This window comes from Halorubrum sp. Atlit-26R, assembly GCF_003666015.1.
Lineage (GTDB): Archaea > Halobacteriota > Halobacteria > Halobacteriales > Haloferacaceae > Halorubrum.
Genome location: NZ_QPLT01000010.1, coordinates 53,891 through 141,357, shown reverse-complemented (window position 1 = coordinate 141,357; position 87,467 = coordinate 53,891). Strand labels below are relative to the sequence as shown.

At 70.0% G+C, this 87,467-nt stretch carries 90 protein-coding genes and 3 pseudogenes (1 of these 93 cut by a window edge); 45 read left to right on the top strand and 48 right to left on the bottom strand.

Going from position 1 to position 87,467, the window contains the following annotated elements:
* Window positions 1-115, top strand: a pseudogene (locus DVK07_RS12545) (IS6 family transposase); the annotation flags it as partial.
* Window positions 116-298: 183 nt separating this feature from the next.
* Here the strand turns inward: DVK07_RS12545 and DVK07_RS12540 are convergent.
* Both DVK07_RS12540 and DVK07_RS12535 read right to left on the bottom strand, forming a co-directional pair.
* A complete protein-coding gene (locus tag DVK07_RS12540; protein ID WP_121597386.1) occupies window positions 299-508 on the bottom strand; it encodes a hypothetical protein in 210 nt (69 codons plus the stop codon).
* Entirely contained in the window at window positions 501-764 is a 264-nt protein-coding gene (locus DVK07_RS12535; protein ID WP_049908538.1) for a hypothetical protein, read from the bottom strand. The genes DVK07_RS12540 and DVK07_RS12535 overlap by 8 nt, the downstream gene beginning before the upstream one ends.
* Before the next feature lie 146 nt (window positions 765-910).
* Between DVK07_RS12535 and DVK07_RS12530 the strand changes: the two genes are divergently transcribed.
* Window positions 911-2,179, top strand: coding sequence for a trans-acting enoyl reductase family protein (locus DVK07_RS12530; RefSeq protein ID WP_121597385.1), 1,269 nt, complete (start codon window positions 911-913; stop codon window positions 2,177-2,179).
* Window positions 2,180-2,247: 68 nt separating this feature from the next.
* Here the strand turns inward: DVK07_RS12530 and DVK07_RS12525 are convergent, their stop codons facing one another.
* On the bottom strand, window positions 2,248-3,219 hold the full coding sequence (locus DVK07_RS12525) for a phosphoadenosine phosphosulfate reductase family protein (protein ID WP_121597384.1): 972 nt from the start codon (window positions 3,217-3,219) through the stop codon (window positions 2,248-2,250).
* Window positions 3,220-3,356: 137 nt separating this feature from the next.
* Here DVK07_RS12525 and DVK07_RS12520 point away from each other — a divergent pair, with 137 nt between their 5' ends.
* Window positions 3,357-4,700 (top strand): alkaline phosphatase family protein, encoded by a 1,344-nt coding sequence (locus tag DVK07_RS12520; RefSeq protein WP_121597383.1) that lies wholly within the window; start codon window positions 3,357-3,359, stop codon window positions 4,698-4,700.
* Between the two features lie 25 nt (window positions 4,701-4,725).
* Here DVK07_RS12520 and DVK07_RS12515 read toward each other — a convergent pair whose 3' ends face one another.
* Both DVK07_RS12515 and DVK07_RS12510 read right to left on the bottom strand, forming a co-directional pair.
* The gene (locus DVK07_RS12515) at window positions 4,726-5,493 is read right to left on the bottom strand and encodes a hypothetical protein (RefSeq protein ID WP_121597382.1); all 768 of its coding nucleotides are present in this window, start codon (window positions 5,491-5,493) and stop codon (window positions 4,726-4,728) included.
* Window positions 5,494-5,517: 24 nt separating this feature from the next.
* Window positions 5,518-6,375: a hypothetical protein gene (locus tag DVK07_RS12510; RefSeq protein WP_121597381.1), complete on the bottom strand. Its 858-nt coding sequence runs from the start codon at window positions 6,373-6,375 to the stop codon at window positions 5,518-5,520.
* Window positions 6,376-6,463: 88 nt separating this feature from the next.
* On the opposite strand from DVK07_RS12510, the gene DVK07_RS12505 reads away from it, so the two are divergent.
* Window positions 6,464-7,027: a TIGR04206 family protein gene (locus DVK07_RS12505; protein ID WP_121597380.1), complete on the top strand. Its 564-nt coding sequence runs from the start codon at window positions 6,464-6,466 to the stop codon at window positions 7,025-7,027.
* Window positions 7,028-7,045: 18 nt separating this feature from the next.
* Window positions 7,046-7,426 (top strand): annotated as a pseudogene (locus DVK07_RS12500) (ZIP family metal transporter); the annotation flags it as partial.
* Window positions 7,427-7,467: 41 nt separating this feature from the next.
* Here the strand turns inward: DVK07_RS12500 and DVK07_RS12495 are convergent.
* The gene (locus tag DVK07_RS12495; protein WP_121597379.1) at window positions 7,468-7,791 is read right to left on the bottom strand and encodes a helix-turn-helix domain-containing protein; all 324 of its coding nucleotides are present in this window, start codon (window positions 7,789-7,791) and stop codon (window positions 7,468-7,470) included.
* A 108-nt stretch (window positions 7,792-7,899) separates the two neighbouring features.
* Entirely contained in the window at window positions 7,900-9,087 is a 1,188-nt protein-coding gene (gene aroC, locus DVK07_RS12490) for a chorismate synthase (RefSeq protein ID WP_121597378.1), read from the bottom strand.
* A 134-nt stretch (window positions 9,088-9,221) separates the two neighbouring features.
* Here aroC and DVK07_RS12485 point away from each other — a divergent pair, with 134 nt between their 5' ends.
* The 4 genes from DVK07_RS12485 to DVK07_RS12470 all read left to right on the top strand — a co-directional run bounded on the left by DVK07_RS12485 (window position 9,222) and on the right by DVK07_RS12470 (window position 12,378).
* On the top strand, window positions 9,222-9,443 hold the full coding sequence (locus DVK07_RS12485) for a hypothetical protein (RefSeq protein WP_121597377.1): 222 nt from the start codon (window positions 9,222-9,224) through the stop codon (window positions 9,441-9,443).
* Window positions 9,444-9,545: 102 nt separating this feature from the next.
* The gene (locus DVK07_RS12480; RefSeq protein WP_121597376.1) at window positions 9,546-10,322 is read left to right on the top strand and encodes an enoyl-CoA hydratase/isomerase family protein; all 777 of its coding nucleotides are present in this window, start codon (window positions 9,546-9,548) and stop codon (window positions 10,320-10,322) included.
* 388 nt (window positions 10,323-10,710) lie between these two features.
* Window positions 10,711-11,280: a hypoxanthine/guanine phosphoribosyltransferase gene (hpt, locus tag DVK07_RS12475; RefSeq protein WP_121597375.1), complete on the top strand. Its 570-nt coding sequence runs from the start codon at window positions 10,711-10,713 to the stop codon at window positions 11,278-11,280.
* A gap of 420 nt (window positions 11,281-11,700) precedes the next feature.
* Complete coding sequence (locus DVK07_RS12470) at window positions 11,701-12,378, top strand: type 1 glutamine amidotransferase domain-containing protein (RefSeq protein WP_121597374.1); 678 nt, start codon at window positions 11,701-11,703, stop codon at window positions 12,376-12,378.
* A 33-nt stretch (window positions 12,379-12,411) separates the two neighbouring features.
* On the opposite strand, the gene DVK07_RS12465 is transcribed toward DVK07_RS12470, so the two are convergent.
* Complete coding sequence (locus tag DVK07_RS12465) at window positions 12,412-12,714, bottom strand: transcriptional regulator (protein WP_121597373.1); 303 nt, start codon at window positions 12,712-12,714, stop codon at window positions 12,412-12,414.
* An 88-nt stretch (window positions 12,715-12,802) separates the two neighbouring features.
* Here DVK07_RS12465 and DVK07_RS12460 point away from each other — a divergent pair.
* Window positions 12,803-13,108: pseudogene (locus DVK07_RS12460) on the top strand (IS6 family transposase); the annotation flags it as partial.
* A 114-nt stretch (window positions 13,109-13,222) separates the two neighbouring features.
* Here DVK07_RS12460 and DVK07_RS12455 read toward each other — a convergent pair.
* Window positions 13,223-15,214 (bottom strand): PH domain-containing protein, encoded by a 1,992-nt coding sequence (locus DVK07_RS12455; protein WP_121597372.1) that lies wholly within the window; start codon window positions 15,212-15,214, stop codon window positions 13,223-13,225.
* Complete coding sequence (locus tag DVK07_RS12450; RefSeq protein WP_121597371.1) at window positions 15,211-15,675, bottom strand: PH domain-containing protein; 465 nt, start codon at window positions 15,673-15,675, stop codon at window positions 15,211-15,213. Before DVK07_RS12450 ends, DVK07_RS12455 begins: the two co-directional genes overlap by 4 nt.
* A 171-nt stretch (window positions 15,676-15,846) precedes the next feature.
* Here DVK07_RS12450 and DVK07_RS12445 point away from each other — a divergent pair, with 171 nt between their 5' ends.
* The gene (locus DVK07_RS12445) at window positions 15,847-17,136 is read left to right on the top strand and encodes a Glu/Leu/Phe/Val dehydrogenase (RefSeq protein WP_121597370.1); all 1,290 of its coding nucleotides are present in this window, start codon (window positions 15,847-15,849) and stop codon (window positions 17,134-17,136) included.
* A 584-nt stretch (window positions 17,137-17,720) separates the two neighbouring features.
* Here the strand turns inward: DVK07_RS12445 and DVK07_RS12435 are convergent.
* Window positions 17,721-18,431 carry a YqjF family protein gene (locus tag DVK07_RS12435; protein WP_121597368.1) on the bottom strand — a complete coding sequence of 237 codons (711 nt, stop codon included), beginning with the start codon at window positions 18,429-18,431 and terminating at the stop codon, window positions 17,721-17,723.
* Between the two features lie 69 nt (window positions 18,432-18,500).
* Entirely contained in the window at window positions 18,501-19,427 is a 927-nt protein-coding gene (locus tag DVK07_RS12430) for a cation diffusion facilitator family transporter (protein WP_121597367.1), read from the bottom strand.
* 322 nt (window positions 19,428-19,749) lie between these two features.
* Between DVK07_RS12430 and DVK07_RS12425 the strand changes: the two genes are divergently transcribed.
* On the top strand, window positions 19,750-20,451 hold the full coding sequence (locus DVK07_RS12425) for an HD domain-containing protein (RefSeq protein ID WP_017342959.1): 702 nt from the start codon (window positions 19,750-19,752) through the stop codon (window positions 20,449-20,451).
* Window positions 20,452-20,485: 34 nt separating this feature from the next.
* On the opposite strand, the gene DVK07_RS12420 is transcribed toward DVK07_RS12425, so the two are convergent.
* Entirely contained in the window at window positions 20,486-21,241 is a 756-nt protein-coding gene (locus DVK07_RS12420; protein ID WP_121597366.1) for a TetR/AcrR family transcriptional regulator, read from the bottom strand.
* 220 nt (window positions 21,242-21,461) lie between these two features.
* Between DVK07_RS12420 and DVK07_RS12415 the strand changes: the two genes are divergently transcribed.
* Complete coding sequence (locus DVK07_RS12415) at window positions 21,462-23,177, top strand: COG1361 S-layer family protein (protein ID WP_121597365.1); 1,716 nt, start codon at window positions 21,462-21,464, stop codon at window positions 23,175-23,177.
* A gap of 60 nt (window positions 23,178-23,237) precedes the next feature.
* Window positions 23,238-25,736: an RND family transporter gene (locus tag DVK07_RS12410; protein ID WP_121597364.1), complete on the top strand. Its 2,499-nt coding sequence runs from the start codon at window positions 23,238-23,240 to the stop codon at window positions 25,734-25,736.
* 46 nt (window positions 25,737-25,782) lie between these two features.
* On the opposite strand, the gene DVK07_RS12405 is transcribed toward DVK07_RS12410, so the two are convergent.
* Entirely contained in the window at window positions 25,783-26,205 is a 423-nt protein-coding gene (locus DVK07_RS12405) for a hypothetical protein (RefSeq protein ID WP_121597363.1), read from the bottom strand.
* A gap of 273 nt (window positions 26,206-26,478) precedes the next feature.
* Here DVK07_RS12405 and coxB point away from each other — a divergent pair, with 273 nt between their 5' ends.
* Complete coding sequence (coxB, locus tag DVK07_RS12400) at window positions 26,479-27,267, top strand: cytochrome c oxidase subunit II (protein ID WP_121597362.1); 789 nt, start codon at window positions 26,479-26,481, stop codon at window positions 27,265-27,267.
* On the top strand, window positions 27,264-29,762 hold the full coding sequence (locus tag DVK07_RS12395; protein WP_121597361.1) for a cbb3-type cytochrome c oxidase subunit I: 2,499 nt from the start codon (window positions 27,264-27,266) through the stop codon (window positions 29,760-29,762). Before coxB ends, DVK07_RS12395 begins: the two co-directional genes overlap by 4 nt.
* A gap of 39 nt (window positions 29,763-29,801) precedes the next feature.
* Here DVK07_RS12395 and DVK07_RS12390 read toward each other — a convergent pair whose 3' ends face one another.
* Window positions 29,802-30,275 (bottom strand): zinc ribbon domain-containing protein, encoded by a 474-nt coding sequence (locus tag DVK07_RS12390; protein ID WP_121597360.1) that lies wholly within the window; start codon window positions 30,273-30,275, stop codon window positions 29,802-29,804.
* A gap of 79 nt (window positions 30,276-30,354) precedes the next feature.
* Here DVK07_RS12390 and DVK07_RS23335 point away from each other — a divergent pair, with 79 nt between their 5' ends.
* Both DVK07_RS23335 and DVK07_RS12385 read left to right on the top strand, forming a co-directional pair.
* Window positions 30,355-30,498: a hypothetical protein gene (locus DVK07_RS23335; RefSeq protein WP_017342951.1), complete on the top strand. Its 144-nt coding sequence runs from the start codon at window positions 30,355-30,357 to the stop codon at window positions 30,496-30,498.
* An 83-nt stretch (window positions 30,499-30,581) separates the two neighbouring features.
* On the top strand, window positions 30,582-31,574 hold the full coding sequence (locus tag DVK07_RS12385) for an NAD-dependent epimerase/dehydratase family protein (RefSeq protein ID WP_121597359.1): 993 nt from the start codon (window positions 30,582-30,584) through the stop codon (window positions 31,572-31,574).
* A gap of 63 nt (window positions 31,575-31,637) precedes the next feature.
* Here the strand turns inward: DVK07_RS12385 and DVK07_RS12380 are convergent, their stop codons facing one another.
* A complete protein-coding gene (locus DVK07_RS12380) occupies window positions 31,638-32,387 on the bottom strand; it encodes a GNAT family N-acetyltransferase (RefSeq protein WP_121597358.1) in 750 nt (249 codons plus the stop codon).
* Window positions 32,388-32,540: 153 nt separating this feature from the next.
* Between DVK07_RS12380 and DVK07_RS12375 the strand changes: the two genes are divergently transcribed.
* Window positions 32,541-34,028 carry an aldehyde dehydrogenase family protein gene (locus DVK07_RS12375; RefSeq protein ID WP_121597357.1) on the top strand — a complete coding sequence of 496 codons (1,488 nt, stop codon included), beginning with the start codon at window positions 32,541-32,543 and terminating at the stop codon, window positions 34,026-34,028.
* Between the two features lie 841 nt (window positions 34,029-34,869).
* On the opposite strand, the gene DVK07_RS12370 is transcribed toward DVK07_RS12375, so the two are convergent.
* Window positions 34,870-35,145 (bottom strand): cytochrome C oxidase subunit IV family protein, encoded by a 276-nt coding sequence (locus DVK07_RS12370; RefSeq protein ID WP_121597356.1) that lies wholly within the window; start codon window positions 35,143-35,145, stop codon window positions 34,870-34,872.
* 202 nt (window positions 35,146-35,347) lie between these two features.
* On the opposite strand from DVK07_RS12370, the gene DVK07_RS12365 reads away from it, so the two are divergent.
* Window positions 35,348-35,866, top strand: coding sequence for a hypothetical protein (locus DVK07_RS12365; RefSeq protein WP_121597355.1), 519 nt, complete (start codon window positions 35,348-35,350; stop codon window positions 35,864-35,866).
* A 60-nt stretch (window positions 35,867-35,926) separates the two neighbouring features.
* On the opposite strand, the gene DVK07_RS12360 is transcribed toward DVK07_RS12365, so the two are convergent.
* The gene (locus tag DVK07_RS12360; protein WP_121597354.1) at window positions 35,927-36,451 is read right to left on the bottom strand and encodes a halocyanin domain-containing protein; all 525 of its coding nucleotides are present in this window, start codon (window positions 36,449-36,451) and stop codon (window positions 35,927-35,929) included.
* 145 nt (window positions 36,452-36,596) lie between these two features.
* Here DVK07_RS12360 and DVK07_RS12355 point away from each other — a divergent pair, with 145 nt between their 5' ends.
* Window positions 36,597-37,187, top strand: coding sequence for a hypothetical protein (locus tag DVK07_RS12355; protein WP_121597353.1), 591 nt, complete (start codon window positions 36,597-36,599; stop codon window positions 37,185-37,187).
* Window positions 37,188-37,225: 38 nt separating this feature from the next.
* On the opposite strand, the gene DVK07_RS12350 is transcribed toward DVK07_RS12355, so the two are convergent.
* Window positions 37,226-38,374: an acyl-CoA dehydrogenase family protein gene (locus DVK07_RS12350; protein WP_121597352.1), complete on the bottom strand. Its 1,149-nt coding sequence runs from the start codon at window positions 38,372-38,374 to the stop codon at window positions 37,226-37,228.
* Between the two features lie 110 nt (window positions 38,375-38,484).
* Here DVK07_RS12350 and DVK07_RS12345 point away from each other — a divergent pair, with 110 nt between their 5' ends.
* The gene (locus tag DVK07_RS12345; RefSeq protein ID WP_121597351.1) at window positions 38,485-39,282 is read left to right on the top strand and encodes an RIO1 family regulatory kinase/ATPase; all 798 of its coding nucleotides are present in this window, start codon (window positions 38,485-38,487) and stop codon (window positions 39,280-39,282) included.
* Window positions 39,283-39,313: 31 nt separating this feature from the next.
* On the opposite strand, the gene DVK07_RS12340 is transcribed toward DVK07_RS12345, so the two are convergent.
* From DVK07_RS12340 to DVK07_RS12320, 5 genes are read right to left on the bottom strand one after another with little or no spacing between them, the layout of a single operon-like run.
* Window positions 39,314-40,078, bottom strand: a complete 765-nt coding sequence (locus DVK07_RS12340; protein ID WP_199719491.1) for an ABC transporter ATP-binding protein — start codon at window positions 40,076-40,078, stop codon at window positions 39,314-39,316.
* The gene (locus tag DVK07_RS12335) at window positions 40,075-40,863 is read right to left on the bottom strand and encodes an ABC transporter ATP-binding protein (protein ID WP_121597388.1); all 789 of its coding nucleotides are present in this window, start codon (window positions 40,861-40,863) and stop codon (window positions 40,075-40,077) included. The genes DVK07_RS12340 and DVK07_RS12335 overlap by 4 nt, the downstream gene beginning before the upstream one ends.
* The gene (locus DVK07_RS12330; RefSeq protein WP_121597350.1) at window positions 40,856-42,037 is read right to left on the bottom strand and encodes a branched-chain amino acid ABC transporter permease; all 1,182 of its coding nucleotides are present in this window, start codon (window positions 42,035-42,037) and stop codon (window positions 40,856-40,858) included. Before DVK07_RS12330 ends, DVK07_RS12335 begins: the two co-directional genes overlap by 8 nt.
* Window positions 42,034-42,993: a branched-chain amino acid ABC transporter permease gene (locus tag DVK07_RS12325; RefSeq protein ID WP_121597349.1), complete on the bottom strand. Its 960-nt coding sequence runs from the start codon at window positions 42,991-42,993 to the stop codon at window positions 42,034-42,036. The genes DVK07_RS12330 and DVK07_RS12325 overlap by 4 nt, the downstream gene beginning before the upstream one ends.
* 9 nt (window positions 42,994-43,002) lie before the next feature.
* Window positions 43,003-44,337, bottom strand: coding sequence for an ABC transporter substrate-binding protein (locus DVK07_RS12320; RefSeq protein WP_121597348.1), 1,335 nt, complete (start codon window positions 44,335-44,337; stop codon window positions 43,003-43,005).
* 181 nt (window positions 44,338-44,518) lie between these two features.
* Here DVK07_RS12320 and DVK07_RS12315 point away from each other — a divergent pair, with 181 nt between their 5' ends.
* Window positions 44,519-45,400, top strand: a complete 882-nt coding sequence (locus tag DVK07_RS12315) for a proline dehydrogenase family protein (protein WP_121597347.1) — start codon at window positions 44,519-44,521, stop codon at window positions 45,398-45,400.
* A gap of 501 nt (window positions 45,401-45,901) precedes the next feature.
* Here DVK07_RS12315 and DVK07_RS12310 read toward each other — a convergent pair.
* Window positions 45,902-46,639, bottom strand: coding sequence for a helix-turn-helix domain-containing protein (locus tag DVK07_RS12310; protein WP_121597346.1), 738 nt, complete (start codon window positions 46,637-46,639; stop codon window positions 45,902-45,904).
* An 89-nt stretch (window positions 46,640-46,728) separates the two neighbouring features.
* On the opposite strand from DVK07_RS12310, the gene DVK07_RS12305 reads away from it, so the two are divergent.
* Window positions 46,729-48,249, top strand: a complete 1,521-nt coding sequence (locus DVK07_RS12305) for an aldehyde dehydrogenase family protein (protein WP_121597345.1) — start codon at window positions 46,729-46,731, stop codon at window positions 48,247-48,249.
* A 42-nt stretch (window positions 48,250-48,291) separates the two neighbouring features.
* On the opposite strand, the gene DVK07_RS12300 is transcribed toward DVK07_RS12305, so the two are convergent.
* Window positions 48,292-49,203, bottom strand: a complete 912-nt coding sequence (locus tag DVK07_RS12300) for a DUF5821 family protein (RefSeq protein WP_121597344.1) — start codon at window positions 49,201-49,203, stop codon at window positions 48,292-48,294.
* Between the two features lie 118 nt (window positions 49,204-49,321).
* On the opposite strand from DVK07_RS12300, the gene DVK07_RS12295 reads away from it, so the two are divergent.
* The gene (locus tag DVK07_RS12295; RefSeq protein ID WP_121597343.1) at window positions 49,322-50,119 is read left to right on the top strand and encodes an aldo/keto reductase; all 798 of its coding nucleotides are present in this window, start codon (window positions 49,322-49,324) and stop codon (window positions 50,117-50,119) included.
* A gap of 37 nt (window positions 50,120-50,156) precedes the next feature.
* Here DVK07_RS12295 and DVK07_RS12290 read toward each other — a convergent pair whose 3' ends face one another.
* Window positions 50,157-51,179, bottom strand: a complete 1,023-nt coding sequence (locus tag DVK07_RS12290; RefSeq protein WP_121597342.1) for a phosphotransferase family protein — start codon at window positions 51,177-51,179, stop codon at window positions 50,157-50,159.
* Between the two features lie 157 nt (window positions 51,180-51,336).
* Window positions 51,337-51,564, bottom strand: a complete 228-nt coding sequence (locus tag DVK07_RS23640; protein ID WP_233565416.1) for a hypothetical protein — start codon at window positions 51,562-51,564, stop codon at window positions 51,337-51,339.
* A gap of 84 nt (window positions 51,565-51,648) precedes the next feature.
* Between DVK07_RS23640 and DVK07_RS12285 the strand changes: the two genes are divergently transcribed.
* Window positions 51,649-53,487 (top strand): hypothetical protein, encoded by a 1,839-nt coding sequence (locus DVK07_RS12285; RefSeq protein WP_233565415.1) that lies wholly within the window; start codon window positions 51,649-51,651, stop codon window positions 53,485-53,487.
* 64 nt (window positions 53,488-53,551) lie between these two features.
* Window positions 53,552-53,701 carry a hypothetical protein gene (locus tag DVK07_RS23330; protein ID WP_199719489.1) on the top strand — a complete coding sequence of 50 codons (150 nt, stop codon included), beginning with the start codon at window positions 53,552-53,554 and terminating at the stop codon, window positions 53,699-53,701.
* Window positions 53,702-53,735: 34 nt separating this feature from the next.
* Here the strand turns inward: DVK07_RS23330 and DVK07_RS12280 are convergent, their stop codons facing one another.
* Window positions 53,736-54,197, bottom strand: coding sequence for a DUF5799 family protein (locus DVK07_RS12280; RefSeq protein WP_121597341.1), 462 nt, complete (start codon window positions 54,195-54,197; stop codon window positions 53,736-53,738).
* A gap of 125 nt (window positions 54,198-54,322) precedes the next feature.
* On the opposite strand from DVK07_RS12280, the gene DVK07_RS12275 reads away from it, so the two are divergent.
* Window positions 54,323-54,748 carry a halocyanin domain-containing protein gene (locus DVK07_RS12275; RefSeq protein ID WP_121597340.1) on the top strand — a complete coding sequence of 142 codons (426 nt, stop codon included), beginning with the start codon at window positions 54,323-54,325 and terminating at the stop codon, window positions 54,746-54,748.
* A gap of 11 nt (window positions 54,749-54,759) precedes the next feature.
* Here DVK07_RS12275 and DVK07_RS12270 read toward each other — a convergent pair whose 3' ends face one another.
* Together DVK07_RS12270 and DVK07_RS12265 are read right to left on the bottom strand one after the other, a co-directional pair.
* Window positions 54,760-55,887 carry a mandelate racemase/muconate lactonizing enzyme family protein gene (locus tag DVK07_RS12270; protein ID WP_121597339.1) on the bottom strand — a complete coding sequence of 376 codons (1,128 nt, stop codon included), beginning with the start codon at window positions 55,885-55,887 and terminating at the stop codon, window positions 54,760-54,762.
* Window positions 55,884-56,813, bottom strand: coding sequence for a 1,4-dihydroxy-2-naphthoate polyprenyltransferase (locus DVK07_RS12265; RefSeq protein WP_121597338.1), 930 nt, complete (start codon window positions 56,811-56,813; stop codon window positions 55,884-55,886). Before DVK07_RS12265 ends, DVK07_RS12270 begins: the two co-directional genes overlap by 4 nt.
* A 248-nt stretch (window positions 56,814-57,061) precedes the next feature.
* Between DVK07_RS12265 and DVK07_RS12260 the strand changes: the two genes are divergently transcribed.
* The 14 genes from DVK07_RS12260 (at window position 57,062) to DVK07_RS12195 (ending at window position 70,541) form a co-directional block, all read left to right on the top strand.
* The gene (locus tag DVK07_RS12260) at window positions 57,062-57,604 is read left to right on the top strand and encodes a carboxymuconolactone decarboxylase family protein (protein ID WP_121597337.1); all 543 of its coding nucleotides are present in this window, start codon (window positions 57,062-57,064) and stop codon (window positions 57,602-57,604) included.
* A 76-nt stretch (window positions 57,605-57,680) separates the two neighbouring features.
* Window positions 57,681-57,959, top strand: a complete 279-nt coding sequence (locus tag DVK07_RS12255; RefSeq protein ID WP_121597336.1) for a hypothetical protein — start codon at window positions 57,681-57,683, stop codon at window positions 57,957-57,959.
* 253 nt (window positions 57,960-58,212) lie between these two features.
* Window positions 58,213-59,190, top strand: coding sequence for an aliphatic sulfonate ABC transporter substrate-binding protein (locus DVK07_RS12250; protein ID WP_121597335.1), 978 nt, complete (start codon window positions 58,213-58,215; stop codon window positions 59,188-59,190).
* Window position 59,191: 1 nt separating this feature from the next.
* Complete coding sequence (locus DVK07_RS12245) at window positions 59,192-59,992, top strand: ABC transporter permease (RefSeq protein WP_121597334.1); 801 nt, start codon at window positions 59,192-59,194, stop codon at window positions 59,990-59,992.
* Window positions 59,976-60,782, top strand: coding sequence for an ABC transporter ATP-binding protein (locus tag DVK07_RS12240; protein WP_121597333.1), 807 nt, complete (start codon window positions 59,976-59,978; stop codon window positions 60,780-60,782). The genes DVK07_RS12245 and DVK07_RS12240 overlap by 17 nt, the downstream gene beginning before the upstream one ends.
* 337 nt (window positions 60,783-61,119) lie before the next feature.
* A complete protein-coding gene (locus DVK07_RS12235; RefSeq protein WP_199719495.1) occupies window positions 61,120-62,280 on the top strand; it encodes a LeuA family protein in 1,161 nt (386 codons plus the stop codon).
* Window positions 62,281-62,668: 388 nt separating this feature from the next.
* Window positions 62,669-64,483, top strand: coding sequence for a biosynthetic-type acetolactate synthase large subunit (ilvB, locus tag DVK07_RS12230; protein WP_121597331.1), 1,815 nt, complete (start codon window positions 62,669-62,671; stop codon window positions 64,481-64,483).
* The gene (gene ilvN, locus DVK07_RS12225) at window positions 64,480-65,196 is read left to right on the top strand and encodes an acetolactate synthase small subunit (RefSeq protein ID WP_121597330.1); all 717 of its coding nucleotides are present in this window, start codon (window positions 64,480-64,482) and stop codon (window positions 65,194-65,196) included. The genes ilvB and ilvN overlap by 4 nt, the downstream gene beginning before the upstream one ends.
* 25 nt (window positions 65,197-65,221) lie before the next feature.
* On the top strand, window positions 65,222-66,280 hold the full coding sequence (ilvC, locus tag DVK07_RS12220; protein ID WP_121597329.1) for a ketol-acid reductoisomerase: 1,059 nt from the start codon (window positions 65,222-65,224) through the stop codon (window positions 66,278-66,280).
* Window positions 66,281-66,368: 88 nt separating this feature from the next.
* Window positions 66,369-67,790: a 3-isopropylmalate dehydratase large subunit gene (gene leuC, locus DVK07_RS12215; RefSeq protein WP_121597328.1), complete on the top strand. Its 1,422-nt coding sequence runs from the start codon at window positions 66,369-66,371 to the stop codon at window positions 67,788-67,790.
* Window positions 67,787-68,455, top strand: a complete 669-nt coding sequence (gene leuD, locus DVK07_RS12210) for a 3-isopropylmalate dehydratase small subunit (RefSeq protein WP_121597327.1) — start codon at window positions 67,787-67,789, stop codon at window positions 68,453-68,455. Before leuC ends, leuD begins: the two co-directional genes overlap by 4 nt.
* A complete protein-coding gene (locus DVK07_RS12205) occupies window positions 68,452-69,450 on the top strand; it encodes an isocitrate/isopropylmalate family dehydrogenase (protein ID WP_121597326.1) in 999 nt (332 codons plus the stop codon). Before leuD ends, DVK07_RS12205 begins: the two co-directional genes overlap by 4 nt.
* A 95-nt stretch (window positions 69,451-69,545) precedes the next feature.
* Window positions 69,546-69,926: a DUF555 domain-containing protein gene (locus tag DVK07_RS12200; protein ID WP_121597325.1), complete on the top strand. Its 381-nt coding sequence runs from the start codon at window positions 69,546-69,548 to the stop codon at window positions 69,924-69,926.
* 75 nt (window positions 69,927-70,001) lie between these two features.
* On the top strand, window positions 70,002-70,541 hold the full coding sequence (locus tag DVK07_RS12195; RefSeq protein WP_017342910.1) for a CBS domain-containing protein: 540 nt from the start codon (window positions 70,002-70,004) through the stop codon (window positions 70,539-70,541).
* Between the two features lie 34 nt (window positions 70,542-70,575).
* On the opposite strand, the gene DVK07_RS23325 is transcribed toward DVK07_RS12195, so the two are convergent.
* From DVK07_RS23325 to DVK07_RS12180, 4 genes are all read right to left on the bottom strand, one after another.
* The gene (locus tag DVK07_RS23325; protein ID WP_199719487.1) at window positions 70,576-70,716 is read right to left on the bottom strand and encodes a hypothetical protein; all 141 of its coding nucleotides are present in this window, start codon (window positions 70,714-70,716) and stop codon (window positions 70,576-70,578) included.
* A gap of 105 nt (window positions 70,717-70,821) precedes the next feature.
* Window positions 70,822-71,895, bottom strand: coding sequence for a phosphoribosylformylglycinamidine cyclo-ligase (gene purM, locus DVK07_RS12190; protein ID WP_121597324.1), 1,074 nt, complete (start codon window positions 71,893-71,895; stop codon window positions 70,822-70,824).
* A 76-nt stretch (window positions 71,896-71,971) separates the two neighbouring features.
* Window positions 71,972-72,646 carry a metalloprotease gene (locus DVK07_RS12185; RefSeq protein WP_121597323.1) on the bottom strand — a complete coding sequence of 225 codons (675 nt, stop codon included), beginning with the start codon at window positions 72,644-72,646 and terminating at the stop codon, window positions 71,972-71,974.
* Window positions 72,643-74,418 carry a TraB/GumN family protein gene (locus DVK07_RS12180; protein ID WP_121597322.1) on the bottom strand — a complete coding sequence of 592 codons (1,776 nt, stop codon included), beginning with the start codon at window positions 74,416-74,418 and terminating at the stop codon, window positions 72,643-72,645. Before DVK07_RS12180 ends, DVK07_RS12185 begins: the two co-directional genes overlap by 4 nt.
* Before the next feature lie 128 nt (window positions 74,419-74,546).
* Between DVK07_RS12180 and DVK07_RS12175 the strand changes: the two genes are divergently transcribed.
* The 3 genes from DVK07_RS12175 (at window position 74,547) to DVK07_RS12165 (ending at window position 76,351) form a co-directional block, all read left to right on the top strand.
* Window positions 74,547-75,272 carry a winged helix-turn-helix domain-containing protein gene (locus DVK07_RS12175; RefSeq protein WP_121597321.1) on the top strand — a complete coding sequence of 242 codons (726 nt, stop codon included), beginning with the start codon at window positions 74,547-74,549 and terminating at the stop codon, window positions 75,270-75,272.
* Between the two features lie 67 nt (window positions 75,273-75,339).
* Window positions 75,340-75,798 carry a bifunctional nuclease family protein gene (locus tag DVK07_RS12170; protein ID WP_121597320.1) on the top strand — a complete coding sequence of 153 codons (459 nt, stop codon included), beginning with the start codon at window positions 75,340-75,342 and terminating at the stop codon, window positions 75,796-75,798.
* Window positions 75,799-75,868: 70 nt separating this feature from the next.
* Window positions 75,869-76,351 (top strand): acyl-CoA thioesterase, encoded by a 483-nt coding sequence (locus DVK07_RS12165; protein ID WP_121597319.1) that lies wholly within the window; start codon window positions 75,869-75,871, stop codon window positions 76,349-76,351.
* Window positions 76,352-76,414: 63 nt separating this feature from the next.
* On the opposite strand, the gene DVK07_RS12160 is transcribed toward DVK07_RS12165, so the two are convergent.
* From DVK07_RS12160 to glpB, 13 genes are all read right to left on the bottom strand, one after another.
* Complete coding sequence (locus tag DVK07_RS12160; protein WP_121597318.1) at window positions 76,415-76,888, bottom strand: DUF123 domain-containing protein; 474 nt, start codon at window positions 76,886-76,888, stop codon at window positions 76,415-76,417.
* Window positions 76,889-76,936: 48 nt separating this feature from the next.
* Window positions 76,937-77,380, bottom strand: a complete 444-nt coding sequence (locus DVK07_RS12155) for a DUF393 domain-containing protein (protein ID WP_121597317.1) — start codon at window positions 77,378-77,380, stop codon at window positions 76,937-76,939.
* A 99-nt stretch (window positions 77,381-77,479) separates the two neighbouring features.
* Window positions 77,480-77,764 carry a hypothetical protein gene (locus tag DVK07_RS12150; RefSeq protein ID WP_121597316.1) on the bottom strand — a complete coding sequence of 95 codons (285 nt, stop codon included), beginning with the start codon at window positions 77,762-77,764 and terminating at the stop codon, window positions 77,480-77,482.
* Between the two features lie 87 nt (window positions 77,765-77,851).
* Window positions 77,852-78,922, bottom strand: coding sequence for a metal ABC transporter permease (locus DVK07_RS12145; RefSeq protein WP_121597315.1), 1,071 nt, complete (start codon window positions 78,920-78,922; stop codon window positions 77,852-77,854).
* The gene (locus DVK07_RS12140) at window positions 78,922-79,662 is read right to left on the bottom strand and encodes a metal ABC transporter ATP-binding protein (RefSeq protein ID WP_121597314.1); all 741 of its coding nucleotides are present in this window, start codon (window positions 79,660-79,662) and stop codon (window positions 78,922-78,924) included. The genes DVK07_RS12145 and DVK07_RS12140 overlap by 1 nt, the downstream gene beginning before the upstream one ends.
* 103 nt (window positions 79,663-79,765) lie before the next feature.
* Window positions 79,766-80,776, bottom strand: coding sequence for a metal ABC transporter solute-binding protein, Zn/Mn family (locus tag DVK07_RS12135; protein ID WP_121597313.1), 1,011 nt, complete (start codon window positions 80,774-80,776; stop codon window positions 79,766-79,768).
* A gap of 128 nt (window positions 80,777-80,904) precedes the next feature.
* Window positions 80,905-81,390, bottom strand: a complete 486-nt coding sequence (locus DVK07_RS12130) for a YbaK/EbsC family protein (RefSeq protein WP_121597312.1) — start codon at window positions 81,388-81,390, stop codon at window positions 80,905-80,907.
* Window positions 81,391-81,481: 91 nt separating this feature from the next.
* Window positions 81,482-82,207, bottom strand: coding sequence for a ribosome assembly factor SBDS (locus tag DVK07_RS12125; RefSeq protein ID WP_121597311.1), 726 nt, complete (start codon window positions 82,205-82,207; stop codon window positions 81,482-81,484).
* 98 nt (window positions 82,208-82,305) lie between these two features.
* A complete protein-coding gene (locus DVK07_RS12120; RefSeq protein ID WP_121597310.1) occupies window positions 82,306-82,506 on the bottom strand; it encodes a hypothetical protein in 201 nt (66 codons plus the stop codon).
* Window positions 82,507-82,611: 105 nt separating this feature from the next.
* Window positions 82,612-84,018: an ASPIC/UnbV domain-containing protein gene (locus DVK07_RS12115; protein ID WP_121597309.1), complete on the bottom strand. Its 1,407-nt coding sequence runs from the start codon at window positions 84,016-84,018 to the stop codon at window positions 82,612-82,614.
* 81 nt (window positions 84,019-84,099) lie between these two features.
* Entirely contained in the window at window positions 84,100-85,092 is a 993-nt protein-coding gene (locus DVK07_RS12110; protein WP_121597308.1) for a hypothetical protein, read from the bottom strand.
* Window positions 85,093-85,246: 154 nt separating this feature from the next.
* Window positions 85,247-86,836: an anaerobic glycerol-3-phosphate dehydrogenase subunit C gene (locus tag DVK07_RS12105; RefSeq protein WP_121597307.1), complete on the bottom strand. Its 1,590-nt coding sequence runs from the start codon at window positions 86,834-86,836 to the stop codon at window positions 85,247-85,249.
* A protein-coding gene (glpB, locus tag DVK07_RS12100; RefSeq protein ID WP_121597306.1) for a glycerol-3-phosphate dehydrogenase subunit GlpB crosses the window boundary here: on the bottom strand, window positions 86,833-87,467 show its end. Its footprint extends 745 nt past the window's final position; the window shows 635 of its 1,380 coding nt (coding positions 746-1,380); its start codon lies off the right edge, out of view; it ends in the stop codon at window positions 86,833-86,835. Before glpB ends, DVK07_RS12105 begins: the two co-directional genes overlap by 4 nt.

The following is an 87,467-nucleotide window of genomic DNA, read 5'->3' as shown; positions in this document are numbered from 1 at the left end:
TTTTAGAGAAGTAGAACGACGAACCTCTTCGTTTTCAAACTGTTTCAGCCACGTCGATCCACCGACCGCGGAAACGTGGTTACAAGCCCACGCCGTCTGGTGGAATCATGCTTAAGTTAACACGACGCGAAACAACGGGGATGGTCACGCTCATGGTCATATTTCTCCGTGAAGCGACATAACGCTTTGGCGAAGACCTCGCCCAGACTGAGCGCCTCTCTACGAAAACGCGTTTGGGACGACACGTCAGATTGCTCCGGAGATCCAACTGCGGGGCTCTCCCATCGACCGATCGGCGTCAGGACGCGTCGACCGCGCTGCCGGCGGCGACGAGGAAGCCGATGATAGCCGTGATCAGCCCGACCATCCCGATCGCGACGGCGCCGATCTGGAAGGCGTCGCCGGATAGCCGCTGCGCCGTGAGGAACAGGAACACGGTCGTGACGAAGCCGACGAGCGCTAAGATTCGCCCGAAGCGACCGGTGTCGATTCCGGGTTCACTAGACACGATTGAGGATCTCCTTGAGGACGCCCTGGTACTCGTCGTCGGTGGCCGCGTTCCCGAGCGAGTGGATGGACTGACAGATCCACAGCCCGGCCGTGAAGTTGATGAACGCCGCCATCGAGACGGTGCCGACCTGCCCCTCCACGAACAGTCCCGTGACGACCGCTCCCACGAACCCCACCGCCATGAGCGCGTGCGTGACGAGCGATCGGGTCCCGAAGTCCGCGAGCTGTAGTGACAACCGAGTGCCGACTGGCATACACGTCGTTGCGGCCGTGTATGTAAAGAGGTAGCGCGTGGCGCGGTCTCGGCGTCGCTCGGATCCCCGTCCGGCCGCCCTCGTTCGCGCGCTCGGCGGACCCGGACCCCACCAGTTTACCGCGGCCGCTCCGTAGTGGCGCCCGAATGACCGACGCCGATCCGACGCACGACGTCGTGGTGTGGGGTGCGACCGGGGTCGCGGGGCGGTTCACCGCCGAGTACCTGGCCGAGCGGTACGCGACCGAGGAGCTCTCCCTGGCCGTCGGCGGACGGAACCGCGGGAAGCTCGACGCGCTCGCCGACGACCTCGCCCGTCGCGGCGACGCGCGGGACGACGTGCCCGTCGTCGTGGGCGACGCGACCGACCCCGAGAGCCTGCGCGCGGTCGCCGAGGACGCTCGGGTCGTCTGTACGACGGTCGGGCCGTACACCCGACTCGGGTCGCCGCTGGTCGAGGCCTGCGTCGAGGCGGGCACGGACTACTGCGACCTCACCGGCGAGGTGAACTGGGTGCGCGAGTCGATCGATCGGTTCCACGACGCCGCGGTCGAGAACGGCGCCCGGATCGTCCACAGCTGCGGGTTCGACTCCGTCCCGACGGACCTCGGCACGCTGCTCGTCCAGTCGTTCGCGAGGAAGGGACACGACGCGCCCTGCGACACGGTCCGGATCTACCTCGACGGCGGCAGCGGGAGCGTCAGCGGCGGCACGCTGGCGAGCTTCGGCGAGCTGTTCGAGGCGGCCGCGACCGACCCCCTCGCCCGGGAGGCGCTCCGGAACCCCTACTCGCTGGCGCCGCGGGGCGAGCGGAGCGGCGTCGACGCCGGCGAACAGCGCTGGCCGCAGCGAGACGCGCTTCGAGGCGGGTGGAGCGCCCCCTCGCCGATGGCGCCGGTGAACGAGCGCGTGGTGCGCCGGAGCAACGCGCTCCTCGGCTATCCGTGGGGCCGCGAGTTCCGCTGTAGCGAGGTCGTCCCGACCGGCGACGGCCTCGCGGGCGCAGCGACCGCGGGCGCCGTCGCCGGCGGGCTCGGCCTGTTCACGGCCGCGATGTCAGTCGGACCGATCCGCTCGGCGCTCCGTCGGTACGTCTTCCCCGACCCCGGCGAGGGGCCGACGCGGGAGGAAGCGGAGGCCGGGAGCTTCCTGATCCGGCTTCTCGGGCGCGGCACGGGCGCTGACGGTCCCTTCACCGTCGAGGCCGAGTTCGGCGCCGACCGCGACCCGGGCTACGGCGCGACGGCGCGGATGCTCGGGGAGTCGGCCGTCTGCCTGGCCCGCGGCGAGGTCGATTCCCCGTTCGACGGGGGCGTGTTGACTCCGTCCTCCGGGATCGGGCTGCCGCTCGCGGACCAGCTCCGCGAAGTGGGGTTCACTATTTCGGTCGGGGAGGCGGCCGAAGGCGGGCGCTGAGCGTCGCTCGTCGGTGGTGAGCGGGTCGCGAAAAGAACGCGGCGGCGGAAGTCAGTTCCCGGCGGCGATCACATGTAGCCGAGGTCGCGCAGGCGCTCCATCAGGTCCTCCTTGTCCTGGGCGCGGCCGGCGCGCTCGGTCGTGTCCTCGAGGTTCTGAAGCCACGCGGGCTCCTCGGTCGTCTTCTCGGTCGAGACCTCGCTGCCGAGCGAGCGGAAGCCGGCGAAGTACTTCGGCGAGATCGGCACATCCTCCTGCGTGACGCCCTCGGGCAGGTCGTCGTCGCTCTGCGGGATGTACCCCTCGTCGGGGAACGCCTCGACGGTGTCGGGCACGACGAAGTTCCAGAAGGCGTCCCACACGTCGGCCTCGGCGAACTGGAGGATGGGCTGGATGCGGTCGTGTGGCGGGAACAGGTCGGGGTCGTGGCGCGGCGAGAAGAACGTCTCGTCGGCGCGGGCCTCCTGCTCGTCCCAGCGCACGCCGGAGATGACGCCGTCGATGTCGTACTCCTCGAGGGCGTCGTTGAGCGCGACCGTCTTCAGCAGGTGGTTCCCGACGTAGGTGTCGAGCAGGAACGGGAACGAGTCCTCCTCGAACTCTAAGATCTCCCGGATGTGATGCTGGTTGTGCTCCGAGAGCGCGTCGACGGGGATGTCGTCTCCCGGTTCGAGGGCGTGCTCCTCGACGTAGTCGCCGACGTCCTCGTTGCGAGCGTACACGAGATCGATATCCCACTCGTCGGCCCAGTGCTCGACGAAGTCGGTGATGTCGTCGAAGTGCTGGAAGTGGTCGATGAAGACGGCGGTCGGCTTCTCGTAGCCGTACTCCTCGGCGACCTGGTTGATGAAGTACAGCGTCAGCGTGGAGTCCTTCCCGCCCGTCCACATCACCGCGGGGTTATCGTACTGTTCGAGCCCGCGGCGGGTGACCTCGACCGCCTTCTCGATTTTGTGCTGGATCGACGGGTAGTCCTCGGGGGTCTCCCCCTCGCCGTCGGTGTAATCGACGTCGACGCTCGCCGGGAAGTCGTCGCTCATACGGCGTAGCTGTCGCCGCCGAGACGAATAGGCTTTCTGAATCGCGGGCGCTCGGGAGGGAGCGCCGATCGGGAGCGGTCGCCGCCGCCGTCCCGCGGAACACAAGGGATATGTCAACCGCCCCGGAACGGGCGGACATGGGTCTGTTCGACCGGCTCCGCGGCGACGACGCCGGGCGCGTCGTCTTCCTCGGGATCGACGGCGTACCGCTCGACCTCGTCGAGGACCACCCCGACGTCTTCGAGAACCTCACCGACATCGCCGAGACGGGATCGGGCGGCCGATTGGAGAGCATCGTCCCGCCCGAGTCGAGCGCGTGCTGGCCGAGCCTCACGACCGGCGTGAACCCCGGCGCCACGGGCGTGTACGGGTTCCAGGACCGCGAGCGCGACTCCTACGAGACGTACGTCCCGCTCGGGCGCCACGTGAAGGCGACCCGGCTGTGGGACCGGGTCACCGACGCCGGCCGCGACGCGACCGTGTTCAACGTCCCGGTCACGTTCCCGCCGTCGACGCGGGTCCAGCGGATGGTCTCCGGCTTCCTCTCGCCCGACCTGGAGTCGGCCGCGAGCGACGAGTCGGTCCGCGAGACGCTCGACGGCTTCGACTACAAGATCGACGTGAACGCCAAGCTCGGCCACGACGACGACAAGACCGAGTTCATCGAGAACGCGCACGCGACGCTCGACGCCCGGTACGAGGCGTTCGACCACTACCTCGCACAGGACGACTGGGACCTCTTCTTCGGCGTGTTCATGAGCACGGACCGCGTGAACCACTTCCTGTTCGGCGACTACGCGACCGACGGGGAGTACAAAGCGGAGTTCCTCGAGTTCTACCGCAAACTCGACGGGTACATCGGCGAGATCCGCGACTCGCTCGACGACGACACCACGCTGATCGTCGCCTCCGACCACGGGTTCACCGAGCTGGAGTGGGAGGTGAACTGTAACCAGTTCCTCGCCGACGAGGGGTGGCTCTCCTACGCTGACGACGACCACGACGCGCTCACCGACATCGACGACGAGACGCGCGCCTACTCGCTCATCCCCGGCCGGTTCTACCTCAACTTGGAGGGCCGCGAGCCCGAGGGAGTCGTTCCACAAGAGGAGTACGAGGCGACGCGCGAGGAGCTGATCGACGACCTCGAATCGCTCACCGGTCCTGACGGCCGGCAGGTGTGCAAACGGATCGTGAAGGGCGAGACCGTCTTCGACGGCGACCACGACGACATCGCCCCTGACCTCGTCGTCATCCCCGCGGACGGCTTCGACCTCAAGTCCGGGTTCAGCGGGAAGGAGGCCGTCTTCACCGAGGGCCCCCGCAACGGGATGCACAAGTTCGAGAACTCGCTTTTGTACGCGACCGACCCCGACCTCGATCTCACCGACGCGAACCTCTTCGACGTGACGCCGACCGTCCTCGACCTGATGGACGTCGAGGCCGACGACGAGTTCGACGGCGAGAGCCTGCTGGGCTGACGGCGGTCGCGACCGCCGCAACGCGTTACTTCTCCGCCGTCGGCCGCGAACACCGCAGACAGAGGATCCCGGTACCGGCCCAGTTCACGTGGTTCGACCCGCAGTGCGGGCATCGGTGGCCGTCGTTGTCGTACTCGGTCGTCCCCCGCGGCGCGGCGAGGTGGCCGCCGTCGACCGCGCGCTCGACCAGCACCGGGAACCGCTGCTCTTTGAATCGTGCCCGGTGCGCGAGGAACTCGCCCGGGCGGTCGGGGTCGCTCCCGTGGAGGTCCTCCCACGCGATCGCGATCTCGCCGTCCGCCTGGCCCCGCGCGACCTGTTTTATCGTCGCGGCCGCAGCCTCGAACAGCGGGGTCGTCGCGAGCGCCTGCGGGGAATCGATCTCGTCGCCCGCGGCCGCGTAGCGCTCCGCGGCGTCGCCGTACGCCTCGTCGGCGCCGCCGAGCCCGCCCGCAACTCGGAAGTCGGCCACGAACTCCGCGAGGCAGGCGCCTTGTCCCGGGTCGGCGAGGACGGACTCGAAGTCGCGCGCCGCGGCGATTCCCTCGGCCGCGCGTCGGCCCGCGCGCTCGTCGACGCCGGCGACCCGGTAGGCGACCGTCGCGGCGAGCAGCTGCTGAATCCCCTGTCCGATCCACCCCTTGTCGTCCGGCTCGAACGGGTCGCGGTCGGGGCGCGGGTCGGCGAGCACGCGTCGCCCGCCGCGGGTGTAGCGGTCCCCCGCGCGCTCGTACTCCCGGGCCGCCAGCGCGTCGACCGCCGCGTCGTGGTGGCCGCCGTCGTCGGTGTTCACACGGACCCTACGGGCGGCGGCGAGTTACGCCTGACGGCCCGCCGCGGGCGTCCGCTCCGAGCAGGCGCGGTAGAACGCCACCGAGTAGGTCGCCCACAGCGCGCCGAGGACGCCGGTGACCGCGATCACCCCGACGCCGATCCCGACGGCGCCGAGCGTGCCGACCTCGACGGTCGGCACCCACGCCGGGGCGGACTCCATCGCCGGCGGCGGCGCGAGCGACAGCGACGCGGCGGCGACGAGGAGGCCGAACGCCGCGCCACCGGCGGTCAGGAGGGCCGTGTAGAGGAACGCGGCCCCGAGGTTCGACCGAACGACGCGGACGCTGCGGCGGAACGAGGCGACGAGTTCGGAGTCGTCGACGACGACCGCGTGGGCGTAGAACTGGAGGAAGAAGGTGACGAGCAGGTACGCGCCGAACAGGCCGACGGCGATGATCGCCAGCACCGCGACGAGCGTGACGTCCTCGGCGGGGACGGCGACGAACCCGGCGGGCTCGCTCGCGACGCTGCCCGCGACCCCGAGGAGGGCGCCGAAGAACGCGAGGAAGCCGAACGCGAGGCTCACTCCGAGCAGCGCGAGGTACGCGACCAGCAGCGGGAGATAGTGTTCCTTACCCTCCGAGACGAGCGTCGCGAGGCGCGTCCGCCCGTCGAGCGCTTCGTCCGCCATCGCGAGCAGGCCGCCTTGGAAGAAGGGAGCGACGAGGATCAGCACGCCGAACGTCAGCGCGGACACCGCCGCGGACAGCTCCGGGTTCGCCGTCGGTCCCGCGATCAGGTCTGGGAGCTGTGCGAGCGCGAACAGCGCCGAGACGGCGACGAGGACGGGGTTTCTCGCGACGCTACCGACGGCCGGACGGATCGAGCGGAGGGCTGGCATGGCTGGTCGGTCCCTCCGAGGACAGTAAAAACCCCTCGGCGTCCGCGAGGCCCCGACCATACTTACTCCCGGGCGTCGAACCCCTCGTATGGAGGAACCGGACGGCGCGTCGCGCTCGACTTCGGAGCCGCCGTCGCGATCCGTCTCGCGGGAGAAAGCGGACTCGACGTCGACCAGCGGCCGCGTCGAGTGGCTCCTGGTCGTCGCGCTGCTCGCGGTCCCGATGGCGGTCGTTCCGGGCGGCGACGACGCCCCGACGCTGGTGAGCCTGTGGGGGTTCGTGACGCTCGGCGGCGACGGGGGCGGGGTCGGCGGCTACCCCGTGTGGGCGTACTTCCTCGACCAGCCGCGGCCGTTCGCGACGCTTCCGCCGTCGATCCGGGCGTGGCCGCTCGCGCTCGGGTTCCACCTGCTCGCGGCCGGGAGCGCCACGAGCGGCGTCGCGCTCGGCCGCGAGGACCGCCGCGTAACGGGCGGCCTCCTCGTCCTCGCGGCGGCCGCGACGCTGTGGGTCGCGGCGGGCCTCGGCGTGCGCTTCGGCGTCGGCGCGACCGCCGGCTGGTTCGCCGTCCTCCCCGCGAGCGCGGTCGCGACGCTCGCCGTCGCGGTCGCGGCGTACGGGCGAGACCTCCGGCGCGTGGCGGTTCGCTGAGCCCGGGTCCCGCGGACCGGCGTCGCGTTCGCGTCGGGGGTAGAGGAGGTCGCGCTGCTGCTCGCGGTCGTCATCGGGCTCCAGAACGTGCCCGACGGGTTCGCGTTCGCCGTGCCGATGGCGGACACCGGGATGTCGAACGCGCGCGTGTTCTGGTACACGACCCTCTCGGGAGTCGTTCCACAGGTGGTCGCGTCCCTCTTCGGATTCCTGCTCGTGACGGTCGCGGCCGGCCTGTTTCCGGTGTCGTCCGGGTTCGCCGCCGGCGCGATGCTCGCGGTCGTCTTCCGGGAGCTGATCCCCTCCTCGCATGGACACGGGCACGCCGACGCCGCGACGGGCGCCTTCCTCGTCGGCTTCGTCCTGCTCGTCGTCGTCGACGCCGTCGTCGTGGTGTGAGTCGCACGGGCGCGCCATGCCTTTTCAACGCCGCGCGTCCGTCACGTCTCGTCCTCGCCGTAGTAGTCGTCCGTCGTCGACGCCGAACTCGCCGCCCGCTGCGCGGCGAACGATGCGAGCCGCTCGTCCTCGGCGATCGCCCAGTACCGACCCCGATGGCGGACGAGTCCGCGGTCCTCGAGTCGCGATAGGACGGCACCGACGCTCCCGCGCTTGATCCCCGTTCCCTCGTGGATCTCGGTCTGGGTGAACGCCTGGTCGTCGTGCTCGGCGAGGAACGCGAGGACCCGATACGGCTGGGTCCCGGGAGCCACATCGAGTGCTGCCTCCGGCTCGTCGTCGAACGCGTCGATACCGATCGGCATGCGTCATAGTTCGTAATATTCTGTAATAAAACCGTGGGCGAGTCAACGACCTATCGACCTTCGAATTAGTTGCCACCGCGAAAAGCCGCTCCGAATCCGCCTCGTCCGCTACTCGTTCTCCGGGCTGCTCGGGTGGTAGTCGGTGTCGTACTGCCCCGGGTTGCCGTCGACGCGGTCGGGGTTGATCCGGCCGGCGAGCAGCATGAAGTCGAGGACGGTACAGTAGAGCATCGCCTCGACGACGGGGACGGCCCGCGGCGGGAGGACCGGGTCGTGGCGGCCGACGACCTGGATCTCCTTCTCCTCGCCCGTCTCCCAATCGGCGGAGCGCTGCTTCTTCGGGATCGAGGTCGGCGCGTGCCACGTCGCCTCGCCGTAGATCGGTTCGCCGGTCGTGATACCGCCCTGAAGGCCGCCGTGGTCGTTCCCCTCGGGGACCGGGTCGCCCTCGTCGCTCTCGACGTGGTCGAACGACTCGCCGTCGTCGAACGTCCAGTCCTCGTTGCGCTCGCTGCCCGTCACGTCGACGGCCTCTTTCCCCAGGCCGAACTCGACCCCCGTCGTCGCCGGGATCGAGAACATCGCCCGTCCGAGCCGGCTCGGGAACCCGTCGAACCGCGGCGCGCCGAGCCCGCGCGGGACGCCGCGGCACTCGAAGTAGATGGAGCCGCCGATGGAGTCGCCCCGCTCCTGGTACTCCTCGATCAGCTCCTGCATCTCGGCGGCCGCCTCGGGGTCGGCGCAGCGCACGTCGTTCTCCTCGCTGTTCGCGAGGAGCTGCTCGAAGCTCACCGGGTCGGCCTCGACGTCGCCGATGCGGTTGACGTGCGCTTTGATCTCCACGTCGTGATCGGAGGCGTCGAGGACCTGCTCGGCGACCGCGCCGGCCGCGACCCAGTTCACGGTCTCGCGCGCGGAGGAGCGGCCGCCGCCGCCCCAGTTTCGCGTGCCGAACTTCGCGGAGTAGGTGTAGTCGCCGTGCGAGGGGCGCGGCGCCGTGACGTACGGCTCGTACTTCCCCGAGCGCGCGTCCTTGTTCTGGATCACCATCCCGATCGGCGTCCCCGTGGTGTACCCGTCCTGAACGCCGGAGTTGACGACGACCTCGTCCGGCTCGCCCCGCGAGGTGGTGATCATCGACTGGCCCGGCTTGCGCCGGTCGAGCTGCGCCTGGATGGCCTCCTCGTCGAGCTCGACGCCCGCGGGCACGCCCGAGACGGTGACGCCCATCGCGTCGCCGTGGCTCTCGCCGTAGGTCGTCAGCTGGAAGAGTCGGCCGAACCGGTTCCCGTTCATACCCTCACGTGTGGCCGGGGGCATATATGGGTTGCAATCCGCGCAACGGGTCTCCGATCGCGGGCCGGAGGCCCGAGCCAGTGACTCGCCGCGCAACCGATGGCGGTATGTAACGGGAACGCGTTGGTGGGTGCGTGCGCGACCGCCTCACCTCGGACCTCGGCGTGTACGCCCTCTCGGGGCTGTTCTCCCTCGTCGTCTTCGCGCTCGCCCTCGGGATCCTCTCGCGGACGCTCCCAGACGGGCTCGCGAGCCGGCAGCTCGGGGGGCTGATCGTCGGCTACCTGCTGTTCGTCGGCGTGTACACGACGGCGTGGTTCATCTACACCGGGATCGACAGCCGCGAGGAGATCTGACGGGCGGGTCGCGGCCGACCGTCGCCATCCCCGCCGGCTCCGCTTCCGGACGCCCGGATCCGCCTGCCGAACCGTTTTCACGCCGCCCCGCGAGGGGCCCGTATGACACGGGACACGATCGACTTCGACGTCGACGACCGCGGGGTCGCGACGATCACCGTCGACCGACCGGAACAGCTCAACGCGCTCACCGTCGAGACGCTCGAAGCGATCGAGGGGGCGCTCGACGAGACCGCCGACCGCGACGCCCGCGTCCTCGTGATCGCCGGCGCGGGCGACGAGGCGTTCGTCGCGGGCGCGGACATCTCCTACATGGTCGACATGTCGACGCCCGAGGCGCAGGCGTACGCGGAGCTCGGCCACCGCGTCGCGGACGCGATCGAGACGTTCCCCGCGCCGACGATCGCCGCGGTCGATGGGTACGCCTTCGGCGGGGGCTGCGAACTCGCCTTGGCCTGTGACCTCCGGGTCGCCGCCGAGAGCGCGGTCCTCGGACAGACGGAGATCGACCTCGGCATCATCCCGGGCTGGGGCGGCACCCAGCGGCTCCCGGCGCTCGTCGGCGAGGAGGTCGCCCGCCGGCTGATCTTCCTCGGCGAGCGCATCGACGCGGCCGAGGCGGCCGAGGTCGGGTTCGTCGGCGAGGTCGTCGACGACGGGGAGTTCGACGACCGGATCGACGAACTGGCCGGCGAGCTGGCCGCGAAGCCCGCGACCGCGCTGCGCGCCGCGAAGGAGGCGCTCAACGCGGCCGGCGAGGGAGCGGGTGCGACCGGGCTGGCCTTGGAGCGCCGGGCGTGGGCCGGGCTGTTCGGCACGCACGACCAGCGCGAGGGGATGGAGGCGTTCTTGGAGAAGCGCGAGCCGGAGTTCGAGTAGTAGAGTTGCGAACGGACGCGGTGGCGCGCGCCTCCGAGCGCCCGATAGGGCGCGAGGAGCGCGTGCGAGGGACGCCGTGAGCGACGGGCGACCGGAGGGAGCCCGGAGCGAACGGCGAGGCTGGGGAGGCGAGAGGTGCTGTGCGGGGCGGGACTCGAAGGGGCGGCCGCGAGGCGGGCGCAGGCGACGGTAGGACCGCAGCGAGTGAGCGGAGCGAACGAGCGAGGACCGCCCCGAGCGTGCGCCCGCCTCGCGGCCGGGGCTTCGGTGGCGTTCTGATCGCTGCGAGATTCATAAGCAGACGTTCGATTCCCCCGCTCCGTGCCATCGCCTCTCATCGCGATTCCGTAACCGCCACGCTTTATTAATCCGCCCGAGTACCGGCGACATGGACCAGTTGCGGCAGTCGCTCCTCGACGCGCCGATCATCGAGAAAGGCGAGTACCAGTACTTCGTCCACCCGATCAGCGACGGCGTCCCCATGCTCGAACCGGAGCTGCTCCGGGAGATCGTCATCCGGATCATCCGGAAGGCGGAGTTGGAGAACGTCGACAAGATCGTCACCCCCGCCGCGATGGGGATCCACATCTCCACCGCGCTCTCCCTGATGACCGACATCCCCCTCGTCGTCATCCGGAAGCGCCAGTACGGCCTCAACGGCGAGGTGCCGCTGTTCCAGGAGACCGGCTACTCCGAGTCGGAGATGTACATCAACGACGTCGAGGAGGGCGACCGCGTGCTCGTGCTCGACGACGTGCTCTCGACGGGCGGCACGATGAAGGCCATCCTCGACGCGCTCACCGACGAGGTCGGCGCGGAGGTCGTCGACGTGGTCGCCGTGATCAAGAAGGCCGGCCCAAACGAGTTGGACGACACCGACTACAACGTGAAGACGCTGATCAACGTCACCGTCGAGGACGGCGAGGTCGTGATCGTCGACGCGCAGGGCGACGAGTAATCGGTTCCGAGCGGACCAGCGGGGAACTTCTCTAAAGCCCCAGTCGCTCGGCGATACGTTGTTGCCGCCGGATCGACGGCGGGCACCTCCAAAGCCCCAGCCGCGAGAGCTCGTGCGACTCGCTGCGCTCCTCGCTCGCGGCTCCGCCGCTCACTGCGGTGCTTACTTCGTCGGACTTCGCTCTCGCGGCTGCCCCTTTGAGTCCCACCCCGCACCGCACAGCACCTCACTCCTCCCCAACCTCGCGGCTCCCTCGCTTCGCTTCGGTCGCCGCGTCCCTCGCGCGTGCTGCTCGGCCGCAAGGCGGCCTCGCAGGCACGCGCCACCGCACAGCGGCTCCATTTATAAACCTCGCGCCGTCCCTCGTCGCTGCCGGGCGCGGGCGCCTTTTATGTCGAGGTCACGAACGGTGGGGTACACATGACTAGCGCACTGTTCGTCGTGAGCGAAGAGGGCTACTGGGCCGAGGAGTGTATCGAGCCGCTGACGACGCTGGAGTCGGAGGGCGTCGACGTGACGGTCGCGACGCCCTCGGGGTCGCCGCCGGTCGTCGACGAGCGCTCGCTCGACCCCGAGGCCGCCGGGGGCGAGGAGCGGGTCGCGGAGCTCCGCGAGGTCGACGAGGAGCATCCCGAGCTGAACGACCCCGAGCCGATCGCGACGGTCGACGCCGCCGACTACGACGCGGTCGTCTTCCCCGGCGGCCACGGCACCGTCTGGGACGTGAACCAGGACCGCCACGCCCGTCAGCTGCTCCTTGACGCGGTCGCGGGCGAGGAGGGCGTCGCCCTGGTCGTCTGTCACGCGGTCGGCATTCTCGCGTTCACGCGCGAGGCCGACGGGACGCCGCTCGTCGAGGGGCGCGCAGTCACCGGGTTCCCCAACGAGTGGGAAGCGGACATCGTCGACGACCACGACGTGATGCCCGACGGCCGGAAGCTCCCGTACTGGGTCGAAGACGAGGTCGTCCTCGCGGGCGCCGACTGGGACGCCGAACTCGACGCCGACACGAGCGTCACGGTCGACGGCGACCTGATCACCGCGCGCGGCCCGGGCTCCTCCTCGGCCGCGGCCGCGACGCTGCTGGACGAGCTGTAGGCATCGCTCCGCGACGGCGGCCGCACCGCCTCCTTATCGGATCACGAACGCCGGCTCCTCGATCCGCTCGCCCTTACACTCGGGACACCGCGACGGCTCGTTGACCGGGTCGTCGAAGCCGTCGAACCCACACTCCCGGCAGGTCGGCGGCGCGACGAGGAACTCGTCGTCAGCGTCGCCTTCGCTGCCGCCGTTTCCCTCTCGCACCGACCGCGAGACGTGTTCGAGGTGTTCGTACACGGTCGGCGTCGGCAGCGACAGCGTCTCGGCGAGGTCGCTCGCCGTCCGCGGCTCCTCGCGGAGCGCGTCGGCGATCCGCTGGCGTGTCGTCTCCATGTTGCGCCTTCGCGTCGCGGCGAGTAAAGCCGTCCGGCCCGAGCCGAGCGGGACCCGATAGTGCGCGGGAGAGGACGCCGCTCGGGGGACAAAGCTTGAACTGACAAGAAACAATACGTTCGCAGATCGGTTTTTCACAGAAGCTCGCAAAAAACACGACGTGGACGACGCGACCTTTCTCGTTGGTGGCGCGGTTCCACTTCACCGAGCCTGTGACAAATATAACCTCGATTTTAGATACGAACGACATGGAAATCGGAACTGCGTCGAACGTGTCTTTCGTGAGGTAAAACGCAGAACCACCAGTTTCTCAAACTGTTTTAGCAATGCCAAAGCAGAAACTGCTAACGTGTGGTTCAGATCAGTCGCGTTCGCCTGGCATCAGCTTATCTGAACGCTACCGGTTGGCACAGCCAGTAGCCGCCTTTCGAGGCGACTACAAACCGTAACCATCCCAACCAGCGGTGCCGTGCCGTGGGAATCCTCGCGCTTCGGCGCGGGGAGGATGTCAAGGGCGCCGTTCGCCGTCGTCGTCCGTCTCGCCGTCGTCGTCCGTCCCGCCGTCGTCGTCTGTTCCGTCGTCTTCCTTCGTCTTTTTCTCGTCGCCCGTCTCGTCGTCATCGGTCGGCTCGTCCTCGTCGCTCTCGGCGGCGGGCCCGTGCGCCACGTCGGCGTCCGAGGGGTTCTGGTCGACCGCGTACCCGCCCGTGTCGATCCGCTCCGCGGGCTCCGAGTAGTCGCGGCCGCTCGGCGAGAAGTCGGGGCGGACGACGCCGTCCTCGGGTATCTCGGGCTCGTCGTCGGCAGGCCCCCCGGTCGTCGCGTCGTCCGCTTCCGCGTCGACGACCGCGTCCTCGACGGGAGCGTCGCTGCCGGTCTGGTCGCCTCCGAACTCCTCGTCGCCTTCGACGCTCTCCTTCGCTCCGGTTCGTTCGTCGCCTTCGACGCCCTCGTCGGCTCCGACGCTCCCGTCGCCCTCCGCGTCGTCGTCGATCCACTCGAACGAGTCGGTCCCCTCGCTCCGGCGCTCCGCGACGGCGGTCGCGAGGCGCTCTGTGAGCGTCTCCTTCAGTTCCTCGGCCTCGTCGACCTCGAAGTCGACGGCCGCTGCGTCGCTGCCGGTCAGCGAACTGGTCCCCGCCGTGTCGGCGACGATCGTCGCGACGCCCCACCGCCGCTGGAACACGGTCCGGCTGTCGATCACGTTCTGGATCCGGTAGTACGGGACGACGGCGACGGTTCGGCTCCAGAACCCGTTCCGCGTGAGCAGGTGGTCCTCGCCGACCCAGTAGCCGCGGTGCTTCCACTTCAGGTGCGCCGCGGGCGGAACGACGACGAGGAGCGCGGCGACGCCGTACCACGGGAGCGACGGCGAGACGTACCAGTTCACGCCGTACGCGACGGCCGTGAGCACCCCGACGATCATCGCGTACCGGATGACGTACCGCCAGCGGATCCGCTTGGGCGGTCGGTTGAAATCCGGTGTCCCGAACGACTCGATCTCGTGTGCGAGCCGGTAGACGCGCTCCGTCGCGGCGATCGGCACGGCGGACTGGTTCCCGGAATTCGCGTCCTGTCCGGGGGCGTACCCCGCGGTCTCGATCGAGAGGCTCGCGTAGCCGAGCGCCCGCTTGGCGGGGTTGTCGGTGATCCGCAGCGTCTGGACCTTCTCGGTCGGGATCGACCCGCTGTACCGACGGAACAGCCCGCGCTCGTAGCGGAGCTCGTCGCCGGCCCGAGAGAGCCGGAACCCGTAGTAGTTCGAGAAGGCGACGCCCGCGCCGATGAGCCACGACGCGATGAACAGCGCCGCGACGCCGACGAACGCCGTCGCGGTGAGCGCGGCGGCCGACGTCTCCGGCAGGAAGCTCGACAGCACCGGGAACGAGCCGGAGCTGAGGAACGCCAGGAGGCCGATCAGGCGGCCGTCGAACGACAGGGCGCCGACGAGGGCCAGCTCGCTCGGCGAGATGGCGAACAGCTCCTCCTCGTCAGGGGCGAACGCGTCGTCGCGGCCGCGGTCGACCGCGTCGGCGTCCGTCGCCGCCCCGTCGCCGGCGTCCTCGGCCCGCGAGCTCGCCGACTTCCGGCGCTGGACCTCGCGCTGGAGCCGCGTCGCCTCCGCGGGCGTGACGAAGCGGATCGACCCCTCCGTGCTGGAGCCGCCGGCGGTCTCTAAGTCGACCGCGGCGACCCCGATCGCGCGCTGGAGCACGCCGCGGCTCACGTCGACGTTCTGGATCCGCCGGTACGGGATCTCCCGCTCGCGCCGGGAGATGACGCCGGAGGAGATGTCGAGCGTGTCCTCCGTGAGGACGTACTCGAACCGGCGGTAGTACGCGACCTCGTAGGCGAGCATGACGAGGAGGATCGCGGCGCCCCCGCCGACCGCCAGCGGGAGCCCGAACCCGCCGCTGTTCACGATCACGAACAGCGCGACGGCGGTCCCGGCCGCCTTCTGGAGCGCGCGGTACGGGACCGACTGCGGCGCTAACTTCACACCGCGTCCTCCCCGTCGGCGCGGATCGCCAGCCGCTTCAGCTCCTCGCGGAGGTCGCTCGCGCCGTCCGGCGTCAGCCCCGGGATGCGCACGTCCGCGCCGCGCGACCCGGCGGTGTACACCACGCAGGAGGCGAGCCCGACCGTCCGCTCGATCGGGCCGCGGCGGGAGTCGACGTGCTGGATCCGCACTAACGGCACCGTCGTCCGCACCTGCGTGATCACGCCGCGGTCGAGGTAGATCGCGTCCTCGCGGATCTCGTAGCTCCAGCGGCGGTAGCGGAGCAGCGCGTGCGCGACGGTGAGCGTCAGGGCGACGGCCCCGAGGGCGACCGGCGCCCACCGCGGGAGGTATTCGAGGTACGCGCCGCCCGCGAACGGGGCGGTGACGAGCGCCGAGAGCAGCACCGCGCGGAGGACCCACACGACTTGGACTCGGGGGTGAAGCGTCTGTGCCGTCATCGACGGTCCCCCGTCGCGTGTCCGTGTGTCATGACCGGCGATTGACGGTCCCGACGTATAAGTCCGGTCGGAAACGGCCGAGAAAAAACGGGGAACGATCGTGTGTGTTATTCTCTCTCGAAGGCGATACTTGCCGAAACCGATATGCCGGGCGACGGAGTCGTGCCGGCCATGGCCGACGATCCGTTCGAGAACATGCTCGCCCAGATGGACCGCGCCGAGGAGTACGCAGACGTGGATCACGGGGTGTTCGAGCGACTCAAACACCCGGAGCGCACGCTGAAGGTGACGCTCCCGGTCAGGTTGGAGTCCGGCGAGGTCGAGGTGTTCGAGGGGTACCGCTGTCAGTTCGACAGCGCCCGCGGCCCGTTCAAGGGCGGCGTCCGGTTCCACCCCTCGGTCACCCAGCGGGAGGTCGAGGCGCTCGCCGGGTGGATGACCTGGAAGACGGCGCTGGTCGACCTCCCGTACGGCGGCGCGAAGGGCGGCGTGATCTGCGAGCCGAAGGAGCTCACCGACCAGGACCTCGAACGGCTCACGCGGCGGTACACCGAGGGGATACGCCGGATGATCGGCCCCGAGACCGACGTGCCCGCCCCGGACATGAACACGAACCCGCAGACGATGGCGTGGATGATGGACACCTACTCGATGTACGAGGGCCACTCCATCCCGCAGGTCGTCACGGGGAAGCCGCTGGAGATCGGCGGGACGCCCGGTCGCGTGGAGGCGACGGGTCGCGGCGTCTCGCTCGTCACCGAGCGGCTCTTCGAGTACCTCGACCGCGACCTCTCCGACGCCTCCGTCGCGATCCAGGGGTTCGGGAACGTCGGCTCGAACGCGGCCCGGCTCCTCGACGAGGCGGGCGCCAGCGTGGTCGCCACCTCCGACGTGTCGGGCGCGGCGTACGACCCGGACGGCCTCGACGTGGCGGCGCTCGGCGCGCACGTCGACGCCGGCGGGCTGATCGAGGAGTACGTCGCGGGCGAGTACCGGGGGAACGCGGACGGCTCCAGCTGGGACGACCCGGACGCGATCACCAACGCGGAGCTTTTGACCCTCGACGTCGACGTGCTCATCCCTGCGGCCGTCGAGGGCGTGATCACCGCCGACAACGTCGACGACCTCCGCGCGTCGGCTATCGTCGAGGCCGCGAACGGGCCGACGACGGTCGCCGCCGACGAGGTCCTCACCGAGCGCGACGTCCAGGTCGTGCCCGACATCCTCGCGAACGCGGGCGGCGTCATCGTCTCGTACCTGGAGTGGGTCCAGAACGCCCAGGAGTTCTCGTGGCCGCTGGAGACGGTCAACGCCGAGCTGGAGCGCCGCATCGGCACCGCGTTCGACGAGACCATCGAGCAGTACGACGCGAAGGAGCTCCCCGACCTGCGGACCGCGGCGTACACGCTCGCCTTGGAGCGCACCGCGACGGCCCACGAGTACCGCGGGCTCTTCCCGTAGACCGCGAGCGATAGCGGGAAGATTGGGCGGTTATTTATAAGTAGAATTTCGGTGTCGTTGCCAGATGTTTATAAGTGACAGCTGAATCGGTGGCGAACACCTCCAAAGCCCCAGCCGCTCGGTTATAACTGACTTGCCTCAGATTGGCGGTGAACGCCTCGGAATCCGCGGCCGCTCGCTTATAAATAGCTAACAGCGGATCGGCGGTGAACTCCTCCAAAGCCCCAGTCGCGAGGACTCGCGCGGCTCGGTGCGCTCCTCGCTCGTTCGCTCCGCTCACTCGCTGCGGTGCTTCCGTCGTCACCAGAACGCCCCGCGTTCTGGTTGGCTCACGAGAGCTCCGCTCTCGTGAACGCCGTGCTTCGTCCTCGCGACTGCCCCTTTGAGTCCCACCCCGCACCGCTCCGCACCGCACCTCACACCTCCCCAGCCTCGTCGGTCGCCCTCCGCTTCGCTCCGGGCGACCGACTCCCTCGCGCGTGCTCCTCGCGGCCGCCGAGGGCGGCCGTTCGCAGGCACGCGCCACCGCACCACTATTTATGACAGATCGTCGCCGTCGCTCATACTCGTTTAAATACCGCTTTTCAGACCGACCGAATTCGGTCCGCGCCCACCTCGATCGGCTCCGCGTAGCGGACGATCGGGTCGCCGTCGGGCCGGTCGAACCCGTTCGCCTCGAACAGGGTGTTGGCCCGGAGGTCGACGGTCGCCTCCCGGAGCCGCCACGGGTCGTGAGCTATCTCCCCGCGGTACAGCCGGTTCCCGGCGGCGTAGAACCGGTAGTTCTCCGCGAGGAACTCGTCGAGCGACCCCGGCTCGGCGGCGAACGCCTCGCCCCTCGGCTCGTAGGTCGCGTCGAACCGCGCGTGAGGCACGCCGGGGTGGGTCCGGCGGCTGGTGAACCGAACGGGGGCGCTCGTGCGCTCCGAGCGATCGGCGGCTTCGGGGCGAGACACGTCCATCGCCGCGCGGTAGTACGGGAGCGCGAACAGCCGCCGCGCGGCCGCGACGCCGATCCGGTCGTCCGCGTCGAGGTTGTAGAAGTAGACGCCCGGGCCGTCGGGGCCCTCGACGTAGGTCCGGAGGTTGAGCTCCGGGAACGAGAGCCCGACGGGCGCCCCGCGCGGACGGATGTCGTCCATCACGAAGGCGACGACGCTCAGGTACGCGTCGCCTCGGTGGGTGGCGACCGAGAGCCCGTCGGGGAGCGTGGGGGAGACGACGGCGGGATCGACGGGCCAGTGACAGAACAGCGCGTCGCGCCACGTCATCTCCAGCAGGCGGCGACCGAGCATGTCGAATTGGAGGGGCCGAAGGGGCAAAACCCGCACGCTGCCGGCGGTTTCAGGTCGGTTCGCGCGGTCTCACTCCGCGACGTCCGACTCCTCCGGCGCGTCCTTCCACTCGCCCAGCCCCGAGGGGTCGAGGTGGACGTGGACGTCGCCGACGTCCTCCATCGCGCGGAGGGTCGTGACGAGCTCCGTCTCCACGTCGTGGGCCTCGCGGAGCGTCATCTCCCCGTCGACCTCGACGTGTACCTCGACCTCCAGGTCGGTCCCGTCGTAGTAGACCGTGAGGTCGTGGACCCCCTCGACGGCGGGGTACTCGCGGAGCGCGGCGACGACGCGCTCGCGGTCGCCCGGCGGCGGGGCGGCGCCCACGAGGTAGGTGACGTTCTCGCGGCCGATCTCGATCCCCTGGTAGACGACGAGGACGCTGACGAGCGCGCCGGCGACCGGGTCGAGGATCGGCACGTCGAGGAACACGCCGAACACGCCGACGAGGGCGGCGATCGTGGTGTAGATGTCGTTGAGGCAGTCGACCGCGAGGGCGGTGAGCGCCGTCGAGCCGAGGTCGGCGTTCACGCGCTCCGTGTACCAGTACAGCAGGTACATGTCCGCCATCGCGAACAGCAGCGCGGCGACGAGGAGGAGGCTCTTCCGGGGCGGAGTGTGCGTCCCGAGCAGCCCGAGGACCGACTCGCGCAACAGGAGGAGCCCGAGAACGACGATGGTCGCGCCGACGAGCAGCGCCGTCAGCGGCTCGATCCGCTGGTGGCCGTGCGGGTGCGTCTCGTCGGCGCTCTCGTACCGCGAGCCCCCCCAGACGAACACGACCGCGCTCGCGACGAGGTCGGCGACGGAGTGGGCGGCGTCGGCCACCAGCGCGACGCTGCCGAACGTGAGCCCCACCGCCCCCTCGACGGCGATCTTCACCGCGTTGCCGGCGACGTTCACCGCCGCCGCCCGCTGGAACCGAGCGCGGTCGCCGCCTCCGAATGGGCTCGACATAGGCGCCATTGCGCTCGCACCCCTGTTAAGCGTCCCGCGTCGCGTCGACGCTCGCCGCTCTCCCGAGGTCTCCCTCTCCCGCCGGCGTCCGCTGACCGTCCGCTGCCCGCACCCTCAACGCCAGCCGACCGTCCGCCGACCGTCCGCTGCCCGCACCCTCAACGCCAGCCGACCGTCCGCCGACCGTCCGCTGCCCGTACCCTCAACGCCAGCCGACCGTCTGCCGGCCGACCGCCGCCGCATCGGCGGGAGACTCCGTCGTAACGCCTAAGACCGAAACGCTCCTCGGTGACGGTAATGAATCACGATCTTTTCGTCCGAGGTGGTCCCGGTGGGCGTCGAAATTAAGGAAACGGAGGTGAGCGACGAGGATTTCGAGGAGATGAAGGGGTTCGTCCGCGACTACCTCGCGGCCAGCGTCGAGGGCGAGGACGACGGCGGACGGATGCGCTGGTACCCCTGGCACTCGGCGTCGTACCGGTTCAACCACATCCTCAACGTCGTCGACCTCGCGACGGAGATCGCCGAGGCCGAGGGCGCCGACGTCGACGTGGTCCGGGTCGCGGCCGTCTTCCACGACGTCGCGAAGCTGGAGGCCGAGCAGGACGTCCACGCGGAGGCCGGCGCGCGCGTCACTCGCGAGTACCTCCAGAGCCGCGGCAACTACCCCGAGTCGTTCATCGAGGAGGTGTGCGGCGCGGTCGTCGACCATTCGTACACGGGCGACCTCGACGACGTCCCCTTGGAGAGCCGGTGTCTGATCGAGGCCGACGTGCTCGACAAGGTCGGCGCCAACGGCGCCGTCCTCATGCTGTTGCGGATGGGGTACGAGTCGCGGACGCACATGGACTCGGCGAAGATGGTCGACCGCGTGCTCCAGCGCGCCCACGACCACACCGAGCGCGTCGTTTCGGACACCGCCGAGGGCATCGCACACCAGCGAATCAAGCGCGTGAAATGGCTCCGCGAGTGGCTCGAAGAGGAGGTCTCGCGGATGGACGCCGAGGGCGTCACCGACCGCTGAGATCGTCACCGCCCGGGGACGGCATCTCCGCCCCTTACTCGTCCGAACCGGTCGTCTCGACGAGCGGCAGCATCGCCTCCAGATAGCGGTCGATTCCTCTCCGGGAGTCCTCGACCCACGCCCCGTCGTTCGTCGTCGCCCAGCGGAACATCCCGCCGGTCGCGAACGTCTGGAGCGTCGCGGCCACCTCCGACGCGGCGACGGTCCGCTCGCCGCCCGACACTCCGTCCCCGCCGCCCGACACTTCGTCGCCGTCGCCGGCGACCTCGGCCGCCGCCTCGCGCACCAGCCGTTCGAGGTACTCGCCGAAGACGCGGTCGCTGCGGTCGAAGTGGTCGCGGTACGCCTCGTCGCTCGCGGCCTGCGAGCGGAGCTCGGTCATCACGGTGACGAACCGCTCGTCGGGCGCGTACGCGTCGTCGAGCGACGCGGGGTCGACCGCGGCCGTGAGGTAGCCGTCGAGCTGCTCCCGCGCAGAGCGGTCGAAGGCCTCCTCGGGGGCCATCTCCGGCGCGTCCTCCCCCGCGGCAGCCGCTTCCTCGCCCGGCGGCTCCGTGACGGGGCCGTCGGCGACGGACGCCTCGAACGCGTCCAGCAGGAAGCCGAGGAGGTCGATCAGCAGGTCGTCTTTCCCGTCGTAGTGGTGGTAGACGAGCGACGGGCTCTTGTCGAACTCGTCGCCGATCCGCTGGATCGTGACGTTCGCGTACCCGTGCTCGCAGAGCGCGCGGAACGCCGCGCCGAGGATCGCCTGTCGGGTGTCCGACGGCTCCGCGAACGGGTCGTTCATACGACGCATAGAGGGGTCCGGTATATATCGGCCCTGATTGAACGTTCATTCAACACGCTTATGCCGCGGGCCCCTGACAGCAACGTATGACTCGACCCGACGCGCCACGGTACGACCGGTCGCCGCGCGCGACCAGACCCTCCCACCGATCCGGCCCCTCCCACCGATCCGGCCCCTCCCACCGATCCGGCCCCTCCCACCGATCCGGCGGAGGCGACCGATGAGTCGGTCGATTCGGCTCGCGACCGCCGCGCTCGCCGTCGTCGCGGTGGGAGCGTTGCTCGTCGGCGTCTCGCTCGCGGGCGCCGCGGCCCCGAGCGCGGGGACGGCGGACGGCGGCGCCGCGGCGCTCTCCGGAATCGGCGGCCCGGTCGCCGACGGCGCCGTCGCGCAGGCAGGTACCGAATCGGACCCGACTCCGAGGCAGGTCCGCGGGTCGCCGGTGCTGGAGCTGTTCGCCTCGCAGCGGTCGGTGCCGGCGGGCGCGGAGTCCACCGTCAGGATCGACATCGTCAACACCGGCGAGATGGAGATCGGCAACCAGCTCAACTCCCGGGTGACGACCGCGCGCGGACTCACCCTGGAGATCGACGACGGTGGCGTGCCCATCGACGTCGAGGACGGCGAGATCCCGGTCGGCGACGTTTCGACCGCCGCGAGCCCGGTCCCCGTCGAGCTGGACGTGACCGTGCCCGACGACGTGCCCGACGGGCGGTACGAGGTGGAGGCGACCGCCCGCTACCGCTACACCTTCGAGATCATCCCCGAGTTCAACGACCACAAGGACCGGCGCGGCATCGACGACTTCGACCTCACGATCGTCGTCGACGACGGCGCGCGGTTCGCCGTCCTCGAGACCGACACCGACGCGCAGGTCGGCGGGAGCGGCGACGTGACCGCGACGCTCCGGAACGTCGGCGACGAGACCGCGCGCGACGCGGTCGTCTCCGGAACGACGACCAGCCCGGGGGTCCGGCTCGGGGCCGGCGAGGGCGGCGGCCAGTCGTTCGTCGGCGACTGGGCGCCCGGCGAGAACCGGACGGTGACGTTCGACTCGTCGGTCGGCGAGGCGTTCGGCGGCGGCGCGTACGCGCTCTCCTCCACGGTCGACTACCGGGACCCGAACGGGATCGACGAGACCGCGGCGCCCGCGCGCGCCGGCGTCGTCCCGCTCCGCGAGCAGTCGTTCGCGCTGGAGGACGTCTCCGGCACGCTGGAGGTCGGGTACTCGGGGACGGTCTCCGGGACGATCACGAACGAGGGGCCGCTCGACGTCGAGGACGCGGTCCTCGTCGCCGACTCCGGGAGCAACCGCGTGAGCCTCGGCGAGAGCCGGTACGCGCTCCCGACGATCCCGGCCGGCGAGTCGACGAACTTCACCTTCGACGCCGACGTGAGCGGGAGCGCCGACCCCGGCCCGCGGCAGTTCCGGTTCACGACCGAGTACGAGAGCGGCGACGCGACGCTCGCCGCCGAGGAGACCCGGCGCGTCGAGGTCGCTCCGAGGCAGCCCGAGTTCGACCTCGCGGTCGACGGCGCCACGGTCTCCGCCGGCGAGACCACCCGGATCAACGCAACGATCACGAACCGGCGGCCGGAGACCCTCTCGTCGATCAACGCCGGGCTCTACGCCGACAGCCCGCTGACGCCGGTGAACGACGAGGCGTTCGTCGAGGAGCTCGAACCGGGCGAGTCCGCGGATATCTGGTTCGAGGTGTCCGCGGCGTCGAGCGCGAGCGTCGAGGAGCACCCGATCGAGCTCGACTTCCGGTACGAGGACGAGCGCGGCAACGACCGCATCTCGGACATCACCCAGGTACCGGTGACGGTGACCGAGGCCGTCGACGACGGCGGGACGCCCGTGGGACTGATCGCCGTCGCCGCCCTGCTCGTCGTCGCCGCGGTCGGCGGCGCGGTCTGGTACCGACGGCGGTGATCGGATGAGGGGACACGTCACAGAACGCCGAGAGGGGACGCGCCGGACAGCGGGGCCTCCGTGACCGCGGCCGACCGGCTGATCGAGGAGATCGACCGCGTCGTCACGGAGCGGCCGCTGGCGGTCATCGCGGTGTTCCTCCTCGTCACGGCCGGCTTCGCCGGCGGGCTGACCGGGATCGAGACGAGCGCGGGCGCGGACCAGTTCACGCAGGACATCCCCGCCCAGCGGGCGCTCGACGAGATCGACGAGGAGTTCGAGACGTCGATCGGCGGCTCCGCGACGTCGGCGCAGGTGATCGTCTCCGACGACAACGTCCTCTCCCGCGACGCCTTGGTCCGGACGCTGGAGACCCAACACCGGCTGGAGTCTCGCTCCACCCTGCGGGTCGCGTCGACGTCGAGCCACGCGGACGCGGTCGCGCGGCAGCTGGACCCGGGCGCGGCGAGCGCGGCCGAGCGGCGCGACGCCGTGACCGAGGCGACGCCCGCGGAGCTGCGGACCGCCATCGCCGACGCCGACGCGACGGGCGCGATCGCCGCGCAGGTGTCCGTCGACTACAACCCCACCGCGCAGGCGGCCGACACCGCGATCGTGGGGATCACCTACGACCTGCCGGACGCGGCGACGACGGCGCGGGTGACGGAGCTCCAGACCCGCAGCGTCGAGGTCGTCGACTCCGTCCCGGGCAACGAGGCCGGGGAGAACGCGATCCTCTTCGGCGACGGCGTCCTCCAGTCGGAGATCACCGCGCTGCTGACCGACACCGCGATCATCGTCTTCCCGGCGGCGCTGATACTGATCGTCGGCTTCCTGATCTTCTCGTACCGCGACCCGTTCGACATGGCGATTGGGCTCGTCGCCCTGCTCCTGTCGCTGCTGTGGACGTTCGGTTTCATGGGGTACGCCGGGATCCCGTTCTCCGACTCGCTGGTGACCGTCTTCCCGCTCCTGCTCGCGGTCGGGATCGACTTCGGGATCCACATCGTCAACCGCTACCGCGAGGAGCGGGCGACCGGAACCGGGATCGAGGAGTCGATGCGGACGACGACCGACCAGCTGCTCATCGCCTTCCTGCTGGTGACGATCACCACGGTGTTCGGGCTCGTCTCCAACGTCGTGAGCCCGTTCGACCCGAACCGCGACTTCGGGATCGTCGCGGCCGCCGGGATCACGTTCACGCTGGTGATCTTCGGCGTCTTCCTCCCGGCCGCGAAGGTCCTCTCTGACCGGTGGCGCGAGCGGCTCCCGATACCCGAGTTCGGCACGAGCGCGCTCGGCGCCGGCGGGTCGCGGATCGCCCGGGTCCTCCGCGTCGGCGTCGACCTCTCGCGGATCGCGCCCGTCGCGGTCGTCGCCCTCCTCCTCGTCGGCGGCGCGGTCGGCGGCGCCTACGGCACGGGCGTGAACACGGAGTTCTCGGAGGAGGCGTTCTTCCCGGACCAGGAGCGGCTGGAGACGTACTCGAACCTGCCGGAACCGTTCGCGCCGACCGAGTACACGTTCCTCGACGTGTTGACCCTCTTCGAGGAGGAGTTCGAGCAGGACTTCGTGGGGTCGGTGACGCTGTATATCGACCAGTCGGTGAGAGACGACGACGCCTTAGAGCTGATCGATCGGACCACGCGGAACCCGCCGGACACCTTCGCGACGACCGACGAGCGCCGCGCGCAGGCGACGAGCGTCGTCACCGTGATCGAGGACCGCGCGGAGCGGGACCCCGAGTTCGCGGCGCTCGTCGAGCGCAACGACCGCCTCGGCAACGGCGTGCCCGACCGGAACGTCGACGAGGTGTACGACGCGCTGCTCGACTCCGCCGCGGAGGGCCAGGCGCGCGGCTACGTGGCCGCCGACCGCGGTAGCGCGCGGATCGACTACACGATCGAGCCGGGCGTCGACAACTCGGAGGCGGTCGCGGACGTGCGCGAGCTCGCCGAGCGCACCCCCCTCGAAGCCGTGCCGACGGGCTCCCTCGTCGTCAACGAGGCCGTGATCGACCTACTGACCGAGTCGGCGATCCGCAGCCTCTTCGCCGCCTTCGGGCTCACGGCGCTGTTCTTGGCGCTGTCGTACGCCTACCTCGAAGGGAAGGCCGTCTACGGCCTCCTCAACCTCGTCCCCGTCCTCGTGACGGTCGGGCTGCTCGTCGGGTCGATGCGGCTCTTCGACATTCCGCTGACGCCCATCAACGCGCCGATCCTCTCCGTGTCGATCGGGCTCGGGGTCGACTACACCGTCCACTTCGTCCACCGGTTCGTCGACGAGTACAAGGCCGGGCTGCCGATCGACGAGGCCCTCGACGTCACCATCGCCGGGACGGGCGGCGCGCTCACCGGCAGCATGCTCACCACCGTCTCCGGGCTCGGCGTGCTGTGGCTCGCGGTGATCCCCCTGCTCCGCGATTTCGGCGTGCTGCTCGCGCTGGGCGTGTTCTACGCGTACCTCTGTTCGATCCTGCTCGTCCCGTCCCTCGTCGTCGTGTGGGACCGGTACGGCGGGTACGTCGGCCTCGGCCTCGACGACGGGCTCCGGGGGTCCGGCGCCGAGGGCGGGCGCTGACCGGAGAGCGACTTCGCTCGGACTGCGAACGCGAAAACGAGGCGGCTCAGCCGACCACGCCGAAGATCAGCTGGACGGTGACGAGGACGAGGAACGCGGCGCCGGTCGCGAGGGATCCGGCGGCGACGCCGTGCGCGTTGCCGAGTCCGCGGCTCCGCGTCGCGAAGTAGGCGCCGAGGAAGACGAAGCCGACGAGGAGGAGCCCGACGATCAGGTACGCGACGCTCACCAGCGTCCCGGCGAGCCCCTCGGGAATCCCGAAGCTCCCGACGCCGAGGAGGATGCTCCCGCCGACGAGGACGGTGATACCGACGAACGAGACCGCCCACACGACCGGCGTCCGGGCGATGTCGCCGAGCGTCTCGACGATCGCCTCGTAGCTGCCGCCGTCCCCGTCGCGGCCGGGAGCGACTCGCTTCCCGCCGATCTCGGCGACCGCGACGAACGTGGCGACGACGAGGAGGCCCATCAGCCCCGTACTCAAGAGGGTGAGTGATGTCATGGATGTCCGTTGTTAGGGGCTCCGTTCGCGCGTACAAATACCCTTCGACGCGCGGTCTCCGCACCGATCGGTCCCCTCGATCGGGGCGTCGCTCGACCGGCCGGTGGGGCCGCGCTCGACCGGCCGGCGGGGTCGCGCTCGACGGGTGAGACCGGTGCCTTACCCCCCCGATCCCCCGTCCCGCTACACAAGAGATAAGTGTGCCATCGCTAAGGGAGGTACAAGAGCAGACAGACGAACATGATAGATCCAGTTATCCTACAACAGGGGAGCGACTGGCGCGCACAGGCGGAGATCTTCGACGAGATCTTCTTCGTCTTCCTCGCGCTCGGTACCCTCGTCGGCACCATCGTCGTGGCGTACACGCTGTGGAACGTGTACAAGTACCGCGACGACGGAAACCGGTCGGACGAGGAGTTCGACGCACCGGTCGTCGGCGAGCTCCCGACGGGACAGGGCGGTCCGAAAGCCAAGAAGCTCTTCCTCTCGTTCGGGTTGAGCGCGATCGTCGTCATCAGCCTCGTCGTGTACGCGTACGGGCTCCTCCTCTACGTCGAGCAGGGACCGGACACCGGCGACGAGGGAGACATCGAGATCATGGTCGAGGGGTACCAGTACGGCTGGGCCTTCGAGTACCCGAACGGCCACACCGAACGGGGTGAACTGATCGTGCCGGCCGACCAGCGGATCGACCTCAACATTACGTCGAGGGACGTCTGGCACAACTTCGGCTCGTCGGACTTACGGATAAAGTCCGACGCCATCCCCGGAGACTACAGCGAGACGTGGTTCGCCGTGAGCTCCGAGGACGTCGAGGCACAAGGCGGGGAGGCGACCTACCGCGTCGAGTGCTTCGAGTTGTGCGGTGCGGGTCACTCCGCCATGAAGGGCCAGATCACCGTCCTGCCGGAAGACGAGTGGGAAGAGTGGTACGCGAGTACGGGGAACAGCTCCGAGAGCGCCGGCAACAGCTCTAGCATCTCTGCGTCCGGCGTCGGAGCCGTCGCGCCCAGCGGGGTGATCGCATGAGCGGACTCCCGCCGACGACCTCTGTCAAGCGCTGGTTCGTGACGACCAACCACAAGGACATCGGGATCTTATACACGATCACCGCGCTGTTCTTCCTGCTGTTCGGCGGCGTGATGGCGCTGCTCATCCGCCTCCAGCTGTGGGACCCGACGAGCCAGATCCTCTCCGGCTTAGCGTACAACGAGGCCGTCACCGCTCACGGGCTCATCATGGTGTTCTGGTTCCTCTCGCCGTTCGCCTTCGGGTTCGCGAACTACTTCGTGCCGCTTCAGATCGGCGCGGACGACCTCGCGTTCCCGCGGCTCAACGCCCTCTCGTACTGGCTGTACCTGGGTTCGGGCCTCCTGCTCGCGGTGAGCTTCTTCCAGGGCGGCACGCTGTCGGCCGGGTGGACGATATACGCCCCGCTCAACGTGCCGATGTACACGCCGAGCATCGGGTCGACCGGCGCGGTGCTCGCGCTCGCGATGTTCGTCACCGGCACCACGGCGTCGACGGTGAACTTCCTCACCTCCATCCACCACTCCCGCGCGGAGGGGATGGGGATCATGGACATGCCGATGTTCACCTGGTCGATGCTCGCGACCGTGTGGATGATGCTGTTCGCGTTCGCCGCGCTGCTCGCGGTCGGCCTCATCCTCGCGGCGGACCGCGTCCTCGGCAGCGTCTACTTCTCGGCGACCGAAGGCGGCTCCCTCTTGTGGGGCCACCTGTTCTGGTTCTTCGGTCACCCCGAGGTGTACATCGTCTTCTTCCCGGCGCTCGGCGTCATGTTGGAGCTGTTCCAGACGTTCTCCGGCCGTCGCCTCGTCGGGCGGAAGTGGGTGATCATCTCCATCTGTCTGATCTCCGTCCAGTCGTTCCTCGTGTGGATGCACCACATGTTCCTGACGACGATCAACCTGGAGATCAAGACGCTGATGATGGCGACGACCATCGGGATATCGCTCCCGTTCGACCTCGTCGTCTTCGCGCTGATCTACACGCTGATCAAGGGGCGGATCCAGTTCACGACGCCGTTCCTGTTCGCGTTCGGCGCGCTCCTACTCTTCATCCTCGGCGGGATCACGGGCGTCTTCCTCGGCGCCATCGTGCTCGACTACGAGTTCCGCGGCACCTACTGGGTGGTCGCGCACTTCCACTACGTGATGTTCGGCGGCGCGACGGCGCTGTTCGGCGGGGCCTACTACTGGTTCCCGAAGATCACGGGGAAGATGTACGACGAGTTCCTCGGGAAGCTCCACTTCGTGATCTTCTTCATCGGGTTCAACGCCGTCTACTTCTCGATGTTCCTCGGCTGGGAGACCCCCCGCCGGGTGTTCGAGTACAACCCCGAGTTCCAGATCTACCACCAGTTCGGGACGATCGGAGCCTTCGTGCTCGGATTCTCCTTCTTCATCATGTTCTACAACTTCGCGAAGTCCTACGTCTCCGGCGAGCCCGCCGGCGACAACCCGTGGGACTACTCGCGGACCGCGGAGTGGGCGGTCTCCTCGCCCCCGCCGCTCGAGAACTGGCCCGACCGGCCCTCGTACGCCTCGGGCAAGCTGGAGTTCGTGAAAGACTACGTGCCGGACGGCGGACCCGCGATGAAGACGGACGACAACGGCGACGTCGCCACCGACGGCGGCGACAGCCACTCGGCGCACATCTCCGAGTACCCGTACTGGGACAAACACCCGAGCCACGCGAGCATCTGGCCGTTCGCGCTCTCCGTGGCGCTCGGCGTCACGCTGTTCGGCTTCTCCGGCTTCGCGGACGCGGTCACCGTCGAGCTGGGCGAGACGGCCATGCAGAGCAGCGTCAACATCTCTAACGCGTTGTACCCGACCGCGATCGTGGCCGGTATGCTCGGGCTCCTCTACACCGGCGTCAAGTGGGGCTTAGAGGACTTCTACGCGCCCCCGTCCGAGTTCGCCGAGCGCTGGCCGTTCAACGGCGTCGAGAAGGTGAAGCTGGGGATGTGGTTCTTCCTGGCCTCCGACGTGATCGTCTTCGGCGCGTTCCTCTCGGCGGCCATCTTCGTCCGCTACAACGCGGGCTGGATGACCTGGTCGCCGCTGACGGAGTCGCTGCCGGGGCTCATCAACACCTTCGTGCTGATCACGTCCTCGTTCACCGTCATCCTCGCGCTGGTCGCGGCCCGCCGCGAGAGCCGGCAGGGCCTCCTGGCGACGCTCGGCGCGACCATCCTGCTCGGGTTCACGTTCATGGCGATCAAGCTGTGGGAGTGGAACCACGAGATCTTCGACCGCGGCGTGACCATCTCCGCGAACGCCCACGGCGACCCGATCCAGGCGTCGATCTACTACGTCACGACCGGGCTCCACGGGATCCACGTGCTGCTCGGGTTAGTGATCGCCATCTTCCTGTTCGTCAGGGCGTACCAGGGCCACTACCTCGACGACGAGCGGCCGATCGAGTACTTCGGCCTCTACTGGCACTTCGTGGACATCGTCTGGGTGTTCATCTTCCCGCTGTTCTACCTCTTCTGAGGCGGTTCGCGGTTCGGTTTTCTTTTCGGCTCCGTCGCCTCACTCGCTTTCCCCGATCGGCTCCGCACACCACTGACAGAAGTCGAACGCCGGGTCCGTCTCCTTGCCGCACTCCGGACAGCGCACGGTCCCGTCGTCGTCCGTCGTCCCCGCGGACGGCGCGTTCGATTCCTCTGCCGTCCCGTGGTCGGCCGACTCCGTGCGGCCGGTCGCGCGGGCCGTCTCTCGCTCCCGCTCGTACGCCCGGTTGTTCCGGAGCGCGACGACGTACGCGTCGATCACGCTGGCGCCGACGACCGCGGCGGCGGGGGCGACCTCTCGGACCGTCGGGGGGTCTCCGGCGAACGCGCCCGAGATCGCCGACTCGGGAACGAACACGAACACCGCCGCGGTGACCGCCACGTACCAGCCGAGCGCCCGGGCCCATCGGCGGAGGTAGGCGTGACCGAGTCCGGAGACGACGAGCGCGAGCAGGGCGGCGAGCCAGGGCCGCCGGCGAGTGCGTTCAGCCATGGGCGGCCGTAGGAGTTCCCGCCCCGATAAGCTACCCATCTCTCGGAGCGTTTATGTGCCGGACGCGCCGAACTCGGGTATGTTCGGCGTTCCGCTCGGCGAGTTCCTCTACGGGGCCGCGTTCGCGGTGTTCGGCGTCGGGACCTGGGGGATCGGGCTCGGGGTCGCGTACCTCCTGTACCGGCGCTGGCGCGGCGACGGTCCGCGCGACAACGACGACTGAGCGGCGACGCCCGGGGGCGACTGAGCCGGCCCGTCGCGTTCCGGTTCGGCCACGCTTTTCACCTCGCTCGTCCGATCGCGAGTATGACAGACACGGCGCTCGTCGTGGGCGGGACGCGATTCATCGGCCGACACACCGTCGAGGAACTGCTGGCGCACGACTACGAGGTCGCGATATTCAACCGCGGGAACCACGAGAACCCCTTCGCGGACGACGACCGCGTCACCCACGTCGAGGGCGATCGGAAAGACGAGACCGCGCTGCGCGCCGCGAAGCTGTCGGTGGAGCCCGACATCGTGATCGACTGCGTCGCCTACCACCCGGCCGACGTGGAGACCGCGACCGATATCTTCGCCGACGTCGACGGCTACGTGTACATCTCGTCGGGGTCCAGCTACGCCGTCGAGGAGATCCCCAAGCGGGAGGGCGAGACGCCGCTGGAGCCGTGTACCGACGCGCAGGCGGTCGACGACGACCACGAGACGTACGGCAACCGGAAGGCCGAGGGCGACCGCGCGGTGTTCGCGGCCGCCGAGGAGGGCGTCGCCGCGATGGCCGTCCGCCCGTGTATCGTCTACGGCCCGCACGACTACACGGAGCGGCTCGACTACTGGATCGACCGCGTGCTCACGCACGACCGCGTGGTCGTCCCGGGCGACGGACAGAACCTCTGGCACCGGGCGTACGTCGAGGACGTCGCGAGCGCGCTCCGGGTCGTCGCCGAGCGCGGCGAGCCGGGCGCGGCGTACAACGTCGGCGACCGGCGCGCGCTCACGCTGCGGGAGACGCTGGAGACGATCGCCGACGTCGCGGGCGTCGACTGCGAACTCGTCACGGCGAGCGCCGACGCGCTCGCGGCCGGCGGGCTCGAACCCGACGACTTCACCCTCTACCGGGAGTACCCGCACCTGCTCGACACCTGCGCGCTCGCCGACCTCGGCTGGGAGTCGACGCCGGTCGACGAGGCGATGGAACGGACCGTCGAGGAACACCGCGAGTCGGACCGCGACGGGAGCGAGTGGGACCCCGGCCGCGAGGCCGAGGAGCGCGTCATCGGCGTGAAGGAGACCCTCTGAGAGCGGAGACCGCAGCGACGACTGCGAGGAGGAGAGCCGCGGTGACGACGGGGCCGAGCCGGGTCAGTACGCCGCGTCCCACCGCGCCGGCTTCCGGCGGTTCCCGCAGTCGCGACACTCCATCCGGTCCATCGTGTCGATCGCGACGTCCGTCCCCTCGCAGTTGCCACAGAGGTAGCCGTACCGGCGCTCGTGGTCCGGGTCGACGTACGCGACGTAGAACGGGGCCCGCGAGCCGCGGTCGCTCTCGTCGAACGCGACGTGGACCGTCTCGCCGTCCTCGGTCTGGTAGGTCGCCTCGGAGATGCCCCTCAGCCGGCCGACCTGTTTCCGGAACTCCCGCTCCGCGAACGTCTCCCCGCCGATGTCGACGTCGCGCTCGCCGGCGAGTTCGTATCCCTCTCGCTCGTAGAACGCCGTGCCAGCCTCGTTGTCGGCGAGGACGCGCGCCTCGATGCGGTCGACGTCGGCGGAGCGCAGCGCGGACTCGACCCGTTCGAGGAGCGCGGAGCCGATCCCGGACCCCCTGTGGTCCGGGTGGACGTGGAGCCAGTCGATCTCGCCGACGCGCTCGCGGCGCCCGACGACGTAGCTCTCCGCGAACCCGACGACGACCCCGTCCACGACGGCGACCGGGAACACCGCGTCGTCGTCCTCGACGTCGTCGCCGAGGTCGCCGGCGTCGTACCACTCCTCGACGGCCTCGTCCAACAGTTCCTCCTCGACCGCGTGTCCGTACGACGCCACGAGCGACTCGCGGGCGACCGACCGGACCGCGTCGACGTCGGCGGCGGTTGCTTCGCGTAGGTCCATACCTGTTGGTTTCGTCCCGAGTACAAAAAACTCGGTCGCGATTTCGCTCCTCGCGGATCGCTCGGTCGACGCCGGTGTCGACTCTGCGCCGATCCGGCGGCGGTCTCCGGTACCTCTCCCCTTTTCACCGTTTCTACCGTTTGGTAAAACGCAATGAGTGACCTATCGATCGACGCGGCGTGGGACGAGTTCTACGTCGACGGCGAGTGGCGCGCGAGCGAGAGCGGCGAGACCATCGCCGTCGAGGACCCCTCGACGCGCGAGGCGGTGACCGAGGTGGCCTCGGGGACCGAGGCCGACGTGGACGCCGCCTACGAGGCCGCGGCCGAGGCGCAGGAGTCGTGGGGCGAGCAGCCGCCCGCCCGGAGGCAGGCGGTGATCGAGGGGTTCCACGAGGCGCTCGACGCGCACGCCGACGAGATCGTCGAGCTGCTGGAGTACGAGGTCGGCGGCTCCGCCATCATGGGCGAGACGTCGATCCAGATCGCGTCCGACCACGCGAGCGAGGCCGCGACGCTCCCGCGCCGGATGAAGGGCGAACACGCCGCCTCCAACATCCCCGGCAAGGAGAACCAGCTTCAGGTCGGGCCGAAGGGCGTCGTCACGGTTATCTCGCCGTGGAACTTCCCGCTGAACCTCTCGATGCGCGCCGTCGCGCCCGCGATCGCGGCCGGGAACTCGGTGGTGCTCAAGCCCTCGACGAACTCGCCGATCACCGGCGGGCTGCTGTTCGCGAAGCTGTTCGAGGAGACCGACCTCCCCGAGGGCGTCCTGAACGTCGTCACCGGCCGCGGCTCGGAGATCGGCGACCGCGTCGCGAGCCACCCCGAGAGCGACGTCGTCGCCTTCACGGGCTCGACGGAGGTCGGCAAGCGCGTCGCGGGCCTCGCCGGCGAGAACCTGGCCGTCCCGGCGATGGAGCTGGGCGGGAACAACGCGCATGTCGTCACCGCGGACGCCGACCTCGACCGCGCGCTCGACGCCGCCGCGTTCGGCTCCTTCGTCCACCAGGGGCAGGTGTGCATCTCGATCAACCGCCACGTCGTCCACGAGGACGTGTACGACGAGTACGTCGCCGGCCTCGTCGAGCGCGCCGAGTCGCTGCCGACCGGCGGCGTCCACGACCCGGAGACCGTCGTCGGCCCGATCATCGACGAGTCCCAGCGCGACGAGATGCTCGGCTACGTCGACGAGACGGTCGACGCGGGCGCGACGCTGGAAACCGGCGGCGACACGGTCGACGTCGACGGCGTCGACGACTCCCTCGTCGTCGCGCCGACCGTCCTCTCCGGCGTCACCAACGACATGCCCGCGGCGGCGAACGAGCACTTCGGCCCGATCGCGCCCGTCATCCCGTTCTCGGACGTCGACGAGGCGGTCGAAATCGCCAACGACACGGAGTACGGGCTCTCCGGCGCGGTCCACTCCGGCGACCTCGGCACGGCGAAGGAGATCGCCGACCGCATGGAGACGGGCAACGTCCACATCAACGACCAGCCGATCAACGACGAGGCGCACGTCCCGTTCAGCGGGATCGGCGCGTCCGGCGTCGGGCATTACAACAGCGACGCCTTCCTCGACGAGATCACCGAGACGAAGTGGATCTCGATCCAGCACGAGCCGCGCGAGTACCCGTTCTAACGCGCAGTCCGAAGTCGTCGGGGTGAAGCGGTTTTAACGGCGGCGGATCGAACCCCGCCGCCGGCGAAACGCGACCGAATCGAGTGCCGACTGATCGTCGGAACGCGACAGAGTGGATCTGCTGAAATCCGCTTCTTCAGGCGGAGCCGGTCGATGGAAGTCGCTTCTTGATCTGTAGCGGGAGTGAGCATCGCAGATCGTAGCTGCGATGTAGTATTTAAATACCTGTGAGTGAGGGCGACGATCGCTTATAAAGGAGTGCGGTGGCGCGCCTGCGAGCGGCCGGAGCGAAGCGGAGGCCGCGAGCCAGCCCGCGAGGTCGCCGGCGCTACGCGCCGGCTGCCAGAGGGACCTTCGGTCCCTCGCTGGACGCGGTGAGCGCTCGGAGAGCGCGAACCGCGAGGTTGGGGAGGTGTGAGGTGCGGGTGCTGTGCGGGACGGGTGGGAATCAAAGGGGCAGCCGTCGAGGCGGGCGGAGGCGAAGTAAGCACCGCAGGAACGAGCGAAGCGAGTGACGAGGAGCGCAGCGAGCGTCCGCCCGCCTCGACGGCTGGGGCTTTGAAGGCACTCCCCGCAGTAGCTTCAGTCTCTTATAAATAGCCGACAGCAATACCGCTAGTCTACTTATAAATCCCTTCACCCACAACGTACTACACGTACTCCCGCTATCGCTCGCCGCTACCGCTCTACTGAGCGACTCGTGATCCACTCTCGCTGACCGGGACCTCGCTAGTTCGCCTCGCTGTCTTCGGATTTCGACGGGACAAATAAAAGAAATCGACGCGAAACGGAACGGAACAGAACGAAACGACGCGCCGCAAGCGCGGAACGGCGGGTTCGACTACGAGATGGAGTACGTCGCGGCCGCCATCAGGAGCATCGTGAGCGCGAGCGCGAGCCCCATCAGGTAGGTGAGCGAGCGGTTCTCCCACCGGAGGTGCTGGAAGTACGCGACGATGAGCAGCGTCTTGACCGTCGCGATCACCAGCGTCCCGACGATCGCCTGTGTGTACGTGAACTCGATGAACGACGTCTCGAAGAGCGCGAAGTTCAACGTCGCCGCGACGAGGAGGGCGACGTAGATCGCCGAGTACAGTTTCACGGAGTCGTGCGCCATCTTACACTCCTCTTCGTCCGTGCGCTTAAAGAATTAACCATCCGGGGGTGCCCGGTGTCGACGCCGATCGGACCGCACGCCGGCATCGAGCGGGCCGGGTGTCGGCGCCGTACGGAGCCGCGCCGACGTTTCGGATCCCGAAACGCCTATCCGCGCGACGGCCGGAACTGCGGCCGGTCGCAGTCCGCGATCGGTACCCCACGTGACTCCGCTCGAACCGACGGACGACCTGCTCGAATCGCTGTACGTCGTCAACAAGGTCGCGAAGCAGTTCGCCGACGAGGCCACCGCGGCCTACGAGCGCGGCGACGTCACCGAGAGCAACGTGCGCTCGGCGCGGAAGGACGCCCTCTACCGGCTCAAGACCGCGGTCCTCTCGCGGATGGTCGCGTACGACGCCGAGCGGGTCACCGGCGAGTACCACGCCATCAACGGCGACGTGTGGCTGTTCCTCACCGTCGGCGACTGGCACTTCCACCAGCCGCCGCACGCGATCGGCGGCGAGCTCACCGACGCGATCTCGATCGCGAACTCGCGGGCGAACCCGATCGACGCGCCCTACGAGCGCGACTCCGCCGTGAAACGCTCCGACCGGACGCTCGAAGCGGCCCTGTCGCACCTCGCCGAGGTCGGCGCCAACGCCAACGACCACCTCGCGAGGCCGACGGTCACCAGCGAGCGCGACCGGATCGTCGACGTCCGCTGGTCGTTCCTCTCGTGAGCTCCGTCTCGTCGCCACAAAAAGCGATTTCGCGTCCGAACGGCCCGCCGAGAACCCCCCTCAGGCTTCGACGACTTCGATCGCGCCGAGCATCCCGTTCGCCCTGTGAGGCGTACACTGGTACAGCTGGATGCCCGTGTTGTCGAACGACTGCTCGAAGGTGTACCCCTCCTCGGCGACGGTCTCTCCGTTGTCGAAATCGGACTCCGACCCCTCGACCGAGGCCACGTTGTGCCCCCCACCGGCCCCGGTCCACTCCCAGACGACGGTCGTGCTCGAGTCGATCCGGACCGCGGCGGGCGAGAAGGCGAACCCCACGTCGCCGGCGCCGACGTCGATGGTCACCTCGTCTTGACCCGTGAGATCCGCCATGGTGCCGTCGTACATGCGGGCCTCCGAGAGGTAGTCGTCGATCTCGCTCGGGACGTCTTCGATGACGTTCCCGCCGTCGCCGCCGTCCCCCCCGTCGGATCCGTCGCCGCCGTCGCCGCCGTCGCCGCCGCCGGAACAGCCGGCGAGCGTTCCGATGGTCAGCGCGGCGCCGGTTCCGGCGAGATACCGCCGTCTGGACAGGTTATCAGACATCATCTACGGTAGGGGCCGAAGACATACAAACCCCCGGATGGCTCTCGATCTCCGGGAACATTTCGGCACCGCTCGACCCGTCCGGCGTCGGCGTCTCGCGGCGCGAGGGGCGGGTTTATCGCGCTCCGGACCCTCCCGCCGACAAATGCGCGAAGACGCGCTGGCGACCCGGCTCGTCGAGCACTTCGAAGCGACGGTCGACGATCCGGCGATCCGGCTCGAAGAGCCGTACGACGCCGACGGCCGCGAGGGGGTCGTCGACCTGTTCGTCCGGACGCGGACGCCCGAGCCGGTCGACCGCGTGATCGAACTCAAGGCCGACGCCGCGGTCCGCCGGGCCACCGGCGCGAACGAGGTCCTCCGGCAGTACCGCCGGATGGAGCGGTACTTCCACGCCGACGAGCGCCACGCGCTCCGCCCCAAGCTCGGGCGGGCCGAGCCGGGCGCCCGCTACCTGCTCTGCTTCGCGCCGACGCCGACCTGCGTCCACCACGTCGCGACGAACCGCACGCTGTACGGCTCCGTCGACCCGGAGGCGCATGCGGGCGACGTCCCCGCCGTCCGCACCGTCGCGTTCCTGACCGGCTTGGAGGGCGACCCCGCCGACCTCGGGATGGTCTCGGTCAACGGCGAAGCCCGGTTCGGCTCGGACGCGTTTCGGCGCGCGGTGCCCGAGGGGTCGCGGCTCGCCGAGAGCTTACGCGGCGTCGACGACGACCTGATCGAGTTCTCCTGACGGCGGGACGAACGGATCGCTACGGGTGCTGAGACCGCCTACAGCCCCAGTTCGCGGCCGATGACGACGTGTTGAATCTCGCTGGTCCCCTCGCCGATCTCCATCAGCTTCGCGTCGCGGTAGAAGCGCTGCGGCGCGAAGTCGGTGGTGTAGCCGTAGCCGCCGAGCGTCTGGACCGCCTCCTCGGCCACCTCGCGGGCCGCCTCGCTGGCGTCGAGCTTGGCGAGCGCGGACTCCCGGGTGACCGACTCGCCGGCGTCGTACCGCGACGCGGCCCGGTGGGTGAGGAGCCGGGCGCGCTCGATCTGACGGTGCATGTGGACCACCTTGTCGCGGATCGCGTCGAACTTCGCGATCGGTTTCCCGAACTGCTCGCGCTCGCCGGAGTACTCCTTCGCCGCCTCGTAGGCGCCCTGCGCGAGGCCCACGGAGAGCGCGGCGATGGAGATCCGCCCGCCGTCGAGCGTCTTCATCGTCTGTGTCCACCCCTCGCCCTCCTCGCCGAGCAGCCGGTCCTCGGGGAGCCGCACGTCGTCGAAGGTTATCTCGCAGGTGGGCGAGCTGTTGAGCCCCATCTTCTCCCAGACGGTCGTCACCTCGAACCCGTCGTCGTTCTCCGGGTCGACGATGAACGTCGAGATGCCGTCGTAGCCGGCGTCCGGGTCCGTCACCGCCTTCACGAGGATCGAGTTCGCGACGTTGGCGTTCGTGATGAACTGCTTCGTGCCGTTCAGGACGTACTCGCCCGCGTCGGCGTCGTACTCGGCGGTCGTGTCCATGTCGGAGGCGTCCGAGCCGCTGCCCGGCTCCGTGAGCGCCCACGCGCCGATCCCCTCGCCCTCCGCGAGCGGGCGGAGCCACCGCTCCTTCTGCTCGTCGGTGCCGAACAGGTCGATCGGCTTCGCGCCCAGCGAGGTGTGCGCGGCGTACGAGAGCCCGATCCCGCCGGAGACGCGCCCGATCTCCTCCGTGACCAGGGCGTACATCAGCTGGTCGCCGCCGAGGCCGCCGTACTCCTCGCCGACCGGAATACCCATCATGTCGAGCTCAGCGAGCGAGTCGAACACCTCCTCGGGGAACCGGTGTTCGTCCTCGATCTCCTGGGCGATCGGCGCGATCTCCTCCTCGCAGAACTCCCGGACGGTGTCGCGTATCATCCGGTGTTCTGCGGGTACCTCGAAGTCCATGGGCAAGAATTGCGACCCGCGGGCATAAACGATGCGAACGACCGTGACAGACCGCGGTACGAGCCCGCCGCGAGCCGACGACTTATGAGGCGCCGCCGCGTTCCGCCGGTATGGAGTTCCGGCAGCTCGTCCGCGGGCGAGTCGACTGGCCCGACATCGAGCGGGTCGCGCGGGAGCTGGCGGACCGGTACGACCGAGACGAGATGCGCGTGCGGTTCCTCGACGCCGACAACTGGCTGTCGACGCCGATGGTCGTCGACGACGACCTCTTCGTGAAGGTGATCACCCGGCAGAACACGCTCGTCCACGCGCTGTTCACCACCGGACGGAACCTCGGCGCGGTCTCGGCCGGCACGGAGGGGTTCTTCGAGCGCCACGAGACCCCGTACGAGATGGCGCGCCACGAGCTGGAGGCGACCCGGCGGGTCCGCGAGCTCGGGGTCAACGCGCCGGAACCGATCGAGGCGTTCGAGGTCGACGGCCTCGGCGTCCTCGTGTTGGAGTACCTCCCCGAGTTCCGCACGCTCGGCGAGCTCGACGCCGAGACCGTCGCCGGGCTGGCGCCCGACCTCTTCGCGACGCTCCGGACGGTCCACGACGCCGGGCTCGCCCACGGCGACCTCCGGGCCGAGAACGTCCTCGTCGCGGACGGCGAGCTGTACGTCATCGACGCGACTCGCGTGAGCGAGGACGGCCGCGAGGCGGCCCGCGCCTACGACCTCGCGAGCGCGCTCGCGGCGCTGGAGCCGCTGATCGGCGCCGCCGACGCGATCGAGGCCGCGCTGACCGGCTACTCGACCGACGAGCTCCTCGCGGCGCGCCGGTTCCTCGACTTCGTCGCGATCCGCCCCGACCACGACTTCGACGCCGCGGAGCTGACGGGCGAACTCGAGAAGCGGACGGCGTGAGAAGTCGGGCGGGAGCGGACCGCGGGGCGGCTCAGCCCCCGAGGTACAGCTGCGAGACCTCCTCGTCGTTCAGCAGCTCCTCCGGCGTCCCCTCGAACCGGACGGTCCCCTGGTCGAGGACGTAGCCGCGGTCGGAGATGCCGAGCCCCTTCGTCACGTTCTGCTCGACCATGAGGATCGCCGTGTCCATGTCGTTGACCTCTTTGACGTCCTCGAACACGTCGTCGGCGGTGTTGGGGGCGAGCCCCGCCGACGGCTCGTCGATGAGCAGCACGTCGGGCTCCATCACTAAGGCCCGCGCGAACGCGAGCACCTGGCGCTGGCCGCCGGAGAGCGTCTTCGCCTTCGAGCCGCGCTTCTCGTCGATGATCGGGAACCGGTCGTACAGCGTCTCGATGACTTCCTCGAGGCTCCCGTCGCGGGCGACGCCGCCCATCCGGAGGTTCTCGTCGATCGTCAGCGAGCCGAACACGTTGTCGGTCTGGGGGACGTAGCCGATCCCCTCGCGGACGATCTCCTCGGGCGCCATCCCGCCGATGTCGCGGCCGTGGTACTCGACGGTCCCCGTCCACGGGGTCAACATCCCGAACGCGGTCTTGAGGACCGTCGACTTCCCGGCCCCGTTCGGGCCGACGAGACAGACGATCTCGCCCGGGTCGAGCCGGACCGAGCAGTCGTCGAGCACCTGTACCTCCCCGTACCCGCTGTCGACGCTCGACAGCGACAGCACGGGATCGGTCCCGCCGTGAGGCCCCTCTGCGGCCCCGGTCGTGTCGTCCGTCATACCGTCGCTCATGCGCCGCCCCCGAGGTACGCGTCGATGACGCGCTGGTCGTTCCGGACCCCCTCCGGCGTCCCCTCCGTCAGGACGTGTCCCTGGTCCAAGACGACGATCGGGTCCGCCAAGTCCATCACGAACTCCATGTCGTGTTCGATGAGCAGGAACGTCGTCCCCTGCTCGTTGAGCCGCCGGATCTGTTCTTTGAGCTTCTTCGCCAGCGTCGGGTTCACCCCCGCCACCGGCTCGTCGAGCAGCAGCACCTCCGGCTCGGCGAGCATCGCCCGCGCGAGCTCGACGAGCTTCATCTGGCCGCCGGAGATGTCGGTGGCGGGCTGGGTCGCGAGGTGGTCGATCTCGAAGTCCTCCAAGATCCGCTCCGCCTCGGCGAGGTTAGCCGACTCGCTCTCGGCGACGGTCCCCGGCGAGGTGAACAGCGTGAGGAACGACTCGCCGGGCTGTTTCCGCGGTCCGACCAGCATCGCCTCGCGGACCGTCATCCCCTCCAGCTTGCGCGGCGTCTGGAACGTCCGGATGAGTCCCTGCTCGGCGACCTCGTAGGGCTCCATACCCGTCACGTCGGTCCCGTTCACCTCCACGGTGCCGCCGTCAGGCTCGTAGAAGCCGGAGATGAGGTTGAACAGCGTCGACTTCCCGGCGCCGTTCGGGCCGATGAGCCCGGTGATGGTGCCGCGCTCGACCGCGAACGTCGCGTGGTCGGTCGCCGCGAGCCCGCCGAACGACTTCTGGAGGTCGTCGACGCGGAGGACCGCGTCCTCCTTGGGAAGCGCGCCCTCACTCATCGTCATCACCTCCCTTCCGCTCGCGGACGCCGCTGTCCGGCGTCTCGGGCGTTCCGCCCCCGTCGACCGCGCTCGGCCAGATCAGCTCCCGCTGCGGCGGGAGGACCCCTTGCGGCCGGTAGCGCATGACGGCGACGATGACGACGCCGATCAACAGCAGTCGCAGCGGTGCGGGGTCGATCGGCAGCGCCACGTCGTTTAAGAACCGCGTCCCCTCGCGGATCGTGACGATGACGATACCGCCGAACAGCGCCCCCCGGTTGGAGCCGCTGCCGCCTAAGATCACCGCGACCCACGCGTAGAACGTCGTGATCGGGTCGAGGTCGCCCGGTCCGACGTAGAGGTTCAGGTGCGCGTAGAACACGCCCGCAAGCGCCATTATCAGGCTGCCGAGGACGAACGACTGCATCTTGAACGAGTAGGTGTTCTTGCCCAGCGCCCGCGCGAGGTCCTCGTCCGACCGGATCGTGCGCAGCACGCGCCCCCACGGCGACCGGTGCGCGCGCCGGAGGACGAAGTACGCGGCGCCCGCGAACGCGAGCACCAACAGGACGTTCAGCGCCGCCTGCCAGAACGCCGTCTCTAAGATCACCGGCGACCCGGGGATCACCACCAGCCGGAGCCCCGGCATCGCCTCCGGGAACGTCGAGAGCACCGGCCACCCGTCGAAGAAGCCCGGGATGCCGCGCAGCCCCGCGCTGCCGTTCGTGAGCCAGCGCTCGTTCAACACGATCAGCCGCACGACCTCCGCGAGTCCGAGCGACGCGATCGCGAGGTAGTCGGCCCGGAGCCGGAGCGTCGGAATCCCGATGAGCAGCGCCAGCGCGAGCGCGACGACGAGCGCGACGGCGAGCCCGACGAGCGGGCTGAAGCCCCCGGCGATCGGCGAGCCGCTCGCGGTCATCAGCGCGGTGCCGTACGCGCCGATCCCGAAGAACGCGGCGACGCTGAAGTTGATCAGGCCCGTGAACCCCCACTGGGCGTTCAGCCCGAACGACAACAGCGCGTACATCCCGGCCAGCCCGACGAGGAACAGGAAGTACGTCGGACCGAGCGCGCCGGTGAGCATCGCGACGAGGAGGAACAGCACGAACGCGACGCTGACGCCGAGCACCCACCTCTCCGGCCGGGACAGGTCGGCGAACGCCGCTTTCGGGTCGTCGAGGAGGCTCACGTCGCGGCCTCCCCGGCGATCCCGTTGGGCCGGACCAACAGCACGACGACCATGATCACGAACGCGATCGCGTTCGCGTACTCGATGGTGATCATGTTCTCGATCACGGTCGCGAGCCAGTTCGGACGGATCGGTAGCGCCTCGACGACGTTGGAGAAGAACGGCGTGAGCTGGTTTATCATGCCGATGAGGAAGCCGCCCGCCATCGCGCCGTAGACCGAGCCGATCCCGCCGAGGATCACCGCCGCGAAGATCACCAGCAGGAGGTTAAAGCCCATCCGCGGCGCGAGCTGGTTGAACAGCCCGAGGAACACGCCGCCCGCGCCGGCGAGCCCGGCGCCGATGACCCACGTCCACAGCTTGACCCGCTTCGTCCGGATACCGCTGACCCGCGCGAGGTCGGGGTTGTCCGCCATCGCGCGCATCTTCCGACCGAGGTCGGTGTACTGGAGCAGGACGTGGAGCCCGACGACGAGCGCCACCGCCGACCCGAATATCGCGACGTCGTGGAGCGTTATCCGGACGCCGTACGGCACCAGCGCCTCGATCGGCCGCAGCGGCCGGACGTCGAACCGGGTGAAGTCGGAGCCGAACCGGATCTGGATCACCGCGCGGTAGATGAACGCGATCCCGATCGACGTGATCAGCAGGCCGATCGAGTCGACGTCGAGCGGCTCGTAAATGAGCTTCTCGGTGGCGACCGCGACGACCGCGGCGACGGCGATCCCGACGACCAACGCCACGAAGAAGCCGTACGGGAGCCCCAACACCGCGCCGCCGAGCCCGCCGACGGCGCCGAAGGTCACGAGCGCCGAGTACGCGCCGATCGTCATCGTGTCGCCGTGCGCGAAGTTCGCGAAGTCCGCGATGCTGTACACCAGCGACAGCCCGATGCTGCCGAGGACGATGATGCTGCTGAACACCAACCCGTTGGCCAGGTATCCGAGGACGGTCATCGGTCGAGATCAGCCTTCGATGAAGTCGATGCCTTCGTAGGCGTGGTCCTGGACCTCCAGGACCTGAAGGAAGCCGACCGGGTCACCGTTCTCGTCGAAGTCGATGGGGCCGCTGACTCCCTGGTAGTCGACGTCGTCGGGCCCGCCGCCGTCCGCGAGGATCTGGCTGGCGGCCTCGAAGGAGGTCACCGTCTCGCCTTCGGGGCCGGAGACGCGCCGGACGGTGTCCTGGAGCGCCGCCCCGGTGAACTCGTCCGCGGCCTGGATCGCCAAGGCGGCGTTGATCACGCAGTCGTACGCGTACGCCGCCCACGACGTCGGCTGTCGGTCGTACTCCGACTCGAAGGCGTCCGCGAACGACTGGTAGTTCTCCTCCTCGACGGGCGCCGAGGGGACGACGATCTTCATCCCCTCGATGCTCCCCTCCGGGGTGTTCTCCAAGACGTTGTCGCCGGAGACGGAGTCGGCGCCGTAGAACTGCGCCTCGTACCCCGAGGAGAACACCTCGTTGACCATCGTCGCGAACTCGGCCTGGTAGGTGATGAACAGCCACGCGTCGGCGCCGGAGCTGTTCATCTCCGAGACGACGCCGGAGTACGACTGCTGGTCCTGGTCGTGGGGCGTGTTGTAGACGACCTCGCCGTCGTACGCGTCGACGAACGCGTCCGTGAGGCTCTGGCCGTAGTCGTTGTTGACGTAGGTGATCGCCACCTCGTCGTAGCCGTCGTCGGTGATGAGGTTCGAGAGCGCGAGCGACTGGCTCCGCCCCGACGGCGACATCCGGAGCAGTCCCGGGAACTCGGTGAGGTTGAGTCCGGTGGAGTTCTGGCTCAGCTGAACGACGTCGGTCCCCTCGACGACGCTCTCGTAGATGGCCAGCGAGACGCCGGAGCCGACCGCGCCGATCAGGAACGGCACGCCGTCCTGGTTGACGAGCTTCTGGGCGGCGGCGATCCCGCCCTGGTTCTCGCTCTCGGAGTCCTCGACGACGATATCGAGGTCCCGCCCGTTAATCCCGACCTCGTTGACCGTCGAGAGGGCGAGGTTGACGCCGCGCTGGTTCCGCTCGCCGAACGCCGACAGCGACCCGGTCTGGGAGTCGACCATCCCGATCTCGTAGGCCTCGGTCGAGTCTCCCCCGTCGCCGCCATCGTCTCCGTCGCTTCCGTCTCCGCCGTCGCTCCCGTCGCTTCCGTCGCTCCCATCGTCGCCGTCGCCGCCGTCGCTTCCGTCTCCGCCGTCGTCGGTCGTGCTGAGACAGCCCGACAGTCCGACGAGCCCCGCACCGCCGGTCAGCTTCAGCAGCGTCCGCCGATCCGTCATGTCCGTGGTATCTGGTGACATGTGTATCCGATAGTCCCGAGCACATTCGGCTACCTTAACCCCGGCCCGTCCATGGTCGGGGCGAGCGGGGCAGATCGATGGATCGGCGGGTAGTGGAACTGGGAACATTTTATACAGAAATATATTTCTGGAACGATTGGTCGGGTGCCAATATATACCGCTCCGGATCCGCGGTGATCGCATGATCCCGCCCATCGCGAGCAACTTTGTCGCCGGCGAGACGCCGGAGGCGGCGCTCGCTCACGTCGAGGGGCTCAACGACCGCGGCGTGGCCGGCATCCTGAACCTGCTCGGCGAACACTACGAGGAACGGCCCCCCGCCGACGCCGACGCCGACGCGTACGTCGATCTCGTCGAGGCGGTCGCGGAGCGCGGCGTCGACGCCTGCGTCTCCGTCAAGTCGAGTCAGATCGGCCTCGACATCGGGGACGACGTCTTCGAGGAGAACCTCGCGCGGATCGTCGAGGCGGCCAACGCGCCGTCCGCGACCGGGCCGGCGGGGACCGGAGCGGACGGGACGGGCACCTTCGTCTGGATCGACATGGAGGACCACGAGACCACCGACGTGACGCTCGACGCGTTCGAACGGCACGCGGTCGAGACGGACGGCAACGTCGGCGTCTGCGTCCAGGCGAACTTAAAGCGGACCCGCGAGGACCTCGAACGGCTCGCCGACCTCCCGGGGAAGGTCCGACTCGTCAAGGGCGCGTACGACGAGCCGGCCGAGATATCGTATAAGAAGAAGGCGCGCGTCGACGAGTCGTACCGCGACTGCCTCGCGTACATGTTCGAGGCGTTCGACGAGGGCGTCGCCGTCGGGAGCCACGACCCGGCGATGATCGAGTACGCGAAGGAGCTGTACGCCGACCACGGGACCCCCTACGAGGTGCAGATGCTGACCGGCGTCCGGGAGTCGGCGCAGTTCGAACTCGCCGCCGAAGACGACGTGAGGGTCTACCAGTACATCCCGTACGGCTCCAAGTGGTTCTCCTACTTCTACCGGCGGATCCGGGAGCGCAAGTCGAACGCGCTGTTCGCGCTGCGCGCGATCGTCGGGAACTGAGCGGTTTCGCCCGGGACGTGATCTTTCATAACTGTTAGAGCGGTGCTGCCAGCGACTGTTTATAAATAGACGACGGTGCGGCGGCGAACACCTCCAAAGTCCCAGTCGCTCACTTATAAGTGGCAGACCGGAGACCAGCGGCGAACACCTCCAAAGCCCCAGCCGCGAGGAGCCCGTACGCTCGCTGCGCTCCTCGGTCGCTCGTTTCACTCGCTCCCTGCGGTGCTTACGTCGCCTACGGGCTCCTCGCGGCTGCCCCTTTGAGTCCCACCCGACCGCAACCGTCCCGCAGCCTCACGCCTCCCCAGCCTCGCCGCTCACGCCCTTCGGGCGTTCGCGGCGTCCCTCGCGCGTGCGACTCGCGGCCTCCGCTTCGCTCCGGCCGCTCGCAGGCACGCGCCACCGCTTTTTATAAACAATCGCCGCTATCGCTCGGCGATATTTAAATATCGCATCGCGACCGACGCTGTGTACCACTCGCTCCGCCGTCGACACCGCCGGTCACGGGTCCAGCAGCTTCGACTCCGCTTTCCGGAGGTGTTCGAGCAGCGTCGTCTTCGAGACGCCCACGTCGTCGGCGAGCTCGCGCGTCGACGCCTCTCGGGGCCACTCGTAGTAGCCCGCCTCGCGGGCGTGTTCGTACACCTTCCGCTGGGTCGTGGTCAGCGTGTCGAGCCGCTGCTCGCGGGGAGTTCGTCCCGCGTGGCCCGACGACGACATCGACTCCACCGTCACCTCCGCGCCGGCCGCCTCCTGAACCGCGTCGAGCGACTCCCGGATCTCGGTGCGCTCGCCGACGAAACACACCTGCCACTCCTCCCGTCCGCCCTCGATCCGGACCGGCGCGCTGTGGACGAAGCCGTGTTCTAAGAGCGTCGGACACACCATGTCGGCCGGGTCGTACTCCAAGAAGAACTCGCGGACGACGTTGCCGGGGGCGTCCCGGGCGCGCCCGAACCGCTCCTGTAGCTCCAAGAGGTTCCCCGCGCGGTCGGACTCGCGGATCGCGTCGAGCAGCGACTCGACCTCCTCGTTCGTGTCCCCGAACGCGGTGAAGAGCCCGTTCACCGAGTTCGGCGCGTCCGCCTCGGTCTTCGGCGAGTTGTAGATCGCGTGTGCTAACACGCCCCCGCCGGTTCTGCTCGTCGCCTCGATCGCCCAGCAGTTCGGATGCCACAGGTCCAGCGTGAGCCTGGTTCCGGCCCACTCCCCCGCCCCGTCCGCGTCGGTTGTCGCCATTGTTCACCTTTCCTTGGCACCGCATGACAAAGACCCTGCCGACCATGGTAGGGTGGGTTATTTGGACGTGCCGACGGGATGTTCCGAACATGGCGCAGCCCTACCAGCACTACATCGACGGCGAGTGGGTCGACGGCGACGGGTCCGAGACCTTCGAAAGCGAGAACCCCGCGACGGGGGAGTCCCTCGGAGAGTTCCGTCAGGGGACGCCCGAGGACGTCGACCGCGCGGTCGACGCCGCGGACGCGGCGTTCGAGGAGTGGCGCGAGCTCTCGCGGGTCCAGCGCGCGGAGTACCTCTGGGACGTGTACCACGAGCTCCGCGACCGGACCGACGAGCTCGGGGAGATCGTCACCAAGGAGTGCGGCAAAGAGATCAGCGAGGGGAAGGCGGACGTGGTCGAGGCCGCGCACATGGTCGAGTGGGCCGCGGGCGACGCCCGACACCCGAAGGGCGATATCGTCCCCTCCGAGATCCCGTCGAAGGACGCGTACATGCGACGGAAGCCCCGCGGGGTCACCGGCTGTATCACGCCGTGGAACTTCCCGGTCGCGATCCCCTACTGGCACATGGCCATCGCGCTGGTCGAGGGGAACACCGTCGTGTTCAAGCCGGCCGAGCAGACCCCGTGGTGCGCGCAGATCATCGCGGAGATGTTCGACGACGCGGGGATTCCCGACGGCGTGTTCAACATGGTCCAGGGGTTCGGCGACGCGGGCAACGCGATCGTCGAGAACGACGACGTCGAGACGGTCATCTTCACCGGTTCGGCCGAGGTCGGCCACCACATCCAAGAGAAGCTCGGCGGCGTCGCCGGCAAGCGCGCCGCCTGCGAGATGGGCGGCAAGAACGCGGTCGTGGTCACCGAGGAGGCGGACCTCGACGTCGCGGTCCACTCCGCGGTGATGTCCTCGTTCAAAACGACCGGCCAGCGCTGCGTCTCCTCCGAGCGCCTGATCGTCCACACGGACGTGTACGACGAGTTCAAGGAGCGGTTCGTCGAGGTCGCGGAGTCGGTCGCGGTCGGCGACCCGCTCGACGAGGACACCTTCATGGGGCCGCTCATCGAGGAGGAACACCGCGAGAAGGTCACCCGGAACAACGAGGCGGCCCGCGAGGAGGGCGTGAACGTGCTCGTCGACCGGACCGAGCTCGACGACGAGGAGATCCCGGACGGCCACGAGGACGGCTACTGGGTCGGTCCGTTCGTCTACGAGGCCGACCCCCACGCCGACCTGACGTGTACTCAGGAGGAGGTGTTCGGGCCCCACGTCGCGCTCATGGAGTACGACGGCGACATCGAGGAGGCCGTGGAGATCCAGAACGACACCGACTACGGGCTGGCGGGCGCGATCATCTCCGAGGACTACCGGCAGATCAACTACTACCGCGACCGCGCCGAGCTGGGGCTCGCGTACGGGAACCTCCCGTGTATCGGCGCCGAGGTCCAACTCCCCTTCGGCGGCGTGAAGAAGTCCGGCAACGGCTACCCTTCCGCCCGGGAGGCGATCGAGGCCGTCACCGACCGCACCGCGTGGACCCTGAACAACTCGAAGGAGATCGAGATGGCCCAGGGGCTCTCGGCGGACATCAAGACGAAGGACGACTAAACCGGCCGGGCTGACGCCCGGCGGCGGGCGTCAGAACGCTTCTCACTCCGTTACACCGCGAACCGCCGCGACCGTCTCTTCGGCCGTCTCGGCCGCCGCGAGCGCGCCGCGAGCCGCGAGCCGCTCGCGCGGACGCCCGACCGGCTGCGGCTCGGAGGCGGTCTCGATCAGGTCGACCTCCCGCAGGAGCCGCTTTATCCGCGTGAACGTCGACGGACTCCCGAGTCCCGCGTCCTCGCAGGCCCGCCGGAGGGTGCGGTCGAGGGCGCCGGCACGGGCGCCGACGGCGTAGGCGCGGACGCGCGTCTCCTCGGGGTCGGGGCCCTCGTTCCCCGCCGGTTCAACGTCGAGCGCGCGGAGCACCGCGGCCGCGACCGACTCGTCGCACCGCGCCGCGAACCCCTCGTACACGCGCCGCCGGCTCGGCGTTCGGAGTCTGTACGGCTCGGCCGCCGCGAACCGCGACGCGTACCGGCCGCGGAGCGAGGCGTCGTCGCCGACGCGGTGCCACCGACTCGGCGCTCCGGTCGTCTCCCCGGCCGTCTCCCCGCCCGCCCCGTCGCGCTCGGTTCCGATCAAGGCGAACCCCGTCTCCGCCCCCGCCAGCACGGGGTTCGGCTGCGGCGCGTCGAGCAGGCGGAGGTCGACAGCGCCGGCGTCGACGAGGGCCGCGAGCCGGCTCGCCGACCGGAACCCCGCCGTCGCGGCGTCGACCGCGGGCTCGCCCGCGAGCAGCTTCAGCCTCGGGAGCTCCGACGGGTCGAGGCCGTCCCGGTCGTCCGTTTCGCCCGCCAGCTCCGCCACAGTCGGCTCGACGAGCGCCGGGGCGGTCTCGCGGTAGGCCTCGACGACCGCGCGGAGCAGTCGCGGGCCTGGGTCGACGAGGATGGGGTCGGAGAGCGCCCCCAGCGGGAGCGGCTCCGGGGTCGAGGGGAGCGCGGGACCGGTCTCCATCGACCGATACTACGGACGCGACGGATTAAGGGTAGGGGACGGGGCGCGCACGCGAGCCGCCGGATCGCCGCGTGCCGGCTCGCGCGCCTTTTTCACCCCGCGGGCGGAACCGTCTCGCGTGCCACCGCTCGACCTGTCGATCGGGCTCGGAACGTCCGGGCTCGACGACCCCGAGACCTGTACCGACACCGTCGCCGCGGCGCTGGAGGCCGGCTACCGCCACGTCGACACCGCGCAGATGTACGACAACGAGGCCGCCGTCGGCGAGGGGATCGCCGCGAGCGACGTCGACCGCGACGACGTCGTCGTCGCCACGAAGGTCCACCCGGAGAACCTCGCGCCCGACGACGTGCGCGAGACGGCCCGCGCGAGCCTCGATCGGCTCGGCCTCGACCGCGTCGACCTCCTGTACGTCCACTGGCCGATCCGGGCGTACGACGCCGAGGCGACGCTGCCGGCCTTCGACGACCTCCGCGACGCGGGCCTGACGGACCATGTCGGCGTCTCGAACTTCACCCCGGACCTGCTGCGCGAGGCCCGCGAGATCCTCGACGCGCCGATCGCGGCCCACCAGGTCGAGTGTCACCCGCGGTTCCGACAGCCGGAACTGCGCGAACTCGCCGCCGAGTTCGACCACCGCCTCGTCGGCTACTCGCCGCTCGGCAGGGGGGAGATACTCGACGACCCGGCGATCACCGAAATCGCTGATCGGAACGGGCTCTCGCCCGCTGTCGTCGCGCTCGCGTGGGCGCTCGACCGCGGCGTCGCCCCGATCCCGAAGGCGCGGGGCGACCACGTGCGGGAGAACCTTCGCGCGCTCGACGTCGACCTGCCCGACGCCGACCTCGACGCGATCGACGCGCTCGACCCGGGGGAACGCCGGATCGATCCGGACGACGCGGCGTGGAACCGCTGACGAGGCGCCCGACGGCCCCGCGAAGCCCGCCCTCCGATCAGACCGCGTCGAGCCGCGCCCGCAACTCGGCGTCCGCGCGCTCGACCAGGGCGTCGACCGGCTCGTCGAGGTGCGTCGCCCACTGGTCGATAAAGCCCGACCGCCCGAGGATCCTGACGACCTCGTAGACGGGTCGCCGGCGTTCGAACCCCGCGGGGAGCCCGCCGGCGCGCTCGCGGTATCCCTCGCGGAGCGCGGCGGCGAAGCGGTCCGGGCCGGTCGAATCGAACCCGTTGAGCAGCTGGTCTTGCGCGCGCACGAAGTCCCTCGCCGGGTCGCCGACGTGGGACAGCTCCCAGTCGATCGCCGCCACCGCATCGCCGTCGACGAATACGTTGGGCTTCGTGACGTCGCCGTGAAGCAGCGCGGCGGGCGCGTCATCGAGCAGGTCGCGGTTCGCGCGGACACAGTCGATCACCGCGTCGTAGTGCTCCGCGAGCCGCTCTGAGGTCCCGATCTCGCGCGTCCGCTCGATCGTCGCGAGCAGCACGTCCGTCCACGGAGCGAACTCGATCGAGAGTCCGGTCGACTCGGTCGGTCCGCCGTCCGCCGCTGTCCCGTCCGCGGCGCTCCCGCGCTCCGACCCCGCGCCGACGATCTCCCCGTGACTCGCGAACCGGTCGGCGTGAAGCGCGGCGAGCGCGCGCCCGACGCGACGGAGCAGTCGCTCGCGTTCCCGGTCGCTCGCGGCTTCGTAGACCTCCACCAGTCCCCGGCCGGGCGCCGGCGCCGTCGCGAGGTACGCCGGGTCGCCGTCCGGATCGGCCGCCAGCACCTTGGGGACCGGGAGATGCCCGTGCTCTCCGACGTATCCGAGCACGGCGCGCTCTCGGGCGAGCCGGCGGCTCTCGTCGGCCAGCGCGACCTTGAGGAACGCCCGCCCGCCGTCGGCGAAGACGACGCCGACCGTCTCGTTGGCGCCGTTCCAGGAGGGGCCGACGCCGGTTACCCGGTCCACGGTCCGGTCCGGAAACGCCTCACCGAGGGCTCGTTCGATCGGCTCCGACCGGGTGCCGTTCATGCGTTTCGTTCCGCACGGCCCCGTGTTAACATTGTTGTCAGGACAGGGACACCCGTGACGCGTGAACTCTCGGAACACGTTTCAGAATCCCGTAACCGGGTGATTATCGACACGCTCATACGTGTTGGCGAACCAGAATAAGCTCGTGAAAGACGGGTCATCGGGCGAGCGGATCGGGTTCGAGGTCGACGGGACGACGCTCACGGTCCGCGATGCGGTCGAGGGTGAGCGGATGCAGCTCCGCGTTGACCGCGAGCCGGATCTCTCGCCGGCGTTCCCGGAACTGTTCCCGTCTCCCGTCGACAGCGGGGTTAGTTTCGAGGCCGAGTCGGTGGTGATCCCCGAGTACGCGTCGATCGTCGTCCGCGATGTCGACGGCGATCACGTCGCCAGACTCGACGACCCCATGGAACTCCCACGCGGGTCGTACTGCATCGAGGTGAACGGCGTGACGAAGACGCTGATCCGCGTGACTGACGTCGAGATCGTGGCGACCGGCGTCGGCGGTCCCGATCCGGTCTCCCTCTCGTTTGACCGCCCACGGACCGTCTCAATCGGCGCCCGCTCGTTCCACACGCGGCCCGAGGCGACGATCACGGTTCCCGACGACCCGACCGCGTTGACCGAGGCGGTATCGTTCCTCGGTTCCTCGATCAAGGAGTTTACGCCCGAACGGTCGTGGCCCACCCTGCGGGGTTATCCTCCGCGGATCGAGCGCGGAGACGCTCTCGACGTTCCCAGCATGTTGAGTGTTCCTGACACCGGGGTCGAGGTCGTCGTTCGACCGACGTACGCGGACGTGTACAGGCTTTCGACGTTATCCTACTACCTCGGTGCCCGAATGGTAACGGGCGATACCCCGGCGATAAGATTAGACACCGGATACGAGGAGCGACTTCCGACGGAAGGTGAGGCTCTCGAAGAGAAAGTCACCGAGATGTTCCAAACGTGGTTCTTTCTCGACACGCTCGCGCGGACCGAGGGATACGTCCCGTCGGATCGATACGAGTACGAAGCGGTCGGTCCGGAGCTTCCATTTTATCCTCCGAATCTCTCCGACAGATCGATGAGCGAGCGGCTGATGGAGTACTTGGAGGTTGACTTCGAAACCGTCGCACCACACCTCCCCTCGTGGCCGACCGAGGCCGTCCTGCGTCCGGTCCCCGCGTCCGCAGAACTGATACCGCATCTCGCGCATGTCCTCGCGCCGATCCGCGTCCGCGGTGATTCTGACACCTGTGTGTCGGATGTACCGGTCGGGATCGCGACGTCTCCTCAAGCTATGACGACGCTGTTCGGATCCGGACCGTCGGACACCGCTCACGGGGAGTGGGACGGAACGACGCCGAGTGGTTCCCGTTCGGCTACAAACTGGGAGCCAACCTCGGACGCCGAGCCGGCGCCAGCGGGCGTATCCGTGCTATCCACTCAGGCCTACGAGAATCGAATTCGGAGACAGATCTCCGAGCGCGGGACCGTCGATGTCGCGTTCCTCTTCGACGATCCAGAACGCGCACAGGCCGTGCGGGAGTCGCTATCCGAACCGAGGGAACTTGACGGGATTGGATCGTGGCAGGTGACCGTTTCGCCGTCACGCGACGCGGTCACCGAGACGATCTCCGACCCTGAGCTCGATATCGTCTACTGCGGGTCCTCGGTGACGGTCGACGACGTCGGCCCCAATGGCGAGGACCTCCTCGACGAGGGGATCGTAGCACCCGATCTCACCGTGTTCGAGGGTGTGAAGGATACCGGGCCCGGCGTCGATGCTATCGATCGAGGGGGTTCGTGCGCGATTCTCCTCAGCGACGGCGTATCGCCGGACAGTATCCGGACACTTATCGGACTGCTCACCGCAGGTTCCCCGATCGCAGTCGCAGCCCGATTGAGCCTTTCTTCGGGGAGTACAGAGGTTCGCTACGTCGGGGATCCGGCAACTACGATCACCGTTGATCGAGGACTTACGACCCAACTATACTCGTGTCAGGCGCAGGCGAACGACACGTACCGCGTGGTCTGTCGGTCATTTCTCTCAAACGAATCACAGATCGGCGGCGAATACCGATTCACCGGTGTCTTCAGCGATTCCAGTTCGGCCTTGCTCGGGACAGAAATCGAGGCCGGGGAGACCGACGTTTCGGGCATTCTCCAGCTTCACGAGGAAAAGTCACCGATCCTCCGATTCTCGGACGAGATCGTCCTCTGGAGCGACAACCTCTCCGCGGAAGGGGTGAAAGAGATCTCCCGAGATTCACAGACAAACGTTGACTCCTTCACGTCTTCCGACGACCCGCGCCGTTGTGAGTGATCGGAGACACTCCGGTCTCGCATCCGTCGACATTTTTTATTCCCCGGACGACCAACCGCCGCGTATGCCTCAGGTACACCTCGACGAGGAGACGGTCGAGCGGCTGGACGCGCTCCGAGTCGACGACGAGGAGTACGACGAGATCGTCACCGAACTCATTAACATCTACGAGGCGGAGGAGCTGACGCTGTTCCGCGGCAGCGACCTGAAGTGACGACGGCCGACCGCCCCGCGCCGGGGCGCTCGGGCTACTCCTGGTAGGCGACGCGGACCTGTTCCCACTTCCCGACCTCCTCTAAGTGCGCCTGTAGCTCGTCGGCGTACTCCTGGACCAGCCGCTCGGCGGCCTCCAGTTCCTCGTCCGACGGCCCGCCGCTGCCGCCACCGCCGAGGCCGAGCGCGCCCTTGATCGAGTCGACGACGCCGCCGCCCGACCCGCCGGAGTCGCCGGAGCCGCCGCCGGGGGCGCCGCCCATCCCCGCCATCTGCGACCGGAGGTTCTCCAGTTCGGGCATGATAGCCGGGAGGCTCGACGTGTCCGCGACGACGCGGGCGGCCTCCGGGTCCTCGGCGTTCTCGATCTCGAACTCCGTGGCCGTCATGATCAGTCCCCACTCCTGGCTGGAGAAGCGCGACGCCGCGACGCGCTCGTTGAACTGGTTGTCGACGGTCATCCGCTCGCCGACGATGGCGTCGGTCCACTCGCTCATACGCCCCCGTTCGCCGGTCGCGGTGAAAAGTCCGTCCCCCTGCGGCGAGTCGCGACCGCTCGCGAGCGGCCTCGCCGCGAGGCCGGTACGGAGGGGTTTAGACGACTGCCGGCCTCCCTTCGGCCATGACCGACAGCAGCCGTCGCGCCCTCCTCGCCGCCGGGAGCGCGACCGTCGCCGCGCTCGCCGGCTGTGCCGGCGCGGTGCTCCCGGGCGGCGGCGACGGGGAGAAGCCGGCCGAGGAACGGGTCGACCGCACGGGCGAGGCGACCGTCACCGTCGCCGTCGGCGCGGACGGCGGGTTCTCGTTCGCCCCGGAGCACGTCCGGATCGACGCCGGGACGACCGTGGTATGGGAGTGGACCGGGGACGGCGGCGGCCACAACGTGTACGCCGTCGACGGCTCGTTCGCCTCCGATATCGTCGCCGAGGCGGGCCACACCTTCGAGCGGGCCTTCGAGGCGCCCGAGACGGTCGAATACGTCTGTACGCCGCATCAGACCCGCGGAATGCGGGGCACGGTTGAAGTCGTTCCCGCGGGCGACGACTGACTACCGTCGGCTCACGACAGCCGAAGCTCGTCGAACGCGCGGCCGGCGAGGCCCGCCCCCGACGGCACGGGGAGCGAACCGTCCGCGATCGGACACGGATCGGGCGCCAGGTCCTCGTCGAGCAGCGCTCCGGTCGCCAGTCCACACGGAGACACGTCGGGAATCGCGGCCGCGACGTGGACCGCGGCCGTTCGCGCGACGACCGCGTCGATCGTGGTGGTGACGACCGGGTCGACGCCCGCCCGCCGCGCCCGGAGCGCGGCCGCGAGCGCGCGGTCGGGCCCGCCGAGCGCCATCGGTTTGAGGACGACCGCGTCGGCGGCACCCGCGTCCAGCACCGCGTCGACCCCGCGCGCCGCGACCGACTCGTCGGCCGCGATCCGAACCCCCGAACTGCGGTCGTCCCCCTCGCGAAGCGCCGCCAGCCCGTCGAGGTCGGCCGCGGAGAGCGGCTGCTCGACGTACGCGAGGTCGAACGGCGCCAGCGCGTCGAGCGCGCGGCGCGCCGTCTCGCGGTCCCACGCCCCGTTCGCGTCGGCGCGGAGCGCGACCGCGTCGCCGACCGCGTCGCGGACCGCGCGGACGCGCTCGACGTCGGCGTCGACCTCGCGGGCGCCGACCTTCAGCTTCAGGCAGTCGAACCCAGCGTCGACCGCCCGCTCCGCCTCGGCGGCGGTTTCGTCCGGCGATCCGTCCCCGACGGTCGCGTTGACCGGGACGGCGTCCGCGGGCGTCGCGTCGACGTCGGCCTCGTCCGCGAGCCGATCCGCGAGTCGCTCCCCCGCGTCGCGGGCCGCGGCGTCGGCGAGCGCGAGGGAGACGCCGTGTCGCGCGGCCGGGGTCGACGCCGCGTCGAGCGCCGCCGGCGCGGATGCGGACCCGTTCTGGACGTCGACTTCGTCGATCGCCGCCGCGCAGGCCTCGCGCGACTCCGTCCACCCCGGTAGCGGGGTCGCCTCGCCGAGGCCGACCGCGCTGCGCCCGCCGTCCCCGCCGCCGCGCTCGACGGTGACAACGAACCCCTCTCGGCGGCGGATATCACCGTCTGCGGTGCCGAGGGGACGGGTCAGATCGAGCGCGAACGCGCGGCGCCGCACCGCGCTAATCCGGTCCTCACCGCGGGGGTCGTCGTCGGTCACACCGCGAGGCCGACCGCGAACGCGACGGCGTACGCCGCGAGCAGTTTGCCGGTCGATTCGAGCGCGGGATTGAGCGCCTCGCCCGAGATCTCGGTCAGCACCGTCCGCGCGACGGCCGCCGCCAGCGGGAGGGTGACGAGGGGGAGCAGCGTCGCGAGGCCCTCGCCGCGCGCGACGAACCACAGCGGGGCGAGGTAGGCGACGGCGAGCATCGCGAGGTACTCGGCGCGGGCGAACCGGTAGCCGAACCGGACGGCGAGCGTGCGCTTGCCCGTCGCGGCGTCCTCCTCGCGGTCGCGGAGGTTGTTGACGACGAGGATGTTCGTCGACAGCGCGGCGATCGGGAGGCTCGCGACGACCGCCGCGAGCGTCAGGGTCCCGTCGGGAACCCCGAGCGGGAACCAGCCGGAGAGTAGCGCCGCCGTCTGGACGTAGTAGGTCCCCGTCACCGCAATGACGCCGAAGAAGACGAACACGAAGAGGTCGCCGAGCCCGTGGTAGCCGAGGGGGTACGGGCCGCCGGTGTAGGCGATTCCGGCCGCGACGGAGGCCAGCCCGATCACGAGGATGGGGACGCCGCCGACGGCGACGAGGTAGGTCCCCACGAGAATCGCGGCAGCGAAGGTGAGCCACATCGCCCGCTTCACCTCCTGCGGCTCGATGAGGCCGCTGGCGACGACGCGGGTGAACCCCTCGCGGTCGTCGGTGTCGGCGCCCTGGATCGCGTCGTAGTAGTCGTTCGCGAAGTTCGTGCCGACCTGGATCAGCGCCGCGCCGACGAGCGCCGCCAGCGCGGGCAGCGGGGCGAACACCCCGTCGGCGAGCGCCAGCCCGACGCCGACGATCACCGGCGCGGCCGCGGCAGGGAGCGTCTGGGGACGCGCGGCCATCACCCACGCCCGCCGGCGGGTCACCTCGGTACTCATTGTCGCGAGTTGGTGCGTGGCGTCCCTTAAGCTTGCCATCGCGGATCCCCGCAACGCCGCGCCGACGGCACCTCGATTCATGCCCGACCGGCCGCGTCGATACCGGTCGCGGCCAGCGACGTAGCGATCGCGGCCAGCGACGTAGCGATCGCGGCCAGCGACGTAGCGATCGCGGCCAGCGACGTAGCGATCGCGGTGAACGATACCGAGTCGCGTACACCTATGCCCCGCCGCCGCGACCGGACGCCATGGCCCGCGTTCCCTACGCCGAGGCGGCGGACGTGCCGGACGAGTACGAGGACCTCCTGGAGTCGTCGCTCCAAGGGAAGCCGCTCCACGTGTACCGGTCGGTCGGCAACAATCCCGAGGTGTTGGCGGGGCTCCGGTCGTTCCTCGGGTCGCTGTGGACCGACAGCGGCCTCACCGAGCGGGAGCGCGAACTCGTCATTCTGGCGGTCGCGAGCGAGGTCGGCAACCGCTACGAGTGGCACCAGCACGTCAACATCGCCCGCGGCGTGGGGATCGGCGACGACGAGATCGCGGCGCTCGGAGCCGGCGAAACCGGGCCCCTCGGCGAGGAGGAGACGACCCTGGTCGAGTACGCCCTCGCGGTCGTCCGCGGCGAGGTCGACGCGGTCGCGCACGACGAGATCGCGGCGCTGTACGACGACGGGACGATCGTCGGCATCGCCGCGGCGGCCGAGGGGTACGACGCGCTCGGCGGGATGATCGACGCGTTCGACCTCGACCTGGAGCCGGGGACGGAGTTCCACGGCTGGGACCCGCGGTAGCGGGGCACCGACTGCGGTCAGATCCTGCGCCCTCGGCGACCGACAGGTTCGACACGGATCGGTCCCTACCGCGGGTATGACCGACACGGAGGCCGCGTCGGCGAACGGCATCGAGGCGCGGTACGAGGAGACCGGCAGCGAGCGGCTGCTCACCTTCTCGCGCGACGGCCGCGAGGCCACGGTCGCGCAGAACGCCGAGGGGTACGCCATGCTGAAGGTCCGAAACGGGCCCGACGGCGACGAGCTGGAGCGGTACTACGGGTTCGACATGGCGCTCGACCACGCCGCGGAGCTGCTCGGCGTCGACGCCCCCGACCTCCCGGTGCCGGAGGCCGCGACCGACATGGGGATGTAGTCGTATCCGGGGCGGACCGCCGATCAACCAGCAACATGATCCCGTACCCGGAACGTGAGGCGAACGGCTTCGACGAGGTACCAAGACGGGCCCCAAACGCTCGCGCGGCCGGCAGCGGCCGCAAAGCGGCGATCGAAGCCCGTGCGAACGGCGCTCACTCTCGCAAATAAATAACTAATAAGCATCATAGGCGCCGTTGAATATTCTCTATAGCCATATTCCCTTATGAGTGGCACCGGTACGAGGAGTCACGATGGAACGAAGACAGTTCCTGCGCGGAACCGGCGCGGCGATCGGCGGCTCGCTCGTCGCCGGCTGCGTCGGGGGCGGGGGCGAATCGGGGACGGTGACGGTCGACTACGCGTACTACAACCCGGTCAGCCTCGTGTTGCGCGAGAAGGGCTGGCTCGGGGAGGCGTTCGCCGACACCGGGACAGACGTCGAGTGGGTTCTCAGCCTCGGGAGCAACCAGGCGAACGAGTACGCCCAGAGCGGCGAGGCGGACGTCTCCTCGACCGCCGGCATCGCGGCGCTGATGGCCCGCACGAACGGCGTCCCGATCACGACGCCGTACGTCTACTCGGAGCCCGAGTGGACCGCGCTCGTCACCTTCCGAGAGACCGGCATCGAGTCGGTGGCGGATCTTGAGGGGAGCCGCGTCGCCGCGACCCGCGGGACCGACCCGTACTTCTTCCTGCTTCAGGCGCTGGGCGACGCCGGGCTGAGCGAGGACGACGTCGAGGTCGTCAACCTCCAGCACCCGGAGGGGCAGTCCGCCCTCGTCCGCGGTGACGTCGACGCGTGGGCCGGGCTCGACCCCCACATGGCCGAGCTGGAGCTCGAACACGACGGCGCGGAGTTGTTCTTCCGCGAGCCGCGGTACAACACCTACGGCTTCCTGAACTTCCTCGACGGGTTCCTCGCGGACCGCACCGAGGACGCCCGGCGCGTACTCCGGGCCTACGAGCGCGGCCGCGAGTGGGCGATCGAGAACCCCGAGGAGACGGCGGGGATCCTCGCGGACGCCTCCGAGATGTCCGCGCCGGTCGCGGAGCGGGTGTTCACCCAGCGGAACGACCTCTCCGAGCCGATCCCGGGCGAGCCGCACCGCGACCTGCTCTCCGACCTCTCGCCGATCCTCGAACGCGAGGGGCTCGTGACCGACGACGCCGACCCCGCCGGCAGCGTCGACGATCTGATCGACTCGGAGTTCGCGAGCGAGGTCGTCTGAGATGGCGACCGACGCGCGAACCGAGTCGCGAACGATCGGCCCGGTCGCGCTCCCCTCGGCGGAACGCTTCCGGCCGCTGCTCGGGCTCGTCGTCCCGGCGGCGCTCGTCGTCGTCTGGCACCTCCTCGTCGCGAGCGGCGCCATCTCGGCGTACCAGCTGCCGACCCCGCTACGCGTCGCCAAAACCCTCCACGGGCTGGCCGCCTCCGGCGAGCTGTGGGGCCACGTCGCGATCACGGTCCAGCGCGTCGTCCTCGGCGCCGGGCTCGGCGTCGCGGTCGGCACCGTCTTCGGGACCGCGACCGGGCTCTCGCGGACGGCGAGCGACCTGCTCGACCCCCTGCTCCAGAGCCTGAAGAACATCCCGTCGCTGGCCTGGGTGCCGCTGTTCCTCCTCTGGTTCGGCATCGGCGAGACCGCGAAGGTGCTGCTCATCGCGGTCGGCGCGTTCTTCCCGGTGTACCTCAACCTCTCGACGGGCATCGCGGCGGTCGACGAGGAGCTGTTGGAGGTCGCCGAGGTGTACGACCTCGGCCGCGTCGAGTCGCTGCGTCGGGTCGTCCTCCCGGCCGCGCTCCCGAGCCTGCTCGTCGGCGTCCGCGGCGGCGTCGGGCTGGCGTGGATGTTCGTCGTCGCCGCCGAACTGATCGCGGCGAGTCAGGGCGTCGGGTTCCTGCTGAGCGACGGGCGGACCCTCGCGCGACCCGACATCATCGTGGCGTCGATCCTGCTTTTCGCGTTCCTCGGCAACTGCTCGGACGTCGCCGTGAAGGAGGTGAGAGACCGTGTCGTCGGACGCTGACGCGGATGTCCCACCGTCGGCCGCCGACGCGGACGCCGCGTCCGCTGAAGCGGACCCCGTCCTCGCCGTCGACGGGCTCCGGAAGCGGTACGACGACACGCTCGCGCTCGACGGCGTCGACCTCGCGGTCGCGGACGGCGAGTTCGTCGCCGTCGTCGGCCCCTCGGGCTGCGGGAAGTCGACGCTGCTCCGCGTGCTCTCGGGGCTCGAAGCGGAGTTCGGCGGGCGCGTCGCGGTCGACGGAACCGACGTCCGCGACGGCGGCAGCGACGTCGTCGGGATGGTGTTTCAGGAGCCGCGGCTGCTCGACTGGGCGGACGTGCGCGAGAACGTCGCCGTCGGGCTCCCGGCCGACGTGGACCCGGATACCGAGGCGGCCCGCGACCGCGTCGACGACCTGATCGAGACGGTCGGACTCGGCGGGTTCGCGGAGAGCCGGCCGGACGAACTCTCCGGCGGCATGGCCCAGCGCGTCTCGCTCGCACGGGGCCTGGCGTACGACCCCTCCGTGCTGCTGCTCGACGAGCCGTTCTCGGCGCTCGACCGGCTGACGAAGGCGGACCAGCAGGACCACCTGCTCGACGTGTGGGAGGAGCGCGGGACGACCGTCGTCCTCGTCACGCACGACGTCGAGGAGGCCGTCTACTTGGCGGACCGCGTCGTCGTCCTCGGCGGCCAGCCCGGCACGGTCGAGTCCGTCGTCGACGTCGACATCGACCGCCCCCGCGACCGGGCGGACGCCGACTTGGTCGCGCTCCGGCGCGAGGTGACGGAGGCGCTCGGTCGGTAGCGACTCCGGACGGCGCGCTCCCGACCCGGAGCGGGGGCGCGCACCGCGCGCCGGCCGAAGCCGAAACGAAACGAACGTCGATCCGCCTTATTAACCGGCTTTCGGATCGGAATACGTCACCGATCTCCGGTGTGTGTATAATCTCCTTAAGGTGTATTGACACCCGCGGAGTCATGCGATTCTTCGCTCCCATCCGTCGCCGCGCCGAACTGCCGGTCCGCTCCGATTTTGCGATCGTCCAAACCGTTAAGTACCCGACCGTCTTGCTGTGAGTCGATGACAGACATCACGGAGGCTTCGTCGGACACCCCGGCGGATCGAGTTCTTCCAGGGCACGATAGCTTCTAACGTCGATATAGGTCCTGTCAGGATCTTCGACACGACCCTGCGAGACGGAGAACAGTCACCACGGACGTCGTTCAGCTACGACGAGAAACGCCGCATAGCGGCGACGCTGGACGACATGAACACCCACGTCATCGAGGCGGGGTTCCCGGTCAACTCGGACGCGGAGTTCGAGGCCGTCAGCGACATCGCCGCCGCGACGGACACCACCGTCTGCGGGCTGGCGCGGGTCGTCGAGGGGGACATCGACGCCGCCATCGACTCCGGCGTCGAGATGGTCCACGTGTTCGTCTCCACCAGCGACGTTCAGCTGGAGGACTCGATGCACGCGACCCGCGAGGAGGCGAAGCAGCGCGCGGTCGACGCCGTCGAGCAGGTGAGAGACGCCGGCGTCGAGTGCATGTTCTCGCCGATGGACGCCACCCGGACGGACCCGGACTACCTGATCGACATCGTCGAGGCCGTCTCCGACGCCGGCACCGACTGGATCAACATCCCCGACACCTGCGGCGTGGGGATGCCGACCAGCTTCGGCGAGACGGTCAACGCCGTCGTCGAGGCGACCGACGCGCGCGTCGACGTCCACACCCACGACGACTTCGGCATGGCCGCCGCGAACGCGGTCACCGGCTTCGAGAACGGCGCGGAGCAGGCGCAGGTGTCGGTCAACGGGATCGGCGAGCGCGCCGGCAACGCCGCCTACGAGGAGGTCGTCATGGCCGTCGAGTCCGTCTACGGCGTCGACACCGGCATCGACACGACCCAGATCACCAAGCTGGCCCGGATCGTCGAGGAGGCCTCGGACATCCCGGTGCCGGCGAACAAGCCCGTCACCGGGCGGAACGCGTTCGCCCACGAGTCGGGCATCCACGCCGCCGGCGTCATCGAGAACGCCGACACGTTCGAGACCGGCGTGATGACCCCGGAGATGGTGGGCGCCGAGCGCGAGTTCGTGCTGGGCAAACACACCGGCACCCACAGCGTGCGCAAGCACCTGGTGGAGGCCGGGTTCGACCCGACGGACAGCGAGGTCCGGGCGATTACGAAGCGGGTCAAGGAGTACGGCGCCGGCAAGCGGCAGGTGACCGCCGGCGACGTCGAGCGGTTCGCCGAGGAGGCGGACGTCACGCGCGAGGAGGAGGTCCGGGTCTGATGACCTCCTCCCCGACCGGATCGCCCCCCGAGCGACCGCGTCTGCGGTCGCGGGAGCACTCTGACCGGGGGCAGCGTCGGCCCCGCGGCGCCCGTCACCGTGCGGAGCGCCGCGTCGCCCGACAGGAATTTATACCCCGGCCGCGTTGCTCCGGGCGAGATGCGACGGCACACCACGGCCGCGGCGCGCGAGAGCGTTCCGGGAGCCGTCGCGCCGATTATTGTAGGGGTATAACCCCCTACACTACCCCTTCCTCACCGACGCGACGCACCGCCGAACGCCGGCGGCCGGGCCGTTTCCCACGCGCAGAGCGTTCTCCCGCCCGTCACGCGTTCGCAGCGACCGACACGACAACCCGCCAGATGGCACACCGCACACCACCACGACAATGAGCGACACAGCAGCACAGCCGCGATCCGACGCGGACGAGGCGGACGAGGCCCCGGCCGACGCGGCCGCGACCGACGAACCGACCGATCCGGACGAGGAACAGGGGGCAGGCCCCGTCTCGACCGGCGCCGAGTCGGTCGTCGCCGCCCTCGAGGCCGCGGGCGCGAAGACCGCCTTCGGCGTTCAGGGCGGCGCGATCATGCCCGTCTACGACGCCTTATACGACTCCTCGATCCGGCACGTGACGATGGCCCACGAGCAGGGCGCCGCCCACGCCGCCGACGCGTACGGCGTCGTCGCCGGCGAGCCGGGCCTCTGTATGGCCACCTCCGGCCCGGGCGCGACGAACCTCGTCACCGGCATCGCCGACGCGGACATGGACTCGGACGCGATGTTGGCGCTGACCGGTCAGGTCCCCACGGAGTTCGTCGGCAACGACGCGTTCCAGGAGACCGACACGGTCGGGGTCACCCGCCCGATCACGAAGCACAACTACTTCGCGGGCGGCGCGGACACCGTCGGCGACACCGTCGGCGAGGCGTTCGAGCTGTCGCGCGCCGGCCGCCCCGGCCCGACGCTCGTCGACCTCCCGAAGGACGTCACGCAGGACGAGACGGACCGGACGCCCGGGCCGGCGACGCCGCCGGCCGGGACCGACCCCGACCCGAACGCCGACGCCGACGCGGTCGAGGAGGCCGCGCGCGCCGTCGAGGCCGCCGAGCGCCCCGTCTGCCTGTTCGGCGGCGGCGTCATCAAGGCCGACGCGAGCGACGAGGCGCGGACGTTCGCCCGGACGTACGGGATCCCGGTGACGACGACGATGCCGGGGATCGGCTCGTTTCCGGAGGACGACGACCTCTCGCTCTCGTGGGCCGGGATGCACGGCACCGGCTACGCGAACCTCGCGATCACCCACACCGACTGCCTGATCGCGGTCGGCACGCGGTTCGACGACCGCCTCACCGGTGGGATCGACACGTTCGCGCCCGAGGCCGAGGTGATCCACGTCGACATCGACCCCGCGGAGATCAGCAAGAACGTCCACGCCGACTACCCGCTGATCGGCGACGCCGGCCGCGTCCTCGACCAGCTGACGGCGGCGGTCCGCGAGGCGCCCGACGCTGCGGCGTGGCGCGACCGGTGCGCGGAGTGGAAGGAGACGTACCCGCTCACGTACGCGACCCCCGACGACGAGCCGCTGAAGCCGCAGTTCGTCGTCGAGGCGTTCGACGAGGCGACCGACGACGACACCATCGTCACCACCGGCGTGGGCCAACACCAGATGTGGGCCTCGCAGTTCTGGACGTACTCGGAGCCGCGGACGTGGGTCTCCTCGCACGGCCTCGGCACGATGGGGTACGGCGTGCCCGCCGCGGTCGGCGCGCGCGTCGCGGCCGACACGATGGGCGAGGAGGACCGCGACGTGGTGTGCTTCGACGGCGACGGCTCCTTCCTGATGACGATGCAGGAGCTGTCGGTCGCGGTCCGCGAGGAGCTCGACGTCACCATCGCCGTGCTCAACAACGAGTACATCGGGATGGTGCGGCAGTGGCAGGACGCCTTCTACGAGGGGCGACACATGGCCTCCGACTACACGTGGATGCCCGAGTTCGACAAGCTCGCCGAGGCGTTCGGCGCCTTGGGCCTGCGCGTGGACGACTACGACGAGGTCGCGCCCGCGGTCGAGGAGGCGCTCGACTACGACGGGCCGGCCGTGGTCGACTTCCACGTCGACCCCGAGGAGAACGTCCTGCCGATGGTGCCGAGCGGCGGCGCGAACGGGAAGTTCGCGGCCGCGGAGGACCAGCTATGAGCGGCGACGCCTCCGACGGCGACGCGCCGGCCGTCTCGGACGCCGACTCGCGCGCGACTCCCGACGCCGACTCCCGACCGCTCCCGGGCGAGCAGCCCGGGCCGGACGAGCGCGACCACCCCGAGGGGCGCCGGAACCTCGAGGGGATCCGGATCGACCCCGTGGTCGAGGCCGAACACGAGTCGCGGCGCGCGGTCATCTCGGCGCTCGTCGAGGACGAGCCCGGCGTGCTCGCGCGCGTCTCCGGGCTCGTCTCGCGGCGCCAGTTCAACATCGAGAGCCTCACCGTCGGGCCGACGACCGTCGACGGCCACTCGCGGATCACGATGGTGGTCGAGGAGACGGACCCCGGAATCGACCAGATCGAAAAGCAGATGGCGAAGCTGAAACCGGTCATCTCGGTCGGCGAGGTCGCCGGCGACGCGGTCACCTCGGAGCTCGTCCTGCTGAAGGTCGAGGCCGACGACCCCGCGGCGGTCCACGCCGTCTCCGAGATGTACGACGGCCGGACGGTCGACGCCGGCCCGGAGACGATCACCGTCGAGCTCACCGGCGACAAACGCAGCATCGACGACGCGATCGACGCCTTCGACCGGTTCGGCATCGTCGAGATCGCGCGGACGGGACCGACGGCTCTCGCGCGCGGCGACACCCCCACGGCGCCCGGAGAGAAGCCCGGAACGGCCGGCGAACCGACCACACACGACGACTGACGCGGTTTCACGACACAACATCACTATGACCGAAGACGACTCCCAGACGTTCGATTCGACAGTATACTACGACGACGACGCGGACGAGGAGGCGATCGCCCACAAGACGGTGGCCGTCCTCGGCTACGGCTCGCAGGGCCACGCGCACGCGCAGAACCTCGCCGACAGCGGAGTCGACGTGATCGTCGGCCTCCGCGAGGACAGCTCCTCGCGCGCGGCCGCCGAGAGCGACGGGCTCCGCGTCGAGACGCCCGCCGACGCGGCCGCGGAGGCCGACGTGGTGAGCGTCCTCGTCCCCGACACCGTACAGCCGGACGTGTACGAGAACGCGATCGAACCCAATCTCGACGCGGGCGACACGCTCCAGTTCGCGCACGGGTTCAACATCCACTACAACCAGATCCAGCCGCCCGAGGAGGTCGACGTGACGATGGTCGCGCCGAAGTCGCCGGGCCACCTCGTGCGCCGGAACTACGAGAACGACCAGGGGACGCCCGGCCTGCTCGCGGTGTACCAGGACGCGACCGGCGACGCCCGCGACGAGGGGCTCGCGTACGCGGCCGCCATCGGCTGTACGCGCGCCGGCGTCGTCGAGACGACGTTCCGCGAGGAGACCGAGACCGACCTGTTCGGCGAGCAGGCCGTCCTCTGTGGCGGCGTCACCTCGCTCGTCAAGCAGGGGTACGAGACGCTCGTCGACGCCGGCTACTCGCCGGAGATGGCGTACTTCGAGTGTCTCAACGAGCTGAAGCTCATCGTCGACCTCATGTATGAGGACGGGCTCGGCGGCATGTGGGACTCCGTCTCCGACACCGCCGAGTACGGCGGGCTCACGCAGGGCGACGTCGTCGTCGACGAGCACGCCCGCGAGAACATGGAGGAAGTGTTAGAGAAGGTCCAGAACGGGCAGTTCGCCCGCGAGTGGATCTCAGAGAATCAGGCCGGACGGCCATCCTACACGCAGCTCCGTGAGGCGGAGAAGAACCACGAGATCGAGGCCGTCGGCGACGAGCTGCGCGGGCTGTTCGCGTGGGAGGAGTCGGGCGAGGACGAGGAGGAAGAGAGCGCCGAGGTGACCGCCTGATGGGCGTAGGCGGCGACGCGAACCGGACCGACGAGGCCACGCAATCCACGCGGGCCACGCGACCCACGCGCCACGCGGGTGAGTCCCGATGAGCGAGGGGACCCTGTACGACAAGGTGTGGGACCGACACAAGGTGACTCGGTTACCGACCGGCCAGGACCAGCTGTTCGTGGGGCTCCACCTCGTCCACGAGGTCACCAGCCCGCAGGCGTTCGGCATGCTGAAGGAGCGCGATCAGGAGGTCGCGTTCCCGGAGCGCACCCACGCGACCGTCGACCACATCGTGCCCACCGGGAACCGCGACCGGCCCTACCGAGACGACGCCGCGGAGAGCATGATGGCGGAGTTAGAGGAGAACGTCCGCGGCTCGGGCATCGACTTCTCCGACCCGGACTCCGGCGATCAGGGGATCGTCCACGTCATCGGGCCGGAGCAGGGGCTCACCCAGCCGGGCATGACGATCGTCTGCGGCGACTCCCACACGTCGACGCACGGCGCGTTCGGCGCGCTGGCGTTCGGCATCGGCACCTCGCAGATCCGCGACGTGCTGGCGACCGGCTGCGTCGCGATGGAGAAACAGAAGGTCCGCAGGATCGAGGTCACGGGCGAGCTCGGCGAGGGCGTCACCGCGAAGGACGTCATCCTCACGATCATCGGGAAGCTCGGGACCGACGGCGGCGTCGGCTACGTGTACGAGTACGCCGGCGAGGCCATCGAGGACCTCGGGATGGAGGGGCGGATGTCCATCTGTAACATGTCGATCGAGGGCGGCGCCCGCGCGGGGTACGTCAACCCCGACGAGACCACCTACGAGTGGCTGGAGGAGACGGACGCCTTCGAGGACGACCCGGAGGAGTTCGAGCGCCTGAAACCCTACTGGGAGTCGATCCGGACCGACGAGGACGCCGAGTACGACGACGTGGTCACCATCGACGGCTCGGCCATCGAGCCGACCGTGACTTGGGGGACCACGCCCGGACAGACCGCGGGCATCACCGAGCCGATCCCGGACCCCGAGGACCTCCCCGAGGAGGACCGCGACACGGCGCGGCGCGCGCAAGAGCACATGCGCGTCGAGCCCGGCGACACGATGGAGGGGTACGACATCGACGTGGCGTTCCTCGGCTCGTGTACCAACGCGCGGCTGAAGGACCTCCGCGAGGCCGCGGCGTTCGTCGAGGGCCGCGAGGTCGACGACGACGTGCGCGCGATGGTCGTCCCCGGCAGTCAGCGCGTCCGCGACGCCGCCGAGGCGGAGGGGCTCGACGAGATCTTCAAGCGGGCCGGCTTCGACTGGCGCGAGCCCGGCTGCTCGATGTGTCTCGGCATGAACGACGACCAGCTGGAGGGCGACGAGGCGAGCGCCTCCTCGTCGAACCGGAACTTCGTCGGCCGCCAGGGCTCGAAGGACGGGCGCACCGTGCTGATGAGTCCGATCATGGTCGCGGCCGCGGCGGTGACCGGCGAGGTCACCGACGTCCGCGAGATGGAGGAGGTGGCGACCGTATGAGCTCGCCCGAGTTCAGCGACGGCGAGGCGCCGGCGGAGAAGGTCACCGAGGTCTCCGGCACCGGCATCCCGGTTCGGGGCAACGACATCGACACCGACCAGATCATCCCGGCGCGGTTCATGAAGGTCGTCACCTTCGACGGGCTGGGCCAGTTCTCCTTCTTCGACCAGCGGTTCGACGACGAGGACAACGAGAAGGACCACCCGTTCAACGAGGAGCAGTACAGGGGCGCGAACGTCTTGGTCGTCAACGCCAACTTCGGCTGCGGCTCCTCGCGCGAGCACGCCCCGCAGGCGCTGATGCGCTGGGGGATCGACGCCGTCGTCGGCGAGTCGTTCGCGGAGATTTTCGCGGGCAACTGCCTCGCGCTCGGGGTTCCCACGGTCACGGCCGACCAGGAGGACATCGAGGCGCTCCAGGACTACGTCGAGGCCAACCCCGACGCCGAGGTCGACATCGACGTGGCCGAGGAGACGGTCACCTACGGCGACACCGTGATCGACGCGGAGGTTCACGACGCGCAGCGGAAGGCGCTCGTCGAGGGCGTCTGGGACACCACGGCGCTGATGGGCGCGAACGCGGGCGCGGTCCGCGAGGCCGCCCGGTCGCTGCCGTACGTGCCGGACGAACACGTGCCCGAGCCCGCCGCGGAGGACGGCGCGTGAGCCACGAGGTCGTCGTCATCGAGGGCGACGGGATCGGTCGCGAGGTCGTCCCCGCCGCCGTCGAGGTGCTGGAGTCGTTCGATCACGACTTCGAGTTCGTCGAGGCCGAGGCGGGCGACGAGACGAAGGAGGCGACCGGCGAGGCGCTCCCCGCGGAGACGTACGACTTGGTCGCCGACGCGGACGCGACGCTGTTCGGCGCCGCGGGCGAGACGGCCGCCGACGTCATCCTCCCGCTGCGCGAGGCGGTCGACTCGTTCGTCAACGTCCGGCCCGCAAAGGCGTACCCGGGCGTCGACGCGCTCCGACCGGAGACCGACGTGGTGTTCCTCCGAGAGAACACCGAGGGCGTCTACGCGGGCCACGAGGACCGCCTCTCCGAGGACCTCTCGACGCTGACGCGCGTCGTCACCTCGTCGGCGTCGCGGGAGCTGGCCGAGTACGCCTGCGACTTCGTCGAGGACGGCCGCGGCCCCGCGGGCGACCCCGACGAGGAGTTCACGGTCGCGCACAAGGCGAACGTGATGCGCGAGACGGACGGCCGGTTCCGCGAGGAGGTCACCTCGGTCGCCGCGGAGCGCGGCGTCGACGCCGACGAGGAGCTGATGGACGCGTTCGCGACGAAGCTCCCGCTCGACCCGACGCAGTACGGCGTGATCGTCTGCCCGAACCTCGCGGGCGACGTCCTCTCCGACCTCGCCGCCGGCCTCGTCGGCGGCCTCGGCCTGTTGCCCTCGGCGAACGTCGGCCACGACAACGCGCTGTTCGAGCCGGTCCACGGGACCGCGCCCGACATCGCGGGCGAGGGGGTCGCGAACCCCACGGCCGCGGTCCTCTCGGCGGCCATGCTCTTGGAGTACCTCGGCCACGTCGAGGAGGGCCAGCGCGTGCGCGACGCCGTCGAGGGCGTCCTCTCGGACGGCCCGCGCACCGGCGACCTCGGCGGCTCGGCGACGACCGACGAGGTCACCGCGGCGATCGTCGACCGCCTGTAAAGCGGTTCTCGACCCCGTTCGCGCCGGGAGAGCCGGCAGATCGCGACCGCCGGCGAACCACAAGACAGGAAACCCTGCGGCCCCTCCGGCCGAGTATGAGCAACTACGAAGTCGCGATGGAAGCCGCCTGGTTGGTCCGTGACGTCGAGGAGACCGACGACGCCATCGGCGTCGCGGTCAGCGAAGCCGGCAAGCGACTCAACGAGACGGACAAGCAGTACGTCGAGGTCGAGCCCGGCGTCACCGGCTGTCCGGCCTGCGGCGAGCCGTTCGACGCCGCGTTCCTCGCGGCGAACACGGCCCTAGTCGGGCTCCTCTTAGAGATCGACGTCTTCAACGCCGACAGCGAGGAGCACGCAGAGCGGATCGCGAAAAGCGAGGTCGGCGGCGCGCTCCGCGACGTCCCCCTCGAAGTCATCGACGTCTTCGAGACCGAGGGAGACGAGGACGAGGACGAAGGGGCCGCGGACCGGTAGACGCGCCCGCGACCCGGCGGCGCGAGTTCGGTCGGTGCCGAAAGCTTTTCTAATAACCTTAAGTAATTAGTCGGCATGGAACTGCCGACGCCACAGGACCTCCGCGAGCGCCGGACCGGGCTGGAGCTGACCCAGAGCGAGCTCGCCGACGCCGCGGACGTCTCCCAGCCCCTCATCGCGCGGATCGAGGGCGGCGACGTCGACCCCCGACTCTCGACGCTCCGCCGCATCGTCAACGCCCTCCAGGAGGCGGAAGGCGAGGTCGTGCGCGCGACCGACCTGATGAACGAGACCGTGATCAGCGTCGCGCCGGACGACGCCGTGAGCGCGGCCGTCGAGCTGATGGAGGCGGAGGCGTACTCGCAGCTCCCGGTCCTCCAGAACGGCGTGCCGGTCGGCTCGATCAGTCAGGGCGACGTCGTCCACGCCGGCGAGAACGTCGGCGACCACCCGGTCAGCGAAGTGATGAGCGAGTCGTTCCCGACGGTCGCGCCCTCGGCGACCGTCGACGAGGTCCGGAACCTGCTGGACCACTACAAGGCCGTGATGGTCACCGACGGCGGCGAGACCGTCGGGATCATCACCGAGGCCGACATCGCCGCGCAGCTGTCGTAGCGCTCCGCGGGGCCGATCGGCGCCGGACCGCGCCCTACTCCTCCCGCCGCTCGGAGAGCCGCTCCCAGATCTCCGTACAGCCCGCGCCGTCCTCGACATCGTCGAGGTGGCTCGGATCGCCGTCGCCACCGCCGCCGTCTCCGCTCTCGCCGTCCGACTCTTCGTCGTCACTCATCGGTCGAACGGAGGTAGACAGTGGGCATAAGCGACCACTCGACAGCACTTCGCGCCGGATCTCTCAGGTGAGCGCGATTCTCTCCGGTATCACGGAGATGACGCCTTACAGCTCGAGTCCGCGGATCGCGACCGTCGCTTCGCCCTCGTCGCCGCCCTCGTCACTCGCCTCGGCAGCCTCGACGCGGCCGATCACGCGCCCGTCGGTGGCGTCGGCCAGAGCCGTCGCGTCGTCGGGGTCGAGGGCGGCCACGAAGCCGGTCCCCATGTTGAACGTCCGGTGCATCTCCTCGTCGGAGACGTTCCCCTCGGACTGAACGAACTCGAACACCGGTTGGGGCTCGAAGGCGTCGTCGATCACGTAGCGGTTGTCGCCGAGCCGTTCGAGGTTCGTCCAGCCGCCGCCCGTCACGTGGGCCGCGCCGCGGACGCCGTGGGCGCGCATCGGGTCGAGCAGATCGGTGTAGATTCGAGTCGGTTCGAGCAGCGCGTCGCCGAGCGTCTCGTAGTCCCCGAACGGGCACGGATCGGTGTACGCGTGGTCGCGCGTGACGGCCTCCCGGGCCAGCGTGAGCCCGTTCGAGTGGATCCCCGACGAGCGCCAGCCGACGAGCGCGTCGCCGGGCTCGGCCCGTCCGTCGAACACGCCGTCCTTCGCGGCGAGGCCGGCGCAGGTGCCGGCCAGGTCGAGCCCGCGGACGACCTCCGGCATCACCGCCGTCTCGCCGCCGACGAGTTCTGTGCCCGCCAGCTCGGCGCCGCGGGAGAGCCCCTCCCCGACCTGCTCGGCGAACCGCTCGTCCGGCTCGTCGACCGCGAGGTAGTCGACGAACGCGACGGGGCGGACCCCGGCCGCGACGAGGTCGTTGACGTTCATCGCGATGCAGTCGATCCCGACCGTCGAGTAGTCGCCGAGCGCCTCCGCGACGAGCAGCTTCGTCCCGACGCCGTCGGTCGCGAGCGCGAGGTAGCGGTCGCCGATGTCGAGCAGGCCGGCGTACTCGCTCCCGGAGCCCGCCGCCTCGGTGTCCGCCCCGACCGCGCCGATCAGCGCCGCGGTCGCGGCCTCGCTCGCGTCGACGTCGACGCCCGCGTCCGCGTAGGTGAGTTCGTCGCCGTCGTCCGGTCCCCCGTCGTCGCCCGCCGACCCGCCGCCGTCGCCGCCGTTGCCCTCGGTCATGTGTGAGGGGCCACGCCCGCGGAGCAAAAGCGCACCGTTCCGGCGGGGAGCGGTCGCGGGAGGGAACGGCGAGCGATCAGAACGGCCCGCCGAACCCGAGCCCGACGACGAAGACGAGCCCGAAGGCGAGCAGCACGGACGGGACGAAGACGGCCGCCCAGACCGGCTTGCTCCACCCCATCACCGTCTTCCCGTCGAGGGGGCCGTACGGGACGAGGTTGAACGCCGCGAGGAACGCGTTGATCGCGATGCCGCGCGCGCCGAGGATCGTGACGATCTCGCTGCCGACGACTCCGCCGAGCGCGAACAGCGGGAAGAAGGCGACCATCAGCCCGAGGTTCACGACCGGCCCGGCGAGCGCGATGTGACCGTGTTCGCGGGGCGTCAGCCGTCCCCGGTGGTGGACGGCGCCGGGCGCCGCGAAGATGAACCCGAGGAGGGAGCTCATCACGGCGATAAACAGCATGCTGTTGTCCGCGCGGAACTCGGCGACCTGGTCGTAGTGAACCGCGACGACCTTGTGCGCGACCTCGTGGAGGAGGAAGGCGACCCCGGCGGTCGCGAGCGCGACGAACAGCGGCGGGACCACGCCCGCCGCGAAGATCCGGCCGATCCCGGCCCAGCCGTTGACGAAGAACAGCATGAACGCCACGCCGAGCGCGAGCCACGCGACGAGCAGGTCGCGGATCTCCTGCCCGCTGAAGTAGAGGCCCGCGATCCGTCGCCCGGAGACCGAGCTGCCGCCGCTCATGCGATCCCCCCCACGGCGCCGCGCACGAGGTCGGCGCCGTTGAGCGCCCCCTCCACGAGCAGCCGCCCGACGTCCTCGACGCCGCCCACCTCGGCGCCGAACATCGCCGGGATGACGTACGCCGCGAAGAGGAAGCTGGCGACGATGCTCCCGACGTTCGTCATCGCGACGACGACGATGAGCCGGAACAGCGGCACGTCGAGCATCGCGGAGACCAGCTCCGCCGCGGAGCGCGTCTCGTCGGCGAGCAGGTCGTTGAGCGCGCCGATGTCGGCGACGTTCACCGTCAGGCTGCGGAGCTCGACGTAGCCCGTGAACCAGCCCGGCGCGAGCAGCGGGTTGATCGAGGTCAGCCACGCGACCGCGCCGCCGACGCCGGCCGAGAGCCAGCGCGCGCCGGCGACCTTCGCGAACGCGAACGCGAAGACGCCGTTGATCAGGAACCACGCGCCGAACAGGCGGAGCAGGAACGCGTTCCCGGCCCCGCCGAGCGCGAGCAGGACGAAGAAGCCGACGAAGCCGACGGTGATCGCGTAGCCGATCGCCTTCTTCCACGGGAGCCCGCGGCCGGACTCCTGTCCGACCAGGCTCTCCATCGGCGGGAGGCTGGCGGGGTCGGCGAGGTACCCCTCGATCCCCGCCCGGTGGCCCGCGCCGACGACGGCGACCACGTCGTGTCCGGCCTCGCGGAGCGCGACGAGCCGGTGGGCGATGAACGCGTCGCGCTCGTCGATGAGCGCCTCCGCGCCGCCCGGGGAGAACTGCCGGAACTCCTCCATCATCATCGTCACCACGTCCGTGTCGGTGAGGTCGGCCTCGTCGAGCTCCTCGATGCCGCCGGCCTCGGCGTCGACGTCGCCGCCGGCGAACGCGCCGACCGCGACCGCGAGGACGGCGCCGACGACGAGTCCGAGGCCGATGCCGATCCCGAACCCGCCGATCGCCGTCACGGGGAAGCCACCGAGGTACGTCGAGACGACGCCGTTCGCGACGCCCGTGACCCCGGCGACGACGCCCGCGGCGAGGCCGGTGCCGACCGCGGCGTAGAGCCGTTGGTCCGGCGAGAGCGCGAGCGTGCCGACCTGGTCGACGGCGATCCCGACGGCGAGCGCGACGAGGACGCCCGCGGCGACGCTCGTCAGGATCGCCGTCGTGATCCCGACCGCGCCGCCGAAGAGGCCGATCGCCGGCCCCGCGAGGATCCCGACGAAGAGCCCGCCGATGACGCCGGCGACGCGCGGGTCGCTGACGCCGAACGCCAGTCCCCCGACGAGCCGGAGCTTTTCGGTAACCGTCATGCGGGCCCAGAAGCGCTGGATCGTCGTCTGGATGTCGCGGTCGACGAGGGCGACGTCGATGCCGAGCGACTCGGCGAGGTCGACGGCGGCCTTCATGTCCGCCCCCGGCTCGATGTCGAACCGCTCGCCCAGCTGGGTCTGGACGTACGAGAGCATCCAGTACGCGAGGAACTGGAACACGGTGTTCCCCTTGAGCAGGTCGCCGGCGTCGAGGTCGTCGGGGGTCTCGCCGTTGAGCTGGCGGTAGCGCCCCTCGTCGAGCTCGACGGCGACGACGTCGGGGCGCTCCCGCTCGATCGTCTCCTCGACCTCGTCGACGGAGCGCTCCGACACGTGCGCGGTCCCGACGACCGTGACCTCTCCCTCGCCGGCCGCGTCGCCGCGCGGCGCGCCGTCGAGGTCGCCGCCGTCGGCCCGCGGGGATCGGTCGGTCGACGGGGGCGCCTCCTCGCTCCCCCGTGACGGCTCTGTCATCACCCCTCGTACTCGGTCACCGCGTTTAGGGTTTGTGAGTCGGTCGCTGGCTCCGGGCCGCACCCCGACCGTCCGCGCGTTCCCGCCGATCCAACAAATTTGTATTCTCACGCGTCTCACGTGTTCGTATGTCCCGGCTGTTGCCCTCCCTGCCGGACGCGACCCCCGAGGAGCGCGAGCCCCGGGTCGTCGGCGTCGACGACGACGAGGCCGACGACCTCATCGCCGCCCTCGGATCCGAGACGGCGCGGGCCATCCTTTCGACGCTCCACGACCGCCCGGCGACGAAGTCCGAGATCGCCGACGAGGTCGACACCTCGCTCCAGAACGTCCAGTACCACCTCTCGCGGCTCGACGAGGCCGACCTCGTCGACGTCGTCGACACCGCCTACTCCGAGAAGGGCCGCGAGATGGACGTATACGCCGCCGCGGACGAGCCGCTCGTGCTGTTCTCGGGCGGCTCCGAGGAGTCGAGCGGGATCAAGACCGCGCTGATGCGCCTGCTCGGCGGCTACGGGATCATCGGCCTCGCAGCGCTCGCGGCCCAGCGTCTCCTCGCCGTCGGGTCGCTCGGCGGGTCGCGGTTCACCGCCCGCTCCGGCGGCGACGACGCGGGGACGGCCACCACGGCCGGCGGCGACGGGGGCGCGACGGACGGCGCCGACGGCCCCACGATAGAGAGCGTGCCGGACCAGAACACCGCCGCCGAGGGCACCGACGGGGCGATCGAACTCGTCGGCGACCCGCTCGCCGAGTACGCCGTCTCGCTCGTCGAGCCCGGCGTCGTCTTCTTCGTCGGCGCCGCGCTCGTGTTCACGCTCGCGTGGGCGTACTGGTACCGGGCGTCGGACTGACGAGGCCGGGGCCGCCCGGAGGTCGCGCGTGGGACAGGTATTCAAGCCGCCGCCACCACGTTCGCGTATGGAACACGAAGCCGAGGTCGTCGGGGTCGGCGCGGGCTCGGCGCCGAGCGGCGACGTCCCGGCGGTGATCCTCTCGGCGCGCGGCGAGTACGTCCCGATATTCGTCAGCGGCGATCAGGCCCGCTCGATCGGGATGGCCTTAGAGGGCGAACCGTTCGACCGACCGCTCACGCACGACCTCCTCGTCGACATCCTCACGGAGTTCGGCGGCGCCATCGACCGCGTCCGCGTCGACGACCTCCGCGACGGCACCTTCTACGCGAAGGTCGACGCCGAGCGCTACGACGACGGCGAGCCGGAGCGGTTCGTCTTCGACGCCCGGCCCTCGGACGCGCTCGCGCTCGCCGTGCGGGTCGACTGTCCGATCGTCGTGACCGACGAGGTGATAGACGAGGCGGGCCGCTCCCAGGACTCGATCCGGTTCGGCGGCGACGGCGACCCCTCCGAGGAGCGCTGAGGGGGCTTCGCTTCCCGCCGCGCCGCCGGCGAAGCCGGCCGTTCAAGTCGCCCGCCCTCCCACGGCGGGTATGGACGAGACGGCCACGCTCGCCTCCTCGCACACCGAGATGACGGAGATGCTGCTCCCGAACGACACGAACAACCTCGGCCGCGCGCTCGGGGGCGCCGTGTTGCACTGGATGGACATCTGCGGCGCCATCGCCGGCATGCGCTTTTCGAACCGGCAGGTGGTCACCGCCTCGATGGACCACGTCGACTTCATCTCCCCCATCGAGATGGGCGAGGTCGCCATCGTCGAGGGGTACGTGTTCAACACCGGCCGGACGAGCGTCGACGTGAAGGTGGACGTGCGCGCCGAGAACCCCCGAACGGACGAGACGCGACGGACGACAACCTCCTACTTCACGTTCGTCGCGCTCGACGACGACGGCCGCCCGACGCCGGTCCCCGCGCTGGACTGTCCGACCGAGGACGAGGAAGTCCTCCGCGACGACGCCATGGACGGCCGCGAGGAGCAGTTGCGGCAGGTGGTCGAGCGCTACGACCTCTGACCGGGCGCGGTCCGGACGGCAGCGGACGCGGTCCTGACGGCACCAGGCGCGGTCCGGACGGTCTCACTCCGCCGAGCCCGCGACGACCTCGACGGTCGCGTCCGGATTGTCCGACGCCGCGACCGCGGCCTCGTGCGCCGCCAGCGCGCGCTCAGCGAGGGCGTCGAGCGCGTCGCCGGCGGACAGGTGGCTCGGACAGCCGCAGTCGGAGGCGCCGAACCCCTCGATAGGACCGGCCGGGAGGCGCTCGGCGACCGCGCACTCGACGTCGACGCCGACGCTGCGCACGACGCGGTCGATCCGCGCGGCCGGGCGGCCGAGCAGGTAGTCGACGTGCCAGTGCCGGGTGTCGTTATCGCCGCGGGCGGTCCGCCGGTGTCTGTCGACGCGCGAGAACCCTCCCGCGCCGAGCGCGCTCCCCGTGTACGCGTACGCGCCGGCCGGGAGGCGATGCTCGCCGAGCGCGCCCGCCGTAACCGTCGCGTCCTCCGCGAGGGCGACGACGAGCGTGTAGCTGCCGCCGGTGCCGCCGCTCATCCGTCGATCACCGCCGGCACGTCGATCACCGCTCGGTCACCGCCGCGCTCACGACAGCGCGGCCGGCGCCTCGTCGGCGGCCGCCCGGAGCGAACCGACCAGGTCGTTCGCCTCGTCGTCGAGGCGGTACGTGTCGTGGAAGTCGGCCGGGTCGCGGCCGCGGCCGGAGAGCGTCCCGACGACGTCGGCGATGCGGTCGTAGTTGTCGCGGACGAGCCCCCCGACGATCCCGGGGGTGCCCGCGCGCTCCGCCAGTTCCTCGGCGGCGGACCGCCCGGCGTACACCCGGCGCTCGGCGGGGTCGACGAGCACCATCGCGAACGGGCGGGAGCCGAACTGCGCGTCGAGGAACGGGCCGACCGGGTCGGCCTCCCACGGGACCGCGACCACGCCGTCGAGCCGGCGGAGCGCGACCGCCGCGACCGAGCAGTACGGGCAGTCGCCGTCGAAGATCAACACCGGCGCGTCCGCGCCGTCCGGGTCGGTAGGCATGCCGAAAAGTAGGGTCTCCATCGGTTTAAGCGCCCCGTCAGCCGAACTCGTTCGGTCGGTTCGACGGGCCGGATCGGTCGAAAGGCGGGTCGAAGCCGCTCAGTGCGAGTGGCCGAGCGCCTCTTCGAGCGGCTGGCCGAACCGCTCCTCGAACAGCTCCGCGGCCGTCTCGTTCATCTCCGCGATGTCCTCGGGGACATCGCCCTCGCTGTGGTGGACGATGACGTGCGCCTGCTGGGCCATCGCCTGAACGACCACGTCGGAGACGACGGCGGTCGCGGGCTCGCCCTGCTCGCTGAGCACGTCGACGAGGCCGGCGGGCAGTTCGAACGACTCTTCGTCACCGTCGGGGCCGGTGACCGTGTAGGTCTCGGTATCTCCCATAGATGTGGGTCGTGGCCGCGACATAAGGGTCTGTGGAAACCGGACGCGGCCCGGCTCACCGACTGGAACCGCGGGGGCCGTCCGGACTTATCCGTGCGCGGAGACGGCCGTCACGGAGGAGCCCGAGCCGACGACGCTCGCGAGGTACACCGCGATGGCCGTGACGACGATCGATCCCCCGGAGGGGAGCCCGAACCCGATCGAGACGGCGAAGCCGCCGAGCACCGACAGCTGCCCGAAGATCACGCCGAGGTACATCGTCTCGCGGAAGCTCCGGGCGACCTGCGAGGCGGCCGCGACGGGGACGACCAGCATCGCGGCGACGAGGATGACCCCGAGCACCTGCATCGCGCCGACTACGACGACCGCGGTCAACACCACGAGCAGGGTGTTGTAGCCGGTGACGTTCAGCCGCGCGACCCGCGCGGCCTGCTCGTCGAAGGTGATGAAGAGGAGCTGCTTGTACGTCAGCGCCACGCCGGCGACGACGATCAGGGAGAGCGCGCCCATCAGGCGCGCGCCCTCCGGCGTGACCACCGCGAGGTTCCCGAACAGGAACCCCTCGACGTTGACCCCGGTGAGCCCGTCGCCGTAGCTGATGATCAGCGTGCCGACCGCGAAGCTCCCGCTGAGCATGATCGCGATGGGCACGTCGCCGTAGGCGTCGGTGCGCTCGGTGAGCCACTGGACCGCGAGCGCGCCGAGGATGCCGACCGCGAGCGCGACGAGCAGCAGCGACCCGTTCCACCCGGTCGAGGAGGTGACGAGGATCCCGACCGCGACGCCGGCGAACGCGGTGTGCGCGAGCGTCTCGCCGATCAGCGCCATCTCGCGGTGGACGAGGAAGGAGCCGACGAGCGGCGCGACCACCCCGACGAGCACGCCCACCGCCATCGACTGCCACATGATCGGGTGCCGGAACACGTTCGTGCCGAACGCGGCGTCCATCCCCCGGCCGAGCGAGCGGAACGCGGCGTACAGGTCGCTTGCCACCGGGAGGTCCTGCGCCCAGTAGAGCAGGAGGAAGCCGAGCATGCCGACGGCGACGATCCCGGTGAGGCCGACCCCGGCGAGTTCGGCACGCCGCCGGAGTCCGCGGCCCGGTCCCTCGATGGCCTCGGCCGCCGCCTCGCCGTCAGCGGAGCTGCTCCCGCTCATCAGTGGTGGTGGTGGACGACCTGTCCCGTCGTTCCGTACGCCTCGGCGAGGGCGTCGCTCTCGACGAACGACTCGGTGTCTCCGTGGTGGTACAGCTCGGTGTTGATACAGGCGATGCGGTTCGCGCGGTCGGTGACGACGCCGATGTCGTGCTCGATGAGGATGATCGTGATCCCCTCGTCGTTGAGGTCGTCGAGGAGGGCGTAAAAGGCGTCGCGCGACTCGGCGTCGACGCCGACCGTCGGCTCGTCGAGCGCGAGCAGGTCCGCGTCGCTCGCCAGGGCGCGCGCGATGTACGCCCGCTGCTTCTGCCCGCCGGACAGCTCCGAGACGAGCCGGTCGGTCAGGTCGCCGATACCCACCGTCTCGATGGCGTCGGCGACGGCGGTGCGGTCGGCCTCCGAGAGGCGCCCCCGTCCGGCGTGCGCGAACCGGCCCATGGTGACGCACTCGCGGACGGTGACCGGCATCGCGCCGCCGCGGCTCGTCGCCTTCTGGGAGACGTAGCCGATCCGGCCGCCGTCGTCGAACTCCTCGATCGGGCGCCCGAACAGCTCGACCGACCCCTCGTCCGCCTCGTGGAGGCCGAGCATGAGGTGGAGGAGGGTGGTCTTCCCGGAGCCGTTCGGGCCGACGAGCCCGAGGAAGTCCCCCGCCTCGACGGTGAGGGAGACGTCTCTCACGGCGACGGTGTCGCCGTAGGCGAACGTCACGCCGTCGAGGTCGACGATTGCGCTCACTGCGTGTACTCGGTCTGGGTCGGCCGCACGTTTAGCTCTTTTACTCCGTCGGGAGCGTCGCCGTCACCGGACCGCTCGACGGCCAACTGGCACGGTGAACGGCTCACTGCGACCCGAACGCCCGCTCGAAGGCGGGGACGTTGACCTCGGTCATCTGTTCGAGGTAGCCGTAGCCGGCGTCGTTCCACTCCCGCGTCGTCCCGCCGGCGGGCGTGACGGGGACCGCCTCCGTCGCGCCGCTGTTCTCGACTATCGACTCGGCGAGCCGCGGCGACTGGAAGCGGTCGTACAGCACGACGTCGATCCCCTCCGAATCGACGAGTTCGATCGTGTCGGCGATCTCCGACTGCGTCGGCTCGTTCTGCGGCGAGACGCCGACCGGCGAGCGGAGCCGGAACCCGTAGCGCGCCTCTAAGTACTGGAAGGAGTTGTGGCCCGCGAGCACCGCCACGTCGCGCGCGGCCTCGTCGGCGATCGTCTCGAACGCGGCGTCGACCGCGTCGAGCTCTTCCGCGTACGCTTCGGCGTTGGCGGCGTACGCGTCGGCGTTCTCCGGGTCCGCCTCACCGAGCCCCGTCGAGATCGTGTCGACCATCTCGGCCGCGAGGACCGGGTCGACCCAGACGTGGGGATCGTACCGGACCTCTCCCCCGCCATCGCCGTCGTGGCTTCCGTCCTCCCCGTCGTGAGTCCCGCTCTCTCCGCCGTGGGAGTGGTCCCATTCGAGCAGGTCGTCCTCCAGTCCGTCGAGCACGTCGACCACGGCGACGGAGTCGTAGTCGCTCTCAAGCGTCTCCGCGAGGTCCTGCGCCCACGAGAACTCCGGGCTGTCGAGGTAGACGAACGCGTCCGTCGCGGCCACGTCGGCGGCCAGCGTCCCGTCCGGCGTCCACCCGTGACCGAGCTGTCCCACGTCGACGGGGTCCTCGAACGCCGCGTTCTCGCCCGCGACCTCGTTGGCCCAGTCGTTGAGGGTGAAGAAGGCCGCGTAGCCGGAGTCGAACCCCTCGGAGCCGCCGGATCCCCCGTCCGAGCATCCCGCCAGCGACGCCGCCGCCCCCGCGGCCGCGAGGCCGGCGCCGCGCCGCAGCACCGACCGCCGTGAGTGAGTCATACCGATCCGTACCGTAGATTAATAGAAAAAGGTTATTATTTCACAAGATAGAATTAATAACACGTCGCCCGAGAGCGCGCTCGCTTAACAACTCCCTCGACGTGCGTCTCGAAGCGAGCCGCTGGTCGTCACTCCGTGAGGTCGACGACGGTCGCGTCCGCGAGGTCGGCGAGCGTCTTGGGGTCGACCGCGAACACCGCGCTCGGCGTCCCGGCGGCGCCGTAGACGGTGTCGTACTCGGTGAGCGTCGGGTCGAAGACGGTCGGGAGCGCGGCGTCGTGAGCGATCGGCGGGACGCCGCCGATGCTCCAGCCGACGACCTCGCGGATCCGGTCCGGGTCGCCCATCTCGGCGGCGTCGGCACCGAAGTGATCGGCGACCGCGTCCAGATCCAGTCGGTTCGCGCCGCTCGTGACCGCCGCGACGAGCGCGCCGTCCCGCTCGCCGCCGGAGAGCGAGACGACGATGGTCGACGCGATAGCGCCCGTCTCGCAGCCGACGGCGTCGGCCGCGGCGGCCGCCGTCTCCGTGCCGGCCTCGAACTCCAGCACGTCGACATCGGCGTCGTACCGTTCCCTGGCCCGCTCCGCGAACTCCGCCGCGCGTGGATGCATGCGATCCGAGCCGCGGTCCGGCGGTATCAACCCCTCGGAGGCGGTGAAACTGCGGCCGGGCTCGCGGCCGGCAGCGGCCGACCGGGCGGCGCTACCGGGTCCGAAGCTCGTCTTTGTCCTTGATCACGCGGGCGTCCCCCTCCCCGGAGGTGACCTCGTTGACGAGGTCGTAGAGGTCGTTCTGGAGCCCGGCGGGGAAGGTGAGCACGCCGACCCACGAGCCGTCGTTCTGCCACTCCTCGCGTTCGAGGTCGCCGAACTCGCGGATCTGCGCCTGCCCGGACCCCGCGTAGTCGGCGGGGAGCTGGACCGCCATCGTCACCTCTTCGAACCGGATCGGAATCACCGGTCGGAGCGCGTCGAGCGCGTCGTCGACCTGGTTTTCCACCGGCTCCATCGGGTCGATCTGGAAGCCGGCCTCCTCTAGCGCCCGCTCGATCCGCTCCGGCGGGTGCGGCGAGTCGTCCATCTGCGGGTTCACCGCGTTGCGCGTGATGGTCGTCACCAGCTGGTTGTGCTTCCGCTCTTGCATCTCCGCGCGCTGCTCGGCGGTGATCTGGATCTCCCCGCGCTCGACGACCTCCGGGATGATATCGAGCGGTTCCGTGGTGCCGAAGACCGTCTCTAAGTCCTCTTCCGCGGGGCGATCGCCCCGCGAGGCGTTCTCGAAGACGTCCTCCGCGGCGATGACCTCCTCCAAGTCGCCGTCGAACTCCCCGCGCTTGATCGCGAGCGCGGCGTCGGGGTCGATGAGTACCTCGAAGCGCTCCCCGTGTGACTCCAGTCGGGCCGTCACGGCCTCGTCGAGCGATATCATACCGAACGGTACCACCCCCGCGGGCAAAAAGCCTCCCGCCGCATCCGGCCGTCACGTCGGGTCGCCGCTTCCGGCCGTCGCACCGCCGCTCTCCCCGACTACCCGCCCGCCGAGGGTCGCTCGTCCTCCCAGTCCGCGCGGCACGACTCCGAACAGAAGTGTCGGTGGACGGCGTCGCCGCCGTCGACCCACGTGACCGTCCGTCGCCCGGTCCCCAGCGCCGGCTCGCCGCACGTCGCGCAGCTCGGTGCGGACTCCTCGTCGACGTCCTCCTCGAGTTCCGAGGTCGGATCCACCATACCTCCCCGTACGCCCGGGGGCACTTGAACCCGCGAAGGGCGGCAGTTCTGGCCACGGTGGTCGCCGCCGCTCCGGCGGGCCCCGCGCACCGAGGCGGCCGCTCGCTACCGCCGCGTCCGGGCGTCGCGGTCGGTCGCCTTCCGAGACGGGTGTTTGACGGTTATCTCCCGGTCGGCGCTCGGCCCGACGACCGTCCGCTCGCGGCCGTCCGGCCACCGCACGTCCACGCGCAGCGGCTCCGCGTCCCCGAGCCCGAAGTGCGCGACCGGCTCCGTCTGGCAGAGGCAGCCGCCCCCGGCGTCGATCGTCCGCCGCTGGACCCCGGCGGCGGTCTCCAAGGTGACGACGGCGCCGCGCGCCGGCGCACCGTGGCGCGTCGTCGGGCGCACGCGGAGCCACCCGGCGTCCGGGGCGTCGGGGTCGCCGTACGTCGTCACCGGCTGCGCGGCGACCTCGCCGTGGACGACGAGGAGCTCTACGGCGCCGTCGCCGTCGAGGTCGGTCGCCACCGCGCCGGTGCCGAACCCGTCCGGCTCAGCCGCCGCGCCGAGGTCTGCGGACTCCCACTCCGGGGGCTCGCCCGGCCGGTCGACCCGCTCGAACAGCCGGTTCTCCGCGCCGCAGACGTTGAAGAAGAGCTCCTCTCGCCCGTCGTTGTCGAAGTCCGCGGCGACGACGGTCCGGACCGCCCCGACGTCGCGGAGCGCCTCGGGGGCCACGTCGTCGTAGCCGCCGTCGGGCGAACAACGGAGCAGCCGGCTCGGCGCCGACTCGTTGCCGACCGCGAGCGCGAACGTCCCGCCCTCGTCGACGACCGCGGCGCCGCGCGTGTCGCCGCCGGGGTCCGAGAGGTCGGGCCCGCCGTCCGTCCGGTCGTAGTGGCCGTCGCGGTTGCTGAACAGCCGGTTCGGCCCGCCCTCGACGCCCGCGAACAGGTCGCCCTCGCGGGAGCGGTACGGGACCGCGAGCAGCGACCGACAGCCTCCCTCGACCTCCAAGCCGACCGCCTCGGCCATGTCGGTCACCTCGCCGTCGTCGCCGAGCTCGTAGAACGCGAGCGGCGCGGCGTAGCCGGAGACGGCGACGCCGTACCGACCGGTCCCGAGTCGGTCGAGCGCGGCGACGGACCGGCCGGCGCGGACATCGAGGCGGTCGGCGTTCACCTCGCGGGCGAACACGTCGGTCCAGCGGTACCGGTCGGCCTCTAAGCGGCTCAAGAGGAGGTCGGGGTCGCCGCCGTCGACGCCGCGCGCGCAGTTGTGGACGTACACCTCCTCGCAGCCGTCGGCGTCGAGGTCGGCCGCGCACACGCCCATCCCGTGGCGCGTCCCGTCGGCGACGATGCCGCAGGCGGTGTCCGAGAAGCGGTCGCCCTCCCGGGCGTACAGCCGGTTCGGCTCGCCGTAGCCGGCGACGAAGACGAGCGGCCCGTCGCGGCCGGGCGTCACGGCGACGCCGTACCCGCGCATCGGGCGCCCGTCGTCGACGAGCGCGGACCGCTCCGTGAACATGGCCGCCCGTCACCGCTCCGAGAATATGAACGCACGGGTTGGATACGGACGGCGGGCGCCGGGAGGAAATCCCCGACGAGCCTACAGGTTCCGCTCGATGTACCGGTTCACCCGCGAGACGCGGTCCGCGTCGAACGTCCAGAGGCCGCGCCAGACGCGCGGCTCGGTCTCGACCGCGAGGAGGCCGACGCCGCCTTCGACGCCTCGCACGAGGTCACTGTTCGGGTCGCTCTTTGCCGGGTGGGGTCCCTCCGGCGGACGGTACACCACGAACCAGCTGTCGGTGAAGTCGGGGTCGTCGCCGGCGTGGATCACCGCGTCGAGGTCCGCCGGGAGCTCGTCCGGCACGCCGTAGAGGTGCGTGTCGACCCCGGTGTCGGAGATCCGCTCGTACACCTCGCGCGTGCCGACCTCGTCGTCGATGCGCGAGAGCCGCTGGAACGACGAGCGCAGGGTGCCGTCCCCGGCCGTCCACGCCGCCCGCTCGATGAACCGCGAGATGGTGATGAGGAGCAGTTTCTGCCGGTTCGACTCGGGGTACCCCCGGAGCGTGAACGTCGCGTCGTCGAGGCCGCTTATCACCGACGGGAGGTCGACGTCGGCGAGCGACCGGCTCCCGGTGATGTACAGGTCCGAGTTGACGAACAGCACCGCGTCGCCGAGCTCCCCGAGCGTCGAGCCGGCCACCACCTCGTCGCCCTCCAGGAGCAGGACGAGGTTCTCGATCTCGTCCGGATCGCCGCCGTCGAACGGGACGTCTTCGTGGCGCCGGAGCACGTCGACGTCGAGCGCCGGGACCGGCTCTCCCTCCCCGTCGACCACGCCGGTCGTCGCCAGTTCTCGGGCGGTGAGACCCGTTGTTCCGGCCCCAGCGGTCAGGCGTCGGTCGCCTGGGGCGTCGTCCCCGCGGCCGTAGCCCGCGCCGTCGGTCACGCGGCCGTCGACCACCCGTACTGCGTCGTCGCCGAACGTGTCCACGAGCATGTTCAAGACGGGGTCCGGGTCGGTTCGGTTGACGATGACCACGGAGCGCTCGGGTCCGTCGAAGCGATCGAGAAACTGTTCGAGAGTCACGTGCTCCGGAGTCAGCGAGTTCAGTTGATAAGAATTCCCGCTCGGTTATCGGCGCTGAGAACGGGGCGACAGCCGTAGTACACCACGGCCGCGGGGCGCGCCCGCGGCCCCGGCAGAATCGTGTCCGACGACACCGGCGGCGGACCGGTGCCGCCTACGCGCCGAGCGTGTCCTCCAACAGCTGGAGGGGGTGTTCGATCTCGTAGCCGGTGCCGTGTTCCATCTGCATCGCGCAGGTCGGACACTCCGTCATGCCGACCTCGCCCTCGGCGTCCTCCATGTGCTCGAACATCTCCGCGCCGATCTCCATCGACTTCTCGTACTTCTCCTCCTTCCAGCCGTACGTCCCGGAGATGCCCGAACAGGAGTCGCCGACGTCCTCCATCCGAACGCCGTCGACGTCGCGGAACGTCTCGACCGCCTGCCGGGAGAGCCCCTGGTTGCGCGCGTGACACGGCGCGTGGTACGCGAACGCGCGCTCGTCGTCGAGCCCGCCGGCCGCGTCGAGCTCGCCCTCTAAGTCCTCGTGGATCCGGAGGTACTCAAGCGCCTCGAAGGTGTGCTCGGCGACGTCCTCGATCCCGTGGAGGTCGAACAGCTCGGGGTACTCCTGCCGGAGCGACATCGAACAGGAGGTACAGGAGGCGATCACGTCGGCGCCCTCGCCGATGGCCTCGACGAGGTTCTCGACGTTCGTCTCGGCGTGCCGGCGGGCGTCCTTCAGCATCCCGTTCGCGAACATCGGCGTCCCCGAGCACTTCTGCGGCGGAACCATCACCTCGTAGCCGAAGTGCTCGTAGACGCGCACCATCGCCTTGCCGACCTCGGGGGTGTTGTAGTTGGAGTAGCAGCCGTGGAAGTACGCCACGCGCTTGTCGGGGTTCTCCACCTGCGCGCCGCCGCGCGCCTTCCACCACTCGCGGAACGTCTCCGTGGCGAACTCGGGGAAGTCGCGCTCCTTCGGGATCCCCATCACCTTCTCCATCGCCCACCGCGCGGGGCCGAAGTTCATCGCGAACGACGCCGTCCGCGGGAACATGCTCGCGAGGCTCGCCGACGTGCGGTAGTTGGCTAAGATCCGGTTCCGAATGTACTCGACCGAGAGCTTCTCCATCTGCCGCTCGACGAACTGCCCGCGCGCCTCGTTGTGCATCTGCGAGAGCGGCACGGAGGAGGGGCAGGCGTCGTCACAGCGCATGCAGTTCGAACAGGAGGTGATCGACTCGTCGATGTCGTGGTCGTCCTTCCGCTTGAGCCGCCACTGCTCGGGGCCCTGGAACTTCGGCCCGGGGAACTCGTCGTCGACCTCCGCCACCGGACAGGAGGTGTCGCAGCTCGTGCACTTGTAACAGGAGTCGGCCCCCTCCCGGAGGTCGAGGTCACCGCCCGGGAACACGTCGACCGGGTCGTACGCGTCCGGGTCGAGCTCGGTCGAGTCGGTCCCCCCGGTCGCGCTATCGGTCCCGCTCGACGCGCTCTCCACGCCGCCGTCGGTGGCCGCGCGGTCCGCGCCGCGGTCGGCGCCGCCCGCGGTCGCCGCCTCGGAGTCGGGGACCTCCCCTTCGTCCGGAACGAATATCGACGGCTGCTCGTCGCGGCCGGCCTCGGGGACGCCCGGGGTCGGACTCCCGCAGCCGCAGTCCCCGCAGCCGCCGCCCCCGCGGGCCCCGTCGCGCCCGCCGTTCGGTTCGGTCGTCCCGTCCGCGTCCCCCGCGTCCCCGTCGTCCTCGGTGTGTCGTGTCATTGGTTCGCCTCCGTCGCCGCCTGCCGCCCGGCCGCGAGGCCGGTCGCGAGCGACACCCCGCTCGCGGACTTCTCCCGCGCCGCGTCCGCGCCGCCGACGACGCCGCCGGCCGCGAACACGTTCTCGTACTCTACCGCCCCGTCGGCGTCAGTCGGCCGACACCGCTCGTCGGGCCGGACGCCGAACCGCGCGTACGGCTGGTCGCCGAACGCGTCGTCGACGAACCACTCGTACCGGTCGTCCGGCTGGTCGACGTACAGGTCGAAGACGGGCTCGCGGACGCCCTCGCGGTCGGAGTCGAGCCCCTTCCCGACGAGGCCGCCGGTCGCCAGCACGAACGCGTCCGCGCCGTACGGCGCCGTCCGACCCTTCCGGTCGACCGCGACCGCCTCCACCCGACCGTCGCTCGCGGACTCGACGCCGACCACTGGGTTCCCGGTCTCGAACCGGACGCCCTCGGCGTCGAGCGCGTCGAACAGGCGGTCCTCCAGGCGGAGGCCCGGGAGGCTCGGCGGCCCCATCGGGATCTCGAACACGTCGGCGCCGAGCCGGTCGGCGAGCTCCGCGCGGACCTCGTCGCCCCGGTCGTCGCCGAGGAACGCCGGAAAGCCGACGCGCTCGACGCGGTCGA

What these genes read in the sequence shown, in the direction of transcription:
- DVK07_RS12535 (WP_049908538.1), bottom strand. Translation starts at nt 764, where the DNA reads ATGCCAGTCGGCACTCGGTTGTCACTACAGCTCGCGGACTTCGGGACC.
- DVK07_RS12530 (WP_121597385.1), top strand. Translation starts at nt 911, where the DNA reads ATGACCGACGCCGATCCGACGCACGACGTCGTGGTGTGGGGTGCGACC.
- DVK07_RS12525 (WP_121597384.1), bottom strand. Translation starts at nt 3,219, where the DNA reads ATGAGCGACGACTTCCCGGCGAGCGTCGACGTCGATTACACCGACGGC.
- DVK07_RS12520 (WP_121597383.1), top strand. Translation starts at nt 3,357, where the DNA reads ATGGGTCTGTTCGACCGGCTCCGCGGCGACGACGCCGGGCGCGTCGTC.
- DVK07_RS12510 (WP_121597381.1), bottom strand. Translation starts at nt 6,375, where the DNA reads ATGCCAGCCCTCCGCTCGATCCGTCCGGCCGTCGGTAGCGTCGCGAGA.
- DVK07_RS12505 (WP_121597380.1), top strand. Translation starts at nt 6,464, where the DNA reads ATGGAGGAACCGGACGGCGCGTCGCGCTCGACTTCGGAGCCGCCGTCG.
- DVK07_RS12495 (WP_121597379.1), bottom strand. Translation starts at nt 7,791, where the DNA reads ATGCCGATCGGTATCGACGCGTTCGACGACGAGCCGGAGGCAGCACTC.
- aroC (WP_121597378.1), bottom strand. Translation starts at nt 9,087, where the DNA reads ATGAACGGGAACCGGTTCGGCCGACTCTTCCAGCTGACGACCTACGGC.
- DVK07_RS12480 (WP_121597376.1), top strand. Translation starts at nt 9,546, where the DNA reads ATGACACGGGACACGATCGACTTCGACGTCGACGACCGCGGGGTCGCG.
- hpt (WP_121597375.1), top strand. Translation starts at nt 10,711, where the DNA reads ATGGACCAGTTGCGGCAGTCGCTCCTCGACGCGCCGATCATCGAGAAA.
- DVK07_RS12470 (WP_121597374.1), top strand. Translation starts at nt 11,701, where the DNA reads ATGACTAGCGCACTGTTCGTCGTGAGCGAAGAGGGCTACTGGGCCGAG.
- DVK07_RS12465 (WP_121597373.1), bottom strand. Translation starts at nt 12,714, where the DNA reads ATGGAGACGACACGCCAGCGGATCGCCGACGCGCTCCGCGAGGAGCCG.
- DVK07_RS12450 (WP_121597371.1), bottom strand. Translation starts at nt 15,675, where the DNA reads ATGACGGCACAGACGCTTCACCCCCGAGTCCAAGTCGTGTGGGTCCTC.
- DVK07_RS12445 (WP_121597370.1), top strand. Translation starts at nt 15,847, where the DNA reads ATGGCCGACGATCCGTTCGAGAACATGCTCGCCCAGATGGACCGCGCC.
- DVK07_RS12435 (WP_121597368.1), bottom strand. Translation starts at nt 18,431, where the DNA reads ATGCTCGGTCGCCGCCTGCTGGAGATGACGTGGCGCGACGCGCTGTTC.
- DVK07_RS12430 (WP_121597367.1), bottom strand. Translation starts at nt 19,427, where the DNA reads ATGTCGAGCCCATTCGGAGGCGGCGACCGCGCTCGGTTCCAGCGGGCG.
- DVK07_RS12420 (WP_121597366.1), bottom strand. Translation starts at nt 21,241, where the DNA reads ATGAACGACCCGTTCGCGGAGCCGTCGGACACCCGACAGGCGATCCTC.
- DVK07_RS12415 (WP_121597365.1), top strand. Translation starts at nt 21,462, where the DNA reads ATGAGTCGGTCGATTCGGCTCGCGACCGCCGCGCTCGCCGTCGTCGCG.
- DVK07_RS12405 (WP_121597363.1), bottom strand. Translation starts at nt 26,205, where the DNA reads ATGGGCCTCCTCGTCGTCGCCACGTTCGTCGCGGTCGCCGAGATCGGC.
- coxB (WP_121597362.1), top strand. Translation starts at nt 26,479, where the DNA reads ATGATAGATCCAGTTATCCTACAACAGGGGAGCGACTGGCGCGCACAG.
- DVK07_RS12395 (WP_121597361.1), top strand. Translation starts at nt 27,264, where the DNA reads ATGAGCGGACTCCCGCCGACGACCTCTGTCAAGCGCTGGTTCGTGACG.
- DVK07_RS12390 (WP_121597360.1), bottom strand. Translation starts at nt 30,275, where the DNA reads ATGGCTGAACGCACTCGCCGGCGGCCCTGGCTCGCCGCCCTGCTCGCG.
- DVK07_RS23335 (WP_017342951.1), top strand. Translation starts at nt 30,355, where the DNA reads ATGTTCGGCGTTCCGCTCGGCGAGTTCCTCTACGGGGCCGCGTTCGCG.
- DVK07_RS12385 (WP_121597359.1), top strand. Translation starts at nt 30,582, where the DNA reads ATGACAGACACGGCGCTCGTCGTGGGCGGGACGCGATTCATCGGCCGA.
- DVK07_RS12380 (WP_121597358.1), bottom strand. Translation starts at nt 32,387, where the DNA reads ATGGACCTACGCGAAGCAACCGCCGCCGACGTCGACGCGGTCCGGTCG.
- DVK07_RS12375 (WP_121597357.1), top strand. Translation starts at nt 32,541, where the DNA reads ATGAGTGACCTATCGATCGACGCGGCGTGGGACGAGTTCTACGTCGAC.
- DVK07_RS12370 (WP_121597356.1), bottom strand. Translation starts at nt 35,145, where the DNA reads ATGGCGCACGACTCCGTGAAACTGTACTCGGCGATCTACGTCGCCCTC.
- DVK07_RS12360 (WP_121597354.1), bottom strand. Translation starts at nt 36,451, where the DNA reads ATGTCTGATAACCTGTCCAGACGGCGGTATCTCGCCGGAACCGGCGCC.
- DVK07_RS12355 (WP_121597353.1), top strand. Translation starts at nt 36,597, where the DNA reads ATGCGCGAAGACGCGCTGGCGACCCGGCTCGTCGAGCACTTCGAAGCG.
- DVK07_RS12350 (WP_121597352.1), bottom strand. Translation starts at nt 38,374, where the DNA reads ATGGACTTCGAGGTACCCGCAGAACACCGGATGATACGCGACACCGTC.
- DVK07_RS12345 (WP_121597351.1), top strand. Translation starts at nt 38,485, where the DNA reads ATGGAGTTCCGGCAGCTCGTCCGCGGGCGAGTCGACTGGCCCGACATC.
- DVK07_RS12340 (WP_199719491.1), bottom strand. Translation starts at nt 40,078, where the DNA reads ATGAGCGACGGTATGACGGACGACACGACCGGGGCCGCAGAGGGGCCT.
- DVK07_RS12335 (WP_121597388.1), bottom strand. Translation starts at nt 40,863, where the DNA reads ATGAGTGAGGGCGCGCTTCCCAAGGAGGACGCGGTCCTCCGCGTCGAC.
- DVK07_RS12325 (WP_121597349.1), bottom strand. Translation starts at nt 42,993, where the DNA reads ATGACCGTCCTCGGATACCTGGCCAACGGGTTGGTGTTCAGCAGCATC.
- DVK07_RS12320 (WP_121597348.1), bottom strand. Translation starts at nt 44,337, where the DNA reads ATGTCACCAGATACCACGGACATGACGGATCGGCGGACGCTGCTGAAG.
- DVK07_RS12315 (WP_121597347.1), top strand. Translation starts at nt 44,519, where the DNA reads ATGATCCCGCCCATCGCGAGCAACTTTGTCGCCGGCGAGACGCCGGAG.
- DVK07_RS12310 (WP_121597346.1), bottom strand. Translation starts at nt 46,639, where the DNA reads ATGGCGACAACCGACGCGGACGGGGCGGGGGAGTGGGCCGGAACCAGG.
- DVK07_RS12305 (WP_121597345.1), top strand. Translation starts at nt 46,729, where the DNA reads ATGGCGCAGCCCTACCAGCACTACATCGACGGCGAGTGGGTCGACGGC.
- DVK07_RS12300 (WP_121597344.1), bottom strand. Translation starts at nt 49,203, where the DNA reads ATGGAGACCGGTCCCGCGCTCCCCTCGACCCCGGAGCCGCTCCCGCTG.
- DVK07_RS12290 (WP_121597342.1), bottom strand. Translation starts at nt 51,179, where the DNA reads ATGAACGGCACCCGGTCGGAGCCGATCGAACGAGCCCTCGGTGAGGCG.
- DVK07_RS23330 (WP_199719489.1), top strand. Translation starts at nt 53,552, where the DNA reads ATGCCTCAGGTACACCTCGACGAGGAGACGGTCGAGCGGCTGGACGCG.
- DVK07_RS12280 (WP_121597341.1), bottom strand. Translation starts at nt 54,197, where the DNA reads ATGAGCGAGTGGACCGACGCCATCGTCGGCGAGCGGATGACCGTCGAC.
- DVK07_RS12275 (WP_121597340.1), top strand. Translation starts at nt 54,323, where the DNA reads ATGACCGACAGCAGCCGTCGCGCCCTCCTCGCCGCCGGGAGCGCGACC.
- DVK07_RS12265 (WP_121597338.1), bottom strand. Translation starts at nt 56,813, where the DNA reads ATGAGTACCGAGGTGACCCGCCGGCGGGCGTGGGTGATGGCCGCGCGT.
- DVK07_RS12260 (WP_121597337.1), top strand. Translation starts at nt 57,062, where the DNA reads ATGGCCCGCGTTCCCTACGCCGAGGCGGCGGACGTGCCGGACGAGTAC.
- DVK07_RS12255 (WP_121597336.1), top strand. Translation starts at nt 57,681, where the DNA reads ATGACCGACACGGAGGCCGCGTCGGCGAACGGCATCGAGGCGCGGTAC.
- DVK07_RS12250 (WP_121597335.1), top strand. Translation starts at nt 58,213, where the DNA reads ATGGAACGAAGACAGTTCCTGCGCGGAACCGGCGCGGCGATCGGCGGC.
- DVK07_RS12245 (WP_121597334.1), top strand. Translation starts at nt 59,192, where the DNA reads ATGGCGACCGACGCGCGAACCGAGTCGCGAACGATCGGCCCGGTCGCG.
- ilvB (WP_121597331.1), top strand. Translation starts at nt 62,669, where the DNA reads ATGAGCGACACAGCAGCACAGCCGCGATCCGACGCGGACGAGGCGGAC.
- ilvN (WP_121597330.1), top strand. Translation starts at nt 64,480, where the DNA reads ATGAGCGGCGACGCCTCCGACGGCGACGCGCCGGCCGTCTCGGACGCC.
- ilvC (WP_121597329.1), top strand. Translation starts at nt 65,222, where the DNA reads ATGACCGAAGACGACTCCCAGACGTTCGATTCGACAGTATACTACGAC.
- leuC (WP_121597328.1), top strand. Translation starts at nt 66,369, where the DNA reads ATGAGCGAGGGGACCCTGTACGACAAGGTGTGGGACCGACACAAGGTG.
- leuD (WP_121597327.1), top strand. Translation starts at nt 67,787, where the DNA reads ATGAGCTCGCCCGAGTTCAGCGACGGCGAGGCGCCGGCGGAGAAGGTC.
- DVK07_RS12200 (WP_121597325.1), top strand. Translation starts at nt 69,546, where the DNA reads ATGAGCAACTACGAAGTCGCGATGGAAGCCGCCTGGTTGGTCCGTGAC.
- DVK07_RS12195 (WP_017342910.1), top strand. Translation starts at nt 70,002, where the DNA reads ATGGAACTGCCGACGCCACAGGACCTCCGCGAGCGCCGGACCGGGCTG.
- DVK07_RS23325 (WP_199719487.1), bottom strand. Translation starts at nt 70,716, where the DNA reads ATGAGTGACGACGAAGAGTCGGACGGCGAGAGCGGAGACGGCGGCGGT.
- purM (WP_121597324.1), bottom strand. Translation starts at nt 71,895, where the DNA reads ATGACCGAGGGCAACGGCGGCGACGGCGGCGGGTCGGCGGGCGACGAC.
- DVK07_RS12185 (WP_121597323.1), bottom strand. Translation starts at nt 72,646, where the DNA reads ATGAGCGGCGGCAGCTCGGTCTCCGGGCGACGGATCGCGGGCCTCTAC.
- DVK07_RS12180 (WP_121597322.1), bottom strand. Translation starts at nt 74,418, where the DNA reads ATGACAGAGCCGTCACGGGGGAGCGAGGAGGCGCCCCCGTCGACCGAC.
- DVK07_RS12175 (WP_121597321.1), top strand. Translation starts at nt 74,547, where the DNA reads ATGTCCCGGCTGTTGCCCTCCCTGCCGGACGCGACCCCCGAGGAGCGC.
- DVK07_RS12170 (WP_121597320.1), top strand. Translation starts at nt 75,340, where the DNA reads ATGGAACACGAAGCCGAGGTCGTCGGGGTCGGCGCGGGCTCGGCGCCG.
- DVK07_RS12165 (WP_121597319.1), top strand. Translation starts at nt 75,869, where the DNA reads ATGGACGAGACGGCCACGCTCGCCTCCTCGCACACCGAGATGACGGAG.
- DVK07_RS12160 (WP_121597318.1), bottom strand. Translation starts at nt 76,888, where the DNA reads ATGAGCGGCGGCACCGGCGGCAGCTACACGCTCGTCGTCGCCCTCGCG.
- DVK07_RS12155 (WP_121597317.1), bottom strand. Translation starts at nt 77,380, where the DNA reads ATGCCTACCGACCCGGACGGCGCGGACGCGCCGGTGTTGATCTTCGAC.
- DVK07_RS12150 (WP_121597316.1), bottom strand. Translation starts at nt 77,764, where the DNA reads ATGGGAGATACCGAGACCTACACGGTCACCGGCCCCGACGGTGACGAA.
- DVK07_RS12145 (WP_121597315.1), bottom strand. Translation starts at nt 78,922, where the DNA reads ATGAGCGGGAGCAGCTCCGCTGACGGCGAGGCGGCGGCCGAGGCCATC.
- DVK07_RS12135 (WP_121597313.1), bottom strand. Translation starts at nt 80,776, where the DNA reads ATGACTCACTCACGGCGGTCGGTGCTGCGGCGCGGCGCCGGCCTCGCG.
- DVK07_RS12130 (WP_121597312.1), bottom strand. Translation starts at nt 81,390, where the DNA reads ATGCATCCACGCGCGGCGGAGTTCGCGGAGCGGGCCAGGGAACGGTAC.
- DVK07_RS12125 (WP_121597311.1), bottom strand. Translation starts at nt 82,207, where the DNA reads ATGATATCGCTCGACGAGGCCGTGACGGCCCGACTGGAGTCACACGGG.
- DVK07_RS12120 (WP_121597310.1), bottom strand. Translation starts at nt 82,506, where the DNA reads ATGGTGGATCCGACCTCGGAACTCGAGGAGGACGTCGACGAGGAGTCC.
- DVK07_RS12115 (WP_121597309.1), bottom strand. Translation starts at nt 84,018, where the DNA reads ATGTTCACGGAGCGGTCCGCGCTCGTCGACGACGGGCGCCCGATGCGC.
- DVK07_RS12105 (WP_121597307.1), bottom strand. Translation starts at nt 86,836, where the DNA reads ATGACACGACACACCGAGGACGACGGGGACGCGGGGGACGCGGACGGG.